This is a genomic window from Parvularcula dongshanensis (assembly GCF_014199615.1).
Taxonomy (GTDB): Bacteria; Pseudomonadota; Alphaproteobacteria; order Caulobacterales; family Parvularculaceae; genus Parvularcula; species Parvularcula dongshanensis.
The window spans coordinates 613,207-723,863 of sequence record NZ_JACHOB010000001.1 but is presented as its reverse complement, the minus strand read 5'-3'; the positions used below and the strand labels follow the sequence as shown (position 1 = coordinate 723,863).

The window sequence follows — 110,657 nt, the reverse complement described above, 5'->3', positions numbered from 1 at the left end:
CTGATGGTGACGGGGGGCGCGAAGGCGGAGATCCTCGCCCGCGCGTGGAAGGGGCCGGAGACGCGGGATGTGCCCGCGAGCCTTCTTCGCGGCGTGCGCGTGACCGGCTGGTTCGACGAGGCGGCGGCGTCTCTGCTCTGACGCCTTCGGCGACGCCCTACAGCTTGCATCCGACGGCGGCGGCGAGGCTGTCATGCCCCTCGGCGCGCAGGATGGCAGGCAGCTCGGCCACGATCCGGGCGGGCAGGCCCGGCCCCTCATAGATGAGCGCGGTGTAGAGCTGCACGAGCGAGGCGCCCGCCGCGACCTTCTCATAGGCGTCGCGGGCGGAGGCGACGCCGCCGACGCCGATCAGGGGCACCGCGCCGCGAAGCGTTCGCGCGAAGTCGCGTAGGACCTCGGTCGAGAGGGGGAAGAGGGGCTTGCCGGAGAGGCCGCCGGTCTCGGCGCCGTGCCTCGACAAGCCGTCGCGGCCGCCGATCGTCGTGTTGGAGACGATGAGGGCGTCGATCGCGAGGTCCCGCGCGACGCCCGCGATGTCCGCCTTGTCCGCGTCGGTGAGGTCGGGCGCGACCTTCAAGAAGACGGGCGTCTGCCCCTTCACCGCGAGGACGCGGGCGAGGAGCGCCTCGAGGTCGCGCCTGCCCTGCAGCGCGCGGAGCCCGGGCGTGTTGGGCGAGGAGATGTTGACCGTGCAGAAGGCGGCGTGGGGCGCCAGCGCCTCGTAGCCCGCGACGTAGTCGGCTGCGCGGTCCTCGCTGTCCTTGTTCGCGCCGAGGTTCACTCCGACGATGCCTGGCCGTCCGGCTCTGGAGGCGAGGCGCGAGCCGATCGCGTCGAGACCGTCATTGTTGAAGCCGTAGCGGTTGATGACGCCGCGCTCGTCTCGCAAGCGGAACACGCGGGGGCGCGGGTTTCCGGCCTGGGGGCGCGGGGTCGCGGCGCCGACCTCGACGAAGCCGAAGCCCATGGCGAGGCAAGCGTCCGGCGCCTCGGCGTTCTTGTCGAAGCCCGCCGCGAGGCCGAGGGGGTTCGCAAAGTCGATCCCCGCCACCGTCATCCGAAGCATCGGGTCGGGCGAAACCGGCGGCTTGGGACCGAGCCCGGCCTTGAGGAGCGCGATGGTGGCGCGGTGCGCGGTCTCGGGGTCCAGCGCGCGCAGCGCCTTCGCACCAAGCCCGGCGATCAAGGCTCGAGCCTCGCCACCACCATGTAGCTGCCGGCCATGCCGCGGGTCAGGCGGAGGAGGTGGTCGACATGCTTCGCCTGAACCTTGCCGTAGTAGTGCGGGAAGGCCTCGCCGGAATCGTTCGCCTCGCGCTTGAGCTTGGCCTTGAGCGCCTTCTCGGGGATGCCGAGCGCCAGGAGGCCGAGCTCTTCGCCGTAGTGGCGGCGGGCGGTGTCCTGAACCTGCTCGGGCCCGGAGAGGTGGAAGAAGCCGTCGCGCTCGTCGTCGGCGTTCCACGGCAGGGTGCCGGTCTCCTTCGCGGTCCGCCATCCCTCCTCCGAGGTCAGCCGGTAGACGAAGCCCCGTTCGAACTCGCTCATGCCGTGACCGCTCCTGCTCTTCGCCGGCGCCGCTTGATGCTGGCCGCGCGCTTCTCGATCTGATCGTAGACGAGGCCCGCCACGTCCTTGCCGGAGGACTTCTCGATCCCTTCGAGGCCCGGGGAGGAGTTCACCTCCAGCACCTTGGGCCCGGTCGAGGCGCGCAGGAGGTCGACGCCTGCGAGCCCGAGGCCGAAGGTCTTGGCGGCCTGAACGGCGGTCTCGCGCTCCTTCTTGGTGATCTTCTCGGCCGTGGCCGAGCCGCCCTGGTGAAGGTTCGAGCGGAACTCGCCGGGCGCGGCCGTGCGCTTCATCGCGGCGACGACCTTGCCGCCGACGACGAGGCAGCGGATGTCCTCGCCGCCGGCCTCCTTGACGAACTGCTGCACGAGGAAGTCCGCGCGCAAATCGCGGAAGGCGGAGATCACGCTGTCGGCCGCCTTCTTGGTCTCGGCGAGGACGACGCCGCGCCCCTGGCTCGACTCGAGCAGCTTCACGATGATCGGCGGTTCGCCCATCAGCTCGATCAGGTCGGCCGTGTCCTTGGGGCTCGACGCGAAGGCCGTGGTCGGCATGCCGATGCCGTCGCGGGCGAGGACCTGATGCGCGTAGAGCTTGTCGCGGCTCGCCGTGATCGAGGCGGAGCGGTTGAGGACGTAGGAGCCGATCGCCTCGAACTGGCGCACGACGGCGGTGCCGTAGGCGGTGATCGACGCGCCGATGCGGGGGATGACCGCGTCGTAGAAGGGCAGCGGCTTGCCGTCGTAGTGGACCTCGGGCCGGCCGGCATTGATCAGCATGTAGCAGCGCTGGGTGTCGATGCACTCGACCACGTGCTCGCGCGTCTCGCCCGCCTCGACGAGGCGGGAGGTCGAGTAGCTGCCGGGCTCGCGCGTCAGGATCGCAACGCGCAAAGAGCGCTTGGTGGGGCGCTCGTTCTGCATCCCCTCATAGACGTCGTAGGAAAGCTTGGGCTGCTGGAACGCGACGGAGGGAACGACGCGCGGCTCGTCGTCATGCGGGTAGGCCTGGAGCGCCTGGCGGCCGAGCAGCATGTGGAACTGCATGCCCTCGCGGTCGGACAAGGTGACCTGGACCGGCCATTCCTGATCGCCCATGCGGATCGGCGTCTCGATCACCCAGCGCGTCTCGGTCTCGCCGTTGGACGAGGTGACGTCGCGGCGGTCGACGACGTCGGCCGAGCAGTAGATCTCGAGCTCGGGCCGCTCGGGGATGGGGTGGATGCCGAAGCGGACCTTCATCTTGCCGGCCCGTCCGAAGGGCTCGATCGTGAAGGCGTGCAGCGCCGAGGTCTTGGCGCCGGTGTCCACCTTGGCCTTGAGGGCGGGCAGGCCGAGCTTGGGAAGAGCGCACCACTCCTCCCAACCAAGGGTCAGGGTCTCACTCATACTCATGCGTCGTCAGCGACCTGCGGTCCGTCGTCGAGGGTCATGTGCCGGGCGCGCGCCGCGTGTTCGATCGCGGCCGCCCCCTCATCGGTCACGCCGAGGGCGTCGCGGACGAGCTCGAGGACGCGGATCTCCTCCATGTGGAGCGTCTCGTCCGCGGTGATGACGTCGACGACCGCGGCGTAGGCGGTCTCGACCAAGTGCCCAGGCAGCGCCGCCTGGGCCGCCGTGATCACCTTGTGAAGGCCGCCGTCGGAAGCCATCAACGCGCCCGCCTTCTCCGCGGTCTCGACGAGGTTCTCCTCATCGGCGCCGCTGAAGAGCGGATAGGACCGCACGACGCGGCCGATCGCGCGCAGCTCCTTCTCGGTGATGGCGCCGTCCGAGGCGGACGACATCACCATCAGCGTGATCACTGCGTCTTGGGGGGTCAAACTTACGACGGAGTCGGCCATAGGGGTCCGGTGTTGCTCGGCTTCCCAAGACTGCTAGTCGGGGGAACCCGCCGCCGCAAACCCGCATCGCACACGGAAACGAGAGCCCGACCTTGCCGACCGCCCCCTTCACGCCCGCCGACTACGAAGCCGCCAAGAGCTGGCCGTTCCAAGAAGCGCGCGCGCTGATGAAGCGTCTCGAGAAGGTGGAGAAGGACGGCACGAAGGAGACGGTAGTCTTCGAGACGGGCTACGGACCCTCGGGCCTGCCGCATATCGGCACCTTCGGCGAGGTCGCGCGCACGACGATGGTCCGGCGTGCCTTCGAGGCGCTGACGGGACGGGCGAGCAAGATCATCTGCTTCTCGGACGACATGGACGGCCTCAGGAAGGTGCCGCCCAACCTGCCGAACCAGAGCCTCCTCGAGCAGAACCTGCAAAAGCCGCTGTCCCGCGTGCCCGACCCCTTCGGCACGCATGAGAGCTTCTCGGCGCACAACAACGCCAAGCTTCGGGAGTTCCTGGACCGTTTCGGGTTCGAGTACGAGTTCATGTCCGCGACCGAGGCCTACTCGTCGGGCGCGTTCGACCAGACGATGATACGGATGCTCGAGGTCTATGACGAGGTCATGGACATCATCCTGCCGACCTTGGGCGAAGAGCGGCAGAAGACCTACAGCCCCATCCTGCCGATCAGTCCGAAGACGGGGCGCGTCCTCTACGTGCCCCTGCTCGACCGGGACGCGACGACCGGCGAGGTGGTGTTCGAGGACGAGGACGGCACCCGCACGACGATGGACGTTCGCGGGGGGCGGGCGAAGCTCCAGTGGAAGGCCGACTGGGCCGGGCGCTGGTACGCGCTCGGCGTCGACTACGAGATGTCGGGCGAAGACCTGACCGAGAGCGTGCGGCTGTCCAACCGCATCGTCGCCGCGCTCGGGGGCACACCGCCCGCCGGGTTCCAGTACCAGCTCTTCCTCGACGAGGAGGGGCGGAAGATCTCCAAGTCCAAGGGCAACGGCCTGACGATCGAGCAGTGGCTGCGCTACGCCGAGCCCGAGAGCCTGTCGCTGTTCAACTTCGCCTCACCGAAGAAGGCGAAGAAGCTCTACTTCGACGTGATCCCGAAGACGGCGGACGATTATCGCGCTCACGTCGAGCACTACCAAGGGCAAGAGGGCGCGAAGGCGCTCGACAACCCGGCCTGGCACATTCACGGCGAGGACGTCCCGACGGCCATACCGGCGGTGCCGTTCGGCCTTCTCCTCAACATCGTGGATGCCGGCGGGATCGACGACGCGAACGTCCTGCGCGGCTTCGTCGCCAAGTACCGCCCGGATGCCGACGAGGCGGAGAGAGCGGCGGTAGAGCCGCTGATCGAACATGCGATCGCCTACTTCCACGACTTCGTCCTGCCGAAGAAGCACTACCGCGAACCGACTGAACAAGAAGGCAAAGCGCTAGCCATACTGGCGGAGACCCTTAGCGGGATGACCGGCGAGGAGGACGAGCAGGCGCTGCAGACGGTCGTCTTCGACGCCGGAAAGGCCGCCGAGTTCGAGAACCTGCGGGCGTGGTTCGTCGGCCTCTACGAGGTCGTCTTCGGTCAGTCCGAGGGCCCGCGCATGGGTCCGTTCATCAAGATCTACGGGCCGAAGGAGACAGCCGCGCTGATCGAAGGCGCCCTTGCACGCAGCCATACCCGGGCGGCCGCGCAAGAATGAGCGGAAGGCGGGCTCGCTCGGCGCTCGCCGCCCTCCTCCTTCCCCTCGCCCTCGGCGTGGGTCCGTCCGTCCGAGCGCAGGACGACGAGGTGCCGGTCGAACTCGGCGGACCTTCGCAGGACGCCGTCCCGCGCGACGGGGTGAGCGTCACGGACGGCGCGATCACGACGGACAGCACGGCGGGGGACGGGGCTATCGAGGCCCGCCTCCGAGACATCTTCGGCGCCTTGGAGACGCTGAGCGGCGTCGACGTCGCCGTGACCGCCGGTGTCGTCACGCTGACCGGCACGGTGCCGGACGATGCGGCCGCCGAGCGGGCGGGCGTCCTTGCGACCAAGACCGAAGGCGTCGTTGCCGTCGAGAACGACCTTACCAAGGACGTCACCGTTTCGGGACGGCTCAACCCCGCCATCGAACGGGCGCGCGAGTTGCGCCGCGGGGTGCTCTCTCTCCTCCCGCTCCTCGCGGTGGCAGCGGTGATCCTACTGGTCGCGTGGGGCATCGGCGCGCTCCTGGCGCGGCAGAAGTGGCTTTGGCGTCGGCTCGGGCGGAACGAGCTGATCGCGAGCCTGCTCGCGCGGGTCGTGCCGCTCGTCTTCTTGATCCTGGGCCTCGTCGTCGCGCTGAACCTACTCGACGCGGTCGCGGTGCTGTCGGCCGTCCTCGGCGCGGCGGGCGTGCTCGGCCTCGCGGTCGGCTTCGCGATCCGGGACACGATCGAGAACTTCATCGCCTCGGTGATGCTGTCGATCCGCCAGCCCTTCCGCCCGAAGGACTTCGTCGACATCGACGGGCGCGAAGGGGCGGTGGTGCGGCTCAACTCCCGCGCGACGATCCTAATGACGCCGGACGGCAACCACCTGCGCATTCCAAACGCCCAGGTCTTCAAGGCGGTGATCACGAACTACACGCGCAATCCGGAGCGGCGCTTCACCTATCAGCTCGGCGTCGATGCGAACGACGATCCGCTGGCGGCGATCGGGACCGGCCTTGCCACGCTGCGCGGCCTGCCCTTCGTCCTCGACGACCCGGCGCCGCAAGCCTGGATCGACGAGGTCGGCGACTCGAACATCGTCCTCACCTTCGCGCCCTGGATCGATCAGGACCATACCGACTTCCTCAAGGCGAAGTCGGCGGCCATCTCGGCGGTGAAGACGGCGCTCGAGGAGGCGGGCTTCAGCCTGCCGGAGCCGATCTACAGGGTGCGCATGGATCAAGGCGCGCCGACGCCGGGCGAAGCGCCCGCCGGGCCGCGACAGCCCCGCCCGCCCCGTGCGGCGAAGACCTCGGATACCAGCGTCGATCCGGCCCTCGAGCGGAAGGTCGAGGAGGATCGGCGCGTCTCCGGTGCCGACGACCTTCTATCGGCGCACGCGCCGACCGAGTACGATAGTTAGAAGGATTACCGGGTCGCCGCCCATCTGCGCGGCGGGCTCGCGGCGGGAAGGTGCGGGGCGAGGGGAACGGCGATGGCGGTCGGGGACTGGCGAGACCGGAGCGTCAAGGCGCGCGCGACGATAGCGGCGAAGAAGGCGCTCGCCGCCCTGCACGCCCGCACCGGCCGCCTCGAGCCTCGCTCTCCGGCCGACATGGCGACCCACCGCGTCGAGACGGTCAGCTTCCTGAACGTGATCGGCGGCGAGCCGACCGACGCGTCCCAAGGACGCCTCGCCTTCGATCGCCGCCGCCCGCAGACCGAAGAGGCGCGAGGGCTCTTCTACTCGCCGGCGGGGATGGCCTGGCATCACGGCGCGCTGCGCGAGCGGTGGAGCATCAGGGCGCCCTCGGCGAGAGAGATCCTCGCCCGCCCGCCCGCGCGGGCACGGACGGTTCGGCGCGCGGCGATCGTCGAGTCCGATCTTCCCTACACCTACGGCGATTGGGTGCATGCGGTGCTGGGCCCGCTCCTCGCCGGCCCGGCGCTCGACCGCCCCCTCCTCTTGCCGGGATTTCTGGCCGAGAAGGGTTACGTGCGGCGCGACCTCGCGACGGCCGGCATCGACTACGAGGCGATGACGGACTGGGTCCGGGTGGAGGACGCGCTGATCCTGCGCAAGACCTTCCCGCTCCAGTACTGGGCGCCCGAGCACACCGCCGCCTACCGGTCGGTCTTCGAACCCGATCCGCCCGAACCTGCCCCCGGTTCGATCGTCTATCTCGGCCGCTTCGACCTCAAGAGCGAGATCGGACGCGCGCGCTTTCCAAGCGAAAGGGTCGCCGAGGCAGCGGGTCGGCTCGGTGCGAGCGTCGTCCGCCAGGAGACCCTGTCGCCGGAAACCTCGCGGGCGTTGGCGGGAGGGGTCGAGACCGTGATCGGCGATCACGGGTCCGGCCTCCTCAACATGCTGCACTGGCGTCCGAAGGCCGTGATCGAGCTGACCGTCGACGGCTGGTGGGTGAACAACAACCTCTTCGTCGCGAAGCAGCTCGGGGTCGAGGACTACGCCGTCCTTCCCGTCGATGGGCTGGGGGCCGAAGAGATCGAGCAGCGCCTGCAGGCCTGCCTCGCCCGGTTCGAAGGCCGCCGGGCCTGAGGGGCGCGAGTCAGTCGGCCAGCAGCATCTCTTCGTACGGCGTCGCCGATACGCGCTCGCGCAGCTCGTCGAAATTGGTGATCAGTCGGCAGAGCGGCGTGGTCGTGATCTTCTGGTGGCGCGCGACGTGAGGGGCGGGCGGAAGGTCCAGAAAGGCGAACATCGCCGCCACCGCCCGCTCGACCTCGTCCGAACTCGCGAAGACGTCCTCGTAGTCGAAGACCAGCCGCCGCGGTTCGGGCACGGCGTTCAACATCTCGTCGAGCAGATCGAGCTCCGACTGATAGATGGAGAGGCCGCGCATGAAGGCGTCCGGATCGACCGTGATCCTGCCGACCTCCAGCGTCTCTCCGTCGGTGACGGCGGCGACGCCCGTGCGCTTCATGACCGCGCCCGACACGTAGCGCTTCACGAGGTTGCGGCGCCGAAGGCCGATGACGCGCATGCCCTCGCGCTCGGCGGGATAGCGCTCGAGGCCCAGCTCCCGATAGGTGAAGGCGAAGTCCTTGGTGCCGATCGTCCGCACTTCGCCGCGCGGCTTCGGCGACGGCCGCCGCCCGTTCTTCAGGCGCAGCGCGGCGTGCATGACCTGACCGAGGTAGTAGCGCGACGGCGCATCGTAGAAGCGGTCGAGGTAGCGGCGCGGGTCCGACATCGCGCCGAGCTGATCGTAGACGCGGCGCGTGAGGGTCCACGAGCCGAGCACCTCGCCGTAGTTCAGCGCCTCGGGAGACTGGTTTATCGCGTCGACGAGGTAGTTGCTGCCGCTACGGCCCAAGGTCAGGATGAGGTGGGAACCGGACACGCGCGACACTCCTCGTGGGACGGTATCGCACGGTCCGAATCCGCCCCCCGCCCCTCAGCTTGCCGCTTCTTGGCACGAGAAAGGCGTTCGCGAAACGCCAGGCGCCGCGCCTAGGACTTGTTCGGCTGGGGGGTCACGCGGAGGTAGGGGCGCACGGCCTTGTATCCCTTGGGAAAGCGCCGCGCGATCTCGTCCTCGTCCTTCAGGCTCGGCACGATGATGACGTCGTCGCCGTCCTGCCAGTCGGCGGGCGTCGCGACCTTATGGCTGTCGGTCAGCTGCAGGCTGTCGATCGCGCGCAGGATCTCGCGGAAGTTCCGGCCGGTCGCGGGCGGGTAGGTCAGGCTGAGGCGCAGCTTCTTGTCGGGGTCGATGACGAAGACCGAGCGCACCGTGACGTTGGCGGCGGCGTCGGGATGGATCATCCCGTAGAGGTCGGCGACCTTGTGGTCCTGGTCGGCGAGCATCGGGTACCAGACGCCGGTGCCCTGCGTCTCCTCGATGTCGGAGACCCAGGCGTTGTGCTCGTTCACCGGGTCGACCGACAGCGCGATGACCTTGACGTTGCGCTTCTCCCACTCGTCCTTGAGCGCCGCGACGGCGCCGAGCTCCGTCGTGCAAACGGGCGTGAAGTCCGCAGGGTGGCTGAAGAGGACGCACCAGCTGTCGCCGATCCAGTCGTGGAAGGAGATCGGACCTTGCGTGGAGTCCTGCGTGAAGTCGGGCACGGTCTGTCCGAGCAGAAGGCTCATGAGGCTTCCCTTTCGTCGTTCGCCCGTCAGATGGCACTCCGGGCCCTCTGCTGCCAGGGCGCCGCGCAGTCAGCGCGCGCCGTCGTGATCGCGTAAGCGAAACGATGCCGTACGGATTTTTTACTCATTCCCCCTTCCCGTTCGCCTCTTGTTCGGCCTAGGCTTTCCCTCGACGGGCGGGGATCTCCGACAAGATGTTGCGTCGCAGCACTCGTCAGGGGCACCGCCGGTCCATAGAATGTTAAGCGTGTGGCCGCAGCCTTTCGGGGCGGCGGACGCCGCGAGCGGGAGACCGGCGATGATCTGGACCATAGAGGAGCGAGGACGGCGCGGAAGCGACCCGGCGGCTCGGCTCGGTCCAGACCCACAAGGCGGCGGCGCACGAAGCGTCAGCCGCCTTTTTTGTGCCGGTCCGCGGGCGATTCCTTCTTCAACCATGGGCGGCAATCATGACTGACGGACTCGACGTCTTCGACGCGTTCACCAAGGGCTACGAGCGCACCCGGCACGAGGAGATGTCGCTTCGCGACTACCTCCTCGCCGCCCGCGACGACCCGATGATGTATGCGAGCCCCGCGGAGCGCATGGTCAAGGCGATCGGCGAGCCGGAGTTCGTGGACACCTCCAAGGACCCCCGCCTCAGCCGGATCTTCTTCAACCGGACGATCAAGCGGTACAAAGCCTTCGAGGGCTTCTACGGCATGGAGGACACGATCGAGCGGATCGTGGGCTACTTCCGCCACGCGGGCCAGGGCCTCGAGGAGAAGCGGCAGGTCCTCTACCTCCTTGGCCCCGTGGGCGGCGGCAAGTCCTCGCTCGCCGAGCGCCTCAAGGACCTGATGGAGACCTACCCCGTCTACGTCCTAAAGGCGGGCGAGCAGATCAGCCCCGTCTTCGAGAGCCCGCTCGGGCTCTTCCAGTCCGACGACCTCAAGGGCCTCCTCGAGGACAAGTACGGCATCGAGCGGCGTCGCCTGACCGGCCTCATGTCGCCTTGGGCGGTCAAGCGGCTCGACGAGTTCGGCGGGGACATCTCGAAGTTCTCGGTCGTCAAGCTCTGGCCGTCCAAGCTGCGCCAGGTCGCGATCACCAAGACCGAGCCCGGCGACGAGAACAATCAGGACATCTCGGCGCTGGTCGGCAAGGTCGACATCAGGAAGCTCGAGCACTTCAGCCAGAACGACACCGACGCCTACTCCTACTCGGGCGGCCTCTGCCACGCGAACCAGGGGCTCTTAGAGTTCGTCGAGATGTTCAAAGCGCCGATCAAGGTGCTCCACCCCCTGCTGACGGCGACCCAGGAAGGCAACTACGTCGGCACCGAGGCGCTGGGGCCGATCCCGTTCCAAGGCGTGATCCTCGCGCACTCGAACGAGTCCGAATGGCAGGCCTTCAAGGGCAACAAGTCGAACGAGGCCTTCCTCGACCGCATTTCGGTCGTCAAAGTGCCCTACTGCCTTCGGCCTACGGAGGAGACGCGGATCTACGAGAAGCTCCTCTCCTCCTCGGAGCTGTCGGACGCGCCGTGCGCGCCCGAGACGCTGCCCATGCTGGCGAAGTTCTCCGTCCTCACCCGGCTTCGCGAGCACGAGAACTCGAACCTCGTCTCCAAGATGCGGGTCTATGACGGCGAGAAGCTGAAGGACACGGACCCCAAGGCGAAGAGCCACCAGGAGTACCGGGACGCCGCGGGCGTCGACGAGGGGATGGACGGGATCTCCACCCGCTTCGCCTTCAAGGTGCTGTCGGAGACCTTCAACTTCGACACCGAGGAGGTCTCGGCCGACCCCGTGCACCTCATGTACGTGCTCGAGAACTCCATTCGCCGCGAGCAGTTCGATGCGGAGACGGAGAAGAAGTACCTGGAGTTCATCAAGGCCGAGCTCGCCCCCCGCTATGCCGACTTCATCGGCAAGGAGATCCAGAAGGCCTACCTCGAGTCCTATGGCGAGTACGGACAGAACCTCTTCGACCGCTACATCGCCTATGCCGACGCCTGGATCGAGGACCAGGACTTCAAGGACCCCGACACGGGGCAACTTCTGGACCGCAACACGCTCGACCAGGAGCTCTCCAAGATCGAAAAGCCGGCAGGGATCGCGAACCCCAAGGACTTCCGCAACGAGGTCGTGAAGTTCGCCCTTCGCGCCCGCGCCTCCAACGAGGGCCGCAACCCGCGCTGGACGAGCTACGAGAAGCTCCGCTCCGTGATCGAGAAGCGGATGTTCACCCAGGTCGAGGACCTCTTGCCGGTGATCTCCTTCGATTCGAAGAAGGACACCGACACCGCCAAGAAGCACGACGACTTCGTCAGCAGGATGACGGAGCGGGGCTACACGCCCCGGCAGGTCAGAAGGCTCGTCGAGTGGTACATGCGCGTGAACAAGGCGGGGTAAGCCCCGCCGCTTCCCGTCAGGCGTAGCCGAGCATCGTCCTGACGCCCGGCACGGCGAGTTCGACCATGGCCTGGTGGGCCGGGGGCAGGACGTCGGGGACGTCCTTCGCCACGGCCTTCAGGTTCTCGCGCGCCGTCCCGCTCGAGCGGCGGTCCGCGCCGATGCGGACGCGCGCTCGCCAGTCGGCGGGGAGGTCCGCCTCCGCGCACCCCAGGAGCTTCGCGAAGTAGCTCGCCGACGCGCCGCTCTCGAGGTCCGCGATGGCGGCCTTCAACTCCTCGAAGCGGACGAGCTCCACGTCGGGGCCGAGCCAGGCGACGGCGTTGAAGACGAAGATGTCGCGCATGTCCGGCATCTTGTTGTGGATGCCGAAGATCATCATGCTCAGCACCTGCTCGACCGAGATCCGGTCGGAACGAAGCGCTTCGAGCCCCGCCTGGAAGCTTTCCGACAAGAAGAAGCGCGCCCGCGCGAGGACCCAGTCATAGGGGTCACGCACGAGGAGAAGGTGACGCGCGGGCGCGGTCGCCGCCGCGCTGTCGTCCGCGAAGAGAAGGTGCCCCCATGCGAGCTTCGGCTCTGCGGGGTCGAAGGCCGCCATGTTGCGGGCGAGGTTCGGGATCTGGACGAAGTCCGCGTTGTAGTGCTGCTCCAGCGGCACGAACATGCGGAAGATGTTCTTGAGGAGGTGCGTACCGCTCTTCGGCACGCTGTTGAGGAAGACCGGCTGGGTCAGCGCACGCTGCTCGAACTCGGCGTTCCTCTCGTCGAGGTTGTCCTTCTTGACGACGACGCGGGGCATGGGACCCTCCTTCGGCAGTTGATCCGGCTTCGACGGCAAGGGCGATGCCTTCGAAACGAAAAGGGGGCGGCGGGTCGCCCCGCCGCCCCCTTACTCTGTATCGGTCCCTGCTTAGAAGCTCTTGCGCAGGTTGATGAAGGCGCGACGGCCGAGGCTGTCGTACTGAGAGTAGAAGGCCGACACGCCGGCCGTCGTGTACTGGTCGGAGATCGCCGTCACCGCGGGCGGCGCCTCGTCGAAGATGTTCGCGACGCCGGCCCGTACCGTGAAGCCGTTCTCGAACTCGTAGCCGAGCGAAGCCGCGTGGTAGGTCTGGAACTCCGTGTACATCTTGTAGCTGACCTGCTCACCGAGGAAGGTCTGGTTCTCGGTGCCGTTGTCGTTGACGTACTCTTCGTTGTTCGAGGTCCGGCCGATCAGGTCGACGCCCCAGAAGGCCGTCCACGGACCGCGCGTGAACTCGAGGTTCACGTTGCTGACGAACTTCGGATCGCCGGCGAGGCCGTTGTAGTCCTCGACATCGCCTTCAGCGAGCAGCTGGACTTCGTCCTCGAGCTGATAGCTCGACTCGCTGAAGAACCTCAGGTCGCCGAAGCCGAACTCGTGGTTGTACTCGACCGTGAGGTCGAGGCCCCGGTTCGCCTGGTTGTTGATGTTGATGAAGCTGTCCAGGACCGTGTCGATTAGGAACGGCGCAGAAGCGCTGCCCTGAACGTTCGGGTTCCGCGTGAACAGGTCGCAGAGCGGCTCGTTGGCGAAGTCGTCCGAGCTGTAGCACCCGCCGACGATCGCCGACGCGCCGAGTTGCGAGACCTCGTTCTCGATCTCGATGTCGAAGTAGTCGAGCGCGATGCGAAGGTCGATGAAGCTCGGCGTCAGCACGATGCCGGCCGTGAAGGTGTCGGCCGTCTCCGCCTCGAGAACGCCCAGACCGCCGCCGGTAACGACCGTCGCCGAGGCGCCGCCGCCGGTGAGGTCATCCGGAATGCCGTCTGCGGCACAGTTGTTCGCGACTTGCTGCGAGATCGAGTTGTTCTCGAGCGCGCCGCCCCAATTGATGCACGGATCGATGGTCCGCTGACCAACGAAGCTCGTCTGATCGGCAAGGTAGAGCTCGAACAAGGACGGCGTCCGGAAGGACGTGCCCTGCGTCGCGCGCAGACGGACCGCCGGGTGGACCTGCCAGTTGAGGCCGACCTTGTAGGTCGTGTCGTTGCCGTAGGATTCGACGTCCGTGTAGCGGCCCGACAGGTTCAAGGTCAGGTTCTCGAAGAACGGCTTGTCCGCGATGATCGGCACGTTGAGCTCGCCGAAGTAGGCGATGGTGCTGTCCGTACCCTCAGTGATCCCCGCGCCCGACGACCCCCAGGCGTTGTCCGCCAACGTGACGGCGCCCGGCGTGTCTTCGATCTCGTCCTCTTGGTAGAGGAAGCCGAGGCCGAGCCCGAGGGGGCCGGCCGGCAGGTCGATCAGCTCGCCGCCGAGGAACCCTTCGACCGAGGTCTGCACGTAGTCCGTCTTACCCTGCTCGGTGCCGAACAGGTAGGCGCGCTCGGCCTGCGTCGGGTTGCCGGCCAGAAGCTCGGGGCTCAGCCAGTTGACGTCCATGCAGGGAACGCCGCGGACCGAGGTGACTTCGCCCGCCTCGCACTCGGACAGGGCGAAGTTCCGGTCCTCGATCGAGTCCGCGAAGATGACGTCGCTCGTGTACTCGCCATTGCTGCGGCTGTGCTGAACGGCGAGGTCCCACGTCCAGCTCGGGTGGAGCGGGCCAAGGCCGCCCGTGAAGCCGAGGACGTAGCGTTGGTAGTCGACCTTGACCGAGTCGTCCGAATGGTTGGTGATCGCCGTCGGCGAGAGCCATTGTGCGCCGGTCCAGCCATCCGCGTTCGGCCCGCCCGAATCGGCCACGGTGTCGAAGTTGATGAAGTTGAAATTGTCGTTGTAGACGTAGGACCAGTACTGACGATAGCCGTTGACCTTGGTCTCGCGGCGGTTGAGCAGCACCTCGCCATAGGCCTGGACCGAGTCGGTCAGGTCGTACTGGCCTTCCGCGAAGAAGGTGTAGCGTTCCGTGTTAGGGATGAAGGTCTCTTCGTCCTGGTAAGGGTGGTCGAAGTTCGTCACCGCGAACGGCGTGTTGCCGACATTGATGCCGGCCCAGTCGTTCAGGCCCGCAATGTCTTCCTGATTGTAGTTGACCGGGAACCAGCCGGACGGAACGCGCATGTCGTTCGCGTCGTCGGCGGGAAGGCCGGGGATCAGCCCCGCCAGCATGCCGTCATAGTCGTATTGGAAGAGGAGCGGCGAGGTCTGCGGCACGTTGTGCTCGTCCGCGTCCTCGAAGGCGTACTGATAGTCGTAGGTCCAGACGTGGCCCCAGAGGAGGTCGCGGCACTGGGTCTTGCCCGTGCGCGGATCGATCAGGTCGGCGCGGTTGCCGTCGCCGTCGAAGACGTAGGCCTGACCGCAGCGGTAGAAGTCGCGGTCGCCGCGGGCGAGCTCTTGCTGGTTGAAGTAGTCGCCCGTCACCCGGAACCGGCCGCGGTCGAAGCTCTTGCCGTAGGAGCCGTTGACGCGGAACTCCTCGCCGCCCGAATCGAAGGGTTGCGAGTAGAAGCCGTCGACGCTGCCGCCGTCCTCTTCCTTGGTGATGATGTTGACGACGCCCGCGATGGCGTCCGAGCCGTAGATCGACGAGGCGCCGTCCTTCAGGATCTCGATGCGCTCGATCGCGGAGAGCGGCAGGACGTTGAGGTCGAAGGCCGAGACCCCGCCCCTCACGCCCGCGGGCCCCGCGCGGCGGCCGTTGAGGAGGACGAGCGTGCGGTTGGCGCCGAGGCCGCGCAGCGAGATCGTCTCCGCGCCCGCGCCGCCGTTCTGGACGAAGGCCGCCGAGGACGCCGCCGTCACCTGCGACGAGCCCGACGCGACGGTCGCGTTCTGAAGTACCGAAGCGACGTCCGTCAGGCCTTCGAGCGACGCGCCGTCGGCGTCGAGAACGGTCAGCGGCGAGACGCTGTTGAAGGTCGAGGAGCGCAGACGCGAACCGGTGACGACGATCGTGTCACCCTCGTCGGCGAGCGTGCCGGCGTTCGGCGCGTCGGGAACAGTCTGGATGGAGGGGTCTTGGTCGTCGGTGCCGTTCTCTTGTGCCAGAGCGGCGCCCCCGGCGAGCGCGACGAGGGCGCTCGAGCACAGGACGGCCGAGCGGAAGCTCGTGTTTCGCATCATTTCTGCCTTTATCTTGCAATCAGGACCGCGCTGTCGGCGGAACGAAGGGTCATCGTCGCGGGGACGGGACGGGAACCCTTCGAGGTCGGCGGCACGGTATTGCGGTGCACATAGATGACAAGATGTTGACGAGAGGTGGAAGCTCGGCAGCGGCGGACTGTGACGGAATTATCACAAGTTGCCACTGGCATCGGCCTGCCGGCGCACCGTGGTCACTTCATCTCGTAGATCGGTCTGAAGCCGCCCCAAAACATCCGCTTGCCGTCGAAGGGCATGGCCGCGGGGTCCATGTCCTTGAACCGCTCGTCGGCGTCCATCGCAGCCCAGGCGGCGTCGCGGGTCGCCTTGTCCGGCCAGGTCAGGAAGGCGACGGCGACGGTCTCGCCGTCCTTGCCCGCCACCGCACGGTACCAGTCCGTCGTCTTGCCGCGGGGCACGTCGTCGGCGACGGCCTCGACGTAGGTGAGCGCGCCCTTCTCCTTGGCGAACGCGCCGAAGAGCTCCGTTATCTTCTAATAGTCGTCGCGCCGATCCTCCGAGAGCGGGACGGCGATGGCGTCTAGGTAGGTCATGAATATCTCCCTTCGCCCCCGCTAGGCCGTCTTAGCGCGGACCCCGGGTCGGCACGCTTCACGAAGGCAGCGCCTCTTGCCTCCGCGTCCGATCATTCCGACAATGGAACGATGAAGAGCCGCCTTGTACTTTCTCTCCTCGCCGCTTGCGCTACCAGCAACGCCGCCTCCGCGGAGGCGCCCGAGCGCTACGTCGTGATGAGCTGCCCCGAGGGCGCGGCGTTCGGCGCCGCGGTCGGGAGCGAAGCCGTCCGGCTCGACATGCCCTCCGGGGGGTCTGTTCCGCTGCGCCGGACGCGGACCGCCTCGGGCGCGCGGTACACCGACGAGGGCGGGACGGTGCTCTGGACCCACGGCGCGGAGGCGAGGATCGAACAGCCCGCGGCGCCACCGATGACCTGCGAGGTCGGGCTGAGCCGCCCGCTCGGCGCGCCCGACGTCGAGGACGGCTACATCGCCCGCGGACAGGAGCCGGGCTGGATCGCCCGGTTCGCGCCCGATCACGTCGCGGTCACCGCCGCCTACGGGACCGAGCGCTTCGTCCTGCCCCGCATGCCGGCGATCAGCGACGAACACCGGCTCCTCTATCGCGGCGAGGAAGAAGAGGACGTCGAAGTGAGCGTAACGCTCGGTCGCCTCTGCACCGACGCCATGAACGGCGCGGCCTATCCCGATACGGTCACCCTTCGGATCGGCGGAGAGACCTACTCGGGCTGCGGCGGTCCGGAGGGCGGCCTGCCGCCCGCGTGACGATCCGTAGCCTTCCGCGCCGCCGCGCCGCGCGTTAAGGATCGCGCGCCGCCAGCGGAGCCCCCCTCATGTCCGACACGCTGAAGACCGCCGTTCGCGACCAATACGGCACGACCGCCCGGGGCGGGACCGACGCCTTGGGCGCCGCGCGCGTCGCCGCCGCCTTCGGCTACTCGCCGGAAGAGCTGGCCGCGATCCCCGAGGGGGCGAACCTCGGCCTCTCCTGCGGCAACCCGACCGCGACCGCGAAGCTGCGCCCCGGCGAGACGGTGCTGGACTTAGGTTCCGGCGGCGGGCTCGACGTCTTCCTGGCCGCGAAGGCCGTGGGCCCCGAAGGCCGCGCCATCGGGCTCGACATGACGGAAGGCATGATCGACCTCGCGCGGCGCAACGCGGCGAAGGGCGGCCATGAGAACGCGGCGTTCGTGCTCGGCGACATCGAGGATATGCCGGTGGAGACCGGAACGGTCGACTGCGTCATCTCGAACTGCGTGATCAACCTCTGCCCCGACAAGGCCGCCGCCTTCGCCGAGATCGCCCGGGTGCTGAAGCCCGGCGGGCGGGTCGCGATCAGCGACATCGCGCTGAAGAAGCCCCTGCCACCCGCCCTCAAGGAGAGCGTCGCGGCCTATGTCGGCTGCATCGCGGGCGCCGCGCTGACGGCGGAGATCGAAGAGGGGCTGCGCGCGGCGGGCCTGACGGACATCGTCGTCGCGCCGGACGGCGCGGACCTCAACGCCTACGCCGAGGTCGACGGACAGGCCGCGTGCTGCGCGTCGGCGGCCGAACCTGCCGCGTCGTCCTGCTGCGGACCGAAGCCAGCGCCGGACGCGCACGAGGCGCTGCGCGAGACGATGAAGGCCTATGACCTCAACGACTACGCGCTGTCGGTGAAGATCTACGCGGTGAAGCCTAGCTGATGGCGGACGGCAGTCCCCTCGCGGCGAAGTTCACCGACCCGCACACGACCGCGAAGGGCGAGGACCGCGCCTGGGTGGGCCTCAGGCGCCTCGAGACGCTGTGGCTGAACACCGGCACGCTCTGCAACATCGCCTGCGAGAACTGCTACATCGAATCGACGCCCAGGAACGACGCGCTCGTCTACCTGACGCTTGAGGAGGCGCTGCCCTATCTCGGCGAGGCCGAGGGCATGGGCACGCGCGAGGTGGGGATCACGGGCGGCGAGCCCTTCATGAACCCCGATGCCGTCGGCATCGTGGCGGCGGCGCTGTCGCGGGGCTTCGTTGTGCTCGTCCTGACCAACGCCATGCGGCCGATGATGCGGCCCCGCGTGCTAGAAGAGTTGCTTTCGATTCCGGAACGGGACCGTTCGCGCCTCACCCTCCGCGTCAGCCTCGATCACTTCACGCGGGAACTCCACGACGCGGAGCGCGGCGAGGGCAGCTTCGCGCGGGCGATGGACGGCATCGATTGGCTCGCCGAGCACGGGTTCCGCCTCGCGGTCGCGGGCCGGACGATGCATGGCGAAGGCGAAGAAGCGAGCCGCGCGGGCTACGCCGCGATGCTGGCGGGGCGGGGCATCCCGATCGATGCGTCCGATCCCAAGGCGCTCGTCCTCTTCCCCGAGATGCGCGCGAAGGACGATCCGCCCGAGATCACCACCGCCTGCTGGGGCATCCTGGGCAAGAGCCCGGACAGCGTGATGTGCTCGTCGTCGCGGATGGTCGTGAAGCGCAAGGGCGCGGACGCCCCCGCCGTCCTCTCCTGCACCCTCCTCGCCTATGACGAACGCTTCGAGATGGGCGGGACGCTGGAAGAGGCGTCGAGGCCGGTGCCCCTCAACCACCCCTGGTGCGCGACCTTCTGCGTCCTCGGCGGGGCGAGCTGTTCGTGAGCTTGAGGCGGTGAGAGCCTGAGGCTACCCCCCGCCCGCATGACGCCCCGCCCGCCCCTCTCCGCCTACTTCCGGACGCTGAACGAGGCCGGGCACATCGAAGAGAGCGTGCGCGCCGCGCTGAAGGTCGCGCGCGAGGTGATCGTCGTCGATTCAGGTAGCACGGACGGCACGCAGGACCTCGCCCGCGCGGCGGGGGCGACGGTCGTTCCCAACGACTGGCCGGGCAGCGGGCGGCAGAAGCGCTTCGCCGAGGAGCGCTGCTCCTACGACTGGCTGTTGGACCTCGACGCGGACGAGGTCGTCTCGGACGAGCTCGCCCGAGAGATCGAGGAGCTCTTCGCGCGGGGCGAGCCGCGCTTTGCCGTCTACGCCCTGCCCTGGGTCACCGTCCCGCCCTTCGGCGCCCCCTGGCGGCGGGTCGACCGGAACTGGCGGACCAAGCTCTACGACCGGCGCCGCCTGCGCGTGCCGGACCATCCCGCCTGGGACCAGCTGGAGGTCGACAAGCGCCGCGCGCCGCGCCTCTCGGGGCCCCTCTACCACCACGCCTTCACCGACATCGGCGATCTGACCCGGAAGGTGGAGCGGAACATGACCGGCCGGGCGAAGGGCGTCGAGCAGAAGCCGCTCGCCTGGCTGCGCCTTCGCATCGCGCTCGGCCTGCCGGTCTACGTCCTCAAGCGCTACCTCCTGCGCGGGCTCTGGCGGAAGGGGACCTACGGCTTCGCCTTCTGCGTCGCGCAGGGCTATGGCCGCTGGCTCAAGGACGTGAAGCTCTACGAGCGGCACATGCGAGATCGGGGCGGCCGAGCGTGAAGTTCCTGCTGCCCGAGGACTTCGCAACCAGGCGCGGCCGAAGGCGCGCCTGGCGCTCGCTGCTCCTCGACGATCACGGCGCGCTGCGCCTCGTCTACGACAACACGCATCGTCTGAGCCCGAAGCTCTGGCGGACCTATCAGCCCTCGCCGTCGCGGATCGCGCGCTGGGCCGGGATGGGCGTGAAGACCATCGTCAACCTGCGTGGCCTCCGAAACCACGAGCGACAGCCGGGCTTCTACTACCTCGAAGAGGAAGCGGCGCGCCGGCACGGGGTCAGGCTCGTGAACCTGCGCGCCTACAGCCGCGAGGCGCCGAAGCGCGACTTCGTGCTCGACCTCGCCGCGCTCTTCGAGACGATGGACTACCCCGCGATCCTTCACTGCAAGTCGGGCGCAGACCGGGCGGGGCTGGCCTCGACGCTCTACCTCTTCCTCCACGAGCGGCGGCCGCTGGACGAGGCGCTTCGACAGCTGAGCTTCCGCTACGGCCACGTCCGGCACGGCAAGACGGGCGTCTTGGGCGCCTTCTTCGGCGCCTACCGAGAGGCCGCGCGGGCGGAGGATGCGGAGGAGACGCCGGAACACTTCCTGTCTTGGGTCCGGAACGACTACGACCGCGAGGCGGTGCAAGCCGCCTTCCGCCCCACCCGGCTCGGATCGTTGCTGACGGAGCGCATCCTTCGAAGAGAGTGACGGATTTGCGCCGTTGTTAATGCGTCGGGCGCAATTCATGGTTATCTTAGCCCCATGTCGCACTTCATCGATCGGCGGCTGAACCCCAAGGGCAAGTCCCTCGGCAATCGGCAGCGCTTCCTCCGCAGGGCCCGCGGGCAGATCAAGGAGGCGGTGAACCGTTCGCTACGCGAGCGATCGGTGAAGGAGCTCGAGAAGTCGGGCAGGGTCTCGATCCCGTCCAAGTCGACGGCAGAGCCGCGCTTCCGCCTCGACCCCGCCACCGGCAAGCGCGAGCACGTCCACCCCGGCAACAAGGAGTTCTCCGCCGGCGACCGCCTGAGAAAGCCGCCCCAGGGAGGCGGGCGCGGCGGCAAGGACGCGTCGGACTCAGGCGACGGCGAGGACAGCTTCACCTTCACCCTGACCCAGGACGAGTTCCTGGACGTCTTCTTCGAGGACCTCGAGCTGCCGAACCTCGTCAAGACGTCGCTCAAGGACATGACGGCGTGGAAGTACCGCCGCGCGGGCGTCACCGTGTCGGGCGCGCCGACCAACATGAACCTCGTGCGGACCATGCGGAACGCGCAAGGCCGCAGGCTCGCGCTCAAGCGGCCGTCCACGGACGAGGTCAACGAACTCAAGGAGCGCCTCTTCGCGCTCGAGAGCGTCGCGCAGAAGACGAAGGCGCAGCGTGACGAGCTGGCGGACGTCCTGGCGCGGCTCGAGGAGCTGGAGGCGCGCAGGCGGTGGGCGCCCTACATCGACCCGCTCGACGTGCGCTACAACGCCTTCCAGCCCGAGCCCGTGCCGGTCACGGCGGCGGTCATGTTCTGCCTGATGGACGTGTCCGGATCGATGGGCGAGCGCGAGAAGGACCTCGCCAAGCGCTTCTACATGCTCCTCTACCTCTTCCTCAAACGGAAGTACGAAAAGGTCGAGGTCGTCTTCATCCGCCACACCCACCATGCGGAGGAGGTCGACGAGGAGACCTTCTTCTACTCGCGCCAGTCGGGCGGCACGATCGTCTCGACCGCGATCGAGGTGATGCAGGACATCCAGCGCGAGCGGTTCCCGGCGGGCCAGTGGAACCTCTACGTCGCGCAAGCCTCGGACGGCTACACCCAGGGCGGCGACGCGCAGCGCTGCGTGCAGCTCCTGAACGAGGAGGTGCTGCCGATCCTTCAGTACTACGCCTACATCGAGATTCTCGACGAGCGCGAGATGGACGTCTTCTCCGACCCCGACGCGGGCGCGGAGCTCTGGCGGGCCTATCGGTCGATCAAGGACCCCCGCTTCGCGCAGACGCGGATCGCGCACCCGCGAGACATCTTCCCGGTGTTCCGGGAGCTGTTCGCGAAGGACCGGAAGGCGGCGTGAGCCTGAGCGTCGTGAGACGTCCGGTCGCGAGGTTCAAACTCGTCGCGGCGTTTTCGCTAATCATAGGGTGTGCGCCAGACCGGCCTGGAGAGATATACGCGCCCATCATCGACCCCGAGAGTGGTTGGGCAGCGATCTTCGCGACGGACTGGGACCCGGGCTTCCTGACGGCCCCCCAAGTCCTCCTTTTTATCACTGATGAACCAGATCAGTCCCAGTTCGAGGTGCGGGGCGCGGCGCTGTACGCATCGAAATCGCCGTGCGTTACGGGAAACTGGATCGAATCGGGCCACTTTCTCGTCCGTTATAGAGACGCTACAAATATCGATCTCCGATCAGGCGGTGAACTACCCGTCGTAAGCATCATCTACGACTCGACAATACCGGACGAAGATTGCCTCGTAGCTCCAGTTCGCATTGAAACCAGCTGGTTCAACTGAGGTATTTTCGTATCACGCTTCAGTTCGCAACCAAGTCCGACCGACCTAAGCAATCGTAATTCTACAGACCTTCGTTGCGACGCCTATCCGATTTTAACGCCATAACCGCTCAATCCGTGCTTACATGGACGGGACGCCGCGCCGGAGCGACCCATGAGCGCCACGCCGAAGACGCCTGCCCTCCTCTACGACGAGGCCGCCTGGACCTTCGAGGATCTGCAGCGGGCCTACGACGCGATCGAGGTGATCGCGCTCGAAGACCTCGGCCTCGACGTCTACGCGAACCAGATCGAGGTCATCACCTCGGAGCAGATGCTGGACGCCTACTCCAGCCACGGCATGCCGCTCATGTACCGGCATTGGTCGTTCGGGAAGTCCTTCGCGCGGGATAGTACCAACTACCAGAAGGGCTATACCGGCCTCGCCTACGAGATCGTCATCAACTCCGACCCCTGCATCGCGTACTTGATGGAGGAGAACACGATGACGATGCAGGCGCTGGTGATGGCGCATGCCTGCTTCGGTCACAACCACTTCTTCAAGAACAACTACCTCTTCCGTCAGTGGACGGACGCCTCCTCCATCCTGACCTATCTCGACTTCGCGAAGAAGTACGTGACCCGGTGCGAGGACGAGTACGGGGCGGAGGAGGTCGAGGCGACGCTCGACGCCGCGCACGCGCTGATGGACCAGGGGGTCTACCGCTCCTCGCGCCCGCCCAAGCTGTCCGACGCCGAGGCCTTGGCGAAGGTCACCGCGCGGGCGGAGCACGAGCGGCAGAGCTTCAACGACCTCTGGCGCACCCTGCCCCACCGGACGGAAGCCCCCGAGGACGAGGCGCAGCGCCAGGACGAGGTCCGCTCGATCAAGCTGCCCGAGGAGAACCTCCTCTACTTCGTCGAGAAGGCCTCGCCGGTCCTCGCGCCCTGGCAGCGGGAGCTCGTCCGCATCGTGCGCAACGTCAGCCAGTACTTCTATCCGCAGAAGCAGACCAAGGTGATGAACGAGGGCTGCGCGACCTTCACCCACCACTACATCATGAACGAGCTCTACGCGCGGGGGCAGATCAACGAAGGCTCCGTGATGGAGTTCCTCCACTCCCACTCCTCCGTGGTCTTCCAGCCGAGCTTCGACGACCAGCGCTACTCAGGCCTCAACCCCTACGCGCTCGGCTTCGCGATGATGCAGGACATCGTGCGCATCGTCGAAGAGCCCGACGACGAGGATGCCGAGTGGTTCCCCGACCTCGCGGGCCGCGGCGACTGGCGCGGCGCGCTCAAGGACGCCTGGGCGAACTTCCGCGACGAGAGCTTCATCCTTCAATACCTCTCGCCCAAGGTCATGCGCGACTTCCGCCTCTTCGCCCTCGGCGACGACGGCCGGAAGCCCTACTACCAGGTGGCCGCGATCCACGACGAGGCGGGCTACAGGGACACGCGCGCCGCCCTGTCGCAGATGTACGACCTCGGACTTCACGAGCCGAACCTGATGGTCGTCGGCGCCGACCTCGACGGGGACCGGACGCTGACGATCGAGCACCGCTCGGTGAACGGACGGAAGCTCGAGCCCAGGGCCAAGGCCGAGACGATGAAGCATTTGGAGCGCCTTTGGGGCTTCAAGGTCGAGATCGTCGACGCGTGAAGCCCCGAACGGGCGGTCAGCGCAGCGTCGTGCCGTAGAGCGGGGCGACGTCGGCGTCCTCGTGCTGAATGATCACCCGGGCACCGGTTTCCTGCGCCAAGGCCTCGAACGCCGCCATCGACGCGCGGGTCTCGGCCTCGGAGCTGTTGAAGGTGGGCACGGTGCGCAGCTCGCGCGCGCGGTCGAGGTGGTAGAGGTCGCCGGCCAGAAGGACGGGGCCCGTCTCCGCGAGGTCCACCCAGAGAACGCTGTGCCCCGGCGTGTGGCCACGCATCTCGATGATCTTCACGCGGCCGTCGCCGAAGACGTCGCGCTCGCCGTCGAAGCTCTCGGTCTCGAAGGCGAGGAGCGTCGCGAGCGAGCCGGTCTCGTCCGCCGCGGCGGCTTCTTCCATCGCTTCGCGCTCATCGCGTTGCGCGAGCCAGACGGCGCCCTCGGCCGCTTCGGGCTGGCCGACGTGATCGAAGTGGCTGTGACTGATCGCGACGAAGTCGGGCGTCACGCCGCGTTCCGCGAGCTGATCAGCGAGGGTTCGGGTCAGGGAGACGCGGAAGGGCCCGTCGGTCATCGGTCCGCCCTCGACCAGGCCTGCGGGCAGGCCCAGGTCCCATAGGAGCGTTCCGTCCTCGTGCTCGATCAGCCAGCAGCTGTCCGCCAGCGTATCGGTCTGGCCGTCATAGGCGCCCCCGACGTCGAAGATGCCGAGGTCGAGCGCCTCGATCGTGCCGCAGTCGAGCGCGGTGAGGGTCAGGCTTGCGGGCGCCGCTTCTTTCGGCGCGGCGGCCTCGGCGGGCATGCTGCCTTCATTCTCACTGGCGCAGGCGGCGAGGAGAAGGAGGACGGGAAGCGAGCGGCGGATCATGACGACCTCTTAAACGGATGCGGGGGGCGGCTAGCAGGGTTCGGGGGGCACCGCACCTCTTCGTGACTGCGGGGGGCGGTTTGATCCCGGCTCACGGCACCTACCTCCCCCGCATGTCAGAACTCATCCTCGTGACCGGCGGCTCCGGTTTCATCGCCACCCACACCATCGTTCGTCTTCTCATGAAGGGCTACCGCGTGCGCGCGACCGTCCGTTCGGAAGAGAAGGCGAAGAAGCTCACCTCGGTGATCAACCACGTCAGCAGCTCCGGCGACCTCGAGATCGCCATGGTCGACCTGCTCAAGGACGAGGGCTGGGACGAAGCCTTCGAAGGCGTCGCCGGCCTCTTCCACATGGCCTCGCCCTTCCCCGCGGGGAGCCCCAAGGACGAGGACGAGCTGATCCGTCCCGCCCTCGAGGGCACGAAACGGGTCCTGACGGCCGCGAAGAAGGCGGGCGTGCCGCGCGCGGTCCTCACCTCCTCGGTCGCGGCCGTGGCCTACGGCACCCCGGCGAAGCCCGAAGGCGAACTCTTCACCGAGGACGACTGGACCGACGCGGACCAGGACGTCGGCGCCTACGTCAAGTCCAAGACCCTGGCCGAGCGGGCCGCGTGGGAGATCGCGCACGAGGACGGCGCGCCCGTCCTCAGCGTCGTGAACCCCTCGCTGGTCGTCGGGCCGATGATCGAGGACGACTTCGGCACCTCGGTCGGCATGGTCCAAGGCCTCCTCACCGGGAAAGCGGAGGCGTCGCCTTCGCGCGGCCTCGGCCTCGTCGACGTGCGCGACGTCGCGGAGGCGCATGTGAAGGCCTTCGAGACCGAGGCGGCGCGAGGGCAGCGCTTCATCGCCTCGGACGAGTGGATGACCATGGCGGACATGGCGTCGATCCTGCGCGAGGCGTTCCCGGGCCGCGCGGACAAGATCTCCGCGCCGCAAGAGGGCGACAAGGCCGAGCGCCGCGCGCCCTCGAACGCGAAGGCGCGGGAAGTCCTCGGCATCGAGTTCACCCCGGCGCACGACGCGCTGATCGCGACGGCGACGAGCCTCATCGACCGCGGGCTCGTGTAAGACAGGACCAGCGAGGGCATGTTCCCTCGCTGGACACCCCTGCCGCGCGTCCTTAACGTCCTGAGCTTCTGCGGCAGGGACGAGCATTATGGACTTCTTCGGCGGCGTGGACCTCGTGTCCGGCTTCATCTGGGGCGGCACGTGGGGAGACCGGCAGGTCCTGCCGCTCGGCCTCCTGGCCTTCGTGCTCCTCGGCACCGGCATCTGGTTCATGTTCGCCACCGGCTTCCGGCCGATCGTCCGCTTCGTCCCGGCGCTGCGCGAGGTCTGGAACGGTCGGAAGGCGCAAGGGACGGGCGGGGCGATCACGCCCTGGCAGGCGCTGTCGACGGCGCTGTCCGGCCAGGTCGGGACGGGCAACCTCGCAGGCGTCGCGACCGCCGTGTCGCTCGGCGGCCCCGGCGCGGTCTTCTGGATGTGGGTCACGGCGCTTCTCGGCATGGCCTGCGCCTTCGCCGAGAGCTCCCTCGCGGTTCAGTACCGCGAGACGCATGAGGGTACGCTGCGCGGCGGGCCGATGTACTACATCAAGAACGGGCTCAACGGCGGGCGCGGCGGCTTCGGCGGCAAGTATGGCTGGCTCGCCGTCTTCTTCTGCCTCGGCACGCTGTTCTCCGCGCTCGCGACCGGCGGCATGATCCAGTCGAACTCGGTGGCGCAGGCCGTCGGCGTCGCGTCGAGCGGCGCGATCCCGACCTGGGTGACGGGCGCCCTCGTCGCGGCCCTCGTCTTCGTCGTCATCATCGGCGGCATCAAGTCGATCGGCTCGGTCGCCGGCAAGATCGTGCCCTTCATGGCCGGCGCCTACTGCCTCGTCGCCTTCGTCGTCGTCCTGATGAACATTCAGCACGTGCCCGCCGCCTTCGGCGAGATCTTCGGCAGCGCCTTCGGCTTCGAGCAGGCGGTCGGCGGGGCCGCCGGCTACGGCGTCCTGACGGCCATCCGCTACGGCGTCGCGCGCGGCCTGTTCTCGAACGAGGCCGGCCAAGGCTCCGCGCCGATCGCGCACTCGACCGCGCAGACGGGCGGACCGGTCATGCAGGGCGAGATCGCGATGATCGGCGTCTTCATCGACACCATCGTCATCTGCACGATGACCGCCCTGGTGCTCCTGACCGTGGACGGCGCCTACCCCTCGGGCGGCGGCGTGGTGGAGTACGTCTGGCAGAGCCAGGACCTCGACACCTCGGCCCGGACGGCCGCCGCCTACGCGCAGGCCATTCCGTTCGGCGACCTCTTCATCGCCTTCGCGCTCTTCCTCTTCGCCTTCACCACGATGCTCGGCTGGTCGTACTACGCCGAGACGGCGGCGACCTACATCTTCGGCGAGAAGGCCGCGCTGCCGTTGAAGTTCCTTTGGGTCGTCCTGATCTTCGTCGGCGCGCTCATCACCAACACGGACAGCCTCTGGCGTCTCGGCGACATCGCGAACGCCTCCATGGCCTTCCCGAACCTCGTCGCGATCCTGCTCCTGTCCGGCGTCGTCGTCGCCCTTCACAAGGGCAAGAAGCCGAAGGCGCTTCACGGCGAGCCGACGACGCCGGTTCGCGAAGCGCCGGCGGAGTAGCGGCGTCGTGCTGACCCTGGCCGCCCTGTTCCTCGCCTCGCAGGCCGCCTCGCCCGCGGCGTGCGCGGCGCAGGATCGCTACGCCATCATCGTGCATGGCGGCACGGCGCGGGCAGGCCAAGTGCCCGAAGAGCGCCTCGTCTTCATGCGCGACGCCCTGGCAGGTGCGAGGGACGAGCTCGAGGCGGGGGCGCGGGCGCTCGACGTCACCGAGACGATGATCGCGGCGATGGAGGCGTCCGGGCTCTTCAACGCGGGCCGGGGCTCCATCACCAATGCCGAAGGCTACGTCGAGAACGACGCCTCGGTCATGGACGGGGCCACGATGAATGCGGGCGCGGTGGCTTCCATGACCGGGCTCAAGTCGCCGATCCGCGCGGCGAGGATCGTGATGGACGAGACCCGCCACGTGATGATGGTCGGCGAGCGGGGCCAGGCGGCGGTGATCGAGCGCGGCGCGGAGGAAGCGCCGAGCGACTGGTTCCTGCGCGCAGAACATCGCGAGCCCGAAGAGCACGGCACGGTGGGCGCCGCCGTCCTCGACCGCTGCGGCGACCTCGCCGCCGGAACCTCGACCGGCGGCTACGACGCGAAGATCCCGGGCCGGGTCGGCGACAGCCCGATCATTGGGGCGGGCACCTACGCGGAGAACGGCGTCGTCGCCGCGAGCGCGACCGGACATGGCGAGTACTTCGTTCGGTTCGGCGCGACCCGCGACCTCGCCGCGCGCATGAAGTACGAGGACCAGTCCGCCGAGCAGGCGGGCCAGGCCGTGATCGACGCCATGGCCGAGGCGGGCGGCGAGCGGGACGGCCGCGGCGGCATCGTCGCGGTCGACGCGCAAGGCAACTTCGCGGCGCCCTTCAGCTCGGAAGGCATGGTCCGCGGCTACGCCAGCGACCGCCAAGAGCCCGTCGCGGGCGCCTTCGACACGGTCGAGTAGCCAGACGTTCGGCCCCGCCGCCGAGCGAGCGACGGCCAGGCGCGAGCCGAGGCCACAGGCCGAAGGCCCGTGCGCCTCGTCATGCGGAGCATGTCAGCCTAAGAGATGCTCCCGCAGGATCCGCACGTTCCGCTTGTTCGCCTTGTAGACGACGTCGAAGGCCGTCCCCAGCACGGGGATCGAGCCGATCACGGTCTCGACCCCGACATTGACGGCCATGCGCGCGAGCTGGCGCTTCTTGGCCCCGGTCCGCGCCGCCTCCATGATCAGGTAGGCGGAGAAGGCCGCACCCGCGAGGTCGCCCGCGACGGGAACGACCGAGAGGATCGGGTCGAGGCCGAAACGGACGCCTAGGACCGAGAACTGACTGTCGAGCAGGGTGGCGATGCGGTCGAGCCGTTCGACCGAGGCGCGCTTCTTGGGGTCCAGCCCGTCGAGCGCGCTCGTCTCGATCCGGCCGTCGGGTCCGTCCCGCCAGGGCGGGGCGTCGTAGCCGAGCGCGGTGCGGGGCCCCCTGTCTGCGTAGCGTTCTTCGACGGTGTTCATGCGCTCACCGCGTCAGGATGATGTAGAGCGCGTGGATGATGCCGGGGATGTAGCCGAGCAGCGTCAGGATGACGTTGATCCAGAACTGCGGCCCGATGCCGACCTGCAGGAAGACGCCGAGCGGCGGCAGCAGGATGGCGAGGATGATGCGGAGGATGTCCATGATCCCGTTTCCCTTCGTTTCGTCGGAAGGGAAACGGGAGCGCGCGCCCGAACGTTCCGTAAGGCCGGCAGGACGTCAGCTCATCAGCGAGTAGAAGGAGCGGGTGGCCGCGATCGAGAGCGCGATCGAGAAGACGAGCATGTAGACGGAGAACACGAAGAAGGTCGCGACGATCACCTTGCGCTTTCGCCGTCCGAAGGCACCGCGCATCGCGATCGCGTAGTAGAGCGGCACGCCGATCCCGAAGATCCAGCCGAAGACGGCACCTGGCACCAACGAGCCGAACCACAGCGCGACGACGACGATCAAGAAGGCGAGCGCGTGCGTGTTCAGCGACAAGAGCAGGTGGTCGTAAAGAAGCGCGTCCTTGCCGCGCACGAAGATCGCGCCCGTCAGCGCCATGAGGGGCACCATCAGGATCATGAGCCGCGGGATCCAGTCGTCGAGCGCGGCGTTGAAGAGGCGCGGGTTCTCGGACGTCAGGAAGAGGGCGTCGACGAAGCGATCCTTGTCGAGCGGTTGGCCGTTGATCGTGACCGACAGGTCTTCGGGCGCGACGCTGTCCGTTTCGGCATTGGCGGGTTCGTCCTCGGGCGGGTCCGGGGGGAGCGGCACCGGCTGCGGCGCGGTGTCCACCCCCTCGGCCGCCGCCGCCTCGTCCTCCGCTTCGAGGTCCACCGGCACGCCCGCCGCGTCGAGCCGTGCCTGAACGCCTGCCAAGCGCTCCTCGACCCGCGTCTCCACGGCCTGCTCGACGGCGGCCTCGTCGCCGATGAGGCCGGCCATGGAGCCGTCATTGATCGACGCGCGGATCGCCTCGCGCTCGGCCCGGGAGTAGCGGACCTCCTTGGGCTGGGTGAAGAAGCCGGCGCCGAGGCCCGTGATGCGGGCCTGGCCCGCCTCGTTCATCGTCACCTCGGGCTGCACGACGAGGATCTGCCGGTCCGTCAGCGCGAGGGTCGTGAAGAAGGCGAAGCTGACCACGAGGAAGAAGCGGACGGGCGAGGTGTAGGGGCTGCGCTTGCCGTCGCCATAATCGCGCAGGTGCCGCCCCGGCCGGGTCAGGACCGCCCTGACGGTGTGCAGGAACCGGCCGTCGAGCGAGGTCACGTCGCGGATGAACTCGCCCACCAGGCGGAAGATCGAGCGGCGGCAGTCGTCGTTCTTCTGCCCGCAGGCATAGCACCAGGGCCCCTGGACGGGCGCGCCGCAGGCGTAGCAGCGCGCCGGCAGGCGCGCGTGCAGCTTGGTCGCGCTCAGCGCCTCCTCGGCGGTCGCGCCGCCCATGAGAACGTCGGCCTCGGACACGGCGGTCCCTCCTTCCCGCTCGCCTCCTAACACGGGATCGTGCAGCGCAGCGAGCCTCGTTGCGAGCGGGCCATGCCTCCCTTACGAGGCGGCCGACGTTCTTCCAGACCAAGGAGTCCTTATGGCCCGCAACAAGATCGCCCTGATCGGCGCCGGCATGATCGGCGGCACGCTCGCCCACATCGCCGCCCAGAAGGAACTCGGCGACGTCGTCCTCTTCGACATCGCCGAGGGCACGCCCGAGGGCAAAGCGCTCGACATCAGCCAGTCCGCGCCCGTCGACGGCTATGATTCCAGGCTCCGCGGGACGCAGGACTATGCCGACATCGCAGGCGCGGACGTCTGCATCGTCACGGCCGGCGTGCCGCGCAAACCCGGCATGAGCCGCGACGACCTCGTCGGCATCAACCTCAAGGTCATGAAGGCCGTCGGCGAGGGCATCGCCAAGCACGCGCCCAACGCCTTCGTCATCTGCATCACCAACCCGCTCGACGCCATGGTCTGGGCGCTGCAGAAGTTCTCCGGCTTGCCGACCAACAAGGTCGTCGGCATGGCCGGCATCCTGGACTCCTCCAGGTTCCGCCACTTCCTCGCCGAAGAGTTCTCGGTCTCGGTCGAGAGCGTCACCGCCTTCGTCCTCGGCGGTCACGGCGACACCATGGTGCCGCTCACGCGCTACTCGACGATCGCGGGCGTGCCCCTGCCGGACATGATCGAGATGGGCTGGTCGAGCCAGGAGAAGATCGACGCCATCGTCGACCGCACGCGCAAGGGCGGCGGCGAGATCGTCGGCCTCCTGAAGACGGGATCCGCCTTCTACGCGCCGGCCGCATCCGCGATCCAGATGGCCGAGAGCTACCTCAAGGACAAGAAGGTGGTCGTGCCCTGCGCCGCCTACCTCGACGGCCAGTACGGCGTGAACGGCCGCTACGTCGGCGTGCCGATCGTCATCGGCGAGGGCGGCGCGGAGCGCGTGCTCGAGGTTAAGTTCACCGAGGAGGAGCAGGCGATGTTCCAGAACTCGGTGAACGCGGTCGAGGAGCTCGTCGAAGCCTGCAAGAAGATCGAGCCGAGCCTCGCCTGACGAGTAGCGCTTCGGCCTCGCAACCAGCGGGGTCGAGGCGCGCCAGCCTACGATACGTCCGTAAGAAGAAAGGGCGGTGCCGCGGCGCCGTCCCCGAAGGGCGGTCCGCCGCGACACCTACCTGCCCGCGCCCCATTGGGGGAGAGAGGAGGGCACGGGACAGGGTTCCGAAGGGCGCCCGTGAAGCTCGCCCCGCTTGGGGGGAGAGGGGAGGCGGAGCGAGACTGGAGAGCCCTGGAACCGGTCACACCCAGCGGTTGCCGAGCGAGAGCCGGGCGGGCCTAGGCGGAGACGTTGCCACCAGCAACGGTTTTTTTCTCAACTTATTGAAATCTTCGGGGCCCGATAGGCGTGCCTCGAAGAGAAGGCGCCGGTCCTTCGCCGAGAGACGCTCTGACGACGGAAGGATAGGGCCCGGGGCCCCTCGTTCCGGAGCGGTCCGGCGTTGACGACGGACCGACCTTCCTTAGGTTGCGGCGGCGCCTTCAAGGACGAGTCTGCAATGCTTCGCTTCCTCCTCGCCGCCGCCATGGCGGTCGCGCCCGCCGCCGCCCAGCCCTTTCCGGCCGAGGCCGAAGAGGCAGCCGCGACGCTGATGGCGCGGGCGCTCGAAGACGAGACGGGTTACCAAGTCATCGAAGACCTGACGACCGAGGTCGGACCGCGCCTCGCCGGTTCCGAAGCGGAGGCGCGGGCGAGGGGTTGGGCGCTGGCACGCCTTCGGTCGATGGGCTTCGAGAACGTGCGGGTCGAGGCGTTCTCGATCCCCTTCTGGGCCCGCGAAGGCGAAGCGCTGCGGATCGTAGAGCCCTTTCCGCAGGCGTTGCGCATCACCGCGCTCGGCGGCACGGTCGGCACGGGGCGCCGGGGCGTGACCGGTGAGGTCGTCCGATTCGAAAGTCTCGGCGCGCTGATGGCGGCGCCGATGGACGGCTCGCTCGAAGGCAAGGTCGTCTTCGTCGACGAGGGCATGACGCGGACGCAGGACGGTTCGGGCTACGGCGTCGCGGTCGCGAAGCGCTCTGGCGCCGCGCAGGAAGGCGCGAAGCGCGGGGCGATCGCCGCCCTGATCCGCTCCGTCGGCACCGATCAGCACCGTTTCCCGCACACCGGCATGATGCGGTACGAGGAGGACGGAGAGAAGATCCCGACCGCCGCCCTCTCCTGGCCCGACGCCGAGCAGCTTCAGCGCGCGATGGAGCGGGGCCCCGTGACGGTCCGCCTGGACCTGTCGGTCGTCACCGAGAAGGACGCGCCGTCCGGCAACGTGATCGCGGAGATCCCGGGGCGGACGGACGAGGTCGTCCTGATCGGTGCCCACCTCGACAGCTGGGACCTCGGCACCGGCGCGATCGACGACGCCTCTGGCGTCGGCATCACGACCGGCGCCGCCAAGCTGATCCTCGACTACGTGGCCGAGACGGGCGAGCCGCCGCTGCGCACCATCCGCCTCATCCTCTTCGGCTCCGAAGAGGTCGGTCTTCTCGGCGGCAAGGCCTATGCCGAGGCGCATGCGGACGAACTCGGCGACCACGTCGCCGCTGCGGAGAGCGACTTCGGCGCGGGGCGCGTCTGGCAGCTCGAGACCCGCTTCGCGGAAGACGCGCAAGAGGCGGGCGACCGCCTGGCGCGCATCCTCGCGCCGCTCGGGGTCGCGCGCGGCGGGAACGAGGCCGAGGGCGGTCCCGACCTGACCGCGATCGCGGAGGCGGGCGTGCCGGTCGTCACCCTGAAGCAGAACGGCTGGGACTACTTCGACCTGCACCACACCGAAGACGATACGCTCGACAAGGTCGACCCCGACGACATCGCGCAGAACGTGGCGGCCTATGCGGCCTTCGCTTGGCTCGCCGCGAACGCGGAGGAAGGCTTTCGCGGAGGCGAGGCGACACAGGGAGCGCAGTGAGCGGCTCGCTTGTGTGACCCACGTCACAGAACGGCCCGTAGGCGGGTTCTAGCCTGAGGCGTGCTGGCCGGGCGGTCGGCGTCCGCCCCACTCGGACGTTCCGGCGCTTCGCCAGGTGCGGACGATGGGATCGGTGAGACACACGGGCCCGACGGATGCCGACGCTCGGGGGAGAGCGCCCGGCCAGCACCCGAGAACGGGCGGCTGCGCGTCAGGGAAGACGCGCGGAGCCGCCCGTCCTAACCTCACCTCGGCCGACGCTTCCTCGGGGGAGGGACGCGGCCTCCCCGCCCTTCCCCCGTCAGGAGCCTACTTCATGACGAGTTGCGCGCCCGATGCCAAGAAGCCGACGCTCGACGCCGCCTACCTCGATGCGCATCAGCCCATCGCCTACAACACGCCGGAGATGAAGGACGCCTATGCAGTCCTCGGCTACGCGGCGATCGTGCAGATCTTCGATCAGCTTCGCGAACGGCTGGCGAAGGATCGCGCCTACGAAGCCGAACAGCTGCCGCTCGAGGACGTGACGGTACAGTTCACGGTCGACACGACGTGGCGCGCGGGCGGATGCATGGTGGTGTGCGTGAAGTCGAGCGGGACTTGCATCCATCAGCACAGGGCCATCTTGGAGCAGCACTAGACCGCCGTCCCCCGCGCGCCTCGACGCCCGTTCTAGGGTGCGCGACAGTCGAGGCCCGGCAGCATGAAGGCCCGCATCTCGGCGAGGCTCGGCTCGTCCGACGGAAGGTGGTCCGCGTTCTCCGCGAGCAGGCGGCACGCAGCGGCAGGATCGCCGTCCTCCACCGCGTAGCCGGCGCGGGCCATGACCAGATAGCCGATCATGCCGTCGATCCGGCCTGCCTCGGCGGCGTCCAGAGCCAACGCGGCGTAGCGGTCGCGGGCCGCGCGGTCGCCGCGCTTCGCCGCGAGCCCGGCGAGGTTGAACGCGACCGACGCGACGGCCTGGCGGTCCCCCTCGTCCTGTTCCAACGCCAGCCGCTCCTCGTAGTAGCGCGCCGCCTCCTCGGTATGGTCGAGCGCGTTCGCGACGTTGCCGAGCGTGCCCAGGACGGAGGACGCGAGCTCCGTATCCTGCGTCGTACGCGCGATCCGCAGCGCCCGCTCGAGGAACAGCTTCGCCTCCGTGCCGAGCGCCTGACGGCCGGCGAAGGCGTCGTCGCCTTCGGCTTCGGCGAGGCGCATGAAGGCGAGCGAGCCGAGGCTCGCGAGGGCGGCGCCTTCTTGCTGAGCGAGGTTCGTGTCCCGAGCGACCAGGAGCGCTCTTCTGTATCGCCGCTCGGCCTCCTCGAAGCGCCGATCGTCCCTCGCGAGGCTGCCGAGCAACAACTCCGCCTCGACGGCGTAGCGCGCTTCGGGACTGGTCCCCAGCAACGCGACCAGCGCCGCCCGCGCGTCTTCGGGCCGCCCCTGATCGATCCCGATCGCCGCCAGCCGCAACAGCACGACCGGGTCGCGCGGCCTGGCCTCGTAGGCGCGCTCATAGGCCCAGCCCGCAAGGGCCTGGTCCCGAGCGAAGGACAGAGCTCCGACCTGCAAGGCGGTCTCCGCCAGCACCTCCCGGGGCGATCCTTCCGCCGCCTGCCGTTCGTAGACGGCCCGTAGCGCGTGCGCCGCGCCGAGAAGGTCCCCGCTGACGGCGAGCTGCGTCGCCTCGGCCTTGAGCGGCTCGTCGGAGCGAAGAAGGCTCAGCGCCGCCGCTTCCGTCGCCTCCCGCGCGACCGCTCCTGACTGCCCCTCCGCCTCCGCCAGGCGCTCGGCCAGGATCCGGGCGTTCTCTTCGATCGCGGCGAGGCGCTCGGCCGCCGCGGCCTCGGCCCGCTCGGCGTGGCCTCGCCTGACCACGTCTTGGAGCAGGTAGGCGTTGACGAGCAGGACGAGGACGACCGCCGCGCTGAGCGGTCCCTTGTTCCGCCGGACCCAGCCGAGGTGAAGCAGCGCCGCGACCTGGCCGCCGAGACCGGTTCGCGGCGTGACCTCGTAGGCCGTGACGGGCTCGCGGAGGTTCTTGAGCTTCAGCTCGCCCATCCGCCGCATCGGCACGCCGGGCTCGCAGAGGATCCGCGTCGCTTCGGAGAGGACGATGCCGCAGGGCTTCGCCTCGCCCTGCAAGCGGGCGGCGACGTTGACGGCATGGCCGAGCAGGTCCGGTCCCGCCACCCGTGCCTCGCCCGTATGAAGGCCGATCCGAAGGCAGAGGCCGTGACCGTCCGCCAGGATCGGGTGGCTCGAAAGCGACGCCTGAAGCGCGCGGGCCGCCTTCAAAGCCGCCGTCGCGCTCGGAAGTTCGGCCAGGAAGCCGTCGCCGGCTCGATGGAAGAGGCGGCCGTCCTGCGCCTCGACCACCTCTTGGACCCGCGTGGTCAGCGCCTCGACGGCGTCAAGCGTGCCCTCCCCGTCCGCCTCGGACAGGGCAGCGTAGCGGCACACATCGGCCGCCAGAATGGTGGTCAGGCGCCGTCTTTCCGGCGCCGCCGTGGTGCTCATGCGCAACCCCACTTCGCGCACGCTTTCGAGCGCCCAGGCGTAGAACAGGATGGCAAGGACCGGAAGCGCTCTGGGTGTGCAACGCTGCGGAAGACGCGCTCAGCAGGAACCGAGCCTATTCGACAAGCGCTCCGCATCGGTGACGAGGACGCGGCCGCGGCCGAGCTCGACCGTTCCTTCGACCTCGAACGCGCGCAGCTGCCGGTTCACCGCCTCCCGGCTCGTCCCCATGCGCTCGGCGATCTGCGCCTGAGTGAGGCGGATGGGTCCGTCGGCGGCGAGGAGGAACTTGGCGAGGCGGGCGGGCAAGAGCAGAGCGCTCTTGTCCTCGATGTAGGTATCGGCCGCGCGCAGCTTGGCGACCAGGTCGCGCATCAAGGCGAGGGCGAAGCCCCACTCCGTGCGCGCGACGTCCAGAAAGACGAATCCCGGCAGCCGCAGAAGGCTCGCCCTCGTCGCTGCGGTCGCCGTGGCGGTGCGGGGGCCGCCATCGATGAGACCGACCTCGCCGAAGACGGCCCCCGCCTGCAGGTCGGCGAAGTGGACCTCGCGCCCACTGCCGTCGACCGTGCCGACGGCGATCGTTCCCTCGCGAATGACGTAGGCGGCGTCGGCGGTCTCGTCCTGGCAGAAGAGAATCTGGCCCGGCACGAGGGTCAGCGGCCTGGCCGCGTCCGCGAGGCGCGCGAGTCCGGCCTCGGTAAGCTCCGCGAAGAGCTCACGGCGGCGCAAGAAGGCAAGAACGTCAGGCGTCGCGGCCATAGCGAAAGAGTGCGCCGCCGCCGTTCGCCGCGCAACCGGGAGGCTCAGCGCCCCCCGGCCCCGCACGTGTCATTCCGCCGGCGGCCTGGCGGATCCGTTCACGCCCTTGCCGTTCGTCATCTCCTTCGTCACCGCGCCCGTCAGTCCGGAGAGCTTGCCGCCGTCGATGCCGAGCTCGCCCATGAGGCTGTCGAGGAGCGGCGCCTGGGTGCGGAAGCGAAGCGCGGCGTTGACCGCCTGGTCGGCGATGCCGACGCCCTCGGCCTCCTCCGCGCCGGTGGCACCGACGCGGCCGCCCAGGCCGTCGACCGAGAGGATCTTGATCCCCTCAATGTTCTGCATCGGCTTGACCGACTGCTCGATGATGGCGGGCAGCGCCTCGATCAGGGCGAGCTTGATCTGCATGGCGATCTGCTCGGCCGACAGCACGTTGGCGGCGTCGTTGACCGCGCGCTTGCCCTCGGCCTCGACCTTGTAGGTCATGGCGAGCGCGTCGGCGCGCAGCTTCTCGGCCTCCGCCGCGCCTTCCGCTTCGATGCGGTGCTTCGCGGCGTCCGCTTCGGCGGCGATGCGCACGGCCTCCGCCCGATCGGCGCTGGCCTGCTTCTCGGCCTCCGCGGCGACCGTGACCCCGATCGCGTCGCGCTCGGCCGCCTTCCGCGCCTCGATGACTTCGATGCGGCGTTGACGCTCGGCGGCCTCGGTCTCGCGAGCCGTCAGGACCTCTTCGGCGGCCTTCGCGGCGATGGCGCGGGCCTCGTCGGCGGCGGCGTCGGCCTCGGACTTCGCGCGCGACTTCTCGGCGACGGCGATGTCGCGCTCTTGCTGCGCGATCTCGATCAGCTTCTGCTTCTCGACCGAGGCCGCCTCGACCAGGCGCTCCTTCTCGATCTCGCGCTCGCGGACGGCGCGCTCGGACTGAACCTGCGCCTCGCGGACCTCCTGCTCGGCCAGGATGCGCGCCTGCTCGGCCTCCCTATGACGAACCGACTCCTCGCGCGCGACGAGGGCGACCTGCTCGGCCCGCCGGATCGAGACCTCACGCTCCTGCTCGAGCCGAGCGTACTCCTGGTCGCGCTTGATCGTCAGGCGCTGGGTCTCAGCGTCGAGGTTCTTGCGGGCGATCAGGACTTCGGTCTCCTGCTCGATGTCGTTGCGCTTCTTGCGGCGCTCCTCGATCTCCTGGGTGAGCTTGGTCAGGCCCTCGGCGTCGAAGGCGTTGTCGGGGTTCAGGTACTGCTTGCCGGTCTGGTCGAGGCCGGTCAGCGACACGGATTCGAGCTCGAGGCCGTTCTTGAGGATGTCCTCGGAGACCGCGGCCTGCACCTTCTGGACGAAGTTGACGCGCTGCTCGTGCAGTTCCTCCATCGCCATCTCGGCGGCGACGGCACGCAGCGCGTCGACGAACTTGCCTTCGATGAGCTCCTTCAGCGCCTCGGGGTTCATCGTCCGCTTGCCGAGGGTCTGCGCGGCGTTGGCGATCGACTCCGTCGTCGGCTGCACCCGCACGTAGAACTCGGCCTGCACGTCGACGCGCATCCGGTCCTTGGTGATCAGCGCCGCCTCGTTCGCGCGCCGCACCTCGAGGCGCAGCGTGTTCATGTTGACGGGAATGGTCTCGTGCAGGACCGGGTAGACCAGCGCCCCGCCGTTCAGGATGACCTTCTGGCCGCCGAGCCCGGTCCGGACGAAGGCGACCTCCTTGGACGCCCGCCGGTAGAGCCGCGCCATGACGAGGCCGATGCCGAGGAGGAGGACGAGGATCCCGCCCACGGTGACGAGGACGGGGAAGCCGCCCTCCGAGCTTACGATCGCGACGTCTTGCATGGCACTCTCTCCTTCAGGGGCGCCGCTTCACGCGGACGGGTCGCGGACGGCGGCGTAGACGCCGCTGTCCTCGGTGATCAGCAGGACGCGCGCGCCGGGCTCGAAGACCTCGTCCTCGGACGGCTCGACGCGGACGTAGTGGGTAAGGCCGTGCGCGTCGGTCAGCTTCGCCTCGGCAGGCAGGCCGGGGCGCGCGGTCTGCGCGGTCAGGGTCGCGATGCGGCCAACGAAGCCGGTGCGCGAGGACGCTTCGGTCTCCTCGGACGGCATGATGCGCCCCAGGCCAAGGCCCAAATAGCGCGTCGCGGGCAGGGCCGGGACCAACGCCAAGGCGCCCGCGAGCCAACCCGGCAGCATGCCGCCGGTTACGGCCTCGATCAGCCATTGGATGATCAGACCCGTGAGCCCGAACGCGGTCAGGAAGGCGATCAGAACGACGAGCACCGGCACGCGACCGACCGCGAGCCAGCCGAGCGGCCCGCCGCCGAGGTCGCCGTCAGCATCGAGATCGGCATCGAGGTCGAACGCGCTGTCGATCATGCCGGAGGGCAGGACACCGACCAGCGCCCCGACCAGTTCGAGCGCGACGAGGCCGACCATGAGGAGAAGCGCCGTGGTGAACGGGGCCATCCCGCTTGCGAACCAGTCCATCGCGCCCTCCCCTGTTCCCCCGGAAGCCCTATCGCTTCCTAAGGTTACAGTTTTGTACGCCTCGAGGAAGTTTCAAGACGATCCGTCAGGAAACCGTCATCGGGCGCGGGGTCAGAAGGGTGCCGCCGAGCCCCTCGAAGGCGGCCTGTCGGCAGGTGAGCGCCAGGACCTGCACGTCGCGGGCGGCGAGGTTGAGCGCGTTGAACATCCGAGCGATGCGGGCGTCGTCGGCGAAGACGAGCGCGTCGTCGAGGACGACCGGGACGGGATGGCCCCCCTTCGCCATCAGGCGGGCGAAGCCGAGGCGGGTGAGGATTGCGAGCTGCTCCCGCGTGCCGCCCGACAGGCGCTCGACCGCCTCCGTGCCGCCGTCCCGCACGAGGACGTCGGGCGAGAGGCCTTCGGTCAGGGAGAGCGCCCCGCCGGGGAAGACGGCCGCGAGGAGCGGCGCGAGTTCGGCCATGACGGGTGCGAGGAACCGCTCGCGCCGCTCGGCCTGGGCGCCGGACAGCGTGTCGATCAGCAGGGTGAGCGCATCCGCTTCCCGCTCGTAGCGCGCGGCGTCGGCCTCGGCCGCCTCGAGCTGGCCCTTGACGCTCGCCAGGCGCTCGTCCGCGCCCTCGGCCCGGTCGCGCGTCAGCTCCGCGCGGAGACGCGCCGCCTCGCGGTTGAGGTGGAGGATGCGCTGCTCGCGGTTGCGCGCGGCCTGCGCCAGCCGATCGACCTCGGCGCTCAGGCCCTCCGTGTCCGGCAGCTGCGCCTCGGCCTCGGCGAGCGCCGCTTCCGCACGCGCCCGTTCGGCCTGCGCCGTATCGAGCGCGGCGGTCAGCGTGCCCCACGCCTCGTCCCACGCCTCCACCGCTCCCAGCCGGGAGCGCGCATCCGCCGCTCGGGCGTCGGCCACGGCCGCCTTCTCGTTCGCGGACGACGCCGCTTCGCGAGCCTCGTCCAAGTGCCGCCGCGCGGTCTCGGCAGCGCCGATGGCCTTCGCCGCCCGCTGCGACGCGTCGCGCAACGCCGCAGCGGCCTCGGCTTCGTCCGGCACGTCGTCGGGCAGGATCGCCGCCTCGGCCGCCTCTTCGGCTTGCCGTTCGAGCGCGCCGAGCCCTTCGGGCGCCAGGCGGGTCAGCCCCTCTTCGAGCCGCCGACGCTCGGCCGCAGCCTCGCGCGCCCGTTCGACCTGGCTGCGCGCGGCCTCCACGCTCTCGGCGCCCGCCTTTTCGAGCGCCGCGCAGAGCGCGTCGTGCGCGGCGGTCAGCTCACGTTCCTCCGCGGCATCGGGCACCTCGATGCGCAACGTCAGGCCTGGCGCTGCGACGCGGACGGGCCCGCTCAGCGCCCTGGTGCCAGGCGCGAGGGGCGCGCCGTCGAGCGTGGCGCCCTCCGCCGCCTCCACGACCAGCCGCACCCGGACGGCTTCGGCCCTCGCCTCCGCCGTCAGCACCCTCGTCCGCGCCCGTTCCAACTCGGCCAGGTCCGGCAGGGGGCGCGGCTTCGGCAGATCGGCGAGCGCCCGGTGCGCGCTGCGTGCGGCTTCGAGGTCCCGACCGAGCCGCTCCAGCTTCTCGGACGCCGCCAGGGCTTGGCGTGCCGCGATCGCCCGGTCGCGAAGCGTGCTCGCCGCGCGCTCGGCCACTGCCGCTTCGCGCGCCGCTTCGTCCGCCTTCGACGATGCGGCCTTCGCGGTCTCTAGGGACGTTCGCGAGGCGTCACGCCTCGCCGCCGCCGCCTCCGCCGTCGCGAAGGCGGCACGCGCCTCGCCCTCCTCTTCGTTCCGGCGTTCGAGCGCTAAGCGTGCCGCGCCTTCGGCCTCGCGCGTCCGCCGCGCCGCTTCCCGCGCACCGTCCAGCTTCGCCGCCGCGCCTTCCGCCGCCGCAAGGCGCGCCCGCGCTGCCGCCAGCGCCGCTTCGCGCTCGGCGGCTGCCTCGCCGCTGCCGAGCCGGGCCAGCTCGTCTTCCGCCAAGGCAAGCTCCTCGCGCGTGACGCGGGACGCCCGCGCCCTCGCGGTTAGGACGTCCACTTCGGCGCGCAACGCCTCGGCGAGGTCCACCGCCGCGCGGTAGGGACCGCCCGCCTTGGGCGATCGGCGCTCCTTGGTCACAAGCACGTCGAGCCGCTCGCGCGCCTTCGTCAGCACGCGGCGGGCCCGCTCGCCGCCCGTGACCTCGGCCACCTCCTCGCCGAGGGCGTCGTAGACCGCGTCGCCGCGCCCTTCTTCCGCGTCGGGCTGACGGAGCGAGGCGCCTTGTTCGACCCAGAGGAGGCCGGTCGGGCCCTGGCCCGGCCTGTCCGCGCCGATGAGCGCGCGGAGCCAACGCTCGGCATCGTCGGCCTCGGCGACCTTGCGGCCCGTCGTCAGGTCCGTGACCTGCGCCATGCGCCGCCGAAGGAAGCGCTTCTCGACGCGGAAGCGGCCTTCGGGGCTCGTCAGGTCGAGCGTCACCTCCGGCGCGCCGCCGCCGGGGTTCGGGTCCGGCTCGAGGCTCTTCACCTCGCGGTGGGTCGTCGTGTGCTTGTGGAAGAGAAGGGCGCGCAGGGCGTCGAAGACCGTGCTCTTGCCGAACTCGTTCGGAGCCGAAAGGACGTTGAGTCCGTCCGTCAGCCCCTCGAGCGCGAGCCCCGCCTCGCCGAAGGCGCGCACGTTGCGAAGACGGATCGCCTCGATCCGCATCAGGCGTCGGCGGCCACGGTGTCGGCGGCCAGGGTGACGAGCATGTCGAGGGCGAGCCGCGCCGTGCCCCTGTCCGCCTCGCCGAGCTGCGCGTTGATCGATCGCGCGTGCAGCCGCTCCGCCGCCTGGCGCAGGCTGCCCTCGCGGTCGAGCCGGTCGAGGCCGTCCGCCTCGATCAGCGTCCTAAGCCCTTCGACGTCCCAATCGAGGTGGGCGTAGGAGGCGGTCCGGCCTTCGAGGTGAGAGAGGAGCGCCGCGCGGTCGTGCAGTCGCGCCGTGCCCGTCACCGTGAGCTTGGCGAGGCGGAAGCGGCGCTCCGGACCGCCCTCGTGCAGCGCCTCGAAGCGGGCGACGGGGTCCAGCCCCTCGGTCAGGTCCAGCGTGTCGCGCGACCAATGGTACTGCGCCACCGCGACCGGCGTGACGACGGGCTCTCGCCCCGGCGCCGCCTCGACGACGAGGACGTAGCCGGGCTCGTTCCGCGGGAAGCTGTCGGGCTCCGGCGTGCCTGCGAACCAGGTCCGCGCGTCGACCCGCTTGTGGCCGTGCCAATCCCCGAGCGCCAAGTAGTCGAGCCCGCCGCGCGACGCCGCGCCCGCCGCGATGGCGGCGGACTGCTCCGTGTCCTGCCGGAACTCGGTCGTCCCGCCATGGGCGAGGCCGAGACGCAGCGCGCCGTCGGGCGTGGAATGGCCCGCAAAGTCCTCGGTCAGGTCGCGGCCTGGGTTCTTCGAGACCCAAGGGGCGGGAAGGAGGTAGGCGCCGGGCGCCGCCTCGACCGGCCCTGCCGCGCAGAGGCAGCGGACGTTAGAGGGCAGGCCCCGCTCCCGCATGCGGTCCCACAACCCGCCGCGCGCGGCGGGGTCGTGATTGCCGGGCAGGAGCCACCAGACGAGGTCCGAAGCCGACGCCATCGCGTCGAGGGGCTGCGCGATCGTCTCGGGCAAAGGCTGCTCGCAGTCCCAGACGTCGCCCGCCACGACCACGTGCCCCGCCCCGTGATCGCGCGCGACGCCCGCGATCCGGCCGATGGCATCGATCCTTGCTGCGCGCAGCTGCGCCGCACGCTCAGCCGGGAAGCGGCCGAACGGCTTGCCGAGCTGCCAGTCGGCGGTGTGGACGAAGCGGAAGGCACCCATGGAACAAAAGGGTAACGGCGCTCGGTCACGCCGCCAAGCGGTAAGCTTTCCAGAGTGGGCTCGTTGTAGCGTGCCGCAGCGTCGATCAGGATTTAGCGGCCGTGACACCGAGGCATTGGTAGACGCAGTCGAACTTCGGAGAAGTACGACGCCGCTTACAAATAACCAGTATCAATTGCTACATGTATTGCATGCACTTGATAGTGTTGGAATGTCTATCACACCCGGAAATTCTCACCGAGTTGCGGTAATTACTTATTGTAATGATGCAATCATCAATAGTGACTGCCCGGTCGAGGTCGAAGTCCGATCGCAGATCGTAAGAACCTAGGTCTATCCTAGCGACCTCATGATCCTCAACCGAGACGACCGCTTCGAACCGGTTATCCAGAACCAGATTGCCCCTGTGCAGGACCCGAACTTGGACCCCCTCCCCGCCGCTCACCATCAAGACCTGCTGGGGCCACATCTCCACCGCGACCCAGGCCACGATCAGTAGAAGTCCAATCACAGCCAGTTTGGACAGGGCGCGCATCAGGTCCCGCTAGCCCGTTCCTCGCGGCTCAAGGGTGCCGAGCGATGGTCACGCCGCGTCCTCGCCGATCAGGACCTCGCGCTTGCCCGCATGGTTGGCGGGGCTGACGATGCCCTCCTCCTCCAGCTTCTCGATGAGGGAGGCGGCGCGGTTGTAGCCGATCTGGAGGCGCCTTTGGATGTAGGAGGTCGAGGCCTTGCGGTCCCGCGCGACGACCGCGACCGCTTGGTCGAAGAGCGCGTCGCCGGAACCCGTGTTCCCGCCGAGGTCGAGGCCGAGCGCGCTGGCCGCGCCGTCGTCGCCGTCTTCTCCGCCCTCGGTGACTTCCTGGACGTAGTCGGGTTTGCCCTGCTTCTTGAGGTGGGCGACGATCTTCTCGACCTCGTCATCGGCGACGAAGGCGCCGTGGACGCGGGTGATCCGTCCGCCGCCGGCCATGTAGAGCATGTCGCCCATGCCCAAGAGCTGCTCGGCCCCCTGCTCGCCGAGGATCGTCCGCGAGTCGATCTTGGACGTGACCTGGAAGGAGATCCTTGTGGGGAAGTTCGCCTTGATCGTGCCGGTGATGACGTCGACCGAGGGGCGCTGCGTCGCCATGATGAGGTGGATGCCCGCCGCCCGCGCCATCTGCGCGAGGCGCTGGACCATCGCCTCGATGTCCTTGCCCGCGACCATCATGAGGTCCGCCACCTCGTCGATGACGACGACGATGTAGGGCAGCGGCGCGTAGTCGAGGGGCTCCTCCTCGTAGACGGGCTCGCCGGTCTCCGCGTCGTAGCCCGCATGGACCTTGCGGGTCAGCTCCTCGCCGTTCGCTTCGGCCGCCTTCACCCGCTCGTTGAAGCCGTGGATGTTCCGAACGCCCACCTTGGACATCTTCTGATAGCGCTCTTCCATCTCGCGCACGGTCCATTTGAGCGCGACGACGGCCTTGCGCGGGTCGGTGACGACCGGGGCCAGGAGGTGGGGGATGCCCTCATAGACGCTGAGTTCCAGCATCTTGGGGTCGATCATGATCAGCTTGCACTGATCAGGAGGCAGACGATAGAGCAGCGATAGGATCATGGTGTTGATCCCGACCGACTTGCCCGAGCCCGTGGTGCCCGCGATCAGAAGGTGAGGCATCTTGGCGAGGTCGGCATATTGCGGCTCGCCGCCGATGTCCTTGCCGAGCGCGAGGTTGAGACCGCGGCCGCGGGCGAAGCCGTCCGCTTCCAGCATCTCGCGGTAGAAAACCGTCTCGCGGTCGTCATTGGGCAGCTCGATGCCGATGGCGTTCCGGCCGGGCACGACCGCGACGCGGCAGGCGATGGCGGACATGGACCGGGCGATGTCGTCGGCGAGGCCGATGACGCGCGAGGACTTCACGCCGGCTGCGGGCTCGAGCTCATAGAGGGTGACGACGGGACCGGGGCGCACGCCGATGATCTCGCCACGAACCTTGAAGTCCGCGAGCACGGTCTCGAGCTGCCGCGCCCGCGCTTCGAGCTCCGAGTCCGAGACCACGCGCGCGTCCTTGGGGTCGGGGGCCTTCAGAAGGGTGCGCGGCGGCAGCTGGTAGTCGGAGGGGTCGAAGGCGGGCTGCTCCTGCACCACCACCTTGCGCGGCGGGACCTTCTTCACCTCGCGGATGATGCGGCGTCGCGCGGACGGGCGCAGGTCGTCATCCTCGCCCCCGTCCTCGATCGTCTCTTCGTCCTCGTCGTCCTCCGTAAGGTCGCTGGCGACGGGTTCGGCATCGACCTTGGGGGCAGGGGCGGGCTTACGAGGCCGGACGACCTTAGGTTCTTCCTCGAAGGTCGGCTCGGCGCGGTTCGTCCGCGCGGCTTTGAAGGCGTCGAGGCGGCTCATCCCCCAGTCCGCTGCGACCTCCCAGCACCAAAGCGTCGCGTCGAGGCCCGCCTCGACGTGGTCGCGGCGGACGCCGCCCGCATGCGCCATCAAGAAGATGCCGACCCCGGCGAGGATGATCGCGGCGAGAAGGCTCGCGCCGGGAAGCCCCAGGACCGCGAAGGGCAGGCTTGCCAGGCCCTTCACCCCGCCGCCGACGACCCCGCCCATCGAAGCGACGAAGGGCCAGTCGGCGCTGCGCGGCAGGCAGGCGGCGAAGCCGGCGAGGAGCAGAAGGCCGCCGGCCCAGGCGGCGAGGCGCCACCAGGAAGACGCCGGCGTCGGTTCCGGCACGCCGCGGCGAAGCGCCGTCCACCCCCACAAAAGGGGAACGAGCGGAAGGACGAGCGCGGCGCCGCCAAGGGCCTGGAGGAGAACGTCGGATAGGTCGGCGCCCAGATGTCCGCCCCAGTTCATCGGAACCGTCCGGCCCGTCGCCGTCGACAGGCTCGGATCGGAGACGTCGAAGCTCGCGAGGCACCCCCAGACGAAGAGGCAAAGGAGCATGAGGGCACCGGCCCCTGCGCGCAGGATCAGCCATCGAACGGCGCGCCAGGCCCGCACGCTCGGCGGCAGGTCGGAGTGCGTCATCGGCTCGGCCTTCCTTCTCTTGCGCGGGAGCCCTCTTTCGCGCCTTCGTGGTTAATGGTTCTTTACGAAACGCGGATCGCGGGGATGGCTGGCGCCGCGGGCGAGCGAAACGTAAGGGGCGTCATGTCCATGGATCGTTACGAAGTCTGCGTCGTCGGTGCCGGTATGGCCGGCCAGCTGACGGCGCTCGCGCTCGCCGAGCGAGGCATCGCCGTCGCGTTGATCGGGCCTTCCAAGCTCCCTTCCGAGAAAGACCCCCGGACCACCGCGCTCGCCTACGGGACGGTGAGAGCGCTTCGTCGGCTGGATGTCTGGTCCGACCTCGATCGGGACGCGGCGCCTATCGAGCGGATAGAGGTGAACCTCGGCCGACAGGCGAGCCGGTTCCGCGAAAAGGGTAGTGCCACGAAGCTTGCGTTCTCCGACGGCCTCTTGAACGATCAGGACCGATGGGAAGGCACCCCTCTCGCTTACGTCGTCGAGAACGAGTTCCTTCGCAGCGCCCTTCATCGGCGCTGTGCACGTCATACCGAAATCTGCTTGGTGGAAAGTCCGGTCGCGGGCCTCGAGGTCCGATCGGGCGATGCGGTCCTCAGGCTCGAGGGCGGCCATACCGTCGCGACGGACCTCGTGATCGCCTGTGACGGACACGCGTCGCGCCTGCGCCGCGCGAGTGGCATTCGCACCCAAACAGGGGACTTCGATCAGGACGCCCTGACCTTCACCGTCGGTCATACCCTGCCCCATATGCATACGGCCCGTCAGGTCTTCCTGCCCGGCGGTCCGCTCGCGGCGCTACCCCTGTCGGGAAACCGATGTTCCGTCATTTGGTCGGTCCGGCGCGAGGCAGCGGACTCCATGTTGGCTAGCGGCAGCGACGCCATCGCCGGTATGGCCGGCAATACGCTACGGGAATCGTTGGGAGAGCTGACTTTGCACGGACCGGTCGTGCGCTTCCCTCTAAGCTTCCTCTACGCCGAACGGATCTACGCCGATCGCTTGGCTCTGGTCGGCGACACGGCGCACCTCATCCACCCCCTTGCCGGCCAAGGGTTCAACCTGACGGTTAGAGACGCTGCAACGCTCGCCGACGTTCTCTACGAAGGCCGGGCAACCGGGCTGGCGGTCGGGTCCACCAGCCTCCTCGTCGATTACGACCGGCGGCGTCGCGCCGATACGGTCGCCACGGCCTTCGGCACGCGCACGCTTGCCCGCGCCCTTTCGACTTCGGAACGCCTCAGCCGAACGGCGACCAGCTTCGGTTTCAGCCTAGTCCAACGATCCGATGCCCTTCGCAAGCTGCTGGCCAAGGAGGCCGGGGGGGACCTCGGGTCCCTGCCCTCGCTCATGGCGCCATGACGCGCCACGACCTGTCCGGTTTCTGGGGCGGGACCTACAGCTATCCGTCCGGCGTCGATGAGGCGCCGGTCCCCTTCGACGCGGAGCTTTCGCAAGACGGATACCGCCTTACCGGCCTGATCACCGAGCCGAACACCTTCTCTCCGGTCGCAGGCGCGGTCCTGGCCGCCTTCGTCCATGGGAGGGTCGAGGGCGAGAGCGTGACTTTCACCAAGACCTATGATGGCGACGGCGCCGCCCATGCCGTCGCCTATGCAGGGTCCCTGCGCGAGGATGGCGGCGTGATCGAGGGCGTCTGGCGGCTCCTGGACCTGACGGGCCGCTTCTTGATGCGGCGCGACGCCGGCACGCTCGCGACGCATGTGATGGAAGAGGTTCGGCGTCAGCCCTGAGGCGCCGCTTCGACCGTGAGGACGAGTTCGTCGCGCGTGGTCTCGCGCCTGTCGAAGCGGTTGAGGCCGTTGACGCCGAAGAGGCTGCCGCCGAGCTTGTCGTCCGGGACGACCACCACCGCCAACGTCCGGATCACCGCGTCGCCGATGCGCAGCTCGTCGAGCGTGCCGCCCGCGGCGTACACCGCGCCGTTCGCCGTCTCGAACCGCAGCGTGAAGTCCTCGGGCGAGAAGCGCAGGCCCGCCCGCTCCGCGTCGCTTTCGGTCAGGGTCACGTAGGAGGCGCCGGTATCGACCATGAAGCGGACCGGGGCGCCGTTCGCCTCGGCTTGGAAGAAGAAGTGACCGGACGGTCCCGCGCGCAAGACGATGCGCTGCTCGCCGTCGACGGTCTCGAAACGCGCAGGCTCCACTTCTCGCGCCGGGTTCCAATGACCGCGGCTGTCGAAGCCCCGCATGGCGAGGAAGAGGAGAACCACCGCGAGGGTAGCGACGGCGTAGAAGCCGGCCCGCTCCCTCACAGGCCGAGCACGTCGGTCATGGCGTAAAGGCCGGGCGGACGCGTCCGCACCCAGACGGCGGCCCGAAGCGCCCCGCGTGCGAAGACCTCCCTGTTGAGCGCACGATGAGAGAGCGTCACCACCTCCTCCTCGGCGAGGAAGGCGACGTCGTGATCGCCCGGAACGCCGCCGCCCCGCCGCGTCGCGAAGCCGATCTCTCCGGCCTTGCGAACCGCATCGTTGCCCTGGCGGGCGAAGGTCGCCGCGTCGGCCAAGGACGCTCCGCGGCCGGCAGCTGCCGCCTCTCCCAACAGAAGCGCCGTCCCGGACGGCGCATCCTTCTTACGCTTGTGATGCGTCTCGGTGATCTCGATGTCGAAATCATCGCCGAGCAGGCGCGAAGCCTGGGCGACGAGCGCCGCGAGGATCACGACGCCGGTCGAGAAGTTGCCGGACTGGACGATGGGGATGCGGGTCGCAGCCGCCGCCAGACGAGCCTGCTGCGCCTCGTCCAGCCCTGTTGTCCCGGTCACCACGGGCACGCCGCGCTCGGCGAGGTCGCCGATCTGCGAGGCGAGGGCGGCCGGCGCCGAGAAGTCGATGACGACCTCGGTCCCTTGCGGTGCCGCGTTCCGGTCGGACCAGCCCAGACGATCGAAGCCTTCGGCCGCGTCGCAAAGCCGGGCGACCGCACCGCCCGTCCGTCCGCCCTGTCCGAGGACCGCGACCTTCACCCTAGCTGGCACCCTAGCTGGCATCCTTCAGCTGGTCCCAGAACCCCTTGGCCCGGCGGATGAAGCCGGACGATTGCGGGCAGTCCTTGCCGCCGCCCTCGGCGTGGAACTCGCGCAGGAGCTCTTTTTGCCGCGGCGTGAGACTGGTCGGCGTCTCGACCCGAAGCTCGACGAACATGTCGCCGCGTCCCTTGCGCCGCAGCTGCGCCATACCCTCGCCGCGCAGGCGGAACTTGGTGCCGCTCTGCGCGCCTTCGGGCACCTTGATCTCGACCCTGCCGCCCTCGATCGTCGGGGCCTCGACCTTGCCGCCGAGCGCGGCGGTCGCCATCGGCACGGGCACGTCGCAGTAGAGGTCCGGACCGTCGCGCTCAAAGAGCTCGTGATCGGCGACGGAGACGAAGAGGTAGAGGTCGCCGAAGGGCCCGCCGCGCAGCCCGGCTTCGCCCTCGCCCGACAGGCGAATGCGTTGCCCGTCCTCGATCCCGGCGGGAATGGTCACCGACAGCGTGCGGTCCTTGCGCACGCGCCCCTGGCCGTCGCAGGCGTCGCACGGCTCGGCGATGATCTGGCCCTGGCCCTGACAGGTCGGGCAGGTCCGCTCGACCGTGAAGAAGCCCTGCTGCGCACGGACCCGGCCGACGCCGCCACAAGTCGAGCAGGTCACCGGCTTGGTTCCGGGCTTCGCGCCCGACCCTTCGCAGACCTCGCATGCCTCCGACGAGGGCACGGTGATCTCGCGCTTGAGGCCGGTGAAGGCCTCCTGCAGCGTCACTTCGAGGTCGTAGCGAAGGTCGGCGCCCCGCGCGGCGGCGTTCCGCCCGCGCGTCCGGCCCGCGCCGCCCGACATGAAGTCGCCGAAGATGTCTTCGAAGACGTCCGAGAAGGCGCCCGAGGCGAAGCCGCCGCCCATGCCGCCGAAGCCGCCGCCCCCGCCTGCGCCGCCCTGCTGGAATGCAGCGTGGCCGAAACGGTCGTAGGCCGCACGCTTCTGCTCGTCGGACAGAACCTCATAGGCTTCGCCGCAGGCCTTGAACTTGGCCTCCGCCTCCGCGTCGCCGGGATTCCGGTCGGGATGGTACTTCATGGCGAGCTTGCGGAAGGCCGACTTGATGGCAGCTCCGTCCGCAGATCGCTCGACGCCGAGTGTCGCGTAGTAATCTTGAGCCATAAAGAGTCGTTTCGCTCTCGCAATCCTCTGCCGTCACGCCCGGGCGGCCGGCAGGCCTGACGCGGGACCGGAGGACGGAGGCGACACACGAATGGCGGCGTCGCCTATCCTCGGTAGAGTCCAAATTGGGGGGCGCGGGCGTGGAAGTGAAGAGGCCCCGCCGAAGCGGGGCCTCCGTTGAGGGTTCGGATCCTCAGGCAGACTTGCTCTCGTCCACCTCTTCGTAGTCGGCATCGACGATCTCGGCGTCCTGGGCCGCGTCGTTCGCCGCATCGGCCGCCGCGTTGGCATCCGCACCGCCTTCGCCGCCGCCCTGGCCGTAGATCGCCTCGCCGAGCTTCATCGAAGCGGTGGCGAGCGTCTGGACCTGCGCGTTGAGCGCGTCGGCGTCGGCGTCGTCCTTGGCGAGCAGCGCCTTGGTGTCGGCGATCGCCTTCTCGAGCGCTTCCTTGTCGGCGCCCGGCAGCTTGTCGCCGTGCTCCTTGAGGGAGCTTTCCGTCGAGTGAACGAGGCTCTCGGCCTGGTTGCGGGCCTCGACCGCCTCGCGGCGCTTCTTGTCGGCTTCCGCGTTGGCTTCGGCGTCCTTGACCATGCGCTCGATGTCATCGTCGCTGAGACCGCCCGAGGCCTGGATCCGGATCGACTGCTCCTTGCCGGTCGCCTTGTCCTTGGCGGACACGTTGACGAGGCCGTTCGCGTCGATGTCGAAGGTCACCTCGATCTGCGGCACGCCGCGCGGCGCCGGCGGGATGCCGACGAGGTCGAACTGGCCGAGCAGCTTGTTGTCGGCCGCCATCTCGCGCTCGCCCTGGCTGACGCGGATCGTCACCGCCGACTGGTTGTCCTCGGCGGTCGAGAAGACCTGGGACTTCTTGGTCGGGATGGTGGTGTTCCGGTCGATCAGGCGCGTGAAGACGCCGCCGAGGGTCTCGATGCCCAAGCTGAGCGGGGTCACGTCGAGGAGGAGGACGTCCTTGACGTCGCCCTGAAGGACGCCGCCCTGGATCGCCGCGCCCTTGGCGACGACCTCGTCCGGGTTCACACCCTTATGCGGCTCCTTGCCGAAGAAGGACTTCACCGTCTCCTGGATCTTCGGCATGCGGGTCATGCCGCCGACGAGGACGACCTCGTCGATCTCGGACTGGCTGACGCCGGCGTCCTTGAGGGCCGCCTTCATCGGATCGATCGTGCGCTTGACGAGGTCCTCGACGAGGCTCTCGAACTTCGCGCGGCTGAGCTTGACGTGAAGGTGCTTCGGCCCCGACGCGTCCGCCGTGATGTAGGGCAGGTTCACTTCGTACTGCTGCGCGGAGCTCAGCTCCTTCTTCGCCTTCTCGGCCTCTTCCTTGAGGCGCTGCAGGGCGAGCTTGTCCTGGCGCAGGTCGATGCCCTGGTCCTTCTTGAACTCGTCCGCGAGGAAGTCGACGATGCGAAGGTCGAAGTCCTCGCCGCCCAGGAAGGTGTCGCCATTGGTGGACTTCACCTCGAAGACGCCGTCGCCGATCTCCAGGATCGAGACGTCGAACGTGCCGCCGCCGAGGTCGTAGACCGCGATCGTCTTGCCGTCCTGCTTTTCGAGCCCGTAGGCGAGCGCGGCGGCCGTCGGCTCGTTGATGATGCGCAGCACTTCGAGCCCGGCGATCTTGCCGGCGTCCTTGGTCGCCTGGCGCTGAGCGTCGTTGAAGTAGGCGGGCACGGTGATCACGGCCTGGGTGACGGTCTCGCCCAGGTAGCGCTCGGCCGTCTCCTTCATCTTCTGAAGGGTGAAGGCGGAGATCTGCGAGGGCGCGTACTTCTCGCCGCGCGCGGAGACCCACGCGTCGCCGTTCTCGCCCTGCACGATCGCGTAGGGCACCATCCCCTGGTCCTTCTTGACCGTCGGGTCGGAGAACTGGCGGCCGATCAGGCGCTTGATCGCGAAGAAGGTGTTCTCGGGGTTGGTCACCGCCTGACGCAGGGCGGGCTGGCCGACCAAACGCTCGCCGCCTTCGGTGAAGGCAACGACGGACGGGGTCGTCCGGTTGCCCTCGGCGTTCTCGATAACCTTCGCTTCGGAGCCTTCCATCACCGCGACGCAGGAGTTCGTGGTGCCTAGGTCGATGCCGATCACTTTAGCCATTGCAAATCCTTTCCTAAGCGGGCCGGGTCGCCGGGTCTCGCCCCGGGGGGCCTTCGAGCCCCCGGACGTTCGGCCCCTTCTTGTTCGCTTCACTGGGGCCTCGGCCCCTATGACGGCGGCGGATGTAAGGGCATGGCAGGCCCTCTTCAACCGCGGGGCGACACGGATTGTGGTGGTTCCCCAGGCTTAAACGCGTGTTCATGGCTGTCTTGTAAGGACCCCGCCGAGATAGCTGGGGGCAACCACCATGAACCGCACGTCCTTGCGTTCGTCCTTCCTGCTCGGCGCGGGCCTGCTCGGCTTGGCCGCCTGCGCGTCGACGACGGATGGCGGCGGCAGCACCGGCAGTCCGACGCCGGTGATCGACCCCACCTCCGGCACGCCGGCCGCGCCGAAGAACCTCGTCCTCGAGCGGACGTCGTTCCGCTACGGCGGCGGCGGGCCCGAGCGGTCGGAGACCTACGACGTCTCCACCCGCACGCTCGACATCGCGTATGCCGAGAGCGGCGCCTACGTCTATCGCGACACCGTCCTCGCCAGGGCCGAGACCGGTCAGAGCATGAGCTACGACGCGGCCACGAACGAGTTCACCTTCTCGATCGACCATGCGGGGAGCTCGTTCGACGCGATCGCGGCGGAGGGCGGCACGGCCGTCGTCTTCGACGAGACCTTCGGGCCGCTCCTGCTGCTCACGCCGAAGGCGCTGGCTGACCTCTCGAACGGCCTGTCCGCCGTCTACGTCGCGACCCAGCCTGCCGCTTACACGCAGGTCGACCAGACCTTCATCGGCGGCGACGTCGCGCGCGCCGACCAGTACCTCAGCGCGGTCGCCGCGATCGGCTCGGAGGAGACCGGCCTCTCGCGGCTCTCCTCCTGGAGCAACCAGCTGTCGGACCTCGGCATGGCCGAGACGGCCACCACGGAACGCAGGCTCGGCGCGCTGCCGATCCTGGTCGCGCTCGATCCCGATGCCTACGGGGCGCCGTCCTCGGTGGAGAACGCCCCGGACCTCGCGGCGGCCTACCTCATCAGCATCTCGACCAGCGACTTCACCGCCGCGCAGGACGCCGCGCCGGCCGCGACCCGGCTCGTCATCGCCGACGTGCTCGACGCCATGCCGGAGAGCCTCGGCATCAACCCGGCTTCGCTCAGCGCGTCGGGCAGCGGCATGATGTTGGTAGAAAGCCTGGAGGCCCTCGGCAACCGACAGTCGAGCGCGCTCATGGCATCGGTCGATGAGGCGACCGCCCTCATCGAAGAGAGCCCAGGCTTCTACTACGAGGCCGACGGCGTCACCTACGTGCAGTACCGTATCGACGGCGCCGTCGCGCCGACCCGCTTCGTCGCCGCCGGCGCCTGGTACAAGGGAACGGAGGACGGCATGCAGGCCGGCCACCTCGTCTTCGGCGAGCTGACCGACGCCGACGAGATGCCCCTCACGGGCACCGCGACCTATCAAGGCACGATCTACGGCAGCGTCGCGCGCCAGAACGACATTCAAGACCTGCGCGGCGGCCTCAACATGCGGACCGACTTCGCGACCGGCGCGCTCGACATGGATTTGGACGCGAACATCGCCTATCGCGACGGCGAGGGCGTCACCCGCTACGTCGACTACGCGACGTTCGCAGGCGCGGGCTCGATCGACGGCGCGACCTTCGGCGGCCACATGACGGGCACGCTGGACAGAGGCGTCGCGGACGGAACGAACGTGCTGGAAGGCAGCTTCGACGGCCACTTCTACGGACCGACGGCGCAGGAGATCGGCGGTACGTTCGAGTTCACCGGGGCCGAGGCCGCCGCGGCGGGCGCCTTCGTCGGCCGCGACACGGCGAGCGGGCCGGAGGGCTGACGCCTCTCGAGCTTCGGGTCAGGCCTAGCCGGCATCTCAGAAAGCGCGGGTCAGCCCCAGGCTGACTTCTCAAAAGGCGCGGGTCAGCCCCAGGCTGACCCGGTGACGCTCGTAGTCGTAGAGGCCGAGCGTCGAGTCGTTCCGCACATAGGTGTAGCTGAGCTGCGGCGCGAAGCCGTGCAGCTGAAAGTCCCGCTTCGCCGCCGCGAGCGTGCCTGAGACCGTCAGGTCCTCTCGCCGCTGGCCGAAGAAGGCCGCCGCCTCGTCATAGGTTCGAAAGACGAGGCCCGGCGCCGCGGTCAGCGTCACGCCGCCCGCGACCTCCCGCGTCGCCGACAAGGCGCCGCCGACGCGCCAGTAGGACTGCGCCGGGTCGCGCGCGTCGTGCCGGGCGCCCGCGGCCTGCACGCCGAGCAAGGTCGCCGTACCCGCCGCGCGCTGGAGGGAGAAGGCGGCGTCGTAGGTCATGCCGTCATAGGCGTCTCTCACGAAGTCCGTGTCGGTGACGCCGAACTCCACCCCGCCCTGGGTGCGGGCGTCGAGCGCGGCGGTCAGCCGGACCCTGCCTCCGAAGCCCTCGGCATAGGGCTCTCCTCCGAAGCGCTGCGCTTCGGCCGTGCCGAGAAGGCTCGCGCGGAGGCGCCCGCCTTGCCAGCGCAGGCCCGCCTCGCCGCCATAGGTCAGGTAGTCGAAATCGATGTTGGACTGGTCGGTCAGCGCGACGTCGGCCCGGGCCTCGCCCCGCAGCCGCGATGTGATCTTCGGGAGCGCCATGGCGGTCAGGCGGGTCGAGAGCCCGAGGCCCGAGCGCGCCAGCGCACCGTCGTCCTGCAACGTCTGCTCGATGCCGCCGATCACCTGCGTCGCCTCGCTCGTCGCCGTGTTGACGTTGCTGTCGGGCAGCAGCGCCGCCGCGAAGCGCAAGGAGAAGACGCGGCGTGCCTCGATCGCCGCGAGGAGCCGGCGGGCCTGCTCGCTGTCTTCGCCCGACAGCTGAGGCCGCGCGAGGCGAAGATGGTGCGCGGCGCGGCGGTCTTGGCGCAGCTCGAACAAGGAGCGGGCCATGCGCAGGCGCAGGGTCGCGAGGCTCGGATCGTGGTCGAGCACGTTGCCGAGGATGAAGACCGCCCGCTCGTGCTCGCCGCGCGCGGCGGCGATCTCGGCCGCGAGCGCATCGAGGCGGATCATGTCGAGGGCGGCGGGGTCGCCCTCGGCGAGGCGTCGAAGGATCTCGTCCGCCTGATCGAGACGCCCCCGCGCGACGAGGTCGGCGGCGACGTCGAGGGCCCTGTCTCCGCTGATCGTCACCTCGGCGGGCTGCGCGAGGGCGCCCGTCGCCGCCAAGGCCAGGACCGGAAGGAGGACGCGCAGCATGGCGCCCGGCTTCCGGCCAACGTGGTTAAGGACGCGTTAGGGGATGGGGCCTCAGCCCTCCTGCGGTTGCGCCTCCGCGCCCGTGGACACCGTCACCATCGCGGCGCGCAGGACGCGGTCGCCGATGACGAAGCCCGGCGCCGCGACGTCCGCGACGTGGTCCTTGGGCAGACCGCCGCCGGGCACCTGCGCGATCGCCTGGTGCAGGTTCGGATCGAAGCGCTCGCCCTTGGGCGCGATCCGCGTCACGCCGTTGCGCTCGAAGACCGCGATCAGCTCGCGCTCGGTCATGCGCATCCCGTTCACCAAGGCTTCTAGGCCTTCCTTCGTCATGGAGGACGGATCCTCCGGCGCCAGCTCGATCGCCTTCGCCATGTTGTCGGCGACGGAGAGGAGGTCGCGGGCGAAGCCGGAGATGCCGTAGCGGGCGGCCTCGCCGCGCTCGCGCTCGGCCCGGCGGCGCGTGTTCTCGAGCTCCGCGGCGAGGCGGAGCGCCTTGTCGTTGGCGGCTTCGAGCTCGGCCTGCATCTCCGCGATGCGCTCCTCGGCGAGCTTCTTGATCTGATGGCCGTCGAGCGCCTCGTCGCGCAGATGTTCGGGGATCGGCTCGAACTCAGGCGTGGCTTGCACCTCTGCCGTCTCTTCGGCTGAGGTCTCGGGGGCGTCGTTCTTCGGTGCGTCGTCCTGGGGCGCGGCGTTCGTCTCGCTCATGAAGCGGGCAACCTTGGGCTGAGGAATTGTCGGAGGCGCGCATGTACGGACGGAACGAAGCAGGTTCAAGCGATGCCCTCGCCATCGTGCAGACGACCGTGAGCGGAGAGGACGACGCGACCCGCCTCGTGGACGCGCTGATCGAGCACGCCTCGCCGCCTGCGTCCAGATCGTGCGGATCGAGAGCCGGTACCGGTGGGCGGGCAAGGTAGAGACCTCGTCCGAATGGCGTCTCGATGCGAAGACCACCGCAGTGCTCGCCCGCCGGCTCGCGGACCGGATCGGGACGCTGCATCCTTACGAGACCCCCGAGGTGCTGATCCTGCCCGTGTCGGGCGCTTCGCCCGGCTATGCGGGCTGGGTCGCCGCCGAGGTCAGCGGATCAAGCGCGTGACGATCTCGGCGGTGTAGTCGACGAGCGGCACGACCCGCGCGTAGTTGAGCCTGGTCGGCCCGACGACGCCGACGACGCCGACGATGTTGCGCTCGGCGTCTCTGTAGGGCGCCGCGACGACCGCGCTGCCCGACAGGCTGAAGAGCCGGTTCTCCGAGCCGATGAAGACGCGCACCCCTTCGCCGTCCTTCGCGGCCTCGAGAAGGTCGATCAGCCCCTGCTTGCGCTCGATCTCCTCGAAGAGCTGCTGGATGCGCTCGAGGTCCGCGCCCGCCCCTTCGAGGAGGTTCGCCTGCCCTCGCACGATCAGCTGCGGTCCGCCCGAACCCGGCCCCACCTCCGCGACGCCGCGGCGCACGAGGTCGGCGGAGAGGTCGTCGAGCTGGCCCCGCTGCGCGTCGAGCTGTTCGAGCACCTCTCGTCTCGCCTGCGAAATCGTTCTTCCGGCGACTTGCGCATTGAGGAAGTTGGAGGCGCGCTCGAGGCTCGCCGCGGGCAGGCCCGCCGGCAGCGCGATCAGGCGGTTCTCGACGTCGCCGCGGTCATCGACGAGGACCGCCAGTGCGCGTTCGGGGTCGAGCCGCACGAACTCGACGTGGCGCAGCGGGCGGTCGGACTTGGACGTGACGATCAGGCTCGCCGTCCGCGTGAGGCCCGACAGCGCCCCCGCCGCGCGCGACAGGAGGTCGGCCGCCCCTTCCGCCCCCGCGTCGGCTTCGAGCGCCCGGCGCTCCGCCTCGGAGGGCTCTCCTATCTCCATGATCCCGTCGATAAAGAGCCTGAGGCCCCGCTCGGTCGGGATGCGGCCCGCCGAGGCGTGCGGCGCGCTGAGGATGCCGAGCTCGGTCAGGTCGGCCATGACGTTCCGAATCGTCGCCGGGCTGACGTCGACGCCCGGCCCGCGCGAGAGGGTGCGCGAGCCCACGGGCTCGCCGGTCTCGAGGTAGGTCTCGACGAGGCGCCGGAAGAGGTCGCGGCTGCGCACGTCCATCTCTGTGAGGAGCGACATGCGCAGAAGGTAGCGAGCGTCGCGGGCGCCCGCCAGCGCCCCGCCGCGCAACGTTCAGGCCGGGCAGCGCCACCAGCCCCGGTAGCCGACGGTCAGCCCCTCTTCGAGCCGGAAGACCATGTCCGCCGGACGCCGCCGAACCCCGTCGCGGACGCGTCCTTCCTTCTGCGGGTCCGGAGAGACCTCGAGGCTGACATCGCCCGAGGCGAAGCGCGTCCCCCCGCGCAGCGCGTCGAAGTCCTGCACGGCGCCTTCCAGCGCGACGAGACGGCCGTGAATCTTGACGACGCCGCGGGCAGGCCCGCCGCCTGCCGGCAGCGCGCCCGCAAGCACGGGCGGGCTGGCCGCGGTGTAGACGAAGCTGCATCGCGGCCCTTCGGGGAGGACCTTCTCGATCTCCGCCTCGTTCATCGTGCCGGGGTCGATGGTAGGGATGTCGGCCGTCATCACCGCGTCGCGCGCCGGGACCACCTCCGGCACGGGTTCGGATGCCATCGGTGCGTCCATCCCCTCGCCCGGCGCGGGCCCGCCGCATGCGGCGAGAAGGAATGCGGCGAGCGGTGCGAGTTCGCGTCTCATCGCTCGTCCGCCTCCTCAAGCTCGTCGATCAGGTACTTCATCTCGGCGATCTCGCGCCGCTGCGCGGCGATGATCTCGTCCGCCAGCTTGCGAACCCGCGGGTCGGAGATCTGCGCGCGTTCCGAGGTCATGATCGCGATCGAGTGGTGCGGGATCATCGCCTTCATGTACTCCGCGTCCGTCACCGTCGCCTGGCTCCGCACCAGCCAGAGCGAGAGCGCGAAGACGAGGACGCTGCCGGCGAGGATCGCGACGTTGGCGACCTTGTTCTTGTACATGTTCAGCATCCAGCCGAGCATGATGACCGCCATGGTGGCACCCATCAGGAGCGCCATCCACGTCCGCGTCTCGCTCCAGAGCACGTGCTCGAGGGCGTAGGTGTTGAGGTACATCAGGATGAACATCACGACCGTCGAGGTCGCGATCATTCCGAAGAACCGCCAGTAGGACATCTGCATAGCTCGCCCCTCTCTCCTTTAGTGTCCGTGGCCAGCGCCGCCCTGCTCTGCGGGTTCGCCATAGGCTTTGTACTGCTCGGTAGTCATGCCCGGCAGGGCACGGACGAAGGCCGTAATCTCCCAAAGAGCCTCGTCTTCATGGGTCGGCCCAAAGGCCGGCATACCGGACATCTTTATGCCGTGGTTCAGGATCCAGAAGATCTCTTCAGGGGCCCACTCGTTGCCGTGCTCGGTGAGATGGGGCGGCTGCGGCAGCATGCCTTCGGCCCACTCGGCGCGCTCGATGCCGGGCCCGGCATGGCAATGCGCACACATCGCCTTGTACCGCCGTGCGCCCGAGGCGATCTGCGCTTCGGAGAAGGAAACCGGCGCCTCGATCCCATCCGCCCGGCGCTGGATCGAATTCTCCATGGTCGTACCGAGCGCCCAACGCCCGAAGGCGGTATGATCGCGCGTCGCGGCGACGTTGTAAGCACCGGTGTAGGCGACGATTAGTCCAGCGGCGAAGACCACGAGCAAGGTGCCGACGACGCCGATCACGATGCCGGTGCCCGTTCTCTTCTTTCCTTCCGCCACGAGAACCTCCTGTAAGCGAACCTTTCTTGCTCTGCTTTAAAACACAGCGAGGGCCGGATGGTTGCATCCGGCCCTCCGTTTCATGCTTGCTTTATACGGATCAGTCCGCCGCGAAGGGATAGTCGCGCGGCGTGCGCTGAACGGTGATCCAATGATCGGTCGTGAAGGCTTCGACGGCCCAGCGGCCGTTGAACCGGCCGAGACCTGAGTTCTTCTCGCCGCCGAACGGCCCGAACGGACTGTCGTTGACGGGCTGGTCGTTCACGTGGGTCATGCCAGCCTCGATCCGGCGCGCGAACCGCACCCCCCGGTCGACATCTTTCGTGAAGACGGCGCTCGACAGGCCGTAGTCGGTCGCGTTGGCGAGGCGCAGCGCATCCTCCTCGTCACTCGCCCGCTGGATGGGCGCGACGGGGCCGAAGATCTCGTTGGTGACGAGGCAGCTGTCCTCCGCAACGTCCGCGAAGACGTGGGGCGGCAGGACGAGGCCCTCGGGCTCGCCGCCGAGGAGGCAGGTCGCGCCTTCCGACTTCGCCTTTTCGATCAGCTTACGGATCGACTTCATCTGGCTGTCGTTGATGATCGGACCGATGAAGGTGGCGGGGTCGTCAGGATCGCCGCGCTTCAGCGACTTCGCCCCCGCGACGAAGCGGTCCACGAACTCGTCGTACACGGCGTCGTGCACGACGATCCGGTTCGCGATCATGCAGATCTGCCCCTGGTGCATGAACTTGCCCCAGAGCGAGGCTCTGACCGCGAGGTCGATGTCGGCGTCGTCGAGGACCACGATCGGCCCGTTGCCGCCGAGTTCCAGCTCGAGCTGCTTGATCACCTTCGCGTCGAGGGCGGACTTCCCGACGCCGCGGCCCACAGGCGTCGAGCCAGTGAAGGACACGACCCTCGGAATCTCGTGACCGATCAGCGCGTCGCCGACCTCCGAGCCCGGCCCCGGCAGCACGCTGACGAGGCCTTCCGGAATGCCGGCTTCCTCCAGCATCGCGGCGAAGAGCGTGCCGCCCGTCACCGGCGTGTCGGAGGCGGGCTTGAGGACGACGCCGTTGCCGACGGCGAGCGCAGGCCCGAGCGTCCGCGCGGTCAGCTGCATGGGGAAGTTCCAGGGGCTGATCAGCGCGACCACGCCGACGGGCTTCCTGTAGCAGCGCGACTCCTTGCCCTCGATGTCCTCGGGCAGGATGCGGCCCTCGACCATGTAGGGAAGGATCGCCGCCTCGCGGAAGACGCCGGTGATGAGCTTCACCTCGAGCGCGGCCTTGACCTTGGTGCCGCCCGACTCCCGGACGATCCAGTCCATGAGTTCGTCCGAGCGCGACTCGATGATCTCCACCATCTTCGCCATGCTCGCGGCCCGGGCGGCGGGGGGCAACGCCGCCCACTCCGCCTGCGCGGCCTTGGAAGCGCGGAGCGCCTCGTCCACGTCGTCCCTCGTCGCGGTGCCGTAGGAGAAGAGCGTCTCGCCGGTCCAGGGGTTCTTGTTGTCTGTGGGCTCGCCGGAACCCTGCCGCCACTTACCGGCGATCCAGAGTTGGTCGAGCTTTTCGTACGGGGTGGGAGCGTCGGCCATGACGGCGCCTTTCCTTCGATGTTCGAAGTAGGAACGGGCGCGGCGCGCGTGGGTTCCGGAGACGGCCGGTCAGCCGTCTTCGGCGAACACCTTCAGGGGGCGCAGCTTCAGACCTTCGAGACGGCAGATCGCCACGGCCACGCCGTCCTCGGTCGCGAGCACGGGCTCGACGTCGCCGATCGCCTCGCCCCTGACGGCCTTGGCCTCGTAAGGGGGCAGGAGGGCGTCCTGGCCGCGGCGAAGCCGGTGGGCCTGCGTGCCGTCCACGGGCGCCTGGGGGTGTTCCCTCAGTCCCTCGCCCGTTCCTAAGAGGACGGCGTCGATGCGGGCGAAGTCCCGCTCCTCGGGCGAAAGGCGGACCGTCGCGGCGTGGCCCGTCGCCTCCTCCAGGGTGACCATGTCGTCTTCGCCGAACGGGCCGACGCGGGTGCGGCGCAGCTGCGTGACGTGGGCGCGGGTGCCGAGCGCCTCGGCGAGGTCGCGAACGAGGGCCCGGACGTACGCGCCCTTGCCGGTGACCGCCTCGAGGACGGCGCTCTCGGCGTCCGCCTCGACGAGCCTCAGCGAATGGATGGTGATCGGGCGGGCGGCGAGCTCGACCGCCTCGCCGCCGCGGGCGAGGTCGTAGGCCCGTTCGCCCGCCACCTTGACGGCGGAGAAGGCGGGCGGACGCTGCTGGATCAGGCCGGTGAAGCGCGCCAGGGCGGCTTCGATATCCGTCCGGGCCGGCCGGACCTCCGACGTCGCGATGACCTCGCCCTCCGTGTCGTCCGTACTCGTGGCCTCACCCCACTTCGCGGTGAAGCGGTAGGTCTTGAGACCGTCCTGGACGAAGGGCACCGTCTTCGTGGCCTCGCCGAAGGCGATGGGCAGGAGGCCGGTCGCGAGGGGGTCGAGCGTGCCGGCATGGCCGGCCTTCTGCGCACCGGCGTACCAGCGCAGACGGCTCACCGCCTCGGTCGAGCCGAGGTCGTAGGGTTTGTCGAGGATGAGCCAGCCGGACAGCTTCCGGCCCTTCTTGCGCCGTGCCAAGCCGACCTCCGAACGTTGTGGGCGGCGCGGTTAAGCGGGCCCGCACCTCGGGGTCAACGCCGTTCAGGCCGCGTCGTCCAACGGATAGCCGTAGCTCGACAGGAGGGAGGGGAGCGCAGGGGCGGCCTCGCGCCGGTCGATCGAGGCGAGGACCGAGCGGTTGAACATGGGCGGAAGCTCGAACCAGTCGCCACCGTCCTTCCAGCGGATCAGGATGGCAGGCTGAGCGCCGTCGCGCACGGCGACCTCGAAATCCTCGCGCTCGAACCCCGGAAACAGCCGGATCGCGTCCAGCGGGGCGTCGGCGACCGGATGAGGCGCGTCATGTGCGGGAGGCGGGGGCGCGATGCGCTGCCGCCTCTGCCAGATGAAGCTCATCGCGTGGTCTCCACCGTTTCCTTACAGGGGAGATATTCTCTCAAACCGGAAAGGCGAGGTCAAAGGAATTGTTAACGAACCGTGAGCTCGTGACGATGCGCCTCAGGATCGACCCGAGAGAAGGTCGTCGATCCGCTGCGCCTCGTCGAAGCTGCGATCGGCCCGGAAGACGAGCTGCGGCGTGAACTTCATGTCGATCTTGCGACCCAGGACGCCGCGGATCTTGGACGCGGACCGGTTGAGCGCGGCGATGGCGTCGCCCGTCCCCTCACCGCCGAGCGCGGTCGCGAAGACCGTCGCGTTGCGCAGGTCCGGGCTCGCCTTGACCTCCGAGAAGGTCACGTTGAGCCCGCGCAGCCCCTCGTCATGCACCTCGTCGCGCTGGAACATCTCGGCGAGGGCATGCCGGATCAGCTCGCCGGCGCGGAGCTGGCGCTGAGAAGGGCCACGGGCGGAGGAATCGAAGTGTTTGGCCATAGACGAGATAGGTAGAGAGCCGGCCCGGCCTCAGCAACCGGCGTGCCGCCTTCCCTCGGCTTAGAGAACCGGCCATGCAGGCGGGATGACGCGTCTCGTCCTCCTCGTGCTCGCCGCCGCCCTCGCGGCGCTGGGCCCCGCGGCGGGGCAGGACCCGTTGTCCGCCGACCGTCCGGGCTTCGCGACCGGCACGGATACGGTCGGCGCGGGCACGGTGCAGATCGAGGCCGGCCTCGAGTGGGCCCCGTCCGACGACGTCGCCGCCCTCCCCCTCGCCCTTCTCCGCTACGGCGCGGGGGAAGGAACGGAGGTCCGGGTGAGCTGGACCGGGGTGACGACGGGCGACGGCGGAACGGCGCTGGAGGGCGGCACGATCGAGGTGAAGCAGGCGCTGAGCGAGGGCGACGGCCTGCGCCCCGCGCTCTCCCTCCTCGGCGTCGTCGCGATCGGAGCGGAGGACGGCGCGGCGCGTCCGCTCGACCCGTCTGTCGGCCTTCTGTGGTCTTCGGATCTGACGGACACGCTCAACCTATCGGGCACGGTGACGGTCGGCTCGGTCACGGTCGGGGACGAGCGCCGGACCGAATGGACGAACGCGGTCGGCCTCGGCTTCGCGTTGAGCCGGAGGGCCGGTCTCTTCGTCGAGCACTACGTCAGCGTGCTGGAGGGGACGGAGGACGACACCCACTACGTCGATGGCGGCGTCACCTACCTCCTGTCCGACGACCTGCAGCTCGACCTGACGGGCGGGGTCAGCGTCGGGGCGGCGGACGCCGGCGCCTTCGTCGGCGGGGGCGTCGCCTACCGGTTCTAGACCCGGCCGTGGATGCCGCACTCGGTCTTCGCCTGACCGCGCCAGCGGCCCGCGCGCACGTCGTCGCCCTCGGCCACCGGGTGGGTGCAAGGCCAGCAGCCGATCGACGGGAAGCCCTGCGCCACCAAGGGGTGAGGCGGGATCTCGTGCTCGGCGTAGTAGGCGTCGATGTCCTCGCGCGACCACCGCACGAGCGGGTTCACCTTGTAGTGCTCGCCCGTGTGCTCGAAGGCGGGCAGGTTCACCCGGGCGCCGCCGTGGAACTGCTTCCGCCCCGTGATCCAGGCGTCGTAGCCCGAGAGCGCCGTCTCGAGGGGGTGCACCTTGCGGATGGTGCAGCAAAGGTCCGTGTCCCGCTTCCAAAGCGTGCCGTCGGGGTCGTTCGCCGCCAGTTCATCCTTATCCGGCTTGATGTCCTGCACGTTGGTCAGGCCGAGGGTCTTGGCGAGCTTCCGCCGGTAGCTGAGCGTCTGGGCGAAGTGCTTCTGGGTCTCGAGGAAGATGACGGGGATGTCCGGCTTCACCTGCGCGGCCAGGCGCAGGAGGACCGCCGACTCCGCCCCGAAGGAGGAGACGAGGGCGAGCCCGTCGCCGAACTCCGCCGCGGCCGCGCGCAGGATGTCCTCCGCGCTCGCGCCCTCATGCTCGGCGGCGAGACGTGCGGCGTGGGCCTTGGGCCCGTCCGCCTTCAAGTCGACGACGGACGCCGTCACGCAGAACCGCCATGGCGCAGGGCCCAGGCGGCCTCGCCCGTCACCGCGCGCTGATAGTGGTAGGGATAGGCGTGCAGGCTTTCGAGCCAGCCGTCCTCGGCGCCGTCCTCGATCTCGAAGGCGGTGACGCCGCAGCGCGCCGCGTGCCAGGCCTGGTCGCGGAAGATCGCGCCGCCCGCGCGGATCTGCCCTTCGAAGCCGTAGCGCTGGCGTAGGAGCCGCGCCTGGGTGAACGCCTGGCCGAGCTTGAACTGCGGCCAGTCGAGGCGGACGACGGAAATGCCGGTCAGGTCGGGCGGGCTCTCGAGGAGATCCTGCCCGTTGTCCACGCGCAGGAGGCCCGGGCCGTCATCGAGGTCGGACAGCGTCCACTCGCGGTCTTTGAGCTCAAGCAGTTTCATAGAGCGCCTCCTTGAACGGCTCCGCGCCCAGACGCTTGTAGGCGTCGATGAAGCGCTCCTCCGGCCCCGTGCGGAGGGACAGATAGGTATCCACGAGCTTCTCGACAGCATCGACGACCTGATCGGTCGCGAGCCCCCGCCCGACGATCTCGCCGATCGCGGCCTCGGCGTCCGCCCGGCCACCGAGCGTGACCTGATAGAACTCCTCGCCCTTCTTATCGACGCCAAGGATCCCGATGTGGCCGACATGGTGGTGGCCGCAGGCGTTGATGCAGCCGGAGATCTTGATCTTCAGCTCGCCGACCTCCGCCTGGCGCACGGGGTCCGAGAACCGCTTCTGGATACGGTTCGCGACCGGGATCGAACGCGTGTTGGCGAGGTTGCAGTAGTCGAGGCCCGGGCAGGCGATGATGTCCGAGACGAGCCCGGCATTGGCGCTGCCAAGGCCCGTCTCGCTGAGCGCGGCGTAGAGCGCGGGAAGGTCCGCCTGCCTCACATGGGGCAGGACCATGTTCTGCTCGTGCGTCGTGCGGACGTCGGAGAAGGAGTAGCGGTCCGCAAGGTCCGCCAGCGCGTCCATCTGGTCCGCGGTGATGTCCCCGGGCGCCTCGCCCTCCGGTTTGAGCGACACGGTGACGATGGCGTAGCCCGGCCGCTTGTGCGCGGAGACGTTGCGCGAGAGCCAGCGGGCGTAGCCCGCATCGTCCGGGTCCGCGCGGAAGTCCGTGTCGTCCAGCGCAGCGAAGTCCGGCTCGCGGAAGAAGCCCGCGATCCGAGCACGTTCCGCCTCGGGCAGGTCGACACTGCCCGACGGGCCGAGCTTCCTGATCTCTTCCCACTCCTGCTCGACCGCGTGGGTGAAGGCCTCCTCGCCCATCTCGTTGACGAGGATCTTGATGCGAGCCTTGAAAAGGTTGTCGCGCCGTCCGTGCACGTTGTAGACGCGCAGGATCGCCTCGAGGTAGCTCAGGAGCTGATCCCTCGGCAGGAAGTCGCGCACGACGTGCCCAATGTAGGGCGTGCGGCCGAGGCCGCCGCCGACGAGGATGCGGAAACCGGGCTCGCCGGCATCGTTCGTGCGCAGCTGGATGCCGATGTCGTGGACTTGGATCGCGGCGCGGTCCTCGTCCGACGCCGTGACCGCGATCTTGAACTTGCGCGGCAGGAAGGCGAACTCGGGGTGGAAGGTCGACCACTGACGGATGACCTCGCACCAGATCCGCGGGTCCTCCACCTCGCCCGCGGCAGCGCCGGCGAAGGGGTCGGAGGTCACGTTGCGGATGCAGTTGCCCGAGGTCTGGATCGCGTGCATCTCCGCATCGCAGAGCCGCTGCAGGATGTCGGGCACGTTGACGAGCGCGGGCCAGTTGAACTGCATGTTCTGCCGCGTCGAGACGTGGCCGTAGCCCTTGTCGTAATCGCGCGCGATCGAGGCAAGGACGCGCAGCTGATCGGCACTGAGCGTTCCGTACGGAATGGCGACGCGCAGCATGTAGGCGTGAAGCTGCAGGTAGAGGCCGTTCTGAAGCCGAAGCGGCTTGAACTGGTCCTCGGTCAGCTCGCCCGTGAGGCGCCGCGCGACCTGCCCGCGGAACTCGTCGACGCGGGCTTGCACGATGGCTTTGTCGATGTCGTCGTATTGGTACATGGCTACTTCCGCTCGCCTTCGATCGCTCGCAGCGCCCGATCCAGTTGTTCGAATGAAGATATGTCTTGAAGGTGGGTCGCTCGCTCAGCCTCGGCGCACCCTCGGCTTGCGAACGGCATGACCTCCTCAAGGGGTCGCGACGTCCCCGAGAACTGAATTCGAAGCTTATCGTTGTCGGACCGCCGAAATTTACCTGTCGCCCCATCGCTGCCAATGATGAGGTGAGGTTCGTCGGCAAACCACGCTTCGTACGCGTTCGCTGCCGCCATCTCATCTAGATAGATGGTGACGTCGCCAGGCTCTGTCTCGCTTCCATCGTTCACAAGGATCATGCCGCACCCCGCTCGGCTTGCCGGCCGAACTGCGGGTGGATGGTCGGGCCTGCCTCGCGGATCTCCTCGCGAATCCGTCCGCGGCCGGAGGGGTGGATGCCCTCTTCGGTCTCTACGTCCATGAGGTAGGGGCCGACGCCGGTGCTCTCGTCCGCTTGCGCCGCCGCCAGCGCGCCGATCGCCTCTTCGCCTTCGAGCACCTGGGCTGCGGAGAGGTCCTCCGTCCACGCGCCGCCCTCGGCGCGGTAGATGACGACGCCGTCGGTCAGGCGGTTGGCGGTGATGACCTTCTCGCCGTCGAGGCGCGCCTTCTTGACGCCGCCGGCGGCGATCTTGGCGGGGCTCTGGGCGCGGGGGCCGGGGTTCTCGGCGCTCATGTGAATTCCTTGAGTCTGACGCCTTCGGCGACGGGCCGACCGCCAGGGACCGCGGTCTCGGCCCTCTCGGCGGCTGCGTCGCGCATGGCGAGGTCCAGGAGGCCAGGCCCGTCCGCACGGGCCGCGACCTCTCCGATGATGAGGACGGCGGGGCCGGTGATCCCGGCCAGGGCGACGTCGTCCGGCAGGGCGCGGAGCGTCGTCGGCACGATCTTCTGATCCGGCAGGGTCCCCTTCTCGACGACCGCGACGGGCGTGTCCCCGGAAAGTCCGCCTGCGCCTAAGTTCCGCGACACCTCGCCCGCCTTGGCGACGCCCATGTAGACGACGATGGTGTGCTTCAGCTGCGCCAGCGCCGACCAGTCGATGCCGGGCGCGCCCCCGTTCCCGCCCTGCGCGGTGACGAAGGTGACGGCCTGGCTGAGGCCCCTATGCGTGAGCGGCACCGACGCCGAAGCGCCGCAGCCCGCCGCCGCCGTGATGCCGGGCACGACCGTCGCGGAGAGACCGGCGGCGCGGAGCGCGTCGAGCTCCTCCCCGCCCCGGCCGAAGACGTAAGGATCGCCGCCCTTGAGGCGCACGACACGCTTTCCCTCCCGCGCAAGGCCGACCATCAGTGCGCCGATGTCTTCTTGCGGAAGCGAGTGGTCCGCCCGCCGCTTGCCGACATAGCGGCGCTCTGCGTCCCTGCGGATGAGGTCGAGCACGCCCTCGCCGACGAGGTTGTCGTAGAGGACGACGTCCGCCTCCTGCAGGAACCGAAGCGCCTTCAACGTCAGGAGCTCAGGGTCGCCCGGCCCGGCGCCGACGATGGCGACGTGGCCCTCGGGGCGGCCCGCCTTCGCCACGGCACGGTCGAAGCCCGCCTCGGCGCGGCCAAGGTCGCCGTCGAGAACGGCTTCCGCGACGGGCCCCGCGAGGACGCGTTCCCAGAAGCCGCGCCGCGCCTCGGGGGCGACCTCCTCCGCCACCCGGGACCGTTTCGATCCCGCGAAGGCGACGAGCTCGCCAAGGCGCGCGGGCAGCAGCGCCTCGATCCGCTCTCGCAGGCGGCGGCCGATCACCGGCGCCGCGCCGCCCGTCGAGATGCCGATCGTCACGTCGCCGCGCTCGACGATGGAGGGGACGACGAAGTCGCAAGACTGCGGCTGGTCCACCGCGTTCACCGGCACCCCCGCCGCCCGCGCGATCGCGGCGGCGCGGCCGTCCTGGCCCTCATCGCCAGTCGCAGCGATCAGAAGCGCAGGGCGGGGGCGAAGGACGCCGATCGGACGGGCTCGGTAAGCGCAGGCCTCGCCGAACTCGGCGCGAACCTCGGCGTCCTCGCCCGCCGACCAGAAGGTCACGCGCGCTCCGGCCTTAAGCACGAGCCGCGCCTTGCGCGCGGCGAGCGCGCCGCCGCCCGAGATCCAGACGTCGCGACCTTGAAGGTCGAAGAAGGCCGGGAAGAAGCGCATTAGTTTTCCTGAGCCGAATGCCGTGAGGACGCCAGATGGCGTCTTCTTCCTCTAGCGGCAAGCGATGCTTCCTGCCAGACAGGGTTAGGATTCCTAATCGTGATGCCGTAAGGCCCGCTCATGCGCCGCTTACCCCCCCTCAATGCCCTTCGCGCCTTCGAGGCCGCCGCCCGCCACCTGTCCTTCGCGCGGGCCGCCGACGAGCTGTCCGTGACGCCGGGCGCGGTGAGCCAGCAGATCAAGCTGCTCGAGGACACGGTGGGAACGCCGCTCTTCGTGCGCGATCCGCGCGGGCTGCAACTGACCGAGGCGGGGGCGGCGGCCTTGCCGTCTCTGCGCGACGGCTTCGACCGCTTGGCGGCGGGCACGCGCCTGATGACGGAAAGGGGCGGCCCGCGCCGGGTCGTCGTCTCGGCCGCGCCCTCCTTCGCGTCGAAATGGCTCGTCCCCCGCCTCGACGGGTTCCAGGCGGCCCATCCCGACATCGACGTCTACGTCCACGCGGACATGCAGCTCGTCGACTTCGCGAGCGGCGAGGCCGACCTCGCCATCCGTTTCGGGCGCGGCGAGTACGAAGACCTCGAGACGCAGCTTCTGATGGCCGAGCGGATCGTGCCGGTCTGCGCGCCCGCCCTCCTGCGCGGCGACCCGCCGCTGAAGGCGCCCTCAGACCTCGCCCATCACACCCTGCTGCACGATGACGGGCGGACGGAGGACGGGCCGTCCTGGGCGATGTGGCTGGCCGCAGCCGGCGCGCAGGAGGTGGAGGGCACGCGCGGCCCCCGCTTCAACCAGTCCTCCATGGCGATCGAGGCGGCGGTCGCGGGCAAAGGCGTGGCCCTCGCGAAGTACGCGCTCGCCGAGGCCGACCTCATCGCCGCGCGCCTCGTCATCCCCTTCGACCTTACGACCCCGACGGAGTTCTCCTACTGGATCGTCCACCCCGAGGCGAAGGCCGCCCTCCCGGAGGTCGCGGCCTTCAAGGGGTGGCTCCTGTCGCAGGTCAGCCCTGAACAGGGTCCAGCCTGAGGAGGCGGCCGCCCTCCCCGTCATCGTTGCCATTGTCCTCGAGCAGCCAGACGAGGCCGTCCGGTCCCTGCTCGACCTCGCGGATGCGGTTGTCCATCTGGAAGCGCTCCGACTCGCAGATCTCGCGCCCGTCGAGTTCGCAGTCGAAGGTCACGTGGACGAGGGCCTGGCTCGAGAGCCCGCCGATGAGCGCGGTGTTCTGCCATCCTTCGTACCGGTCGCCCGTGTAGATGATCAGGCTCGACGGCGAGATGACGGGGTTCCAGAACTCGTCCGGGGCCCGGAACTCAGGCCGCGTGTCGTGGTTCGGGATCGGGCGTCCGTCGTAGTGGTCGCCGTTCGAGACGATCGGGTAGCCGTAGTTCTCGCCTTCCTCGATTCTCTGGAACTCGTCCCCGCCCTTCGGCCCCATCTCGTGCTCCCACAGCGTGCCGTCGGGGCCGAAGGCGAGGCCGAGTATGTTGCGGTGGCCGTAGGACCAGATCTGGTCGGTCGGGCTGCCCTGGTCGGCGAAGGGGTTGCCTTCGGCGGCCGTGCCGTCGGGGTTGAGGCGCAGGATCGAACCCAGATTGTTCGACATGTCCTGAGCGGGGTCGAACTTCTGCCGCTCGCCGGAGCTGACGAACATGTACTGACCGTCCGGGCTGAAGACGATGCGGTGGCTGAAGTGGCCGCGGCCCTCGACCTTCTCGGACTGCCGCCAGACGACCTCGAAGTCCTTGAGCGACATCGAGTTCAGGTCGAGCTCGCCGCGCCCGACCGCGGCGCCGCGGGTGTCGTCCTCCCCCGCTTCGACGAAGCTCAGATAGACGACGTGATTGTTCTCGAAGTCGGGGTGCAGCGCCACGTCGCCGAGGCCGCCCTGCCCGCCATAATCGACCTCGGGCGTGCCGGTGACCGGACCGAGCTTCACGCCCTCCTGGGTGACGACCAGAAGCTCGCCGGTCTTCTGGGTCACGAGCATCCGGCCGTCCGGCAGGAAGGTCATGGCCCAGGGCTGGGCGAGGTTCGCGACCGGCGTCGCCTTGAACGGCTCGGCGATCGCGTTGTCGTCGCCGCCCTCGGGCCGCTCGCCGCTCGGAATCGTGGCGCCGGACTGGGCCGAGGATTGTTGCGGGTCCGAAGCGGCCGCGCGGGTCTGCGCGTCCGAGCCGCCGGAGCAGGCGAGGAGGGCGAAGACGGAGGCGGTCAGTAAGGTGGAGCGCATGGGCGGTTCCTCTCGAAGGCTGTCATCTCAGCCCTCTAGCTAGGGTCGCCCGGCGCCCGCGCCAAAGCGCGGGCGCAGTCCCCCGCTCAATCGGCCGGCGCGGTCTGCTTCACGGGCTCCGCATCCTTGAGCCCCAATCGGTCGAGCGCGTAGGCGTAGAGGTGCGCGCGCTCTTCGAGCCGCTCGAACCTCGCGGCCGAGCCGCCATGCCCCGCGGACATGTTCATGCGCAGAAGGAACGGCCCGCCCTCGGCCCGGTCACGCAGGCGCGCGATCCACTTCGCCGGCTCCCAATAGGTCACGCGGTAGTCGGCGAGGCCGCCCGTTGCCAGGATCGGGGGATAGGTTACTCCCTCGCGGACGTTGTCGTAAGGCGAGTAGGCCGCGATCGTCTTGTAGGCCTCGGGGTCCTTGATCGGATCGCCCCACTCGTCCCACTCCGGCGGGGTCAGCGGCAACGAGGCGTCGGAGATCGTGCTGACGACGTCGACGAAGGGCACCGCCCCCAGGACCACGCCGTAGAGCGAGGGGTCGAGGTTCACCGCCGCCCCGACGAGGAGGCCGCCGGCCGAGCCGCCATAGGCCGCGATCTTGCCCTTCGCGGTGTAGCCCTCGTCGATCAGCATCCGGGCGGCCGCGTTGAAGTCGCGGAAGGTGTTCTCCTTCTTGGCGAGCTTCCCGTCGAGGTACCACTGCCGCCCCTTGGCCGAGCCGCCGCGGATATGGGCGAGGGCGAAGGGCATGCCGCGGTCGACGAGGCTCAGGATCGCGGTCGAGAAGTCGTCCGGGATGTAGGCGCCGTAGGAGCCGTAGCCGTAGAGCATCAGCGGCGCCGAGCCGTCGAGCGGCGCCGATTTGAGCCTGAGGACGGTGACCGGGATCTCCGCCCCGTCCTCGCCCACCGCCGTCAGCGCGTCGACCGCGTAGAGGTCCGGGTCGTGCCCCGAGGGCACTTCTTGCGTCTTACGCAGGGTCCGCTCGCGCGTCTTCATGTCGTAGTCGAAGACCTGGGCGGGCTGGCTCGGGCTCTCGTAGCCGAAGCGGATCACGTCCGTATCGTACTCGCCCCAGCCGCCGAGCGAGAGGGCGTAGGCCGCCTCGTCGAAGGTGATCTCGTGGCCCTCTTTGTCGTAGTTCGAGACCACGATGCGGGGCTTGCCCTCTTTCCGCTCCGCGCGGACGAGCCAGTCCTTGTAGGTCTCCATGCCGGTGACGTACGTGCCCTCTTCGTAGGGCAGCCAGTCGGTCCAGTTCTCGCGACCGGGCGCGTCCTCGGGCGCGGAGACGATCTTGAAGTCCACCGCGCCGTCGGCGTTCGTGTGGATGTAGAAGCGCCCCTCGCGGTGATCGACGTCGTAGAGCTGGTCGTGGATCCGCTCCGCGATCAGGCGCGGCTCCGCCTCGGGGCCATCGAGCGGCACGACGCGCGCCTCGGAGGTGACGCCGTTGCCGACCCCGATGACCATGAACTTGCGGCTCGTCGTCTCGTCGATCCCGAGGAACATGGCGTCGTCCGCCTCCTCGTAGACGAGGCGGTCGGAGGCCGGGTCCGTGCCCAGGACGTGATGCTTCACGCGCTTGGGCCGTTGGTTGTCGTCGCGCTCGACGTAGAAGAACGACTTCGAGTCGGCCGACCAGACGACGCCGCCATCGGTCGAGCCGATCTTCTCGGGGTAGGTCTCCTCGCCCTCGAGCGTGCGGATCTCGATCTCGTAGTACTCCGAGCCCACTCTATCGGTGGAGACGGCGAGGAGGTCGTGGTCGTTCGACGCGTCGACCCCGCCGATGTCGAAGAAGTCCGCGCCCTCGCCTTCCTTGTCGCCGTCGAGGAGGATCTCTTCGGCGCCGCCGTCCCGCGGCGTGCGGGCGTAGATCGGGTACTCGCCGCCCTCGCGGTAGCGCACGTAGTAGGCGTAGGGCCCGTCCGGCATCGGCACCGAGCTCTCGTCCTCCTTGATGCGGCCGCGCATCTCGGCGAACAGCCGCTTCCTGAGCGGCTCGAGGTCCTTCGTCATCGCGTCGTAGTAGGCGACCTCGGCCTCCAAGTGCTCGCGGATGTCCGCGCGCAGGACCGAAGGGTCGCGCAGGACCTCCTGCCAGTCGTCGTCGCGCATCCAGGCGTACTCGTCGGTGCGGGTCACGCCGTGCTGCGTGATCTCCACCGGGCGCTTGTCGGCGACGGGGGGCGTGGGGGCGTCTTGGGTCGTCTGTTCGGTCATGAAGGGGTCCGCTTGGGCCGCGCAGGCGGCCAGGAGGAGGGCGAGCGGCAGCGCGGCGTTTTTGTGGATCATGCCCGCTTGCTAGCGGGAAGCGAGGCGGCCCGAAACGGGGGCTGGCAGCGTTCGCGCCCTGTCCTTCCGCCAGCGGCGGGACAGGGCGTCCGGCTCAGCTCTTCACCCGTTCGAACAACCGCTTGAGCTTGAGCTGCAGCCCGCCGCGCTTCTCCTTGCGGTCGAGCTCGGCCTGGCTCGTCAGGAACGTCACCTGCACGACGTAGCGCTCGCCCTCGAAGGGGGGATGGCCATGCCAACTCGTCTCCGAGCGCGCGAAGGCGAAGACGTTGCCCGCCACGGGCGCCACCTCCTCGGCGTAGTCGTCCATCGACGCCTCGCCGTTCAGCGCGCGGATCGCGCCGCCCTCCGACGCGTCCCAGCCCTCGTTCAGGTAGACGAGCATGGTGCAGATCTTGGCGACGGAGTCGTTGTGGACGCGGCCGTCCGAGAGCTTCGAGAGGCGCCGAACCGTGATCATGCGCGGCTTGTCGCGCAAGTTCAGCCCGAGCTTGTCCGAAAGGACCTCCGCCAGCCCTGGGCCTTGAAGGTCCGCCATCAGCTCGGCGAAGGCGCCGCGGCTCTCCAGCTGGGAGAGCGGCAGGTAGCCGGTCTTGTCGATCTTCGGGAAGTCGCGCCGCACCGCCTCGGCCTCGGACCTCGTCAGCGCGCCCTCGGCGACGACGTAGGTGAAGGGATCGGTGCGGGTACGGGCGGCGCGCAGCGCGTCGAGGTTCAGCATGGTCATAACTCGGAAACCGTAACCCCGTTAAACAGCGCCCCATGACGAGGGGCAAGCTCGACCGGTCGCGTCTCGGCGTCGGCATCCTGTGCCGCCGCGGCTGCACGGGGCTGGAGGAAGCGTTGCGGTCGCTCTCCGACGGCGGCGTGTTCGGCCTCGCCGGGGAGGCGACGGTCCTGTTCCAAGGCCGCTGCCCGGACGGCCCGCCGCTCGCCGAGCAGTACGGTCTCGCTTGGTGCAGCGCCGCCAAGAAGGGAACGACGGTCCAGGGCCTGCGCCGTCTCGCCGAGGGCATGCAGTCGGACCTTCTGCTTCTCCTCGGTCAGGACGCCTACCTCCTCTGCCAGCCGGAAGCCGTGGCGGAGCAGATCGGCGCGGCGGGCGAGCTGCTCCTTTCGGGCCGGGCACAGACGGTCCGCCTCGGCCTTCGAAGCCCCGCCGACCTCGGCCCCAGACGCTGCATCGCCTATGAGCGGTTCTGGGGCGCCGGGCCGCTCGCACCGCTGCGCCGCGCGGTTCACCCGATCCAGGCGCGCAAGGCGGCCGGTGCCGCCGTGTTCCTGCACGACTGCGCAGACCGTCGGCATCGCGGCCTCATCGACCGGGCGGACGACGGGACCTACCTCGTCTCGTCCGCCTGCCTGCCCTGGACGAGCCGCTCGGTCATGGTCAGGCGCGACTTCCTCCTCGAGCGCATCCTGCCCGAGCTCGGCCGGAGCTGGCTCGGACGCAGGAGGAGCGAGTGGGAGGGGCGGGCCTGGCGGCGTTCGGGCTGGCGCGTCGGCGTACCGGCGGGGCTCTTCGTCTGAAGCTCTACTTCTCTTCGGGCTTCAGCGGCACGCCGTAGAGCTCGAGCCGGTGATCGACGAGCTTGTAGCCGTGCTCGCGGGCGATCTTCTCCTGCAGGCGCTCGATCTCGTCGTTCATGAACTCGACGACCTCGCCCGACCGCACGTCGATCAGGTGGTCGTGGTGGGTGTCCGTGATCTCTTCGTAGCGCGAGCGCCCGTGGCCGTCGTTGAAGTCGTGCCGTTGCACGACCTCGTAGTCCTCGAGGAGGCGCATGGTGCGGTACACGGTGGCGATCGAGATGCGCGGATCGATCTCGGCCGCGCGGCGGTGGATCTCCTCGACGTCCGGATGGTCGTCCGATTCAGAGATGACCCGCGTGATGACACGGCGCTGGCCGGTCATGCGGAGGCCCTTCTCGACGCAGATCTTCTCGATGCGGTCCATGCCGGAGGCGTACCCTCCCGCGCCCAAGGCATCAAGCGCCAAGCGGCCGGGCGAGGACCGCGGCGTCCGCCCCGGGACCGTAATAGTCGCGCCGCGTACCGACCCGCTCGAAGCCTGCCCGGTCGTAAAGCGCGAGGGCGGGCGCGTTGTCCGTCGCGACCTCGAGGTGGATGACGACCGCGCCGCGTGCGTAGGCGGCGTTGAGGAAGGCGGTGAGGACCAAGTGACCGACGCCGCGCCCGCGTGCCTCGGGCCGAACCGCGATCGAGTTGACGTCGCCGCCCTCGCCCGCCGTGAAGCCGTCGCAATAGGCGAGGACGCGGCCCGCCTCCTCCGCGACGAGACAGAGCGCCGGTGCGCGGGAGCGGTCCGCCCGCCAGTAGGCAGGGCCGAAGAGCGGTTCTGGGAAGGCAGCCCGATGCACCTCGTCGAGGAGCTGGGCGTCGTCCGGGCGGAAGGGGCGGACGTCGATCAAGAGGGAAGGACCCCCGAGGCCGCCTGCGGCTTCGCGTCGGGCTCGCGCAGGTAGAGAGGAGCGGGGCGGGCGGGCACGGCTGCCAGCGCGCGTTCGGCCAGACGCACGGGGTGCGGGAAGACATCCTCAGGGGCGGCCCGGCCGAGGATGGCAGCGAGCCCGACGCCCCGCACCGCGTCGCCGGGCCGGACGAGCCGACGCGCCTCGTCGTAGGGTAAGACGGCGGGTTCGCTCGGCCCGCCGGAGAAGCGCTGGGCGTAGGCTTGGCCCCGGCGCGCATCGATGAGGACGGTGATCGGCCGCGCGCCGCCGAGGGCGAGCGCTTCGAGCGTACTTATCGCCACGATCGGCAGGCGCCGCGGCAAGGCGAGCCCCTTGACGAGGCTGATCCCGACGCGCGCGCCCATGAAGGACCCGGGTCCGACCGTGACGCAGAGGCGGGTCAGCTCCGAAGCGCGCAGGCCCGCCTCTTCGAGCACCTCTCGGACCATGGGCGCGATCCGCTCGGCGTGGCCGGTGCCGATCCGTTCGCTGCGCGCGAAGCTTTCACCCTCCCCGCGCAGGACCGCCGCCGAGCAGGCCGCGAGGCAGGTATCGACCGCCAGGACCGCCACGTCAGAGAAGGCGCGCGGCCTCGTCGAAGCTCAGACGTGGTCCCCTCGGGTAGAGGTTCTCGTCGGTGCCGTAGCCGAGGTTGCAGAGGAAGTTGATGTGCACGGTCTCGAGACCGGGGGCCTTCGCGCAGAACTCGGCCGTCGCGCCCTGCCGGTCGAAGCCCGACATCGGCCCGACGTCGAGGCCGAGCGCCCGGGCGGCGAGCATCAGATAGGCGCCCTGGAGGGAGCCGTTGCGCATCGCCGTCTCCTCGATCAGGGCGTCGTTGCCCTCGAACCAGGACTTGGCGTCGGCGTGCGGGAACTGCGCCGGGAGCTGGTCGTGGAAGCGCATGTCGTAGCCGACGAGGGCGACGACCGGGGCCGCCATGACCTTGTCGAGGTTCTGTTCCATTACGAAGGGCGCGAGGCGCGCCTTCGCCTCCTTCGTACGGAGGAAGAGGTAGCGGCCCGGCTGCGCGTTGGCGGAGGTCGGCCCCCACTTCATCAGGTCGTAGAGCGCCTGGATCGTCGCGTCCGAGACCGGACGGTCGGCCCAGGCGTAGCGCGTGCGCGCCTCGCGGAAGAGCTGATCGAGCGCGGCGTCGGGCAGGGGATGATGGCGATCGGTCATACGCCTCTCTTTTAAAGGGGAGATCAGCCGACGGCTTCGACCGAGGTGACCTCGGGCACGTAGTGCTTGAGAAGGTTTTCGATCCCCGCCTTGAGGGTCATGGTCGAGGACGGACAGCCCGCGCAGGAGCCGCGCATGGTCAGGTAGACGATGCCGTCGCCGGGCACGAAGCGGTGGAAGACGATGTCGCCGCCGTCCTGCGCCACGGCAGGGCGGACGCGCGTATCGAGAAGCTCGACGATCTGTTCGACGACCTCGCGGTCCTCGCCCTCGTAGTCGTCGAGGTCGCCGCCGGGATTGTCGGCGGCGAGCGCACTGGGATCGACGACGGGAATGCCGGCGGCGAGGTAGTCGGCGATGGTGCCGAGAAGGGCCGGCTTGACGTCGTGCCACTCGACGCTCGCATCCTTCGTCACGGTGACGAAGTCAGCGCCAAGGTAGACGCCGGTCACGCCGTCGACGTCGTAGAGCGCGGTCGCGAGCGGCGAGACCTTGGCCGTCTCGGGCGTCGGGAAGTCCATGCCGAGCGCGTCGCCGCCCAGCACGGCCTGGCCGGGCAGGAACTTCAGCGATTGCGGGTTCGGGGTGGGCGCGGTCTCGATGAACATGGACGGGATGTGGCGCGGGGGGGCAATCGGCGCAAGAGAACGTTCGCCCGCACAGAACACCGCGTTGACTTGCCACGGTGCCTGCCTACTGTCCGGCGGCCTACATTCGAGGTCCGCATGTCAGAAACCGTCACAGACAGACGGCCGCAAGTCGCGGCCTCGACGATCAGGATGGAGGGCGCGCCCCGCACGGCGCCCCTGTCGCCGCACCTGTCCATCTGGCGCTGGACGCCGGTCAACCTGACCTCGATCCTGCACCGCGCGACCGGCATCGCCAACGCGGCCGGCGCGACGCTGCTCGCCGCCTGGTTCGCGAGCGGCGCGATCGGCGAGGGCGCCTACGAGGCCGTCTCCGGCGTGCTCGGCTCGCCGCTCGGCCTTCTCGTCCTCATCCTCTTCACCTGGTCGGTGATGTATCACATGACGAACGGCGTCCGGCACCTGATCTGGGATTCGGGTCACATGCTGGGCAAGGCGCAACGCGGCGTCTCCGCCTACACCGTCTACGGCCTCTCGGTCCTCTTCACCGCGCTGATCTGGATCGCGGCCTTCGCGATGGGAGGGAACTGATGGCATCCAAGGCCACCTCGCACTTCGTCATGCAGCGCCTGACGGCGATGATACAGGTGCCGCTCGTCATTTGGCTCGCGATCAGCACCGTCGCCCACGCCCGCGACACCCATGCGGAGTTCATGGACTGGGTCGCGAGCCCCGTCACCGCCGTCCTTCTGATCGTCTTGATTCTGTCGATCAGCTACCACTTCCGCCTCGGCCTCGGCGAGGTCGCGGACGACTACGTCCACGAGGGCGGGCGGCTGAAGCTGACCCAGGGGCTGATCGTCGCCTACGCCGCCGTCATCGCGGTCGTCTCGCTGTTCTCCGTCATCGCCATCACCCTGATCGCTTAAGGTTTCCGTCATGAGCGCCACCCTGCCCTCCTCGTCCTACGACATCGTCGACCATGCCTACGACGTGGTGGTCGTCGGCGCGGGCGGCTCGGGGCTGCGCGCGACGCTCGGCGCGGCGCAAGCGGGCCTCAAGACGGCCTGCGTCACCAAGGTCTTCCCGACCCGCAGCCACACGGTCGCAGCGCAAGGCGGCATCTCGGCGAGCCTCGGGAACATGGGCGAGGACGACTGGCGCTGGCACATGTACGACACCGTGAAGGGGTCGGACTGGCTCGGCGACCAGGATTCGATCGAGTACCTCTGCAAGCACGCCCCCGCCGCGGTCTACGAGCTCGAGCACTGGGGCGTGCCGTTCTCTCGCACCGAGGAAGGCAAGATCTACCAGCGCGCCTTCGGCGGCATGACGAAGAACTTCGGCGAGGGGCCGGTGCAGCGCACCTGCGCCGCCGCCGACCGAACGGGCCACGCGATCCTGCACACCCTCTACGGTCAGGCCGTCCGGCGCGAGGCGCAGTTCTTCATTGAGTACTTCGCCCTCGACCTCATCATGGAGGACGGGGCCTGCCGGGGCGTCGTGGCCTGGAACCTCGAGGACGGCACGATCCACCGCTTCCGCGCCAAGATGGTGATCCTGGCGACCGGCGGGTACGGCCGCGCCTACTTCTCCTGCACCTCGGCGCACACCTGCACGGGCGACGGCAACGCCATGGTCCTGCGCGCAGGCCTTCCGCTCCAGGACATGGAGTTCGTGCAGTTCCACCCGACCGGCATCTACGGCGCGGGCTGCCTCATCACCGAGGGCGCGCGCGGCGAGGGCGGCTACCTGACGAACGGCGAGGGCGAGCGCTTCATGGAGCGCTACGCGCCCTCCGCGAAGGACCTCGCTTCCCGCGACGTCGTTTCCCGCGCGATGACGATGGAGATCCGCGAGGGGCGCGGCGTGGGCGAGCAGAAGGACCACATCCACCTCAACCTCAACCACATCCCGGCCGACACGCTCGCCGAGCGGCTGCCCGGCATCTCCGAGACGGCGCGCATCTTCTCCGGCGTCGACGTCACCAAGGGGCCGATCCCGGTCCTGCCGACCGTCCACTACAACATGGGCGGCATCCCCACGAACTATCACGGCGAGGTCGTCACCAAGGACGGCGATGACAACGACAAGGTCGTGCCCGGCCTGATGGCGATCGGCGAGGCGGGCTGCGTCTCCGTGCACGGCGCGAACCGCCTGGGCTCGAACTCGCTCATCGACCTCGTCGTCTTCGGCCGCGCGGCCGGCCTGCGCTGTGCCGAGATCATCGATCCGAACGAGCCGATCCCCGAGTTCGCGAACGGCGCCGGGGACAAGGCGCTCGCCCGCCTCGACCGCTTCAGGCACGCCAAGGGCGGCACGCCGACCGCCGAGCTGCGCCTCGCCATGCAGAAGGTGATGCAGAACAACGCCGCGGTCTTCCGTACCGGCGAGACGCTCGAAGAGGGCCAGACCGAGATCCGCAAGGTCGAGCGCGGCCTGCCGGACATCGCGGTCACCGACCGGACGATGGTCTGGAACACCGACCTCGTCGAGACGCTCGAGTTCGACAACCTCATCTGCCAGGCCATGGTCACGATGGACTCGGCGGCGAACCGCAAGGAGAGCCGCGGCGCCCACGCCCGCGAGGACTTCCCCGACCGCAACGACGACGAGTGGATGAAGCACACCGTCTGCTGGTACGAGGAAAGCGACACTCACATCGACTACCGGCCTGTGCATACGTGGACGATGTCGAACGACATCAGCTACATAGAGCCGAAGAAGCGGGTCTACTGACGCTAAAGTGAGAGCGGGCTTAACGCTTCGGCAATAAAGCCGCCGGGGTTTGCAAACCGTTTGAAGAGAACTGCGGCGTAGAGGTGGCGGCATGAACCGTCTCCTTGCCCCCCTCGCCGCCCTCGCCTGCCTGGTCACGGTGCCCGCCTCCGCGGCGCCCGTGACGGTGTCGATCGACCTCGCCACGGCGCCGAACGGCGTCGCCGCCGTCGACTTCACGGCGGATCCGGACGCCGCGCTCGACGCGGGCACGGGGCTCTACCTGTTCTTGAACCTGGCCGGTTCCCTGGCCGTCGACGGGACGCGCTATGCCTTCTCGGGCGCCGCGCTGACGGCGAACGCAGCCGCGACGGCGACGAGCTACGCCTTCTCCGTCCCCGGAAGCTATGGCGGCGTCTCGGGCCTCACGCTCTCGCTCCTGGCGAGGCCGAACGTCGCGCCGACCGACGCGGCGTCGGCCCTCCTGGCCCTTTCCGGCGTGACCAGCGTCAGCGTGACGACGAGCGCCGGGGCCTCCGACCCGGCCCCCGCCTCGGCGTCCATTCCGCTGCCGAGCTCATCGGTCCTCCTCCTCTCCGGGCTTCTCGCCTTCGTCAGGGCACGCCAGGCATGAGACGGCGCGTCGGACTCCTCGCAGCGGCCTGGACCCTGTCTCCCTCCGGCGCCGGCGCGGCGACGCTCGCGGCAGAGCGGCTGACGCGAGACGTGCTGAGCGGGTTGGGCGGTCTCACCGTCGAGATCGCGCAGGCCGAACTCGACGCCCTTTGCTTCTGCGAAACCACCGGCGTCTCCGACGAGGGCCGGATGCTCGGCGCCCTCGAAGAGATCGAGCTCGTCGCGCCGGACCGCCGGCTCTACGCCGCCGAGGCCGAGATCGACTTCGAAGGCCGGTACTGGCGGTTCGCTGGCGGGCATGGCGGCCCCTTCCTGCGTTCGTTCAAATCGATGCGGCCCGCCGCCGACGAGGACGAGACGGCAACGCCGGCCTTCGAGCTGGCCGCCGACGCCGCGGAGCAGATCGGCAGCGGGCCGACCGTCCTCGGCGCCCCCGTGAACGCGCACGACCAGGCAAGGTTCGCAAAGCCGGGCCGGACGGGGGCGAAGATCGGCGCCGTCGAGGCGAGCCCCGTGCCGCTGCCGCCGGCAGGCTTCCTCTTCGCGGTCGTGCTGCCCGCCCTCCTGAGGCGCCTCTACGCGAAGGGCAGCTGAGCGGGCCCGCGCTGATTCGCGCTTTGCGCCCGCGCGCGAGGCCCGTTAGCTAAGGCTTCGAACAGCCTAGCAGTCAGCCCCGGAACGCCCATGGTCGAGCTTACCCTACCGCGCAACTCCAAGGTCAACGGCCAGGGCCGGACCTTCCGCTCCGAGAAGCCGGACGCGAAGCTGCGCACGGTCAAGGTCTACCGCTACGACCCCTCGACGGACGAGAACCCGCGCATGGACACCTATGAGGTGGACATGACCGGGGTCTCGATGGTCCTGGACGTCCTCATCAAGATCAAGTCGGAGCTCGACCCGACCTTGTCCTTCCGCCGCTCCTGCCGGGAGGGCGTCTGCGGCTCCTGCGCCTTCAACATCAACGGCGCGAACACGCTGGCCTGCACCAAGGGCCTCGACGAGCTCGGCGACGGGCCGATCACCATCTACCCGCTGCCGCACATGCCGGTGATCCGCGACCTCGTCTGCGACCTGTCGAAGTTCTACGAGCAGCACGCCGCGATCCAGCCCTGGCTGCAGAGCGCGGCCGAGCCAGAAGGCGAGCACCTGCAGAGCCCCGAGCAGCGAGAGAAGCTCGACGGCCTCTACGAGTGCATCCTCTGCGCCTCCTGTTCGACGGCCTGCCCGTCCTATTGGTGGAACGGCGACAAGGGCGGCGACCGCGAGTACCTCGGCCCCGCAGCCCTCCTTCAGGCGCATCGCTGGATCAAGGACAGCCGCGACGACGAGACCGAGAAGCGGCTCGCCGCGCTCGACGACACCTTCAAGCTCTACCGCTGCCACACCATCATGAACTGCGTGCAGGTCTGCCCGAAGGGGCTGAACCCGGCGGACGCCATCGCCGAGATCAAGCGCATGCTGGTCGATCGCAGATGAGTGATCGGGCGCGACCCCTCGGTAACGGTAGCCCTTAACCCTCTCAGGGCTATCTGACCTTTCGATGCCTTCTCGCGCTCTTCCCTTCGTCCTGCTCCTGCTCGCGGCTTGCGGCGGAGAGCAGGCCGCCCCCCCCGAGGGCGGCCCCGACGCCGGTCGGGCGGAGGCGACCGTCCAGGTCCTCGCCGAGCGGGTCCGGCACGCCGAGGACGAACGACGCGTCGAGGCCGTCGGCACCGCCCGCGCCCGCGCGACCGCCATGGTCCGCGCAGAAGTCGGCGGCGAGGTCGACGAGGTCCTGTTCGAAACCGGCGACGAGGTGAAGGCGAAGCAACCTCTCCTCAAGCTCAACGACGAGGAAGAAGTCCTCGAGGCCAAGCTCGCCCGCGTCGCCAACGCCGAGGCGAAGCAGCTCCTCGAACGCTACCGGCGGATCGAAGGGACGGGCGCCGTCTCCGGCAGCTCGATCGACGAGGCGCAGACCGCGCTCGAGGCCGCCGGGCTGCGCCTGGAGCAGGCCGAACTCGCCCTCTACCGCCGCACCGTCCGCGCGCCCTTCGACGGCCATGTCGGCCTCGCAGAGGTCGATCCCGGCGCGAGGATCACGCCGGAGACCGACATCGCGCAGATCGACGACCGAAGCACCCTCTACGTCGACTTTCCCGTCCCAGAGGAGGTCTTCGGCCGGCTCGAGCCCGGCGACACCGTCGAGGTCCGCGCCTTCAGCGAGGGCGGCCGCGCGCGCGAGGCGTCGATCGTCGGCATCGACAGCCGCATCGACAGCACGACGCGGAGCGTCACCGCCCGCGCCGCCATCGAGAACGAGGACGACGCGCTTCGTCCCGGCATGAGCTTCGCGGTCAGCTTCAAGGTGCCGGGCCGCTCCTACCCCTCCATTCCCGAGGCGGCGATCGTGTGGGGCGGCGACGGCGCCTACCTTTGGGCGGTCGAGAACGGCAGGGCGGTCCGCAAGCCGGTCGCCATCGTTTCGCGCCGCGCCGGAAGCGTGCTGGTCGATGCCGACCTGCCCGAAGGCTCCCTGATCGTCGCCGAGGGCGTACAGAAGGTCCGTCAGGGCAGCCCCGTCGAGGCGTCGGGTGCGCCGTGGACCGAGACGCCGCCGCCCGACACCATTCACCAGGGGACGGCCGGCGGCGCTTCCTCTGCGGGCAGCTTGTGAAGCTGACCGGGGACGGGGCGGGGGGCGGCCTTCCGGCCGCCGCCGTCAAGCGGCCCTGGCTGATCGCCGTCCTCAACCTTCTCATCGTGATCGGCGGCCTGGCCGCGCTCTTCGGCGTCGAGGTGCGAGAGCTGCCCGACGTCGACCGTCCGATCGTCGGCGTCCGCGCGACCTATCCGGGCGCCGCGCCCGAGACGATCGACGCCGAGGTGACGAGCATCCTCGAGGGCGCCGCCGCCCGCGTTCAGGGCGTGCGGGAGATCAGCTCCGCGTCCGAAGAGAACTCCGGCCGGGTGCGGGTCGAGTTCTCGCCGGGCACCGATCTCGACACCGCCGCCAACGACGTGCGCGAAGCCGTCTCCCGCGTTGCGCGCCAGCTTCCCGACCGCGTCGAACAGCTGACGATCAGTAAGGCCGACGACGACGCGGATCCGATCATCCAGCTCGCCGTCACCTCGCGCGTCTACGGCGAAGAAGACCTGACCCGGATCATCGACAACGACATCGTCCCCGAGATCCTGGCGACCCCCGGCGTCGCCAGCGTCGGGCAGTTCGGCGCGAGGGAACGGCAGCTTCGCGTGGTTCTCGACCCGCTCCGCCTGAGCCGCTTCGGGCTCACCGTGTCGGACGTCTCCGAGGCGCTGCGCCAAGCGCCCTACGACGTGCCCGTCGGCAGCTTCTTGTCCTCGGACCAGCAGCTCCTGGTCCGCGCGGAGGCGACGGCCGCGACGCCGGAGCTGATCAAGGCGGTGGTCGTGCGCGGCACGACCCGCGTCGGGGACGTCGCCGAAGCCTACTTCTCCCCGGCCGACGCCACCGACTTCGTCCGCCTCGACGGTCAGCCCGTCATCGGCCTCGGCGTCGTCCGGCAGGCGAGCAGCAACACGATCGAGATCGCGGACTCGGTCAAGGCGGTCGTCGAGCGGCTCAACGCCCGCTTCGACGACCTCGACATCACCATCACGCAGGACGACTCGATCTTCATCCGCGACTCGGTCCGGGAGGTCGTGACCAGCCTCGGCATCACCGTCGTGGTGGTGGTCGCCACCATCTTCCTCTTCTTCTTCTCCTGGCGGGCGACCCTCATCCCCTCGACCGCGATCCCGGTCGCCCTCGTCGGCACGCTGGCGGGCATCTACCTCCTCGGGTTCTCCGTGAACCTCCTCACCCTGCTCGCCCTCGTCCTCGCGACGGGCCTCATCGTCGACGACGCCATCGTCGTGCTCGAGAACGTCCAGCGGCGCAGGCAGGAGGGCCTCGGCGCCCGCGCCGCCGCCGTCCTCGGCACCAAGGAGGTCTTCTTCGCGGTCGTCGCGACGACGGCCGTCCTCGTCTCGGTCTTCGTGCCGATCTCCTTCCTTCCCTCCGAGGCGGGGCGCCTCTTCCGCGAGTTCGGCTTCGTCCTCGCCTTCGCCGTCATCATCTCCTCCTTCGTGGCGCTGACGCTCGTCCCCGCCCTCGCCTCGCGCCTCGACGTGTCGAGCGGCGCGATCCCGTCCTGGCTCGGACGGTTCGGGGCGAGAGCCCAGGCGGGCTACGACCGGGTCCTCGGCGTCTGCCTGCGTCACGCCTGGATGACGGTCGGCGGCTTCGTCGCCGCCGCGGTCCTCGCCGCCCTTCTCTACGGCAGCCTCCAGCAGGAGCTCGTGCCGGAGGAGGACCGGGGCACGGTCTTCGTCTTCGCGACCGGTCCAGACGGCGTCGGCCTCGACTACATGGACCGGCAGACGGACCAGATCGAAGCCATCCTGCGCCCTTACGTCGAGGACGGGACCATCACCTCCCTCTTCACCATCGTCGGCCGCTGGGACCCCAACCGGACCTCTATCACCGCGCCCCTCGCGCCCTGGGAGGACAGGGACGTCACGCAGCAGGCGCTGATCGAGAAGCTGCGCGAGCCGATGAACGCGATCCCCGGCGCCCGCGTCAGCGTCTTCGGCCGCAGCAGCCTCGACGTCGGCGGCGGGCGCGGCGGGATGGAGGTCGCGCTGACGGGTTCGGACTATACCGAGATCTACGAGGCGGCCCGTGCGCTTGCCGACGCGATCGACACGCGGTCCGAGATCTTGTCGAACGCCGAGCTCTCCTACCAGCCCACCCAGCCGCAGCTCTCGATCCGTATCGACCGCCAGCGTGCCGCCGACCTCGGCGTCTCGCTCGACGAGCTGTCTGCCACCCTGCGTGCCATGGTCGGCGGCGAGGACGTCGTGGACCTCAACGTCGGCGACCAGTCGATCCCCGTCTTCCTGAGGGCCGAGACCGGCGCGGTGACGGACCCGTCCGACCTCCGAAACCTCTACGTCCGTACCGAGAACGAAGGCCTCGTACCGCTCTCCGCCATGACGAGCCTCGTCGAGGAAGGCGTCGCCGCGCAGCTCGACCGGACGGAGCAGCGCCGCGCCATCGAGCTCGAAGCCGACATTGCCCCCGACGTTCCCCTCGAAGAGGCCGTCAGCGAGATGGAGCGCCTCGGCGACGAGGTCCTGCCCGACGGCATCAGCATGCTGATGCAGGGCTCCGCCGCGAGCCTCGCCGAGGCGAACCACGACCTCCTCATCACCTACGGCTTCGCCTTCGTCATCGTGCTCCTCGTGCTGATCGCTCAGTTCGAAAGCCTCACCTCCGCCCTCGTCGTCCTCCTCACCGTGCCCTTCGGCCTCGCCGCCGCCGTCTTCTCCCTCTTCGTCACGGGCACCTCGCTGAACATCTTCTCGCAGATCGGCCTCGTCATGCTGATTGGGCTGATGGCGAAGAACGGCATCCTCGTGGTCGAGTTCGCCGATCAGCTTCGAAGCCAGGGGCGCAGCGTGCGCGAGGCCGTCGCCGAGGCCGCGTCGATCCGCCTGCGGCCCATCGTGATGACGCTGATCTCGACCGTGCTCGGCGCGGTCCCCCTCATCGTCGCGACGGGCGCAGGCGCCGAGTCGCGCGCTTCGATCGGCTGGGTCGTCTTCGGCGGCCTCGGAATCGCCGGCATCTTCACCCTGTTCCTGACCCCGGTCATCTACCTCGGCGTCGCGAGGCTCAGCGCCCCACCGCGCGAGGGCGGCGTCCTCCTCGCACGCGAGCTCGCCGAGGCGGAAGGGTCGCCTGCGGAGTGAAGCGTAGCCTTTCGATCCTTCTGGCGGCGAGCCTGTCCGCCTGCGTCGTCGGGCCGGACACGACGCCGCCCGAGCTCGAGACGCCGCGCGCCTTCGCGACGCCCGCCCCCTTCGACGGCGAGGAGCGCGATTGGTGGCTGGGCTTCGGCGACGAGACCTTGGACGGGCTGATCCAGGACGCCCTGCGCGACAATCTCGACGTCAGGATCGCGCAGGCCCGGCTCGCCGAGGCGGCGGCGCTCGTCCGGGCGGAACGCTCCGACCTCCTTCCCACCATCGACGGCTTCGCCGACGGCACGATCAGCACCGACCTCGAAGGAGACGGCGGCACGCAGGAGAGCGCGGCGGGCGGCCTCGCCATGAGCTTCGTACCCGACCTCTTCGGCGGACGGCGGCGCGAGCTCGAGGCCGCACGCGCTCTTCTCGCCGCGACCGAGTTCGACCGCGCCGACCTCAGACGGCTGACCGCCTCCAGCGTCGCTTCGACCTATCTCGAGCTGCGCCGGATCGACGCCCGGCTCGCCCTCTTGGAGACCTCACTCGATCTTCAGAACCGCACGCTCGAGATCGTCCGGCTACGCGCCGAGGCGGGCCTCGCGGCCGACCTCGACGTGCAGCGCGCGCTCGCCGACCTCGCTCAGACGCGGGCGCAGCGCGGCCCCCTCGTCACCGCCCGCGCGGACGCGGACAACGCGCTCGCCGTCCTGACCGGACGCCAGCCGACGGGAGAGCTCGTCGTGCCCCTCGAAGGCGGGCCCGTGCCGATCTATGCGGACGGTCCGGACGCCGGCGTGCCGGCGGAGCTGCTGCGCCGCCGCCCGGACCTGCGCGCGGCGGAGGCGGACCTGGTGCGCGCCACCGCGCTCGTCGGCGCGGAGGTCTCCGACCTCTACCCGTCCTTAAGCCTGCCGGGCCGGATCACCGCCGACATCGAGACGCCCGGCGCGCTCGCGCGGCAGACGGTGGCGAGCCTCAGTGCCGTCATCGACGTGCCGCTCTTCGACTTCGGCCGCAGGCGAGCCGAGGTGCGGGCGGCCGAGGCGCGCGCGCAAGCGACGCTTCTGACCTACGAACGCACGCTCCTCTCGGCGCTGAGGGAAGTCGAGACCGCCCTCGTCTCGATCCGCAGCGCAGAGGACCGCCGCGCCGACCTCGCCATCGCGGTGGACGCCAGCGAGCAGGCCTTCTCTCAGCTTCAGGCGCTCTACACGGAGGGTCTGGCGAGCCTGATCGAGGTGCTCGACGCTCAGCGCCAGTTGATCTCCAGCCGGGAGGCCTTCGTGAACTCCGAGGCCGAGCTGGCTCTTTCGGCGGTCGCCCTCTACCGCGCCCTCGGCGTCTCCTCGGGTCCGGTCGCGGAAGTTCGTTACTGACCCTGCCGCATCGCGGCGGCGAAGGTCTCCATGTCCGTGTTCCCGCCGGACAGGACGACGATGGTCACCTTGCCCTTCGTCTCTACGCGTCCGCACAGCACGGCAGCGAGCGCGACCGCGCCGCCGGGCTCTAGGACGACGCGCAGCTCCTCGGCCGCGTAGCGTACCGCGCCGACCGCCTCGTCGTCCGCGACGGCGACCCCAGAAGCATCGAGGCTCCGCAGGATCGGCAGGGTCAGCGCGCCCGGCCCGTTGACGAGGAGCGCGTCGCAGATCGAACGGGCGCCGGGATCGTTCGTGCACCGCTCGCCGCTCGCAAGGCTCCGCGCGGTGTCGTCGAAGCCCTGGGGTTCGACCGTGACGAGCGCGGAGTCCGGGAAGGCCCGCTTGAGAGCGAGGCCTGTTCCGGCGGCGAGCCCGCCTCCTGAGCAGCAGACGAGGGCTTGGTCCGGCGCGAAGCCCATCGCCTGGGCCTGCGCGGCGGCCTCGAGTCCGACCGTCCCCTGGCCTGCGATGGTGGGGCCGAAGTCGAAGGGCGGCACGAGGGCGAAGCCGCGTTCCTCCGAGATCGCCTCGCCGATCGCCTCCCTGCTCTCCTTCAGCCGATCGTAGAGGATCACCTCGGCGCCGTAGGCGGCGGTGCGGTCCCGCTTCGCGCGCGGCGCGTCCGCCGGCATGACGATGACGGAAGGATAGCCAGCCCTGGTCGCGGCGAGCGCGACCGCCTGGGCATGGTTCCCGGAGGAGTAGGCGACGACGCCCTTCGTCCCCTCGGGCAGGCTTCGGATCGCGTTGGTCGCGCCGCGCAGCTTGAAGCTGCCCGTGACCTGAAGGCACTCCGCCTTCAGGAGAACCGTCCCGCCGACGCGCTCATCGAGGCGGGGGCAGCGCAGGAGGGGCGTGCGGGCGACGTGACCCGCGATGCGGTCGGCGGCGGCGTCGATGTCTTCGGGGCGGACGGCGAGGCTCATCCTTGCCTGCTAGGCGGCGGGCGCGAGCGTTGCTAGCGGGGCCCGCATGTCAGGCCCCCTCGCCCGCTACCGGGCGCTTCTCGATCAAGGAAAGCTTCAGCCCGACCCGGCGCAGGCCGAGGCGGCCGAAGCGCTCCAGACCGTCCACGACGCGCTGTCGTCATACGAGCCGCCGCGTTTCTCCTTCCTCGCGGGCGAGCCGCCCCTCGGGCTCTACCTCTGGGGTGGGGTCGGGGCGGGCAAGAGCCTGCTCATGGACCTCTTCTTCGAGACGGCGCCCGTTCCCGACGACGAGAAGCGCCGCGTCCACTTTCACGCCTTCATGGGCGAAGCGCAGCGCTTCATCGCGCGCTGGCGGGCGATGGAGGACAAGGACCGCCGCGCCCACCCCGCCCGCGCGCGCCGGGCGTCGCTCGACGATCCGATTCCGCACGCGGCGAAGGCGCTCTTCCTCAAGGCCCGCCTCCTCTGCTTCGACGAGTTCCAGGTCACGGACGTCGCCGACGCGATGATCCTGTCGCGCCTGTTCGGCGAGCTCTGGAACAGGGGCGCGGTGATCGTTGCGACCTCGAACCGAGTACCGGAGGACCTCTACCTCGACGGGCTGAACCGGCCGCTCTTCCTGCCCTTCATCGACGAGCTGAAAGCCCATGCCCGCGTGCTCCACGTCGAGGCGGCGCGGGACTACCGCCTGGGTCGCCTCGAACGCTCGCCGGTCTATCACTGCCCGCTCGGACCCGAGGCCGACGCGGCGATGGACGAGGCCTGGCACGATCTGACGGCGGGCGCGGCGCAAGGAAGGCAGACGCTGCGGGTGGACGGCCGCGACGTGCCCGTCACGGCGGCGCGCGGAGCGATGAGGGAGAGCTTCGACGCGCTGTGCGGCGCGGCGCTCGGCCCCTCCGACTACCTCGAGATGGCGCGAACCTTCCCGGCGGTCCTCCTCGAAGGCGTGCCGGTCATGGGTCCTGAGAGCCGAAACGAGGCCAAGCGCTTCGTCACGCTGATCGACTCGCTTTACGAGCACCGCTGCAAGCTGATCGTCTCGGCCGCTGCGGCCCCGGACGACCTCTACCCCGCCGGCGACGGCAGCTTCGAGTTCGCCCGCACGGCGAGCCGCCTGCACGAGATGCAGTCGCGCGACTACCTCGCCGAGGCGCACAGGGAAGCGGGCTGAAGCGCTACTTCTTCTCGAGCAGGATCTGACCCTGCTTCTGGATGTTGTTCGTCACCTTCTCGGCCATGCCGGCGAGGAGGTCCGGCAGGACGACCGTGATCCGGACGTAGTCGTCGAAGACGTCGATGTTGCCGTTCACGCTCTGCATCATCGCACGGACCTTGAAGTCGAGCGTGTCGCCGCGCCAGTCATGCTTGACCTTGGCGAGGCTGCCGAACTGCGAGGTGAGCTTGCCGATGCCCTCGTCGAGGCGGCGTCGCGCCTCCTCCTTCGAGTGCTCATGAGAGATGGTAACGGTGACGGGTCTTGCCATGACCGGGCAGTTAGGGGCGCAAGGCCGGTCCCGCTAGGGCGCACGCGCAGCTAGGCAGCGTGGAGGGCGACCCGGTCCCGGCCCGCCGCCTTCGCCTCGTAGAGCGCGCGGTCCGCACCCGTGAGCACGTCTTCGATCCGCTCTTCGCCCGGACCGGCCATGGCGAGGCCGAAGCTCGCACTCACGAAGAAGGCCTTCTCGTTCTCGCCGACGGGCAGGACGCGGACGAGCCGGCGCAGGCGGTCCGCGGTCCGGGCGGCCTCCTCGCGGTCCGTCTCGGGCAGGATGAGAGCGAACGCCTCTCCGCCCAGGCGGCCGAGCGCGTCCTCCGCCCGTACCGCACGGCGAAGGCAGTCGCTGAGGGCGGCGAGGACCGCATCGCCCATCGCGTTGCCGTGCTCGTTGTTCACGCGCTTGAAGTGGTCGATGTCGACCATGACAACGGCGAAGGGGCGGTCGTGCCGCCTGCAGCGCGTAAGCGCCCGCTGCGCGACCTCGAAGAAGGCGCGGCGGTTGAGGGCGCCGGTCAGCGCATCCGTCATGGCGAGGTCGTAGTACGCTCGCTTCACCCGCTCCGCCTCGACGAGGTCGCGCACGGCGTAGGACGCGGCGCTGCGAAGGCTCAGCGTTTCGGCCGCGTGCCCTGCGAACTGCGCCAGCAGGACGTGCCGCTCCGCGCCCAGCGTCTGGGGCCGGGGCGAGAAGACGCAGAAGGTGCCGAGCCGCTCGCCGCTCGAGCCGAACATGGGCGCACCGGCGAAGAACCTGATGCCGGGCGGTCCGGACACGGCGGGGTGGTCGGCGATCTCGGTCTGTACGCGCACGTCCTCGAGCACGAAGGGCCGCTGCGCGAGGTTGGCACGGGCGCAGAACGAGGCGGTCACATCGAGCCAGCTGTCCGGCACGCCCGCATGGCAGGCGAAGCGGCGCCTGTGACGCTCCGTCACCGCCGCGTAAACGTACTCGACCCCCAGCGCTCGCCTGGCGAGAAGGGCGAGCCCCTCAGCGTTCGGCGCGGAGGTCGGCGCCAATAGCCGGTAGCGCTGCAGGACTTCGAGCCGCTGCTCGTCGAAGCTGACGAGGGGAAAGGGCAGCATGGGTCGCCTCCGGGTTGGGAAGGCGACCTTAGGTTGCAGGCGTTAGGGTTCGGTTAGCACGGCACGAACTCCCCTTGCGCCCGTGCGCTCAGTCCCCCTCCCCGCGCCGTGCCGCGTAGGCGGCGGCTTGCCGGTTCACCAGCGCGATGAGATCCGCCTGCGTGAGGTTCACGTCGAGAAGGTGAAGGCCCCAGCCGGTCAGCGGCCGGTTGAAGACCAGTACCTCTCCCCCGATGTCGTCCGAGCGGGGGTCGCCCGGATCGGCGAGCGTCGTCACGGTGAGGTAGCCGCTGTCGCCTTCTCCCGCGCAGTCGCCCCGCAACAGGCCCGGCACGCTGACGAAAGGCGTTGCGATCTCGTCGCCGGCCGCGACCCAAGGCGCAGGCGGGCGCGCCGCGACGCCGCCGCCATTCTTCGGAATGATCGCGCCGAGCGTCGTGCGCCCCAGGAGCGAAGCCGGGTTCACGCAGGCGACGGTCAGGCCGGGCGTGCCGGCATAGGCGAAGACCGCGCCCGGTGGGGGCGGGGTGCTCGCGGGAAACGAAACGTAGGTCACCACGCAGCCCGTCTCGTCCGCCGCGGTGCATAAGGGAACGCTGTGGAAGCTGCCCCCCATGACGCCGTTCTTCGGCACGAGGACGTTGTAACCGAGGAGGATCGCGGAGAGCATGCGCTCTTGAAGCGGCGTGCCTTCGACGTCCTCCTGGATCAGTCGGGTCAACATCGCCGTTCCCTGGCTGTGCCCGAAGAGGACGAAGGGCCGACCGCGATTGTCGTTCTCTAGGTAGGCCTCGAACGCGGCGCGTACGTCCTGATAGGCGAGTTCCGTGCTGCCCCCCGGCCTGCCCATGAGGCCCGCCCGCAAGGAACGAAGCGTCACCTGCCTGTAGATCGGCGCGTAGAGGCGGCAGGCCTGGGCGAAGCGAGCGAACTGCTGCGCCGCCATGCGCGCTTCGCCCTCGCCCGCGACCATGTCGCTGTTGGGCGCGTCGTCGGCGGAGATCGTAGGGTAGACGTAGAAGCAGTCGAGCGCGGGGTCGTCGGCCGGCGCGAAGGGCCGGACCGTCAGCGTGCCGTCCGCCTTCACCTCCGTGACGTCGAGGTCGGTATGGCAGGCGTCGTTCCGCCCTGGCCTGCAGAGCCAGTTCGCCTCGTCGGCGTAGTCCGGTTCGTGCGCCGCCGCCGCAGGCTCGGGCGCGCTCGAGCCTGCGAGGAGGAGAGTTGCGAGGAGGCCGAACAGAACCGTCAGCCTCCTGCTCTTACGCCGCGAGCTTGCGGATGACGTATTGCAGGATCCCGCCATTGCGGAAGTAGTCGAGCTCGTCCTGCGTATCGATCCGTGCCTTGACGGTGACGTCCTGGGAGGCGCCGTCCGCCCCCGTGATCGTCACCTTCATGTTCTGTCCGGGCACGAGGCTTTCGACCCCGTGGATCGTCACCTGCTCCGTCCCGTCGAGGCCGAGCGACTTCCAGCTGTCGCCCTCGCAGAACTCGAGCGGCAGAACGCCCATGCCGATCAGGTTCGAGCGGTGAATGCGCTCGAAGCTGTTGGCGATCACGGCCTTCACGCCGAGGAGGATCGTCCCCTTCGCCGCCCAGTCGCGCGAGGAGCCCGAGCCGTAGAGCTCGCCGCCGAAGACGACGAGCGGCGTGCCGTCCGAGCGGTACTTCATCGCCGCGTCGTAGATCGGCATCACCGTGTCGGTCGGCACGTACTTGGTCAGGCCGCCCTCCGTGCCCGGCACCATGAGGTTCTTGATACGGATGTTCGCGAACGTCCCCCGCATCATCACTTCGTGGTTGCCCCGGCGCGAGCCGTAGGAGTTGAACTCCCGTGGCTCGACCTGATGGCTCTCGAGGTAGGCGCCCGCCGGGCTGTCCTCCTTGATCGCGCCGGCGGGCGAGATGTGGTCGGTCGTGATCATGTCGCCGAGGAGCGCGAGGACCCGCGCGCCTTCGATCGGCTCGGGGTCGGCCGGCCGCGCGTCCATCTCGTGGAAGTAGGGTGGGTTCGCGATGTAGGTCGAGGACGGCCAGGCGTAGGTCTCGCCGCCGGACGTCTCGATGCCCTGCCAGCGCTCGTCGCCCTTGAAGACCTCGGCGTAGCGCTCGGCGAACATCTCGGGCGTCACGTTCGCGCGGACCATCTCGGCGATCTCGTGAGAGGTGGGCCAGATGTCCTTGAGGTAGACGTCCTTGCCGTCCGGGGTCTGCGCGATCGGGTCCTTGGTCAGGTTGACGTCCATCGAGCCCGCGATCGCGTAGGCGACGACGAGCGGCGGGGAGGCGAGGAAGTTCGCGCGCACGTCCTGGCTGATCCGGCCTTCGAAGTTCCGGTTGCCGGACAGGACCGAGGCGACGGCGAGGTCGTTCTGTTCGATCGCGTCGTGGATCGGATCGGGCAGCGGCCCGGAGTTGCCGATGCAGGTCGTGCAGCCATAGCCGACGAGGTTGAAGCCCATCGCATCCAAATCGTCTTGGAGGCCCGACTTCTCGAGGTAGTCGGTCACGACCTGGCTGCCCGGCGCGAGCGAGGTCTTCACCCAAGGCTGGCTCTTGAGGCCGAGCGCCCGCGCCTTCCTCGCGACGAGGCCCGCCGCCATCAGGATCGAGGGGTTCGACGTGTTCGTGCACGACGTGATCGCCGCGATCACGACGTCGCCGTGACCGAGCGTGTAGTCGGCGCCCGCGACGGGGACCTGCTTACCCTTCTCGTCGAGCTTTCCGTACTCCTTGTCGAGCGCGAGGTCGAAACCGCCGGGCGCATGGGCCAGCTCGATCCGGTCCTGCGGCCGCTTCGGCCCGGCGATCGAGGGGACGACCGTGCTAAGGTCGAGGTGCAGCGTGTCGGTGAAGACCGGCTCGACCGTGTTCTCGGGTTGGTCGTAGCGCCACAGGCCCTGCTCGCGGGCATAGGCCTCGACGAGCTGCACGCGCTCCTCCTCGCGGCCCGTCGCGCGGAGGTAGCGCAGCGTCTCCTCATCGATCGGGAAGAAGGCGCAGGTCGAGCCGAACTCAGGCGACATGTTGCCGATCGTCGCGCGGTCCTCGAGCGTCATGTTGGCGACGCCCGGGCCGTAGAACTCGACGAACTTGCCGACGACGCCCTTCTCGCGAAGCATCTGCGTGACGGTGAGGACGAGGTCGGTCGCGGTCGCACCCTCCGGCATCCGGCCGTCGATCTTGAAGCCGACGACTTCCGGGATCAGCATCGAGACCGGCTGGCCGAGCATGGCCGCCTCCGCCTCGATCCCGCCGACGCCCCAGCCGAGGATCGCGAGGCCGTTGACCATGGTCGTGTGGCTGTCCGTGCCGACCAGCGTGTCGGGATAGGCGAAGGTCTCGCCGCCGCTCTCGGCGGTCCAGACGGTCTGACCCAGATATTCGAGGTTCACCTGGTGGCAGATGCCGGTCCCCGGGGGGACGACGCGGAAGTTGTCGAAGGCGCCCTGGCCCCATTTGAGGAACTGGTAGCGCTCCTTGTTGCGCTCGTACTCGCGCTCGACGTTGCGCTCGAAGGCCTGGGGCGTGCCGAAGTAGTCGACCATGACCGAGTGGTCGATGACGAGGTCCACGGGGGCCAGCGGGTTGATCTTCTTCGGGTCCTGGCCGAGCGCGGCCATCGCGTCGCGCATCGCGGCGAGGTCGACCACGGCCGGAACGCCCGTGAAGTCCTGCATCAGGACGCGCGCCGGGCGGTAGGCGATCTCGACGGGGTTCTTGCCCTTGTTCTTGAGCCAGGTGCCGAAGGCCTCAATCATCGAGGTGTCGACCGAACGGCCGTCCTCGTAGCGCAGCAGGTTCTCGAGCAGGTACTTCAGCGAGACCGGCAGCTTGGAGACGTCGCCGACGGCGTCCTTCGCCGCCTTCAGGCTGTAATAGGCGTAGCTCTTGCCCCCCGCCTCCAGCGTCCGTTTGGTCTTCAGGCTGTCGTGTCCCGGGGTCATAAATGCGCTCCGACGGTAGGAATGGTCTTCTCTCCCGCGCCTTATGCGGGAGGGGCAGCGAGGGTGCAACGCGGCAAGGCGGGTCACGCGCGGGCGTGACTGCGCGCCGGCGGGTAGGAGGGCGGTTGGCCGCCCGCCCCGGCTTCCCTATCACCGCCCCCGAGCCGCCCGACGCCCCTGCCTTGACCTACGACCTCTCCTTGACCTGCGACGACGTCGCGCCCCTGCGGGCGGGGCGGGTCGTGGCGGAGGGCATCACCTTCACCCTCGGCCCCGGAGAGGCGCTTCTGCTTCGCGGACCCAACGGCTCGGGCAAGACCTCGGTCCTGCGCGCGGTCGCGGGCCTCGCGCGCTGCGACGGAAGGATCGGCTTCGCGCGCGCGGGCGGCGCCGCCGACCCGAGCGAAGTCCGCGCTTGCGACGTCCACCTTCTCGCTCCCGGCGAGGGGCTCGCGGACCGCCTCTCTGCTCAGGAGACCGTCTCCTTCTGGGCCGGTCTGTACCGGGCCGACGCGGGCGACGTGCTCGCCCGCGTCGGCCTCGTTTCGGCGGCGCAAACGGCTGTCGGGCGCCTTTCCACCGGCCAGCGGCGGCGCTTGGGCCTCGCGAGGCTGCTCCTCAGCCCTCGGGCGCTCTGGCTCCTCGACGAGCCGCTCTCGGGCCTCGACGATGAGGGCCGGGACCTCCTCTGGCGGACCGTGCAGGCCCACAGGGCGCGCGGTGGCCTCGCCGTGATGGCGACCCATGAAGGCGACTCCCCCCCTCACGCCCGTACGCTCAGGCTGGCCGCCGCGTGACCCGGTCCTTGTTCCTGCGGGAGTTGCGCCTCCGCCTGCGCGGCGGCGGCTGGGCGGCGAGCCTCGGTCTCTTCGTCCTCGCCTGCGCGCTGGCGCCGCTCGGCCTCGGGCGGGACGAGGCGCTCCTGCGGGCTGCGGGGCCGGGCCTCCTCTGGCTGACGGCGAGCCTCTCGCTTCTTCTCGGCCTCGATGGCCAGCACGAGGAGGACGTGCGCGCGGGAGGGCTCGACCTCCTCCGCCTTTCCTCCCTGCCCCTGCCGGTCTCGATGCTGGTCAAGATGGCGGCGGGATGGGTTTCGGCCTGCTTGCCCCTGGTCCTGGTCTCCCCGGTCCTCCTCTTCGCCTTCGGGGCCACACCGATGCAGGGCGCCGCGGGCGCGCTCGGCCTGCTCCTCGGCACGCCGGCGCTCGCGCTCCTCGCGGGTACGATCGGCGCGCTCTGCGCGGGCGTCCGCCGCGGCACGGGCCTCCTCGTCTTCCTCGCGCTGCCGCTCTTCGTCCCCTGCCTCGTCTTCGGCCCTGCGGCCGCGGGCGAGGCGCCAGGCGCCCCGCTCCTCCTGCTCGGCGCCTTCTCCTTGCAGGCGCTGGCGATCTGTCCCTTCGTCGCCGCGGGCGCGATACGGGCGCAGACCACCTGAACGGCCCCAGGAGCACACGTGACGGGACGGTCAGCGAGCCGCCGCTTCCCGCATTCGGGAGGCTCTGTCATAAGTGCCGAGGATCAAGAAGGAGATGCCATGCGCCGCGCCGGAAGAAGCCTGACGATCGCTCTGTCGACGGCGCTGAGCGTCGCTCTCCCGCAAGGCGCATCGGCCACACCGGAGCAGATCGCGACCTATCGCGACTGGTTCGTCTACGTGAACGAGGTCGGCGACGATAAGATCTGCTACGCGGTGACGACCCCCAAGGAGAAGGAGCCGAGTTCCGTCAGGCACGGCGACGTCTACGTCATGGTCGCGAGCTGGGCCTCGGGCGCCGCATCCGAACAACCGAGCTTCATGGCGGGCTACCCCTTGCGGGAATCGCCCGATCCGCAGATCCGCATCGGCTCGGACCGCTGGGACCTCTTCCCCTCCGGAAACGAGGGCTTCGTCGAGGCCTCGGACGAGGAACGCCGCCTCGTCGCCGCCATGCGGCGGGGCACCGACATGCGCCTCTCCGCCATGTCCGAGCGCGGCACCGCGACCGAGTACAGCTTCAGCCTGCTCGGCGTCTCCGCCGCCCTCGACCGCGCGAGCAAGGCCTGCCGCTGACCCTGCCCTCGAATTCGTAGCCTCCGCCAACCTTCAACCGGAAGTTGGTGGTTGCCTCTGACGATCCACTAGACAGTCCCCATGGGATCGGAACGGCCGGCAAGGGCCGCACGAGGGGCGATGCGAGGTTGGGGACGGCTCGGAAACGGGCGGCTGCGTGCTGCCGCGTTGTGCGTCGGCTGGCTTTCGGCTTGTTGGCCGGGCGCTGCGCTGGCCTCGCCTTGGAACCGGCCTGCCGGTCAGCTCCTCACGATCGGTAAGGTCACCCATCAGGTCGCGACCGAAGAAGAACGCCGCTTCGCCCAGACCACCTCGGAGACCTATGCCGAGTTCGGACTGACGCCGCGCCTCATGCTCGGCGGAAAGTTCGGCTTCGCCTTCCAGAGCGTGCAGCAGCCCGCCTACGCGCAGACGGCGGCCGTCGACGACCGACTCGGGGGCCTCTCCGATGCGGAGGCCTACCTTCAGGTGCAGACCTGGCGCAGCGACCGCCTCGCTCTCAGCGCGGCGCTCGACGTCGCGGCCCCCGTCTCGACCACCTCCCGCCTCGGGCTCGACCGGGCGTTCGGCCGGGACGGGGCGGCGGGGGTCTCCGCCCTGGCGGGCTACGACTTCGGCCCGCTCTTCGCGACCTTCCGCCTCGCGCCGCGGCTGAGCCTCGGCGACGACGCGGCCTTCCTGAAGTCGGAGGCGACTCTCGGCCGTCCCTTCGAGGAGGGTTGGCTGCGAGGCGGCATGGCGGCGCTGGAACTCTTCGCCACGCAGTCTTTGGGCGGCGCGGAGGCGGGCGGCGTCGACTACAGCCTCTATCAGCTCGCGCCCTCCCTCGTCCTGCCGCTCGGCGGCCGGTTCAAGCTGCAGATCGGCGCGGTCTTCGACGTCGCGGGCGAGGGGGTCGACCTCGGCCGAGGCGGGTTCGTCGGCTTGTGGGTGGGGGAATGATCGCGGCGGACCTACTGGTCTCGGCCGCGTCCGCCGCGGAAGCCGGCTTCTTGCCGCTCGTCCGGCGCCTTCCCTGGCGCGAACTCCTGATGGTGGCGTCCCCGATCCTCGGCACCCTTCTCCTCAGGCGGCGCAGGCGGTGAGCCTCGCTGGCGAGGCCGAGGCGCTCAGGGTCGAACTGGCCCGGACCGCGAGCCAACAAGCCCGCGACGCGCTCCGCCGGACGCACCGGGCAGTCCTCGCCGACGTCGCGGTCGGTGCCGTCGCCGAGACCCTGCCGGGGCTGCATGCCGGCGAGCGGCTGTCCCGCGCGCAGAAGATCGGCCTCGCGGCGCTCCTCGTCGCGCTGACAGGCGGGGTGATCGCGGAACCGGTTGGGCTCGGGGTGGCGGTCAATGCCGGCTTCATCGTCTTCACCATGGCCGTGACCCTGCTGCGCGGCGTCCTCCTCGGCCTGTCGCTGAGCGCCGACGAGCGGCCCGCGCCGCCGCCCGTGAAAGAAGACGACCTACCGAGCGTCACCATCCTCTGTCCGCTCTACCGGGAGGCGGCGGCGCTGCCGAACTTGAGCGGCGCGATCGCGGCGCTCGACTATCCGCCCGAGAAGCTCGACGTGAAGCTGTTGCTGGAGGCGGACGACGAGGCGACGATCGCCGCCGCCCGCGCCCTTTCCCCGCCCTTTCCCCTCGACCTCGTCCTCGTGCCCGCGGGCGGCCCCCGCACCAAGCCCAAGGCGTGCAATCACGGCCTGTGGTCCGCCCGCGGCGACCTCCTCGTCATCTACGACGCGGAGGACCGCCCCGAACCCTGCCAGCTTCGCAAGGCGGCCGCCGCCTTCGCGAGCCTTCCGCCGGAGGTGGTCTGCCTGCAGGCGCGGCTGAACTACTACAATCGTCGGGAGAATTGGGTCACGCGCCTCTTCGCGATCGAGTACGCCCTGCTCTTCGACCTGGTCCTGCCAGGCCTCGACCGCATCGGTGCGCCGCTGCCGCTCGGGGGCACCTCCAACATCTTCAAGCGGGCCGCCCTGATCGAGGTCGGGGGATGGGACCCCTGCAACGTCACCGAAGACGCCGATCTCGGTCTGCGCCTCGTCCATTGGGGCTACCGCACGCGGATCCTCGACTCGACCACCTTCGAGCTCGCGACGAGCCGACCCGTCGCCTGGCTTCGTCAACGCTCGAGATGGATCAAGGGCTACATGCAGAGCTGGGCGGTCCACGCCCGGCGGGGACCGCGCCGGGGCCGCCTGCGCCATGCGCTCACCCTCCACCTTCTCGTCGGGGCGGTGATCGTCGCGGCGCTCCTGAACCCCGTCTTCTGGGCGTTCTACCTTCTGTGGTGGCTCGGCCATGGCGACGGGATCGCCGCCCTGTTCCCCGGCATCCTGGCCCCGATGGCGGTCGCGACCCTGCTGCTCGGCAACGCCTTCCAGGTCTGGCTCTTCATGCTCGCGCCCCTTCGTCGCGGCTGGGACGACCTCGTCCCGATGGCGCTGCTCGCGCCGCTCTACTGGGCTCTGCAGTCGGTCGCGGGCTACAAGGCCGCCTGGCAGTTCGTCACCAAGCCTCATTACTGGGAGAAGACCGAGCACGGCGCGGGCGAGAGCGCCGAGGTCGTCCTCGGCAGGGTCGGCGCGGCGTGAGCGGCGCGCTCGCGGAACGCCAGCCGTTCTGGCTCGCCTTTGGCCGCGGCGTGGGCGCGAGCCTCCTTCTTCTGTCCTGCCTCGCCGCGGGGTACCTCGCACCGCTCGACGCGGCGCAGACGAGCCTCCTCGCCCGGGCGAGCGAACCGGTCGCCCTCGCACCGGGAACGGAAGCCACGCTCCTCGCTTCGGGAGCGCTCGGCACGCTCGCAACGCTGCCCGGCGCCGACGCGTTGCGCTTGGCGAGTTGGGGCCTCGGCCTGCCGTCGCTCTTCCTCGCGGTCCTCTTCCTCGGGCGTGACAGGCCCGCCAGGGGGCTGCTCGTCGCCTGCGCCGCTTGCCTCCATCCCCTCGTCCTTTGGGCCTGCGCCGCCGGCTACGGCCTCGCGGGGCTCGGCTTCCTCCTCCTTTGGTCGCAGCTCCTGATCCTGCCGGAGCGCCCGGCGCATCTCGGCATGCCGCCTGCGGGCCTCGCGATCGCGGGCGCGGCGGCCCTCGCGCCCGGCTTTTCGGGCTTCGCGCTGCCGCTCTTCTCGATCCTCTTCCTGGCGGCGCCGCACGACATGGGGCGGCGGAACATGACGGCCGTCTACCTGGTCGCCTTCCTCCCGCTCTGCGCCTGGGCAGGCACCCTCGCCTACGCGGCCTGGCTCTCCGGCGCGGTGGGGGCCGGGCCGCTGCCGGGTCTGCGCCTCGCAGGCGACCCCACGCCGCGACGGTGATCACCACCCTCGTCCTCGGCACGCTCTGCGCGCCGAACCTCGGCCGCAGCGCCTTCTCCTGGCCGTTGGGGCTCGCCGCCCTTCTGGCCTGCGCGCTCGCCGCGGCGGACGAGCGGGTGCCGCTCGTCCTTACGCTTCTTGCCGCCAGCATGGCGGGCACCGCCCGGAGCCTGCGCGCGGAGAGCGCGGTCAGCTTCGTCTGGTCCGGCCTCGCCGCCTGGGGCGGGCTCGCCGTGCTGTGGCTCCTCGTGCCCTGATGGACGCCGACCCGCCCGCCCTCTATGCGGCGCGGATGAGCCTCGAAGACCTTACCGGCCGCCGCTACTGGCGCATGGATGGCCTCGGCAACGAGTTCGTCATCGTCGACTTGCGCGGCGGCGCCCGCCCCATGACGGCCGATGCCGCGCGTACGCTCGGCGACAGGAGCGGCGCCTTCGGCTGCGATCAGGTCATCACGCTCGAAGAGGGCCGCGGCCTGCCCCGCATGGGAATCTGGAACGCCGACGGGTCCGAGGCGGGGGCCTGCGGCAACGCGGCCCGCTGCGTCGCCTGGCTGTTGATGGAGGAGGACGGCGAGGCCGCCACCGCCTTCGCAAGTCCGTCCGGCGTCCTCATGGCGGAACGCCTCGGTCCGCATCGCATCGCCGTCGACATGGGCGAGCCGAAGCTGCGCTGGGACCAGATTCCGCTGGCCGAGGCGCATGAGGACACCCGCTACGTCGACGTGAAGCTCGGCCCCATCGACAAGCCGGTCCTATGGGGACCCTCCGCCGTCTCCATGGGCAACCCGCACTGCGTCTTCTTCGTCGAGGACGTGGCCACCCAGCGCCTCGACCGTTTCGGCCCCCTGGTCGAGCACCACCCCCTCTTCCCCGAGGGCGTCAACGTCTCGGTCGCGCAGGTGCGAAGCCGCCACGACCTGCGCGTGCGCACGTGGGAGCGGGGCGTCGGCCTGACCAAGGCCTGCGGAACGGCCGCCTGCGCCGCCCTCGTCTCCGCCTCGCGCCGCCGCCTGACGGGCCGCAAGGCGAACGTCGAGCTCGACGGCGGCGCCTTGGGCATCGAGTGGCGCGAGGAGGACGGCCACGTGATCATGGCCGGCGCGGTCCGCCTCTCGGGCGAGGGCACGTTCTAGCCCCCCGCTTGGCAAGCGGGCTCTAAGTCCGCACATGGCCCCCGTGACAAGCGTTCCCGAAACGATCAGCCTCGGTTGCCGCCTCAACGCCTACGAGGCCGAGCGCATGGCGAAGCTCGCCGCCGACGCCGGCGAGCGGGACGCCGTGATCGTCAACACCTGCGCGGTGACGAACGAGGCCGTGCGCCAGAGCCGTCAGGCGATCCGCAAGGCGGCGCGCGGGGGCCGCCGCGTCATCGCGACCGGCTGCGCCGTGCAGACCGACCCGGACGGCTTCGCCGCCATGCCCGAGGTCGCGCGCACCTTGGGGAACGCAGAGAAGCTGGACCCTTCCTCCTGGGCCCGCCCCCACGCCCCCGAAGACGTCTTCGCCCGGACGGCCCTGCCCCGCGCCCCTTCGCCGGCGGCCGTCGCGATCCGTGCGCACCTCGAGGTGCAGAACGGCTGCGATCACCGCTGCACCTTCTGCATCATTCCCTACGGCCGCGGGCAGGCCCGCTCGAAGCGGATCGAGGAGGTCGTCGCCGAAGCGCGCGACCTTGCCGCCCTCGGGGCGAAGGAGGTCGTGCTGACGGGCGTCGACCTCACCTCCTGGGGCCCGGACCTGGGCGAGGAACGCCTCGGCCACCTCGTTGAGGCGCTCCTCGCCGCCCTGCCGGGGGACGTCGCCATCCGTCTCTCCTCGATCGACGGCGCGGAGGTCGACGACCGTCTCTTCGCCCTTCTGACGCAGGAGGAGCGGGTCGCGCCCTACGCGCACCTCTCCTTGCAGTCGGGCGCCGACATGATCCTCAAGCGGATGAAGCGCCGCCACAGCCGCGCGGACGCCGTGCGGCTGTCAGAGCGCCTGCGCGCCGCGCGGCCGAACATCGCGCTCGGCGCGGACCTCATCGCGGGCTTCCCGACCGAGACAGAGGAGATGGCGGCCGAGACGCGGGCGCTCGTGCGCGACTGCGGTCTTTCCTACGTCCACGTCTTCCCCTTCAGTCCGCGCACCGGCACGCCCGCCGCCCGCATGCCGCAGGTGGCGCGGGCCGTGGTCAAGGCGCGTGCGGCCGCTCTGCGGGCGGCCGCCGAGGCGGCGCTGCAAGCGCATCTGGACGCGAAGCTGAACCGTCCGCAGACCCTGCTGGTCGAGCAGACGGCGGCGGGCCGAGCGACGGGCAAGACGCCCGACTTCACCGACATCGTGTGCGAGGGGGCGGCAGCGCCCGGAACCCGACTGAGCGTTCTGCCGCAGAGGCGAGACGGACGGCGCCTCCTGGCTGTTCGGGCTTGAGACCGAGAAGGAAAAACCATGCCTGAGAAGAAGAAGGGGTTCTTCGGCCGTCTGTTCGGCGGCGAGAACCAGCACGACAAGAAGGCGCCGGACGAAGGCGTCCACCGCCGTCCCGACGAGACCCCCTCGCCGAGCGTGCCCGCCGGCGGCGCCGCCTCGCTCCAGCCCGGCACCAACCGGGAGCCGCACGCGGCGACCGTCGAGGAGGATTCGGAGGCGGGCGAGACCGGCTTCTTGAACCAGAAGGAAGACTTCGGCGACGGCAAGGACGACGTCGGCGAGGACGAAGACAAGCCTGCGAGTACCGAGCCGGTCGCCGCCGGGGGCGAGGAATCGCCTGCCGAAGTCCCGGTGACCGGCGACCCAGAGATCGACCTTCCCGAGACCGACGACCCGCTGCCGGAGCCGCCGGTCGTCATCAATCCCGGTCCCGACCCCGAAGCGGTTCCCGCGCCTCCCGAACCCGCGCCACCCAAGGCGCGGCCCGAGCCCACCCCTCAGCCGAAGGGGGGCCCTCAACCGAAGGGGGGGCTGTTCGGCCGCCTGGCCGCGGGCATGGCGAAGTCCTCGGCCCGCCTCGGCGAGGGGCTGGCCGATGCCTTCGTTCAGCGCCGTGCCCTGACGGACGAGGCGCTCGAGACGCTGGAGGACCACCTCCTTGCGGCCGACCTGGGGCTGCCCGCGACCGGGCGCATCATCCGGACGCTGTCCGAGTCCCGCTACAAGCAGGACATCACCATGGGCGAAGTCCGCCGCGTCCTCGCAGGCGAAGTCGCCTCGACGCTGACCCCGCTCGAAGCGCCCCTGACCATCGACCCTTCGCACAAGCCGCACGTCATCCTAGTCGCCGGGGTCAACGGTGCGGGCAAGACGACCACGATCGGCAAGCTCGCCGCGAAGATCACCGCCGAGGGGCGCAGCGTCCTCCTCGCAGCGGGCGACACCTTCCGCGCCGCCGCGATCGAACAGCTTCAGGTCTGGGGCGAGCGGACCGGCTGCCCGGTCGTCACCCGGCCCCAGGGCGCCGACTCCGCCGGCCTCGCCTACGACGCCATCGAACAGGCCCGGCGCGACGGCATCGACGTCGTCATCATCGACACGGCGGGCCGGCTTCAGAACCGGACCGAGCTGATGGACGAGCTCTCGAAGCTCGTCCGCGTCATCCGAAAGCTCGATCCGTCCGCCCCGCATGACAGCCTCCTCGTCCTCGACGCGACGGTCGGTCAGAACGCGCTGCGTCAGGCCGAAGCCTTCCTGCAGACGGCAGGGACCACCGGCCTCGTCATGACCAAGCTCGACGGGACGGCGCGCGGCGGCGTGCTGGTGGCGCTCGGCGACCGCTTCGGCCTGCCCATTCACTATGTGGGCGTCGGCGAGCAGGTCCAGGACTTGCAACCCTTCGACGCCGACGCCTTCGCGCGTGCCCTGACCGCCTCAGAGAAGACCGCAGCTTAAAGAATGACAGAAGAGATCACCTCGGCAGAGCCGCCCGTCCCGGGCGGCGCCCGCAAGCTCTCGGGCGGAGAGAAGATGGCCGTCGAGCTCGGCCCCCTCGCCTTCTTCCTCGCCGGCTACTTCCTGAACGACCGCCTTGCGCCGCGCGCGGACGAGCTTCTCGGGCGGACCTTCTTCTCCGGCCCGGGCAACGAGCTCTACCTCGGCCTCGCGCTCTTCATGCCCGCCTTCGCGGTCGCCTTCGCCTGGTCGGCGGTCAGGGCGCGGCGCGTGGCGCCCATGCTGCTGATCACCGGCGGCATCGTCACCGTACTGGGCGTGCTGACCTTCGTCCTACACGACAAGACGTTCTTCTACATGAAGCCGACCCTGGTCTACGGCGCCACGGCCGTCGCGCTGGCGGGCGGGCTTCTCACCGGACGGAACTTCCTCAGGCTGCTCTTCGACGGCGCCTTCGAGCTGCCCGAGGCGGCGTGGCGTACGCTGACCTGGCGGTTCGTGGGGTTCAACGTCCTCGCGGCGCTCGCCAACGAAGTCCTCTGGCGAACGCTGACCTCGGGATGCGTCGAGGGCGCGGAGTGCGCGGGCGAGGCGACGTGGGTGAAGATCAAGATCTTCGGCTTCACCGCCGCCTACTTCCTCTTCGTCGCGTTGAACGCGCCGTTCCTGATGCGGCACGTCGAGGCCGAGAAGTAGGCCTCAAAGGCCTTCGGGCGGATTGGCGAAGGGCGCGAAGTCCGATCTGCCCCGCACCTCGTGCCACGCCCTCAAAGCCCAGACGACGCTCGGGAAGGCGAGCTCCGGCCACGGTACGTCCTCCCACTTCACCAGCTGCAGCGCCAGGCTCTCCGGACCCGGCACGATGTCCTCCGGGTTCGACAGGCGCGCCCGGAACATCACTTGGACCTGTCCTATGTGGGGGACGGAGTAGACGGCGAGCACGCGTTCCAGCTCGAGCTCCGCGCCGGCCTCCTCGCGCGCTTCGCGCCGCGCCGCCTCCTCCACCGTCTCGCCCATCTCCATGTAGCCCGCGGGCAGCGTCCAGAGCCCGGCCGCCGGTTCGATCGCGCGCCTGCAAAGAAGGATCAGGCCGTCCGGACTGCTCGCAACCGAGCCCGCGACGACCTTCGGGTTCTGGTAGGCGACGTAGCCGCACCGGGTGCAGACGTCCCGCTCATGCTCGTCGCCCGGCGGCCGCGTCCTGACGAAAGCGGGGGGGACGGAAGGCGTCTGCTGATCGTCGGACCCCGGCATTGCCCCTCGCAATCCTGTGAGAATCGGGGGCGCTGATCATTCCGCTCCCGAAAAGTCTTGCATCCGTATCCGAAGCACTGAAGTTTGCAAGCGTTCCTTAAGGGAAACATGTCAAGCGACACCCCGTCTGTTCGGCTTGATGCGTATCACGAGGGAACAGATGGGGCGGATTCGAGCCGCTTCGCTTGTCAACGAGGGGGCCCGAAATGATGAGGCCCATGCAAAGCTGAACACGGAACGAGAACCAAATGGCTGACTTCGCTCTTCAACAATCTCCCGGCCACCTGCTGCGCCGCGCGCAGCAATATGCGGACGACCTCTACAAGAAGGAGGTCGGCGCCACCGGACCGACGCCGCGCCAGTTCACGGTGCTGCACACCGTCTCCATGGAAGAAGGCCTGTCCCAGACGGACCTCGTTCGCCGCACCGGCATCGACCGGTCGACCCTCGCCGACATGATCGCCCGTCTGACCAAGAAGGGTTACCTCGCCCGTCAGCGCACGAAGGACGATGCCCGCGCCAACGCGGTCAAGCTGACCGCGCAGGGCCGCAAGATCATGAAGTCGGCCGAGACCAAGGTCATGAAGGCCGAAGAGGACGCCCTCGCCATGCTGCCGAAGACGCAGCAGTCGAGCTTCATGAAGAACCTTCGCGCCTACGCCGAAGCGCTCGACAAGATCGAAGCCGAGATGATGGCGCCGAAGCGCCAGCCCGCCGCGAAGAAGGCAGCGAAGACGACCAAGAAGACCACGGCCAAGAAAGCGCGCACCAAGAAGGGTGCGGCTGCGACGCAAACGGCCACGACGGCGACCGAGACGAGCGCAGCGGCCTCGGCGGCGCCGGCCAAGAAGGCCCGCACGAAGAAGGCGCCGGCCAAGAAGACGGCCGCCAAGAAGGCGCCCGCGAAGAAGACCACCAAGGCCGCTGCCAAGAAGGCGCCCGCCAAGAAGGCCCCCGCAAAGAAGGGCGCGACGAAGCAAGCCACGGCCCGCAAGGTCGCCCGCAAGACTCCGCGCAAGAAGGCGACCCCCGCCGCGACGGCCTGAGGTCACGCAAGGTTCGACGACGGAAAGGGGCGCCTACGGGCGCCCCTTTTCTTTGATTTCGGCGCCAGTCCTCTATGCTGACCTTTCGAGCCTTCGCCAGGAGTAGGATGCACTATCCCCGTATCGCTGCGGCGCTGAGCTTGATCGTACTCGGTCTATCGGGGCTCGCTCGGTCCCAAACCTTCGACCCGCGTGACTATCGAGCCAAGCTAGACGGCGACCCGACGCAGGTGATGGTCCTCGGCACGGCGCATCTCAGCCGGACGCCCAACGATTGGGATGCCGAGGTGCTGGAGCCGCTACTCGAGCGCCTCGCCGCCTTCGCCCCGGACGTCATCGCGATCGAGAACCAACCCGGGCCGACGCTTCACAAGCTCTGGGCCTATCGCGAGGTCTATCCGGAAGCCGCAGCGACTTTCGGGGGCAGAGCATTGCGGATGGCGACAGAGGCGGGCGTCAGCCTCGAGATGGACATGCCGCAGGCGATGGCCGCAGCGAAGAAGCGGCTCTCGAACTGGCCAAGCGATCCGTCACCTGCGGATCGTCGGCACCTCGCCGCGACCTTCGCGGCTGCGGGCGAGCCGTACTCCGCCTTGGTGCAGTGGTGGCGACTGCCGGAGGCCGAACGCGTCGCGGAAGACGGCGTGTCGCGTAGGCTCGCGAGCCATCTGAACGAACTTGGCCGAGAGCGTGAGGAAGGAGTGAGCCTGGCAGCACGGCTCGCGGTCCGCCTCGATCTGGACCGCCTCTGGCAAGTCGACTCTCAGGACGAAGACGTCTTCACCCATGACGAGGCAGAGCTGTTCTTCGAGTCGGTCTTCCCTGCCATCGGAGAGCGGTTCGACGCCGATCCTGTCTTGCAGGAGTTAGGCAGCACGGCGCGCATGACGGATCCCGTTGCAACGCTCGCGGAGTACCGAAAGCTCAATTCGGATAGGATCAACCTCCGCTCTGCCGAAGTCGAGTGGCTCGGAGCCATCGACCACCCGACCGAGAGGGACGTCGGCCGCAAGCGCATGGCAGGCTGGGAGGTCCGCAACATGAGGATGGCAGCGAACATCCGAGAGGCGAGCGCGCGGGCACCGGGCGGACGGCTGCTGGTGATCGTGGGGGCCGCCCACAAGGTCTGGCTCGAAGCCTATCTGGGGATGATGTCCGACGTGGAGATCGTCCCGACCGACGAGTTGCTCGAATAAGGACGCGTCGCGCGTTTCCAGACCGCCCCTACTATCGCCGCGGACCCGGACTCGCGCGAAGCTTCCTCAGAGGTCGAGCGTCAGCGGCGCGTGGTCGGACGGCTTCTCCCAGCTGCGCGCCTGCCTGTGCACCCGGAAGCTGCCTCGCCCCCCGGCGAGCGCCCGTTCTTCGAGCGGCGCCGTCACCCATACGTGGTCGAGGCGCCGGCCCCGGTTCGACGCTTCCCAGTCCTTCGCGCGGTACGACCACCAGGTGTAGAGCTTCTCCTCCATCGGCACGAGGCGGCGGGCGACGTCGCAGAGCCCCGCCCCCTCGATCATCGCCAGCATGGCCTCGGTCTCGACCGGCGTGTGGCTGACCACGCCTCTCAGCTGCTTGTGCGACCAGACGTCGTGCTCGTGCGGGGCGACGTTGAGGTCGCCGACGATGACCGCGGGACGCCCGGCCATCTCGGCGAGCATCTGCGTCATCTCTTCCAGGAAGCTAAGCTTGTGCGCGAACTTCTCGTTGACGTCCGGGTCCGGCACGTCGCCGCCCGCGGGGACGTAGAAGTTGTGAAGCTCGAAGCCGTCATGTTCCGTCGCGATGTGCCGGCAGTCGTCCTTGCCGCAGAACTGACGCGGGCCCACCTCGACGAGGGGCGCGCGCGAGACGGTGGCGACGCCGTGATAACCCTTCTGTCCGTGCACGGCCATGTGGGGGTAGCCCGCGCGTTCGAACGCCTTCCTCGGGAACTGGTCGTTCGTGCACTTGATCTCTTGGAGGCACAGGACGTCCGGCGCCTCCTCGGTCAGGAAGCGGGTCACCTGGTCGATGCGCAGGCGAACGGAGTTGATGTTCCAGGTCGCGATCCGCATCGGCTTCAAGCCTTGCGGGGGTCGGTCGCCTCGAAGGGCGCGGCGGCGAGGGAGCGAAGGACGCGTTCGGACAAGGCGCCGTGCTGCCGCCAGCCGATGTCCGGCATCCGGAAGGCGAGCCAGTCGCAGGCCACCGCGAAGGCGATGTCGGCGAGCCCTGCTGACTCCGGCAGGCCCCTCGCGATGCGGTCCATCTCTTCGAGGCCCGCCTCGATCCCGGTCCGCCTGCGCGCGAGCCAGTGGGCGGAGCGCTCGTCTTCCGGCCTGCGCCCCTCGAGGAAGTTCGCGACGCCGAGCTCCAGAACGCCCATGGCGAGGGTGGCGTGCGCGTCGACCTCGGTCCGCGTCAGGCCTTCGGGCTCGAAGAGGGACGGCGCGCCGCCCAGCGTGTCGAGGTATCGGACGATCACGCCGCTGTCGCAAAGGGCCGTCCCGTCGGCGAGCAGCAGCGCCGGCACCCGGCCCAGCGGGTTCACCTTGCGGAACGCCTCGTCCGCATAGGGGTCGACGGGCGTGAACTCGACCTCGCCCGAAAGGCCGCGCCGCTCGGCGACGAGGCGGCAGAGCCGGACATAGGGGCTGGTCTTGGAACCGTAGAGCTTCATGAGGCGAGGGTATGGACGCCTCGCGGCGTCCGATCAACGCGGCGAGGCGCCCTCGCCCACCGGGCGGAACGCCGGTAGCCCTTCCTCCGTGTCGCTCGTCGCTGCCTTCCTCCCGCCCGACCTCGACCAGGGCGCCGCGGTCCTCGTGCTCGCGGTCAGCCTGATCGGCTCGGCGCTGACGGCGGCGTTCTCGGCCGGAGGCGGTCTCCTCCTCGTCGCGGTCATGACGGCGGTCATGCCGATCACTGCCGTCGTGCCCGTCCACGGCGTCGTCATGGCCGGCAGCAATCTGGCTCGCTTCGCGATCCTCTGGCGCCACGTCGCTTGGGGGACCCTCACCTGGTTCGCCCTCGGCGCGTTGATCGGTGCCGCGGCGGGAAGCCAGCTGGTCCTGACCCTCCCGGGGACGGTGCTCCGCCTGTCGATCGCCGGGTTCATCCTCTTCACGCAGTGGGGGCCGAAGGTTCGGATGCCGGACGGACGCGGTGCGTTCGTCCTGGCGGGCGGCCTTTCGGCCGTCCTTACCCTCTTCGTCGGCGTATCGGGCCCCTTCGTCACCGCCGCCCTGTCGAAGCTGCCGGGTTGGGATCGTCGCCGCCTGATCGCGACTGCAGGCGGCTGCGTTTCGCTTCAGCACGCGCTCAAGGTCCTGGTCTTCACCCTTGCGGGCTTCGCCTACGCGCCTTGGGTGCCGTTCACGGTCGGATGCATCGCGGCTGGCGTCGTCGGCACGGTGCTCGGCACACGGCTCCTGGTGCGGCTCGATGAGCGCGTGTTCCGCCTCGTCCTTCGATGGCTGCTGACCGCCCTCGCGCTCTACCTGGCCGCGGAGACGCTCTTCTGACGCCTTAGAAGATGTTGAAGCTCGACCCCAGGACCGCGACCGGCCAGCGGCCCTCCATGAAGAGGCGAAGCTTCCAGGCGAAGATGCTGTCGCCCGCATCCTCGTCGGGCTCCGCCGCCGCGGCGACGAGGGCGAGGGCGGCGAGGTGGCTCGCCTGCGCCGCGGCGCCGACGGCGAGGTTGCGCGCGTCCTCGGACTCCATGTCCCAATAGGCCGCCTCCTCCTCCATCGCCGCCTGCGCCGCCTCTCCGGCGCGCGCCGCGACGAGGCGCAGCCCGATCTCGAGCGCCTCCTCGGAGATGACCCCGAGCGCCCGCGCCGTCAGGTCGGCGCGGGCGAGCTCCTCCGCCTCCCAGGCCGGGCTCGACCAGTCGGTCGTCTCGGCGGCGTCGGCGGCGTCCTCCCAAGTGGGGAGGATCGCGACCTCCGCGTCTGGAAAGCCGAGGCGGTCGAGGTAGCCCTGAGCGCTCTCCCGGAGGCTCGGCGTCGGCGCCTCTCCAAGGCGGGAGAACCAGGGGATGCGGTCGAGCCCCTCGGCGAACCGGCGCAGCCGGGAGAGGACCGGCGCTTCTCGTTCGAGGGCGGCGAACTCGGGCCCGCCGATCTCGGGCAGATCGTCATCGTCTAGCATGG

107 protein-coding genes (1 of these 107 running past the window's edge) are annotated in these 110,657 nt (G+C 69.4%); 51 read left to right on the top strand and 56 right to left on the bottom strand.

Annotated elements, in window-relative coordinates:
• Positions 1–141 carry the 3' end of a glucosamine-6-phosphate deaminase gene (locus GGQ59_RS03405; protein WP_183815812.1) on the top strand. The gene continues 585 nt to the left of window position 1, outside the view, so 141 of the gene's 726 nt are visible here — the last part of the coding sequence; the start codon falls outside the window, past its left edge; it ends in the stop codon at positions 139–141.
• Positions 142–157: 16 nt separating this feature from the next.
• Here GGQ59_RS03405 and GGQ59_RS03400 read toward each other — a convergent pair whose 3' ends face one another.
• The 4 genes from GGQ59_RS03400 to GGQ59_RS03385 are packed head-to-tail and all read right to left on the bottom strand — an operon-like array spanning position 158 to position 3,412.
• A complete protein-coding gene (locus GGQ59_RS03400) occupies positions 158–1,189 on the bottom strand; it encodes a quinone-dependent dihydroorotate dehydrogenase (RefSeq protein ID WP_183815810.1) in 1,032 nt (343 codons plus the stop codon).
• Positions 1,186–1,548 carry a DUF952 domain-containing protein gene (locus tag GGQ59_RS03395; RefSeq protein WP_183815809.1) on the bottom strand — a complete coding sequence of 121 codons (363 nt, stop codon included), beginning with the start codon at positions 1,546–1,548 and terminating at the stop codon, positions 1,186–1,188. Before GGQ59_RS03395 ends, GGQ59_RS03400 begins: the two co-directional genes overlap by 4 nt.
• The gene (gene rimK / locus GGQ59_RS03390) at positions 1,545–2,957 is read right to left on the bottom strand and encodes a 30S ribosomal protein S6--L-glutamate ligase (protein ID WP_183815807.1); all 1,413 of its coding nucleotides are present in this window, start codon (positions 2,955–2,957) and stop codon (positions 1,545–1,547) included. Before rimK ends, GGQ59_RS03395 begins: the two co-directional genes overlap by 4 nt.
• A 2-nt stretch (positions 2,958–2,959) precedes the next feature.
• Positions 2,960–3,412, bottom strand: a complete 453-nt coding sequence (locus tag GGQ59_RS03385; RefSeq protein ID WP_183815806.1) for a tellurite resistance TerB family protein — start codon at positions 3,410–3,412, stop codon at positions 2,960–2,962.
• A 92-nt stretch (positions 3,413–3,504) separates the two neighbouring features.
• Here GGQ59_RS03385 and GGQ59_RS03380 point away from each other — a divergent pair, with 92 nt between their 5' ends.
• The 3 genes from GGQ59_RS03380 (at position 3,505) to GGQ59_RS03370 (ending at position 7,649) form a co-directional block, all read left to right on the top strand.
• Positions 3,505–5,115: a lysine--tRNA ligase gene (locus GGQ59_RS03380; protein WP_246408242.1), complete on the top strand. Its 1,611-nt coding sequence runs from the start codon at positions 3,505–3,507 to the stop codon at positions 5,113–5,115.
• A complete protein-coding gene (locus GGQ59_RS03375) occupies positions 5,112–6,512 on the top strand; it encodes a mechanosensitive ion channel family protein (protein ID WP_221400847.1) in 1,401 nt (466 codons plus the stop codon). The genes GGQ59_RS03380 and GGQ59_RS03375 overlap by 4 nt, the downstream gene beginning before the upstream one ends.
• A 72-nt stretch (positions 6,513–6,584) precedes the next feature.
• Entirely contained in the window at positions 6,585–7,649 is a 1,065-nt protein-coding gene (locus GGQ59_RS03370; protein WP_183815805.1) for a glycosyltransferase family 61 protein, read from the top strand.
• 10 nt (positions 7,650–7,659) lie between these two features.
• On the opposite strand, the gene GGQ59_RS03365 is transcribed toward GGQ59_RS03370, so the two are convergent.
• Together GGQ59_RS03365 and GGQ59_RS03360 are read right to left on the bottom strand one after the other, a co-directional pair.
• Positions 7,660–8,454, bottom strand: coding sequence for a hypothetical protein (locus GGQ59_RS03365; RefSeq protein ID WP_183815804.1), 795 nt, complete (start codon positions 8,452–8,454; stop codon positions 7,660–7,662).
• 110 nt (positions 8,455–8,564) lie between these two features.
• A complete protein-coding gene (locus GGQ59_RS03360; protein WP_183815803.1) occupies positions 8,565–9,206 on the bottom strand; it encodes a peroxiredoxin in 642 nt (213 codons plus the stop codon).
• Between the two features lie 449 nt (positions 9,207–9,655).
• Between GGQ59_RS03360 and GGQ59_RS03355 the strand changes: the two genes are divergently transcribed.
• Positions 9,656–11,602 carry a PrkA family serine protein kinase gene (locus GGQ59_RS03355; protein WP_183815802.1) on the top strand — a complete coding sequence of 649 codons (1,947 nt, stop codon included), beginning with the start codon at positions 9,656–9,658 and terminating at the stop codon, positions 11,600–11,602.
• A gap of 16 nt (positions 11,603–11,618) precedes the next feature.
• On the opposite strand, the gene GGQ59_RS03350 is transcribed toward GGQ59_RS03355, so the two are convergent.
• From GGQ59_RS03350 to GGQ59_RS03340, 3 genes are all read right to left on the bottom strand, one after another.
• Positions 11,619–12,404 (bottom strand): hypothetical protein, encoded by a 786-nt coding sequence (locus tag GGQ59_RS03350; protein WP_183815801.1) that lies wholly within the window; start codon positions 12,402–12,404, stop codon positions 11,619–11,621.
• A 111-nt stretch (positions 12,405–12,515) separates the two neighbouring features.
• Entirely contained in the window at positions 12,516–15,635 is a 3,120-nt protein-coding gene (locus GGQ59_RS03345; RefSeq protein WP_183815799.1) for a TonB-dependent receptor domain-containing protein, read from the bottom strand.
• A gap of 215 nt (positions 15,636–15,850) precedes the next feature.
• Entirely contained in the window at positions 15,851–16,147 is a 297-nt protein-coding gene (locus GGQ59_RS03340; protein ID WP_183816703.1) for a DUF1428 family protein, read from the bottom strand.
• Positions 16,148–16,321: 174 nt separating this feature from the next.
• Between GGQ59_RS03340 and GGQ59_RS03335 the strand changes: the two genes are divergently transcribed.
• From GGQ59_RS03335 to GGQ59_RS03300, 8 genes are all read left to right on the top strand, one after another.
• Entirely contained in the window at positions 16,322–16,960 is a 639-nt protein-coding gene (locus GGQ59_RS03335) for an MliC family protein (protein WP_183815797.1), read from the top strand.
• Between the two features lie 68 nt (positions 16,961–17,028).
• A complete protein-coding gene (gene arsM / locus GGQ59_RS03330) occupies positions 17,029–17,880 on the top strand; it encodes an arsenite methyltransferase (RefSeq protein ID WP_183815795.1) in 852 nt (283 codons plus the stop codon).
• The gene (locus GGQ59_RS03325) at positions 17,880–18,815 is read left to right on the top strand and encodes a radical SAM protein (RefSeq protein ID WP_183815793.1); all 936 of its coding nucleotides are present in this window, start codon (positions 17,880–17,882) and stop codon (positions 18,813–18,815) included. Before arsM ends, GGQ59_RS03325 begins: the two co-directional genes overlap by 1 nt.
• Positions 18,816–18,854: 39 nt before the next feature.
• Positions 18,855–19,634 carry a glycosyltransferase family 2 protein gene (locus tag GGQ59_RS03320; protein WP_183815791.1) on the top strand — a complete coding sequence of 260 codons (780 nt, stop codon included), beginning with the start codon at positions 18,855–18,857 and terminating at the stop codon, positions 19,632–19,634.
• Positions 19,631–20,329, top strand: coding sequence for a fused DSP-PTPase phosphatase/NAD kinase-like protein (locus GGQ59_RS03315; protein WP_183815789.1), 699 nt, complete (start codon positions 19,631–19,633; stop codon positions 20,327–20,329). Before GGQ59_RS03320 ends, GGQ59_RS03315 begins: the two co-directional genes overlap by 4 nt.
• A gap of 54 nt (positions 20,330–20,383) precedes the next feature.
• The gene (locus GGQ59_RS03310; protein WP_183815787.1) at positions 20,384–21,688 is read left to right on the top strand and encodes a YeaH/YhbH family protein; all 1,305 of its coding nucleotides are present in this window, start codon (positions 20,384–20,386) and stop codon (positions 21,686–21,688) included.
• Positions 21,685–22,128: a hypothetical protein gene (locus GGQ59_RS03305; protein WP_183815785.1), complete on the top strand. Its 444-nt coding sequence runs from the start codon at positions 21,685–21,687 to the stop codon at positions 22,126–22,128. Before GGQ59_RS03310 ends, GGQ59_RS03305 begins: the two co-directional genes overlap by 4 nt.
• A gap of 153 nt (positions 22,129–22,281) precedes the next feature.
• Positions 22,282–23,769: a SpoVR family protein gene (locus GGQ59_RS03300; RefSeq protein WP_183815783.1), complete on the top strand. Its 1,488-nt coding sequence runs from the start codon at positions 22,282–22,284 to the stop codon at positions 23,767–23,769.
• 16 nt (positions 23,770–23,785) lie between these two features.
• On the opposite strand, the gene GGQ59_RS03295 is transcribed toward GGQ59_RS03300, so the two are convergent.
• Entirely contained in the window at positions 23,786–24,631 is an 846-nt protein-coding gene (locus tag GGQ59_RS03295) for an N-acyl homoserine lactonase family protein (RefSeq protein ID WP_183815781.1), read from the bottom strand.
• A 113-nt stretch (positions 24,632–24,744) separates the two neighbouring features.
• On the opposite strand from GGQ59_RS03295, the gene GGQ59_RS03290 reads away from it, so the two are divergent.
• The 3 genes from GGQ59_RS03290 (at position 24,745) to GGQ59_RS03280 (ending at position 28,214) form a co-directional block, all read left to right on the top strand.
• Complete coding sequence (locus tag GGQ59_RS03290; RefSeq protein ID WP_183815779.1) at positions 24,745–25,704, top strand: SDR family oxidoreductase; 960 nt, start codon at positions 24,745–24,747, stop codon at positions 25,702–25,704.
• Positions 25,705–25,792: 88 nt separating this feature from the next.
• The gene (locus tag GGQ59_RS03285; RefSeq protein ID WP_183815777.1) at positions 25,793–27,271 is read left to right on the top strand and encodes an alanine/glycine:cation symporter family protein; all 1,479 of its coding nucleotides are present in this window, start codon (positions 25,793–25,795) and stop codon (positions 27,269–27,271) included.
• Between the two features lie 7 nt (positions 27,272–27,278).
• The gene (locus tag GGQ59_RS03280; protein ID WP_183815775.1) at positions 27,279–28,214 is read left to right on the top strand and encodes an isoaspartyl peptidase/L-asparaginase; all 936 of its coding nucleotides are present in this window, start codon (positions 27,279–27,281) and stop codon (positions 28,212–28,214) included.
• Positions 28,215–28,307: 93 nt separating this feature from the next.
• Here the strand turns inward: GGQ59_RS03280 and GGQ59_RS03275 are convergent, their stop codons facing one another.
• From GGQ59_RS03275 to GGQ59_RS03265, 3 genes are all read right to left on the bottom strand, one after another.
• Positions 28,308–28,760, bottom strand: coding sequence for a DUF4112 domain-containing protein (locus GGQ59_RS03275; RefSeq protein WP_183815773.1), 453 nt, complete (start codon positions 28,758–28,760; stop codon positions 28,308–28,310).
• A 4-nt stretch (positions 28,761–28,764) separates the two neighbouring features.
• A complete protein-coding gene (locus GGQ59_RS03270; protein WP_183815771.1) occupies positions 28,765–28,923 on the bottom strand; it encodes a YqaE/Pmp3 family membrane protein in 159 nt (52 codons plus the stop codon).
• Between the two features lie 75 nt (positions 28,924–28,998).
• Positions 28,999–30,231, bottom strand: a complete 1,233-nt coding sequence (locus GGQ59_RS03265; RefSeq protein WP_183815769.1) for a DUF3667 domain-containing protein — start codon at positions 30,229–30,231, stop codon at positions 28,999–29,001.
• A gap of 121 nt (positions 30,232–30,352) precedes the next feature.
• Between GGQ59_RS03265 and mdh the strand changes: the two genes are divergently transcribed.
• The 3 genes from mdh (at position 30,353) to GGQ59_RS03250 (ending at position 33,861) form a co-directional block, all read left to right on the top strand.
• Positions 30,353–31,315: a malate dehydrogenase gene (mdh, locus tag GGQ59_RS03260; RefSeq protein WP_183815767.1), complete on the top strand. Its 963-nt coding sequence runs from the start codon at positions 30,353–30,355 to the stop codon at positions 31,313–31,315.
• A gap of 502 nt (positions 31,316–31,817) precedes the next feature.
• A complete protein-coding gene (locus tag GGQ59_RS03255; RefSeq protein ID WP_183815765.1) occupies positions 31,818–33,221 on the top strand; it encodes a M28 family peptidase in 1,404 nt (467 codons plus the stop codon).
• A gap of 316 nt (positions 33,222–33,537) precedes the next feature.
• Complete coding sequence (locus tag GGQ59_RS03250) at positions 33,538–33,861, top strand: hypothetical protein (protein ID WP_183815763.1); 324 nt, start codon at positions 33,538–33,540, stop codon at positions 33,859–33,861.
• Between the two features lie 32 nt (positions 33,862–33,893).
• On the opposite strand, the gene GGQ59_RS03245 is transcribed toward GGQ59_RS03250, so the two are convergent.
• The 7 genes from GGQ59_RS03245 to GGQ59_RS03215 form a co-directional block, all read right to left on the bottom strand.
• Positions 33,894–35,726 (bottom strand): adenylate/guanylate cyclase domain-containing protein, encoded by a 1,833-nt coding sequence (locus GGQ59_RS03245; protein WP_183815761.1) that lies wholly within the window; start codon positions 35,724–35,726, stop codon positions 33,894–33,896.
• A 99-nt stretch (positions 35,727–35,825) separates the two neighbouring features.
• The gene (locus tag GGQ59_RS03240; protein ID WP_183815759.1) at positions 35,826–36,488 is read right to left on the bottom strand and encodes a Crp/Fnr family transcriptional regulator; all 663 of its coding nucleotides are present in this window, start codon (positions 36,486–36,488) and stop codon (positions 35,826–35,828) included.
• Between the two features lie 69 nt (positions 36,489–36,557).
• Positions 36,558–38,315, bottom strand: a complete 1,758-nt coding sequence (locus GGQ59_RS03235) for a flotillin family protein (protein ID WP_183815757.1) — start codon at positions 38,313–38,315, stop codon at positions 36,558–36,560.
• Positions 38,316–38,342: 27 nt separating this feature from the next.
• The gene (locus GGQ59_RS03230; protein WP_183815755.1) at positions 38,343–38,966 is read right to left on the bottom strand and encodes a YqiJ family protein; all 624 of its coding nucleotides are present in this window, start codon (positions 38,964–38,966) and stop codon (positions 38,343–38,345) included.
• An 85-nt stretch (positions 38,967–39,051) separates the two neighbouring features.
• Complete coding sequence (locus GGQ59_RS03225) at positions 39,052–41,637, bottom strand: AAA family ATPase (RefSeq protein WP_183815753.1); 2,586 nt, start codon at positions 41,635–41,637, stop codon at positions 39,052–39,054.
• Positions 41,637–42,776, bottom strand: coding sequence for a metallophosphoesterase family protein (locus tag GGQ59_RS03220; protein ID WP_183815752.1), 1,140 nt, complete (start codon positions 42,774–42,776; stop codon positions 41,637–41,639). The genes GGQ59_RS03225 and GGQ59_RS03220 overlap by 1 nt, the downstream gene beginning before the upstream one ends.
• 583 nt (positions 42,777–43,359) lie before the next feature.
• Positions 43,360–45,792, bottom strand: a complete 2,433-nt coding sequence (locus GGQ59_RS03215; protein WP_183815751.1) for an FtsK/SpoIIIE family DNA translocase — start codon at positions 45,790–45,792, stop codon at positions 43,360–43,362.
• A gap of 123 nt (positions 45,793–45,915) precedes the next feature.
• On the opposite strand from GGQ59_RS03215, the gene GGQ59_RS03210 reads away from it, so the two are divergent.
• Positions 45,916–47,151, top strand: coding sequence for an FAD-dependent oxidoreductase (locus GGQ59_RS03210; protein WP_183815749.1), 1,236 nt, complete (start codon positions 45,916–45,918; stop codon positions 47,149–47,151).
• Positions 47,148–47,543: a hypothetical protein gene (locus GGQ59_RS03205; RefSeq protein ID WP_183815747.1), complete on the top strand. Its 396-nt coding sequence runs from the start codon at positions 47,148–47,150 to the stop codon at positions 47,541–47,543. The genes GGQ59_RS03210 and GGQ59_RS03205 overlap by 4 nt, the downstream gene beginning before the upstream one ends.
• Here GGQ59_RS03205 and GGQ59_RS03200 read toward each other — a convergent pair.
• The 4 genes from GGQ59_RS03200 to dnaK form a co-directional block, all read right to left on the bottom strand.
• The gene (locus GGQ59_RS03200; protein ID WP_221400846.1) at positions 47,534–48,064 is read right to left on the bottom strand and encodes a TIGR02281 family clan AA aspartic protease; all 531 of its coding nucleotides are present in this window, start codon (positions 48,062–48,064) and stop codon (positions 47,534–47,536) included. The genes GGQ59_RS03205 and GGQ59_RS03200 overlap by 10 nt on opposite strands.
• Positions 48,061–48,789: a 4-hydroxy-tetrahydrodipicolinate reductase gene (gene dapB / locus GGQ59_RS03195; protein WP_343074236.1), complete on the bottom strand. Its 729-nt coding sequence runs from the start codon at positions 48,787–48,789 to the stop codon at positions 48,061–48,063. Before dapB ends, GGQ59_RS03200 begins: the two co-directional genes overlap by 4 nt.
• A 1-nt stretch (position 48,790) precedes the next feature.
• Entirely contained in the window at positions 48,791–49,948 is a 1,158-nt protein-coding gene (gene dnaJ, locus GGQ59_RS03190) for a molecular chaperone DnaJ (RefSeq protein WP_183815743.1), read from the bottom strand.
• A 193-nt stretch (positions 49,949–50,141) separates the two neighbouring features.
• The gene (gene dnaK / locus GGQ59_RS03185; RefSeq protein ID WP_183815741.1) at positions 50,142–52,067 is read right to left on the bottom strand and encodes a molecular chaperone DnaK; all 1,926 of its coding nucleotides are present in this window, start codon (positions 52,065–52,067) and stop codon (positions 50,142–50,144) included.
• Between the two features lie 247 nt (positions 52,068–52,314).
• Between dnaK and GGQ59_RS03180 the strand changes: the two genes are divergently transcribed.
• Positions 52,315–53,919, top strand: coding sequence for a transferrin-binding protein-like solute binding protein (locus tag GGQ59_RS03180; protein ID WP_183815739.1), 1,605 nt, complete (start codon positions 52,315–52,317; stop codon positions 53,917–53,919).
• Positions 53,920–53,988: 69 nt separating this feature from the next.
• Here the strand turns inward: GGQ59_RS03180 and GGQ59_RS03175 are convergent, their stop codons facing one another.
• Both GGQ59_RS03175 and grpE read right to left on the bottom strand, forming a co-directional pair.
• A complete protein-coding gene (locus tag GGQ59_RS03175) occupies positions 53,989–55,293 on the bottom strand; it encodes a surface lipoprotein assembly modifier (protein WP_183815738.1) in 1,305 nt (434 codons plus the stop codon).
• Between the two features lie 51 nt (positions 55,294–55,344).
• Positions 55,345–56,004 carry a nucleotide exchange factor GrpE gene (gene grpE / locus GGQ59_RS03170; protein WP_183815737.1) on the bottom strand — a complete coding sequence of 220 codons (660 nt, stop codon included), beginning with the start codon at positions 56,002–56,004 and terminating at the stop codon, positions 55,345–55,347.
• Positions 56,005–56,176: 172 nt separating this feature from the next.
• Between grpE and cutA the strand changes: the two genes are divergently transcribed.
• The gene (gene cutA, locus GGQ59_RS03165) at positions 56,177–56,398 is read left to right on the top strand and encodes a divalent-cation tolerance protein CutA (RefSeq protein ID WP_343074235.1); all 222 of its coding nucleotides are present in this window, start codon (positions 56,177–56,179) and stop codon (positions 56,396–56,398) included.
• Here cutA and hrcA read toward each other — a convergent pair.
• From hrcA to rbfA, 8 genes are all read right to left on the bottom strand, one after another.
• Positions 56,379–57,407: a heat-inducible transcriptional repressor HrcA gene (gene hrcA, locus GGQ59_RS03160; RefSeq protein ID WP_183815736.1), complete on the bottom strand. Its 1,029-nt coding sequence runs from the start codon at positions 57,405–57,407 to the stop codon at positions 56,379–56,381. The two genes, cutA and hrcA, sit on opposite strands and share 20 nt — an antisense overlap.
• Before the next feature lie 54 nt (positions 57,408–57,461).
• Positions 57,462–57,986: a hypothetical protein gene (locus tag GGQ59_RS03155; protein ID WP_183815735.1), complete on the bottom strand. Its 525-nt coding sequence runs from the start codon at positions 57,984–57,986 to the stop codon at positions 57,462–57,464.
• Positions 57,983–58,444 (bottom strand): DUF305 domain-containing protein, encoded by a 462-nt coding sequence (locus GGQ59_RS03150; RefSeq protein ID WP_183815734.1) that lies wholly within the window; start codon positions 58,442–58,444, stop codon positions 57,983–57,985. Before GGQ59_RS03150 ends, GGQ59_RS03155 begins: the two co-directional genes overlap by 4 nt.
• 18 nt (positions 58,445–58,462) lie before the next feature.
• Entirely contained in the window at positions 58,463–59,020 is a 558-nt protein-coding gene (locus GGQ59_RS03145; RefSeq protein ID WP_183815732.1) for a c-type cytochrome, read from the bottom strand.
• Between the two features lie 100 nt (positions 59,021–59,120).
• The gene (locus GGQ59_RS03140; RefSeq protein WP_183815730.1) at positions 59,121–60,602 is read right to left on the bottom strand and encodes an aldehyde dehydrogenase family protein; all 1,482 of its coding nucleotides are present in this window, start codon (positions 60,600–60,602) and stop codon (positions 59,121–59,123) included.
• A 69-nt stretch (positions 60,603–60,671) separates the two neighbouring features.
• Positions 60,672–61,634, bottom strand: coding sequence for a tRNA pseudouridine(55) synthase TruB (gene truB, locus GGQ59_RS03135; protein WP_183815728.1), 963 nt, complete (start codon positions 61,632–61,634; stop codon positions 60,672–60,674).
• 63 nt (positions 61,635–61,697) lie between these two features.
• Positions 61,698–62,012: a hypothetical protein gene (locus GGQ59_RS03130; protein ID WP_183815727.1), complete on the bottom strand. Its 315-nt coding sequence runs from the start codon at positions 62,010–62,012 to the stop codon at positions 61,698–61,700.
• 102 nt (positions 62,013–62,114) lie between these two features.
• Positions 62,115–62,489 (bottom strand): 30S ribosome-binding factor RbfA, encoded by a 375-nt coding sequence (gene rbfA, locus GGQ59_RS03125; protein ID WP_183815726.1) that lies wholly within the window; start codon positions 62,487–62,489, stop codon positions 62,115–62,117.
• An 85-nt stretch (positions 62,490–62,574) separates the two neighbouring features.
• Here rbfA and GGQ59_RS03120 point away from each other — a divergent pair, with 85 nt between their 5' ends.
• Complete coding sequence (locus tag GGQ59_RS03120) at positions 62,575–63,303, top strand: transporter (protein WP_183815725.1); 729 nt, start codon at positions 62,575–62,577, stop codon at positions 63,301–63,303.
• On the opposite strand, the gene GGQ59_RS03115 is transcribed toward GGQ59_RS03120, so the two are convergent.
• The 5 genes from GGQ59_RS03115 to cysG form a co-directional block, all read right to left on the bottom strand.
• Positions 63,300–64,016, bottom strand: a complete 717-nt coding sequence (locus GGQ59_RS03115) for a phosphoadenylyl-sulfate reductase (RefSeq protein WP_343074234.1) — start codon at positions 64,014–64,016, stop codon at positions 63,300–63,302. The two genes, GGQ59_RS03120 and GGQ59_RS03115, sit on opposite strands and share 4 nt — an antisense overlap.
• Positions 64,013–64,417 (bottom strand): DUF934 domain-containing protein, encoded by a 405-nt coding sequence (locus GGQ59_RS03110; RefSeq protein ID WP_183815724.1) that lies wholly within the window; start codon positions 64,415–64,417, stop codon positions 64,013–64,015. The genes GGQ59_RS03115 and GGQ59_RS03110 overlap by 4 nt, the downstream gene beginning before the upstream one ends.
• Positions 64,404–66,065 carry a nitrite/sulfite reductase gene (locus GGQ59_RS03105; RefSeq protein WP_183815723.1) on the bottom strand — a complete coding sequence of 554 codons (1,662 nt, stop codon included), beginning with the start codon at positions 66,063–66,065 and terminating at the stop codon, positions 64,404–64,406. Before GGQ59_RS03105 ends, GGQ59_RS03110 begins: the two co-directional genes overlap by 14 nt.
• A 328-nt stretch (positions 66,066–66,393) precedes the next feature.
• Positions 66,394–66,774, bottom strand: a complete 381-nt coding sequence (locus GGQ59_RS03100; RefSeq protein ID WP_183815722.1) for a DUF2849 domain-containing protein — start codon at positions 66,772–66,774, stop codon at positions 66,394–66,396.
• Positions 66,771–68,231, bottom strand: coding sequence for a siroheme synthase CysG (cysG, locus tag GGQ59_RS03095; RefSeq protein WP_183815721.1), 1,461 nt, complete (start codon positions 68,229–68,231; stop codon positions 66,771–66,773). Before cysG ends, GGQ59_RS03100 begins: the two co-directional genes overlap by 4 nt.
• Positions 68,232–68,351: 120 nt before the next feature.
• Here cysG and gcvA point away from each other — a divergent pair, with 120 nt between their 5' ends.
• The gene (gene gcvA / locus GGQ59_RS03090; protein WP_183815720.1) at positions 68,352–69,260 is read left to right on the top strand and encodes a transcriptional regulator GcvA; all 909 of its coding nucleotides are present in this window, start codon (positions 68,352–68,354) and stop codon (positions 69,258–69,260) included.
• On the opposite strand, the gene GGQ59_RS03085 is transcribed toward gcvA, so the two are convergent.
• From GGQ59_RS03085 to GGQ59_RS03075, 3 genes are all read right to left on the bottom strand, one after another.
• Positions 69,235–70,467, bottom strand: a complete 1,233-nt coding sequence (locus GGQ59_RS03085; protein ID WP_183815718.1) for a PQQ-dependent sugar dehydrogenase — start codon at positions 70,465–70,467, stop codon at positions 69,235–69,237. The two genes, gcvA and GGQ59_RS03085, sit on opposite strands and share 26 nt — an antisense overlap.
• 86 nt (positions 70,468–70,553) lie before the next feature.
• Complete coding sequence (locus GGQ59_RS03080) at positions 70,554–72,758, bottom strand: S9 family peptidase (RefSeq protein WP_221400845.1); 2,205 nt, start codon at positions 72,756–72,758, stop codon at positions 70,554–70,556.
• 94 nt (positions 72,759–72,852) lie between these two features.
• Positions 72,853–73,479 carry a 2OG-Fe(II) oxygenase gene (locus tag GGQ59_RS03075; RefSeq protein WP_183815716.1) on the bottom strand — a complete coding sequence of 209 codons (627 nt, stop codon included), beginning with the start codon at positions 73,477–73,479 and terminating at the stop codon, positions 72,853–72,855.
• 41 nt (positions 73,480–73,520) lie between these two features.
• Here GGQ59_RS03075 and GGQ59_RS03070 point away from each other — a divergent pair, with 41 nt between their 5' ends.
• Positions 73,521–74,288 (top strand): hypothetical protein, encoded by a 768-nt coding sequence (locus tag GGQ59_RS03070; RefSeq protein WP_183815714.1) that lies wholly within the window; start codon positions 73,521–73,523, stop codon positions 74,286–74,288.
• Positions 74,289–74,292: 4 nt separating this feature from the next.
• Here GGQ59_RS03070 and GGQ59_RS03065 read toward each other — a convergent pair whose 3' ends face one another.
• The 5 genes from GGQ59_RS03065 to GGQ59_RS03045 are packed head-to-tail and all read right to left on the bottom strand — an operon-like array spanning position 74,293 to position 77,025.
• Positions 74,293–74,715, bottom strand: coding sequence for a Fur family transcriptional regulator (locus tag GGQ59_RS03065; RefSeq protein WP_183815712.1), 423 nt, complete (start codon positions 74,713–74,715; stop codon positions 74,293–74,295).
• A 31-nt stretch (positions 74,716–74,746) separates the two neighbouring features.
• Positions 74,747–75,190, bottom strand: coding sequence for a GNAT family N-acetyltransferase (locus GGQ59_RS03060; RefSeq protein ID WP_183815710.1), 444 nt, complete (start codon positions 75,188–75,190; stop codon positions 74,747–74,749).
• Positions 75,187–75,804, bottom strand: a complete 618-nt coding sequence (gene tsaB, locus GGQ59_RS03055) for a tRNA (adenosine(37)-N6)-threonylcarbamoyltransferase complex dimerization subunit type 1 TsaB (RefSeq protein ID WP_183815708.1) — start codon at positions 75,802–75,804, stop codon at positions 75,187–75,189. The genes GGQ59_RS03060 and tsaB overlap by 4 nt, the downstream gene beginning before the upstream one ends.
• A gap of 1 nt (position 75,805) precedes the next feature.
• Positions 75,806–76,417, bottom strand: coding sequence for a malonic semialdehyde reductase (locus GGQ59_RS03050; RefSeq protein WP_183815707.1), 612 nt, complete (start codon positions 76,415–76,417; stop codon positions 75,806–75,808).
• Between the two features lie 23 nt (positions 76,418–76,440).
• A complete protein-coding gene (locus tag GGQ59_RS03045; protein ID WP_183815706.1) occupies positions 76,441–77,025 on the bottom strand; it encodes a NifU family protein in 585 nt (194 codons plus the stop codon).
• A 117-nt stretch (positions 77,026–77,142) separates the two neighbouring features.
• Here GGQ59_RS03045 and sdhC point away from each other — a divergent pair, with 117 nt between their 5' ends.
• The 9 genes from sdhC to GGQ59_RS03000 all read left to right on the top strand — a co-directional run bounded on the left by sdhC (position 77,143) and on the right by GGQ59_RS03000 (position 87,488).
• Complete coding sequence (sdhC, locus tag GGQ59_RS03040; RefSeq protein ID WP_183815705.1) at positions 77,143–77,595, top strand: succinate dehydrogenase, cytochrome b556 subunit; 453 nt, start codon at positions 77,143–77,145, stop codon at positions 77,593–77,595.
• Complete coding sequence (gene sdhD, locus GGQ59_RS03035; protein ID WP_183815704.1) at positions 77,595–77,933, top strand: succinate dehydrogenase, hydrophobic membrane anchor protein; 339 nt, start codon at positions 77,595–77,597, stop codon at positions 77,931–77,933. Before sdhC ends, sdhD begins: the two co-directional genes overlap by 1 nt.
• A gap of 10 nt (positions 77,934–77,943) precedes the next feature.
• Positions 77,944–79,743, top strand: a complete 1,800-nt coding sequence (gene sdhA, locus GGQ59_RS03030; RefSeq protein ID WP_183815703.1) for a succinate dehydrogenase flavoprotein subunit — start codon at positions 77,944–77,946, stop codon at positions 79,741–79,743.
• A 91-nt stretch (positions 79,744–79,834) separates the two neighbouring features.
• On the top strand, positions 79,835–80,356 hold the full coding sequence (locus GGQ59_RS03025; RefSeq protein ID WP_183815701.1) for a hypothetical protein: 522 nt from the start codon (positions 79,835–79,837) through the stop codon (positions 80,354–80,356).
• Positions 80,353–80,952 carry a hypothetical protein gene (locus GGQ59_RS03020; RefSeq protein WP_183815699.1) on the top strand — a complete coding sequence of 200 codons (600 nt, stop codon included), beginning with the start codon at positions 80,353–80,355 and terminating at the stop codon, positions 80,950–80,952. Before GGQ59_RS03025 ends, GGQ59_RS03020 begins: the two co-directional genes overlap by 4 nt.
• Before the next feature lie 90 nt (positions 80,953–81,042).
• Positions 81,043–81,834 (top strand): succinate dehydrogenase iron-sulfur subunit, encoded by a 792-nt coding sequence (locus GGQ59_RS03015; protein ID WP_183815698.1) that lies wholly within the window; start codon positions 81,043–81,045, stop codon positions 81,832–81,834.
• Positions 81,835–81,898: 64 nt separating this feature from the next.
• A complete protein-coding gene (locus tag GGQ59_RS03010; protein WP_183815697.1) occupies positions 81,899–83,014 on the top strand; it encodes an efflux RND transporter periplasmic adaptor subunit in 1,116 nt (371 codons plus the stop codon).
• On the top strand, positions 83,011–86,115 hold the full coding sequence (locus tag GGQ59_RS03005) for an efflux RND transporter permease subunit (RefSeq protein ID WP_343074233.1): 3,105 nt from the start codon (positions 83,011–83,013) through the stop codon (positions 86,113–86,115). Before GGQ59_RS03010 ends, GGQ59_RS03005 begins: the two co-directional genes overlap by 4 nt.
• Positions 86,112–87,488 (top strand): efflux transporter outer membrane subunit, encoded by a 1,377-nt coding sequence (locus GGQ59_RS03000; protein ID WP_221400844.1) that lies wholly within the window; start codon positions 86,112–86,114, stop codon positions 87,486–87,488. Before GGQ59_RS03005 ends, GGQ59_RS03000 begins: the two co-directional genes overlap by 4 nt.
• Here GGQ59_RS03000 and GGQ59_RS02995 read toward each other — a convergent pair.
• A complete protein-coding gene (locus GGQ59_RS02995; protein ID WP_183815696.1) occupies positions 87,482–88,459 on the bottom strand; it encodes a threonine ammonia-lyase in 978 nt (325 codons plus the stop codon). The genes GGQ59_RS03000 and GGQ59_RS02995 overlap by 7 nt on opposite strands.
• Positions 88,460–88,505: 46 nt before the next feature.
• Between GGQ59_RS02995 and zapE the strand changes: the two genes are divergently transcribed.
• Positions 88,506–89,636, top strand: a complete 1,131-nt coding sequence (zapE, locus tag GGQ59_RS02990; protein ID WP_183815695.1) for a cell division protein ZapE — start codon at positions 88,506–88,508, stop codon at positions 89,634–89,636.
• 4 nt (positions 89,637–89,640) lie between these two features.
• Here zapE and GGQ59_RS02985 read toward each other — a convergent pair whose 3' ends face one another.
• The 4 genes from GGQ59_RS02985 to acnA all read right to left on the bottom strand — a co-directional run bounded on the left by GGQ59_RS02985 (position 89,641) and on the right by acnA (position 94,993).
• Positions 89,641–89,949, bottom strand: coding sequence for a polyhydroxyalkanoic acid system family protein (locus GGQ59_RS02985; protein WP_183815693.1), 309 nt, complete (start codon positions 89,947–89,949; stop codon positions 89,641–89,643).
• A 50-nt stretch (positions 89,950–89,999) separates the two neighbouring features.
• Entirely contained in the window at positions 90,000–91,046 is a 1,047-nt protein-coding gene (locus GGQ59_RS02980; protein WP_183815691.1) for a GGDEF domain-containing protein, read from the bottom strand.
• Between the two features lie 88 nt (positions 91,047–91,134).
• The gene (locus tag GGQ59_RS02975; RefSeq protein ID WP_183815689.1) at positions 91,135–92,349 is read right to left on the bottom strand and encodes a DUF3089 domain-containing protein; all 1,215 of its coding nucleotides are present in this window, start codon (positions 92,347–92,349) and stop codon (positions 91,135–91,137) included.
• Positions 92,306–94,993 (bottom strand): aconitate hydratase AcnA, encoded by a 2,688-nt coding sequence (gene acnA / locus GGQ59_RS02970; RefSeq protein WP_183815687.1) that lies wholly within the window; start codon positions 94,991–94,993, stop codon positions 92,306–92,308. The genes GGQ59_RS02975 and acnA overlap by 44 nt, the downstream gene beginning before the upstream one ends.
• Before the next feature lie 125 nt (positions 94,994–95,118).
• Between acnA and ccmA the strand changes: the two genes are divergently transcribed.
• From ccmA to GGQ59_RS02910, 12 genes are all read left to right on the top strand, one after another.
• Positions 95,119–95,790, top strand: a complete 672-nt coding sequence (ccmA, locus tag GGQ59_RS02965; RefSeq protein ID WP_183815685.1) for a heme ABC exporter ATP-binding protein CcmA — start codon at positions 95,119–95,121, stop codon at positions 95,788–95,790.
• A complete protein-coding gene (locus tag GGQ59_RS02960) occupies positions 95,787–96,428 on the top strand; it encodes a heme exporter protein CcmB (protein ID WP_183815683.1) in 642 nt (213 codons plus the stop codon). The genes ccmA and GGQ59_RS02960 overlap by 4 nt, the downstream gene beginning before the upstream one ends.
• Before the next feature lie 99 nt (positions 96,429–96,527).
• Entirely contained in the window at positions 96,528–97,043 is a 516-nt protein-coding gene (locus GGQ59_RS02955; RefSeq protein WP_183815681.1) for an invasion associated locus B family protein, read from the top strand.
• A 120-nt stretch (positions 97,044–97,163) separates the two neighbouring features.
• Positions 97,164–97,985 carry a hypothetical protein gene (locus tag GGQ59_RS02950; RefSeq protein ID WP_183815679.1) on the top strand — a complete coding sequence of 274 codons (822 nt, stop codon included), beginning with the start codon at positions 97,164–97,166 and terminating at the stop codon, positions 97,983–97,985.
• A complete protein-coding gene (locus GGQ59_RS02945; protein ID WP_183815677.1) occupies positions 97,982–98,128 on the top strand; it encodes a hypothetical protein in 147 nt (48 codons plus the stop codon). Before GGQ59_RS02950 ends, GGQ59_RS02945 begins: the two co-directional genes overlap by 4 nt.
• Positions 98,125–99,630, top strand: coding sequence for a glycosyltransferase family 2 protein (locus GGQ59_RS02940; protein ID WP_183815675.1), 1,506 nt, complete (start codon positions 98,125–98,127; stop codon positions 99,628–99,630). The genes GGQ59_RS02945 and GGQ59_RS02940 overlap by 4 nt, the downstream gene beginning before the upstream one ends.
• On the top strand, positions 99,627–100,352 hold the full coding sequence (locus GGQ59_RS02935) for a hypothetical protein (RefSeq protein WP_183815673.1): 726 nt from the start codon (positions 99,627–99,629) through the stop codon (positions 100,350–100,352). The genes GGQ59_RS02940 and GGQ59_RS02935 overlap by 4 nt, the downstream gene beginning before the upstream one ends.
• Positions 100,349–100,609, top strand: a complete 261-nt coding sequence (locus tag GGQ59_RS02930; RefSeq protein ID WP_183815671.1) for a hypothetical protein — start codon at positions 100,349–100,351, stop codon at positions 100,607–100,609. The genes GGQ59_RS02935 and GGQ59_RS02930 overlap by 4 nt, the downstream gene beginning before the upstream one ends.
• The gene (gene dapF / locus GGQ59_RS02925) at positions 100,591–101,487 is read left to right on the top strand and encodes a diaminopimelate epimerase (protein ID WP_343074232.1); all 897 of its coding nucleotides are present in this window, start codon (positions 100,591–100,593) and stop codon (positions 101,485–101,487) included. The genes GGQ59_RS02930 and dapF overlap by 19 nt, the downstream gene beginning before the upstream one ends.
• A gap of 34 nt (positions 101,488–101,521) precedes the next feature.
• Positions 101,522–102,766 carry a tRNA (N(6)-L-threonylcarbamoyladenosine(37)-C(2))-methylthiotransferase MtaB gene (mtaB, locus tag GGQ59_RS02920; RefSeq protein WP_183815669.1) on the top strand — a complete coding sequence of 415 codons (1,245 nt, stop codon included), beginning with the start codon at positions 101,522–101,524 and terminating at the stop codon, positions 102,764–102,766.
• A gap of 18 nt (positions 102,767–102,784) precedes the next feature.
• Positions 102,785–104,221 carry a signal recognition particle-docking protein FtsY gene (gene ftsY / locus GGQ59_RS02915; RefSeq protein ID WP_183815667.1) on the top strand — a complete coding sequence of 479 codons (1,437 nt, stop codon included), beginning with the start codon at positions 102,785–102,787 and terminating at the stop codon, positions 104,219–104,221.
• A gap of 3 nt (positions 104,222–104,224) precedes the next feature.
• On the top strand, positions 104,225–104,917 hold the full coding sequence (locus GGQ59_RS02910) for an inner membrane-spanning protein YciB (RefSeq protein ID WP_183815665.1): 693 nt from the start codon (positions 104,225–104,227) through the stop codon (positions 104,915–104,917).
• Between the two features lie 3 nt (positions 104,918–104,920).
• On the opposite strand, the gene GGQ59_RS02905 is transcribed toward GGQ59_RS02910, so the two are convergent.
• Positions 104,921–105,475, bottom strand: a complete 555-nt coding sequence (locus tag GGQ59_RS02905) for an NUDIX hydrolase (protein ID WP_183815663.1) — start codon at positions 105,473–105,475, stop codon at positions 104,921–104,923.
• 248 nt (positions 105,476–105,723) lie between these two features.
• On the opposite strand from GGQ59_RS02905, the gene GGQ59_RS14740 reads away from it, so the two are divergent.
• Positions 105,724–106,521, top strand: coding sequence for a MarR family winged helix-turn-helix transcriptional regulator (locus GGQ59_RS14740; protein ID WP_221400843.1), 798 nt, complete (start codon positions 105,724–105,726; stop codon positions 106,519–106,521).
• Positions 106,522–106,628: 107 nt separating this feature from the next.
• Positions 106,629–107,717, top strand: a complete 1,089-nt coding sequence (locus tag GGQ59_RS02895) for a DUF5694 domain-containing protein (protein WP_183815661.1) — start codon at positions 106,629–106,631, stop codon at positions 107,715–107,717.
• A gap of 66 nt (positions 107,718–107,783) precedes the next feature.
• Here the strand turns inward: GGQ59_RS02895 and xth are convergent, their stop codons facing one another.
• Positions 107,784–108,575 carry an exodeoxyribonuclease III gene (gene xth, locus GGQ59_RS02890; protein WP_183815659.1) on the bottom strand — a complete coding sequence of 264 codons (792 nt, stop codon included), beginning with the start codon at positions 108,573–108,575 and terminating at the stop codon, positions 107,784–107,786.
• 5 nt (positions 108,576–108,580) lie between these two features.
• Entirely contained in the window at positions 108,581–109,180 is a 600-nt protein-coding gene (locus GGQ59_RS02885) for a glutathione S-transferase N-terminal domain-containing protein (RefSeq protein ID WP_183815656.1), read from the bottom strand.
• On the opposite strand from GGQ59_RS02885, the gene GGQ59_RS02880 reads away from it, so the two are divergent.
• Positions 109,179–110,024, top strand: coding sequence for a sulfite exporter TauE/SafE family protein (locus GGQ59_RS02880; protein WP_183815654.1), 846 nt, complete (start codon positions 109,179–109,181; stop codon positions 110,022–110,024). The genes GGQ59_RS02885 and GGQ59_RS02880 overlap by 2 nt on opposite strands.
• A gap of 4 nt (positions 110,025–110,028) precedes the next feature.
• Here GGQ59_RS02880 and GGQ59_RS02875 read toward each other — a convergent pair whose 3' ends face one another.
• The gene (locus GGQ59_RS02875) at positions 110,029–110,655 is read right to left on the bottom strand and encodes a hypothetical protein (protein WP_183815652.1); all 627 of its coding nucleotides are present in this window, start codon (positions 110,653–110,655) and stop codon (positions 110,029–110,031) included.
• Between the last annotated feature and the right edge of the window lie 2 nt (positions 110,656–110,657).

What these genes read in the sequence shown, in the direction of transcription:
- GGQ59_RS03355 (WP_183815802.1), top strand. Translation starts at nt 9,656, where the DNA reads ATGACTGACGGACTCGACGTCTTCGACGCGTTCACCAAGGGCTACGAG.
- GGQ59_RS03370 (WP_183815805.1), top strand. Translation starts at nt 6,585, where the DNA reads ATGGCGGTCGGGGACTGGCGAGACCGGAGCGTCAAGGCGCGCGCGACG.
- hrcA (WP_183815736.1), bottom strand. Translation starts at nt 57,407, where the DNA reads ATGTCGCTCCTCACAGAGATGGACGTGCGCAGCCGCGACCTCTTCCGG.
- GGQ59_RS02950 (WP_183815679.1), top strand. Translation starts at nt 97,164, where the DNA reads ATGCGAGGTTGGGGACGGCTCGGAAACGGGCGGCTGCGTGCTGCCGCG.
- gcvA (WP_183815720.1), top strand. Translation starts at nt 68,352, where the DNA reads ATGCGCCGCTTACCCCCCCTCAATGCCCTTCGCGCCTTCGAGGCCGCC.
- GGQ59_RS02880 (WP_183815654.1), top strand. Translation starts at nt 109,179, where the DNA reads ATGAGGCGAGGGTATGGACGCCTCGCGGCGTCCGATCAACGCGGCGAG.
- GGQ59_RS03075 (WP_183815716.1), bottom strand. Translation starts at nt 73,479, where the DNA reads ATGCTGAACCTCGACGCGCTGCGCGCCGCCCGTACCCGCACCGATCCC.
- GGQ59_RS03240 (WP_183815759.1), bottom strand. Translation starts at nt 36,488, where the DNA reads ATGGCCGCGACGCCTGACGTTCTTGCCTTCTTGCGCCGCCGTGAGCTC.
- acnA (WP_183815687.1), bottom strand. Translation starts at nt 94,993, where the DNA reads ATGACCCCGGGACACGACAGCCTGAAGACCAAACGGACGCTGGAGGCG.
- dnaK (WP_183815741.1), bottom strand. Translation starts at nt 52,067, where the DNA reads ATGGCTAAAGTGATCGGCATCGACCTAGGCACCACGAACTCCTGCGTC.
- GGQ59_RS03215 (WP_183815751.1), bottom strand. Translation starts at nt 45,792, where the DNA reads ATGACGCACTCCGACCTGCCGCCGAGCGTGCGGGCCTGGCGCGCCGTT.
- GGQ59_RS03245 (WP_183815761.1), bottom strand. Translation starts at nt 35,726, where the DNA reads ATGAGCACCACGGCGGCGCCGGAAAGACGGCGCCTGACCACCATTCTG.
- GGQ59_RS03020 (WP_183815699.1), top strand. Translation starts at nt 80,353, where the DNA reads ATGAGACGGCGCGTCGGACTCCTCGCAGCGGCCTGGACCCTGTCTCCC.
- GGQ59_RS02945 (WP_183815677.1), top strand. Translation starts at nt 97,982, where the DNA reads ATGATCGCGGCGGACCTACTGGTCTCGGCCGCGTCCGCCGCGGAAGCC.
- GGQ59_RS03120 (WP_183815725.1), top strand. Translation starts at nt 62,575, where the DNA reads ATGACGCGTCTCGTCCTCCTCGTGCTCGCCGCCGCCCTCGCGGCGCTG.
- GGQ59_RS02955 (WP_183815681.1), top strand. Translation starts at nt 96,528, where the DNA reads ATGCGCCGCGCCGGAAGAAGCCTGACGATCGCTCTGTCGACGGCGCTG.
- GGQ59_RS03070 (WP_183815714.1), top strand. Translation starts at nt 73,521, where the DNA reads ATGACGAGGGGCAAGCTCGACCGGTCGCGTCTCGGCGTCGGCATCCTG.
- GGQ59_RS03045 (WP_183815706.1), bottom strand. Translation starts at nt 77,025, where the DNA reads ATGTTCATCGAGACCGCGCCCACCCCGAACCCGCAATCGCTGAAGTTC.
- GGQ59_RS03065 (WP_183815712.1), bottom strand. Translation starts at nt 74,715, where the DNA reads ATGGACCGCATCGAGAAGATCTGCGTCGAGAAGGGCCTCCGCATGACC.
- GGQ59_RS02885 (WP_183815656.1), bottom strand. Translation starts at nt 109,180, where the DNA reads ATGAAGCTCTACGGTTCCAAGACCAGCCCCTATGTCCGGCTCTGCCGC.
- GGQ59_RS03210 (WP_183815749.1), top strand. Translation starts at nt 45,916, where the DNA reads ATGTCCATGGATCGTTACGAAGTCTGCGTCGTCGGTGCCGGTATGGCC.
- arsM (WP_183815795.1), top strand. Translation starts at nt 17,029, where the DNA reads ATGTCCGACACGCTGAAGACCGCCGTTCGCGACCAATACGGCACGACC.
- GGQ59_RS03375 (WP_221400847.1), top strand. Translation starts at nt 5,112, where the DNA reads ATGAGCGGAAGGCGGGCTCGCTCGGCGCTCGCCGCCCTCCTCCTTCCC.
- sdhD (WP_183815704.1), top strand. Translation starts at nt 77,595, where the DNA reads ATGGCATCCAAGGCCACCTCGCACTTCGTCATGCAGCGCCTGACGGCG.
- GGQ59_RS03290 (WP_183815779.1), top strand. Translation starts at nt 24,745, where the DNA reads ATGTCAGAACTCATCCTCGTGACCGGCGGCTCCGGTTTCATCGCCACC.
- GGQ59_RS02980 (WP_183815691.1), bottom strand. Translation starts at nt 91,046, where the DNA reads ATGCTGCCCTTTCCCCTCGTCAGCTTCGACGAGCAGCGGCTCGAAGTC.
- GGQ59_RS03220 (WP_183815752.1), bottom strand. Translation starts at nt 42,776, where the DNA reads ATGGGTGCCTTCCGCTTCGTCCACACCGCCGACTGGCAGCTCGGCAAG.
- GGQ59_RS03325 (WP_183815793.1), top strand. Translation starts at nt 17,880, where the DNA reads ATGGCGGACGGCAGTCCCCTCGCGGCGAAGTTCACCGACCCGCACACG.
- GGQ59_RS02905 (WP_183815663.1), bottom strand. Translation starts at nt 105,475, where the DNA reads ATGCCGGGGTCCGACGATCAGCAGACGCCTTCCGTCCCCCCCGCTTTC.
- GGQ59_RS03295 (WP_183815781.1), bottom strand. Translation starts at nt 24,631, where the DNA reads ATGATCCGCCGCTCGCTTCCCGTCCTCCTTCTCCTCGCCGCCTGCGCC.
- GGQ59_RS03140 (WP_183815730.1), bottom strand. Translation starts at nt 60,602, where the DNA reads ATGGCCGACGCTCCCACCCCGTACGAAAAGCTCGACCAACTCTGGATC.
- GGQ59_RS03010 (WP_183815697.1), top strand. Translation starts at nt 81,899, where the DNA reads ATGCCTTCTCGCGCTCTTCCCTTCGTCCTGCTCCTGCTCGCGGCTTGC.
- GGQ59_RS03130 (WP_183815727.1), bottom strand. Translation starts at nt 62,012, where the DNA reads ATGAGCTTCATCTGGCAGAGGCGGCAGCGCATCGCGCCCCCGCCTCCC.
- GGQ59_RS03110 (WP_183815724.1), bottom strand. Translation starts at nt 64,417, where the DNA reads ATGAAACTGCTTGAGCTCAAAGACCGCGAGTGGACGCTGTCCGACCTC.
- GGQ59_RS03250 (WP_183815763.1), top strand. Translation starts at nt 33,538, where the DNA reads ATGACGAGTTGCGCGCCCGATGCCAAGAAGCCGACGCTCGACGCCGCC.
- GGQ59_RS03335 (WP_183815797.1), top strand. Translation starts at nt 16,322, where the DNA reads ATGAAGAGCCGCCTTGTACTTTCTCTCCTCGCCGCTTGCGCTACCAGC.
- GGQ59_RS14740 (WP_221400843.1), top strand. Translation starts at nt 105,724, where the DNA reads ATGGCTGACTTCGCTCTTCAACAATCTCCCGGCCACCTGCTGCGCCGC.
- zapE (WP_183815695.1), top strand. Translation starts at nt 88,506, where the DNA reads ATGTCAGGCCCCCTCGCCCGCTACCGGGCGCTTCTCGATCAAGGAAAG.
- GGQ59_RS03225 (WP_183815753.1), bottom strand. Translation starts at nt 41,637, where the DNA reads ATGCGGATCGAGGCGATCCGTCTTCGCAACGTGCGCGCCTTCGGCGAG.
- rbfA (WP_183815726.1), bottom strand. Translation starts at nt 62,489, where the DNA reads ATGGCCAAACACTTCGATTCCTCCGCCCGTGGCCCTTCTCAGCGCCAG.
- GGQ59_RS02875 (WP_183815652.1), bottom strand. Translation starts at nt 110,655, where the DNA reads ATGCTAGACGATGACGATCTGCCCGAGATCGGCGGGCCCGAGTTCGCC.
- GGQ59_RS03310 (WP_183815787.1), top strand. Translation starts at nt 20,384, where the DNA reads ATGTCGCACTTCATCGATCGGCGGCTGAACCCCAAGGGCAAGTCCCTC.
- GGQ59_RS03025 (WP_183815701.1), top strand. Translation starts at nt 79,835, where the DNA reads ATGAACCGTCTCCTTGCCCCCCTCGCCGCCCTCGCCTGCCTGGTCACG.
- GGQ59_RS03230 (WP_183815755.1), bottom strand. Translation starts at nt 38,966, where the DNA reads ATGGACTGGTTCGCAAGCGGGATGGCCCCGTTCACCACGGCGCTTCTC.
- GGQ59_RS03395 (WP_183815809.1), bottom strand. Translation starts at nt 1,548, where the DNA reads ATGAGCGAGTTCGAACGGGGCTTCGTCTACCGGCTGACCTCGGAGGAG.
- GGQ59_RS03150 (WP_183815734.1), bottom strand. Translation starts at nt 58,444, where the DNA reads ATGCAGATGTCCTACTGGCGGTTCTTCGGAATGATCGCGACCTCGACG.
- cysG (WP_183815721.1), bottom strand. Translation starts at nt 68,231, where the DNA reads ATGCGCTTCTTCCCGGCCTTCTTCGACCTTCAAGGTCGCGACGTCTGG.
- GGQ59_RS03255 (WP_183815765.1), top strand. Translation starts at nt 31,818, where the DNA reads ATGCTTCGCTTCCTCCTCGCCGCCGCCATGGCGGTCGCGCCCGCCGCC.
- sdhA (WP_183815703.1), top strand. Translation starts at nt 77,944, where the DNA reads ATGAGCGCCACCCTGCCCTCCTCGTCCTACGACATCGTCGACCATGCC.
- GGQ59_RS02910 (WP_183815665.1), top strand. Translation starts at nt 104,225, where the DNA reads ATGACAGAAGAGATCACCTCGGCAGAGCCGCCCGTCCCGGGCGGCGCC.
- GGQ59_RS03275 (WP_183815773.1), bottom strand. Translation starts at nt 28,760, where the DNA reads ATGAACACCGTCGAAGAACGCTACGCAGACAGGGGGCCCCGCACCGCG.
- GGQ59_RS02975 (WP_183815689.1), bottom strand. Translation starts at nt 92,349, where the DNA reads ATGGCGGGATCCTGCAATACGTCATCCGCAAGCTCGCGGCGTAAGAGC.
- GGQ59_RS03080 (WP_221400845.1), bottom strand. Translation starts at nt 72,758, where the DNA reads ATGATCCACAAAAACGCCGCGCTGCCGCTCGCCCTCCTCCTGGCCGCC.
- GGQ59_RS03235 (WP_183815757.1), bottom strand. Translation starts at nt 38,315, where the DNA reads ATGCAAGACGTCGCGATCGTAAGCTCGGAGGGCGGCTTCCCCGTCCTC.
- GGQ59_RS03320 (WP_183815791.1), top strand. Translation starts at nt 18,855, where the DNA reads ATGACGCCCCGCCCGCCCCTCTCCGCCTACTTCCGGACGCTGAACGAG.
- GGQ59_RS03050 (WP_183815707.1), bottom strand. Translation starts at nt 76,417, where the DNA reads ATGACCGATCGCCATCATCCCCTGCCCGACGCCGCGCTCGATCAGCTC.
- GGQ59_RS03180 (WP_183815739.1), top strand. Translation starts at nt 52,315, where the DNA reads ATGAACCGCACGTCCTTGCGTTCGTCCTTCCTGCTCGGCGCGGGCCTG.
- ftsY (WP_183815667.1), top strand. Translation starts at nt 102,785, where the DNA reads ATGCCTGAGAAGAAGAAGGGGTTCTTCGGCCGTCTGTTCGGCGGCGAG.
- GGQ59_RS03100 (WP_183815722.1), bottom strand. Translation starts at nt 66,774, where the DNA reads ATGAGCGCCGAGAACCCCGGCCCCCGCGCCCAGAGCCCCGCCAAGATC.
- GGQ59_RS03205 (WP_183815747.1), top strand. Translation starts at nt 47,148, where the DNA reads ATGACGCGCCACGACCTGTCCGGTTTCTGGGGCGGGACCTACAGCTAT.
- GGQ59_RS03360 (WP_183815803.1), bottom strand. Translation starts at nt 9,206, where the DNA reads ATGAGCCTTCTGCTCGGACAGACCGTGCCCGACTTCACGCAGGACTCC.
- GGQ59_RS03015 (WP_183815698.1), top strand. Translation starts at nt 81,043, where the DNA reads ATGGTCGAGCTTACCCTACCGCGCAACTCCAAGGTCAACGGCCAGGGC.
- GGQ59_RS03155 (WP_183815735.1), bottom strand. Translation starts at nt 57,986, where the DNA reads ATGAGACGCGAACTCGCACCGCTCGCCGCATTCCTTCTCGCCGCATGC.
- rimK (WP_183815807.1), bottom strand. Translation starts at nt 2,957, where the DNA reads ATGAGTGAGACCCTGACCCTTGGTTGGGAGGAGTGGTGCGCTCTTCCC.
- xth (WP_183815659.1), bottom strand. Translation starts at nt 108,575, where the DNA reads ATGCGGATCGCGACCTGGAACATCAACTCCGTTCGCCTGCGCATCGAC.
- dnaJ (WP_183815743.1), bottom strand. Translation starts at nt 49,948, where the DNA reads ATGGCTCAAGATTACTACGCGACACTCGGCGTCGAGCGATCTGCGGAC.
- GGQ59_RS02985 (WP_183815693.1), bottom strand. Translation starts at nt 89,949, where the DNA reads ATGGCAAGACCCGTCACCGTTACCATCTCTCATGAGCACTCGAAGGAG.
- GGQ59_RS03270 (WP_183815771.1), bottom strand. Translation starts at nt 28,923, where the DNA reads ATGGACATCCTCCGCATCATCCTCGCCATCCTGCTGCCGCCGCTCGGC.
- GGQ59_RS03175 (WP_183815738.1), bottom strand. Translation starts at nt 55,293, where the DNA reads ATGCTGCGCGTCCTCCTTCCGGTCCTGGCCTTGGCGGCGACGGGCGCC.
- GGQ59_RS03300 (WP_183815783.1), top strand. Translation starts at nt 22,282, where the DNA reads ATGAGCGCCACGCCGAAGACGCCTGCCCTCCTCTACGACGAGGCCGCC.
- GGQ59_RS03285 (WP_183815777.1), top strand. Translation starts at nt 25,793, where the DNA reads ATGGACTTCTTCGGCGGCGTGGACCTCGTGTCCGGCTTCATCTGGGGC.
- sdhC (WP_183815705.1), top strand. Translation starts at nt 77,143, where the DNA reads ATGTCAGAAACCGTCACAGACAGACGGCCGCAAGTCGCGGCCTCGACG.
- GGQ59_RS03385 (WP_183815806.1), bottom strand. Translation starts at nt 3,412, where the DNA reads ATGGCCGACTCCGTCGTAAGTTTGACCCCCCAAGACGCAGTGATCACG.
- GGQ59_RS03350 (WP_183815801.1), bottom strand. Translation starts at nt 12,404, where the DNA reads ATGCCCCGCGTCGTCGTCAAGAAGGACAACCTCGACGAGAGGAACGCC.
- mdh (WP_183815767.1), top strand. Translation starts at nt 30,353, where the DNA reads ATGGCCCGCAACAAGATCGCCCTGATCGGCGCCGGCATGATCGGCGGC.
- mtaB (WP_183815669.1), top strand. Translation starts at nt 101,522, where the DNA reads ATGGCCCCCGTGACAAGCGTTCCCGAAACGATCAGCCTCGGTTGCCGC.
- GGQ59_RS03085 (WP_183815718.1), bottom strand. Translation starts at nt 70,467, where the DNA reads ATGCGCTCCACCTTACTGACCGCCTCCGTCTTCGCCCTCCTCGCCTGC.
- GGQ59_RS02995 (WP_183815696.1), bottom strand. Translation starts at nt 88,459, where the DNA reads ATGAGCCTCGCCGTCCGCCCCGAAGACATCGACGCCGCCGCCGACCGC.
- GGQ59_RS03105 (WP_183815723.1), bottom strand. Translation starts at nt 66,065, where the DNA reads ATGTACCAATACGACGACATCGACAAAGCCATCGTGCAAGCCCGCGTC.
- grpE (WP_183815737.1), bottom strand. Translation starts at nt 56,004, where the DNA reads ATGAGCGAGACGAACGCCGCGCCCCAGGACGACGCACCGAAGAACGAC.
- GGQ59_RS02895 (WP_183815661.1), top strand. Translation starts at nt 106,629, where the DNA reads ATGCACTATCCCCGTATCGCTGCGGCGCTGAGCTTGATCGTACTCGGT.
- GGQ59_RS03345 (WP_183815799.1), bottom strand. Translation starts at nt 15,635, where the DNA reads ATGCGAAACACGAGCTTCCGCTCGGCCGTCCTGTGCTCGAGCGCCCTC.